The following is a 114,491-nucleotide window of genomic DNA, read 5'->3' as shown; positions in this document are numbered from 1 at the left end:
GGGTCGGTTCGGGCATCGCGATCGTCGACTCCGCCGGCCGGTTGGTGCACGCGACGACGGACGCCCGAGGCCTGCTGGCCGATATCAGGCGCTCGTCCCCGTTCGAGGCGGAGGGGGACGAGCGCGTGCCGGGCATGCTCGGTGGGCTGGTCGCGCGGGCGCGGGCGGCCGCGTCCGGCGAGGCGGTGATCACCCGGATGCGGTCGGCGTCCGGGGCATGGTTCAGGATCAGCGCGGCCCGGACCGAAGGCGACGACCTGGTGGCGCTCAGCATCGAACCGGCGCGGGCCTCGGACCTGATCCCGGTCGCCATGGCGAGTTTCGGGCTGACCGCGCGCGAGGCGCACATCGCGCAGCGGCTGTCGCGAGGCCTGGCCGACAAGGAGATCGCGGCCGAACTGGGCCTGTCCTTGCACACGGTGCGCGACCACGTGAAGGCCATCATCACCAAGTGCGGTGTGAACAGCCGTGCCGAGGTGGTGGCGCGGATCTTCGTCGACTACGTCCAGTCCGCACTGGAACGCCAGATGATCTACGGTCAGGACCGCGCGAGCTGACTCTCCCCGACAGAGTGTCCGAAGCCCTCCGGGGAGGCGGTGCGCGGTCAGCCGGCGAGCAGTGCGTCGATCTGGTTGAGGGAGAGGGTCGCGCCCTCGACCATGCCCATCTCGAGCACTTGCTGCAGCGCCTCGGCGCTGGGGTAGACGCCGGTGTAGGTGGCCCGGGTGCCGCCCTCGTGTTCGGCGAAGGCGTAGGTGTTGTGCGAGACGGGCAGGGTCTCGGCGACCGCGAAGTTCTCGTCGGCGAAGGCGTCCTCGAAGGTGAACTGGTGCGGCTCGTCGACGGTGAGCACCCGCCACAGGCCGTAGAAGCGCTCACCCTCGGGCGAGGTCATGAAGTAGTGCATCTCGCCGCCGGGGGTGAGTTCGTGACGGACGAAGGTGGCCGGGTAGGTGGGCGGCCCCCAGACCTGGGCGAGCTGGGCGGCGTCCGCATAGACCTGCCAGACGCGCTCCACCGGGGCGGCGAAGTCGGCGACGATGGTCAGGGTGCGGGAGTCGAGATCGTGGGTGACGTGGGTGACGGGCATGGTGATCTCCTTCAGGAGGGCCCGGCGCCCTCGGGCGCCTGCGGGCCGGTGACCGGTGTGGTCGAGGATGGGGCCGGATCGGCGAGCAACTCGTCGATGCGTGCGATCCGCCCGCGCCAGACGTCCTCGAGTTCGAGAAGCATCGAGCGCACCGAGCGGACCGCTTGGACGTCGCCGCTGGCCAGCGCCTCGCGACCGAAGCGGCGCTTGGTGATCAGCCCGGCTCGTTCGAGGACGGCGACGTGTTTCTGCACGGCGGCGAAGCTCATGTCGTACTTCTCCGCCAGGGTGGAGATCGACGATTCCCCGGTCAGCACGCGGCGCAGGATGTCGCGGCGGGTCCGGTCGGCGAGGGCGTGGAACATCGCGTCCGCGCGGTCCTCGTCGTTCTCCATGAGCACAACATACAACCAAATGGTTGTATGTGTCGAGGGTTTGGGTGAAGACGTGATCCACGGGCGATGTGGCTGGTCCGTCCGGATGCGGGTGCGCCCTCAGTTGGCGAGCAGCGCGTCGATCTGGGCGAGCGCGGCGATCATGCCCTCGACCATGCCCATGTTGATCAGCCGCTGAAGCCCTTCGGAGGTCGGGTAGACGCCGACATAGGTGGCCCGGGTGCCCCCTTCGTGCTCGGCGAAGGCGCAGCTGTACTGCGAGACCGGCAGCGCCTCGGTGATCGCGTAGTCCTCATCGGCGAAGCTGTCCTGAAAGACGAGCCGGTGCGGTTCGTCCACGGTCAGCACCCGCCACAGGCCGTGGAAAACGGCACCCTCGGGCGAGGTCTTGTAGTAGCGCATCTCACCGCCGGGGGTGAGGTCGTGGTGGACGATGGTGGCCGGGTAGTCGGGAGCCCCCCACACCTGGGCCAACTGCGAGGCGTCCGCATAGACCTGCCACACGCGATCGACCGGTGCGGCGAAGTCGGCGACGATCGTCAAAGTACGAGCGTCGAGGTCGTGGGTGACGTACGTGACGGGCATGCTGATTCTCCTTCGGTGCTGCCCACCCGGCTCCGCGAGTTGGGTGCGGGCCGGTGCCAGGGTCGTGGCCTTGGGTGACGCTAGGGGGTGTCCTCGACGTTGTTTACCGGCCATCGTAACTCGCGCGGGCCCTGCTGCCCCACGTTCGTCCGCACTACGCTGGGCAGGACGCACGTGTCGCCAAAGGAGGCCCGCATGCCCGTGTTCGAACGCGTCTCGCGCTACCCGTATCCGCGTGCGCTCGTCTTCGACTGGCATACGCGCCCGGCCGCGTTCTTGCGGCTGCATCCGCCCGGCATGACCACGCCGCTGAAGCCGCCGACCGATGGCATCAACGTCGGCTCCGAGAGCGAGATCGTCGTCTCGCATCCGCTGATCGCGGCCCTGCTTCCCGGGGTCTCCCGCAAGGGGGCGAAAAGGCCGCTCGGCGTCCGCTGGCGGCTGCGGCACATCGACCTGGAGCCCGGGGTGCGGTTCGTCGACCAGCAACTGTTCGGGGCCGTTCAAGCGCTGGTACCACGAGCACGAGTTCGCCGACGGCCCCGGCGGCTCGACGGTGATCACCGACCGGGTCACCTGGGAGTTGCCGGTCAACCTGCCCGGACCGCTGGACGAGGCCCTGGTCGAGATGCAGCTTGACGGCCTGTTCGCCTTCCGTGCCCGCCAGCTGCGCGACGACCTCGCCCTGCACACTCGGCTCGCCGCGCTGCCCCGTCGCGTGGTGATGGCCGGGGCGTCCGGCCTGATCGGGACCCAGGTGGCGGCGCTGCTGGTCGCGTCCGGGCACGATGTGGTGCGGCTGGTGCGTTCCGGACGTCCCGGGCCCGGCACCGCCCGATGGGACCCGGCGCGGCACCGCCTCGACCCGGCGGTGCTCGAGGGGGCGGACGCGGTGATCAACCTGTCCGGTCATTCGATCGGTGGGCGGTTCACGGCCAAGCACAAACAGAAGATCCGCATCTCGCGGCTCGAGGCAACCGGCACCCTGGCCGATGCTGCCGCCGCGGCGGGCGTGCCGACGTGGGTGCAGGCGTCCGCCGTCGGGTTCTACGGGGCGCGGCGTCCCGGCGAACTGCTCACCGAGGACGCCGCCCCCGGCGACGGCGTCCTGGCCGAGGTGGTGCGCGACTGGGAGGACGCCGCCGGTCCGGTGGTGGCCGCCGGGGCGCGGGCGGTGTTCCTGCGCACCGGCATCGTGCTCAGCGAGGGCGGCGGTGCGCTCGCGCCGCAGATCCCGCTGTTCTCCCTCGGCGTGGGCGGACGCCTCGCCAAGGCGGATGCCTGGACCAGCTGGATCGGCCTTGACGACACCGTGCGCGGCTACGTGCATGCGCTGGCCACCGAGGCGCTGGAGGGTCCGGTGAACCTGGTCGCACCGCGCCCGGTCACCCACGGCGAGTTCGCGGACACGCTCGGCCGCGTTCTGCACCGCCCCTCGGCGATCCCGACGCCCGCGTTCGGGCCCAAGCTGATGCTGGGTGCCGAGGGCTACGACCAGATGATCGACACCGACCAGCGGGTGTCCTCGGGCACACTGGTCGACTCGGGCTTCCGGTTCTGCCAGGGCACACTGATCGAGGCGCTGGCGCACGCGCTGATGCGCTGACCGCCTCGCGCGCGGTCGGTCAGCGAGGGGTCAGGTGGTCGGCGCGGGCCCGGTGGTCAGTGTGTCCTCGGTCGCTCAGCGCGGCGTCAGGTCGTTGGTCGGGCGTCAGGGCGTCAGGGCGTCAGGGCGTCAGCGCGGGGTCAGGTGGATGCCGGCCAGCATGCAGCGCACCGACCCGCCGGCGAGCTCGATGGTGGGCACGTCGATCGGCACGATGGTCGCCGAGCGCTCGATGATGGCCCGCTGCTCGTCGGTGTAGCCGTCCGCGGCCCGCTGCGAGCAGGCGAGGATGCGGCCGTCCGTGCCGGTCAGTTCGAGGGCGTTGCCGCAGAACTCCTTGATCTGCGCCCAGCTCAGGTCGATGATGTCGCGCCCGGACTCTGTCAGCCGGGCCATGATCTCGTCGCGCCGGGCGGCGTCCGTCATCACGTCGGTGCACACGAGCGCGAACTCGGTGCCGATGCTCATGATCACGTTGGTGTGATAGATCGCGGCACCGTCCGGATCGGTGTTGGCGAACACCATCGGCTCGTAGCCCAGATGGGTGCAGAACCGCTCCAGCAGGATCGGGTCGGCGCGCTGCGAGGCACCCACATAGGCGATCCGCTCGGCGTGGTCGAGGATCATCGCGCCGGTGCCCTCCAGGAACAGCCGGTCGTTCTCCATGCCGGAGTAGTCGATGACCTCCTGCACGCGGTAGTCGCGCTTGAGCATCTCGATGATGTCCGCGCGGCGCTCGGTGCGCCGGCTCGGGGCGGCCATCGGGTAGATGACCACCCGCCCGCCGTGATGGGTGGAGAACCAGTTGTTCGGGAACACCGAGTCGGGCGTGTCGGTGCCCAGATCGTCGAAGACGTGCACCCGGACGCCGTGGCTCATCAGCACCCGGACGGCCTCATCGAACTCGCGCAGCGCCCGCGCCGAGATCGAATCGGCGGTCAGCTCGGGCCGGGGCAGCTGAAAGGCGTTGTCAGCCGCCGTTTCGGGGTTGGGTGTGAAGTGATGCGGACGCACCATGACCACCGCCGAAGGAGCCTGAACCTTGTTCCTCATCCCGTCCTCTTCTTCTCTGCTCCACCAGGGAGACGCGTATCCGGCCGAGCCTAGCCGGGATCGCCCGTTCGCACCGCTCGGAGTCTTGATGTCGCCCGGAAACCGGGTGGTGTCGTGGAGGATGCCGGGCGATCGTAGGCAAGCCGGGCAACGGTGATTAACCTGGGCGGTGCCGGCGGTATCGGACGGCACCGCGAACGGGGCCGAGGCTCACACAGGAGGTCGCATGAACGGTTCGACGAACAAGCGCCCGGGGTGGGGCGTCACCCTCGCCAAAGTGGGCGCCGGTGTGACGGCGTGTGCGGTGGTCGGGTCTCTGCTCACCGAGCCGGAGGGCTCTTGGTACCAGAGCCTGACCAAGCCGGCTTTCCAGCCGCCGAACTGGGCATTCCCGGTGGCGTGGACGTCGCTGTACGCGATCATCGCCATCACCTCGACCGCGGTGATCCACGACCTGCGCCGGCAGGGACGTGACGACGAGGCGTCCGCCTATGCCAAGGCCCTCGCGGTGAATCTCACCTTGAACGCGGGCTGGTCGGGGTTGTTCTTCCGGGCCAACAACACCTGGCTGTCGGCCGTGGGAGCGGCGGCGCTCACCGCGTTCAGCGTCGATCTGGCCCGCCGCGGATTGAAGACCGGGCCGAAGGCGCTCGGGCTGGTCGCCTACGCGGGATGGTGCGCCTTCGCGACGGTGCTGTCGGCGTCCATCGCGGTGCTCAACCCGGACGCCTGAGCGGGCCGGACGGTCGCCCGAGACGGGGCCGGACGGTCGCTCGAGACCGGGGCCGTGTGCCCCCCGGCGCTCGCCGGGCTACAACGGCAGCACGAGACCGTCGTGAGTGGGCCTAAATCCCATCGTGGTGAAGAAGCCGTGCATATGGGCGCGTTCCTTCTCGGCGATCACCAGCAGCGCCTTGGCGCCCTGAGCGCGCGCATGCTCGATCACCCAGGTGAACACCCGCTTGGACACCGCGACGCTGTCGGCTCCCGCGCGTACGCGGGCGTTCGACGCCACAGCGAGCAGGGCTCCACCGCGACCCAGGGTCGGGATCATCGTGAGCTGGAAGGTGCCGATCGCCCGGTCGCCTTCGTCGAGGACCACCGCGAGCAGCTGGTTCGGATCGGCGATGATGCGCTCGAAGAAGGGCTCCAGATCGAACACCGCGCGGAGCGGGCCGAGGATCTCGTCGCTGATCAGCGTGGTGGTGGCCACGTACTGCGGAGACGTGGGGTCGTCCGCGAGCAGGCGCGCGATGGTCGGCAGATGTTCCTGGTCCGCGCGGGCGACCGCCACGTCGCCGAGTTCGGCAAGGATTTCCATTGCGCTATCGCACACCCGCCATGCGGGCTCCTGCAACTCGGTGCGCCGCGATCCGGCTGTTGGACGCCGTCACTGCCCCCAAGGACCCTGCCAGGTCACCGCCTGCGCGACGGTGATGCCGTCGGAGGTGGCGACCAGCACCGGGGCGAGGTGGGGTGCGTATCCCTCGCGCATCGCGGCGCTCACCGCCTCGTCGAAGTCGTCGCCGGGCCTGCCGGTGATCAACCGGTAGGACGGCCGTCCGTCCGGGAGTGATCCGGTCGGCAGCGGAGCGTAGCCGAACCAGCCGAACACCTCCTGCCTGGGCGCCTGCGCGACCGGCTCGGTCATCCGGGCGCGGACGCCGGTGGGCGCCGGCAGTTCGGCGGCGTCCAGCAGCACCACCTCGCCGTGGCGCGGCGTGATGACCTGGACGCCGAGCTCGTCCTTGATCCGGACGGCCAGCGCGGCGGCTGAATCGGTCTCGCCGTGCACGCAGAACACCTGGGACGGCTTCGGGTCGAGCGCCGCCAGCCAGCTCATGATGTCGCCGCGGTCGGCGTGCACGCTGAACTCCCGGTCGTGGAACACCTCGGCGCGCACCGGCACGTACTTGCCGCGCAGCTTGAGCTGGTCGGCGCCGTCCGACAACTGCCGCCCGCGGGTGCCCGCCGCCTGGTAGCCGGTCAGGACGACCGCGTTCTTCGGGTCGGGCAGCAGCTCTTCGAGATGGTGCAGGACGCGTCCGCCGGTGGCCATGCCCGAGGAGGAGATGATCACGCACGGCCCGTGACCGCCCGGCCCGGTGAGCCGCCGCGAATCCTCGCTGGACTCGACCGCGGTCAGGTCGGGAATGTTCACGAACTCGGACGGGCTCAGGTCCTCGCGCAACTCCTCGGTGAGGGACTGGTAGACCCGCAGCGCCCGGGTGCCCATCGGTGAGTTCACGTAGACGGGAATGTCGGGAATGCGCCCGTCGCGCTCGAAGTCGGAGATGGTCTTCAGGACGACCTCGGTGCGGTCGATCGCGAACGCCGGCACCAGCACGGTGCCGCCGCGGCCGATGGTGCGGCGGATCACGTCGGCGAATCCCTCGTGCGGCAGATTGACCGGAACGGGATGGTCGCGGTCGCCATAGGTCGACTCGACCAGCACGAACGGCGCCCCCTCCCGGGGGACTTCGCGCGCCTTCAGCACCGGATGCTCACGGCGTCCCAGATCGCCGGAGAACAGCACCGATGCCGTCGGCGTCCACACGTTGACCGACGCCGATCCGAGGATGTGCCCGGCCCGGGTGAGCCGGATCGTGATCGTCTCATCGGGATCAGCGGTGAAGCCGGGGCGCTCGTTGCCGGTCAGCTCGAAGTCGGCGTCGTATTCGAGCGCGACGAACTGGCCGAGCATCGACTCGACGTCGGCGGTCGTGTACAGCGGCAGTGCGCGTTCGTGCTTGGAATAGCCGTAGGTGTTGGCGTCCTCGGCCTCCTGCTCCTGCAGCTTGGCGGCGTCCCGCAGCACGATCTCGGCGAGCTGCCGGGTCCCCTCGGTGCACCAGATCGGGCCGGTGAAACCGCTGCGGGTCAGCACGGGCAGGAACCCGACATGATCGAGATGCGCATGGGTGAGGACGATGTCGGAGATGCTCGCCGGCTCGATCGGGAACTGCTCCCAGTTCTTCAGCCGCCACTTCTTCTCGCCCTGGAACATGCCCGAGTCGATCAGGATGCGCCGGTCGCCGATGGTCAGCAGGTACTTCGACCCGGTGACCGTGCCGGCCGCGCCGAGAAACGTCAACGTCGTACGAGGTGCAGTGCCCATGCCCCACTCTGGCACGACCGGGCGCGACACGGGAGGGATCAGGCGGACGCGGCGGGCGACGGTTCGGTGGGACGCACCACGCGGGCGAGGTAGATGATCGCCAGGCCGCCGACGGCGAGCAAGCCGAGGGCGACGCGCAGGCTGGTGACGTCGGAGACGGCGCCGATGAACGGCGAACTGGCCACGAAGCCCATCCGCAGCAGCCAGCTCACGTAGGTGATGCCAGCACCCTCGGGCAGGCCGGGCAGGCGTCCGGCGGCCGCGTAGGCGGTCGGCACGATGGTGGCGCAACCGTAGCCGCACAGCGCGTAGCCGACCATCACCACCGGCAGCACCGGGAACGCGATGATCAGGACGCCGCCGACGGCGATCATCACCCCGCCCATCCGGATCACGGCCACGCTGCCCCAGCGGTCGGTGGCCGGATCGCCGAGCAAGCGTCCGATGAACTGCGAGCCGAGCATCACCGTGTAGCCGATGCCGCCCACTGCGGCGGTCGCGCCGACCACCTGCACCACGTAGAGCGCCGCCCAGTTGGAGGCGACATCCTCGGTCAGGACGCCCGCGATGGCCAGCAGCGCCAGCGGGACGATCACCGCCCACGCCCCCGTGGGCAGCTTGCCGCTCGGCGTCACCTCCGACTCGGTGGCCGCCACCGGACGCGGATTGCCGGGCAGGCGTCCGAGCACCGTCGCGATGGTGGCGAGACCGATCAGGGTGAGCGCGACCGCGCTGAGGTGAATGCTGAGCGGAATGTGCTGGGACGCCGCCCACGCGCCGACGACTCCGCCGGTGGTGGCACCGAGGCTCCACAGGGCGTGCAGCGAGTTGATGATCGTCTTGCCGTAGGCGTCCTCGACCCGGACGCCGTGCACATTCTGTGCCGAATCGACCAGCGCATCGGAGAACCCGGCGATCGCCAGGGCGAGCGCGAATACGAAGAAGTGCGGCGCGAAACCGGCCAGCATCATCGCGAACGCCATCGCGCAGGTCCAGGCCAGCGCCACCGGCTGCGCGCCGAACCGGCGGATCAGCGGGGCGGGCAGGGCGGACGCCGCCACCGACGCGATCGGGCCCACCGCGACCATGAACCCGAAGGCGGTGTTCGACAGTTCGAACGCCGCCTTGATCTCGGGATAACGCGGCATGATGCCGGCCATCATCGCGCCGTTGGTGAAGAAGAACAGCGAAATGCCGGTGCGGGCGCGGACGGGGCTGAAGACTGCGGACACGGTCGTTCAGCCTACGCTGCCCGTGCCGGACGCGTGAGGTCGCCCACCTCGGAACGGGGCGACCATAGGTTGGCGATCATCACCGCGCGGCGTCCGTGTGGCCGCCCGCGTGCGCGGGGCGACCGCCGATCAGCCGCGGCGCTGGATCGCCGCCCACTCGTCGCGCAGGCCCACCGTGCGATGGAACAAGCCCGGGGCGTCCGTATCGGCGGCGAAGTAGCCCAGCCGTTCGAACTGCACCACCTCGCTACCGGTGGCTTCGGCGAGCGCCGCTTCGCCCCAGCAGCCGGCGAGCAGTTCGCGGCTGTTCGGGTTCAGGTCGTCGAGGGCCTCGCCGGTGGCCGCACCCGGCGCGGCCGCGGTGAACAGCCGGTCGTACAGCGCGACCGTGATCGGGGTCGCGTGCGCGGCCGACACCCAGTGCATCGTCGACTTCACCTTGCGGCCATCCGGGGAGTTGCCGCCCCGGCTGTCCGGATCGTAGGTGGCGTGCACGGCGACCAGGTTGCCGTCGGCGTCCTTGACCGCCTCGGTCGCCGTCACGAAGAACGCGCCGCGCAGGCGCACCTCGCGCCCGGGCGAGAGCCGGAAGAACTTCGGCGGCGGCACCTCGGCGAAGTCGTCGGACTCGATCCACAACTCGCCCGAGAACGCGACCTGACGGGTGCCGTCGGCCGGGTTCTCGGGGTTGTTGGCGACCTCGAAGTACTCCACGACCGGGTTGCCGTCGGCGTCGGTCGGCCAGTTGGTCAAGATCAGCTTCAGCGGCCGCAGCACCGCCATCCGGCGCTGCGCGGACGCGTTCAGGTCGCGGCGCACATAGCTTTCCAGCTCCTCGATCGCCTTGCGCGAGTTGGTGCGGGTAATGCCGACCGCGGTGCAGAAAGCGCGCAACGCGGACGCCGGATAGCCGCGCCGGCGCAGGCCGCGCAGGGTCGGCATCCGGGGATCGTCCCAACCGTCGACGACCCCCCGCTCGACCAGGGTGCGCAGCCGGCGCTTCGAGGTGACCGTGTGAGTCAGTTCGAGGCGGGCGAACTCCATCTGGCGGGGCGCAGACTGTTCGAGGGGGAGCTGGGCGAGGAACCAGTCGTACAGCGGACGGTGCGACTCGAACTCCAGGGTGCACAGCGAATGCGTGACGCCCTCGTAGGCGTCCGACTGGCCGTGCGCCCAGTCATAGGTCGGGTAGATCGGCCACTCGTCACCGGTGTTGTGATGATGCGCGTGCCGGATGCGGTACATCACCGGATCGCGCATCTGCATGTTCTCGTGGGCCATGTCGATCTTGGCGCGCAGCACCCGCGCACCGTCGGGGAACTCGCCCGCGCGCATCCGGCGCAGCAGATCGAGATTCTCTGCGACCGGACGCTCGCGGAACGGCGAGTTCGTGCCCGGGGTGGAGAAGTCGCCACGGGTCGCCGAGATCGTCTCGCCGTCCTGATCATCGACGTAGGCCAGCCCCTGCTCGACCAGGTACTCGGCCCACACGTACAGCTGCCCGAAATAGTCGGACGCGTAACGCACCTCGGCGGGCGTGTAGCCCAGCCACGCGATGTCGTCGACGATCGAATCGACGTACTCGACCTCTTCGGTGTCGGGATTGGTGTCGTCCAAGCGCAGCATGCAGCTGCCGCCGAAGTCCTCGGCGATGCCGAAGTCGACCGTGATCGCCTTCAGGTGGCCGATGTGCAGGTACCCGTTCGGCTCCGGTGGGAACCGCGTCTGCACCCGCCCGCCGTACGTGCCGGACTCGTTGTCGCGACGGATCGCGTCATGAATGAAGTCGGTAGCCACCGGGGAGGACGTCATGGCGGTCAGGATACCGGTGGACGGCCACTCGTCCTGGCGCGGTTCAGGCGGCGAGGGTGCCGATCCGGAACGACTCGAGTGTTCGTTCGGGGCGGCCCTGCCCGCCGTGCTGCGCGTCGAACTGAGCGGTGGCGTCCGTGCCGCACAGGCCGAGGATGCGCGAGGCGCCGCCGGGATGCTGATTGATCCACCGGGTCAGGTCATACACATCGCCGTTGATGGCGGCCCAGCAGGATTCGGCGCTGTTACGGGTGGCGACCTCGGCGAGCGTGTAGCTGGGATCGGTTGCGGCGGTGGGAGTGGCGGATGCGTCCGGGCTGCTCGATGTGGAACCGGTGGGTGCGGTCGCCGAGGAACCACTGGGGGTGCTGGGTGTGCCGGAGTTCGTGGTGGTGCCGCCCGGCGTGGCCGGTGCTCCGGTGATCGGAGTGCTGGCCCTGGTGCCCCAGGTGGCCTCGGCGCCGCTGTGACCGGTTGCCACGGTCAGGCCTGTGGCGGCGAGGGCACCGGTGACCGCGAGTCCGCCGGCCACCATCGCGGCGAACCCGCCGTTGCCGGGAGGCGCCTGTTCGCGGCGGCGTTCCAGCAACCACCAGACCCAGGCGATCACGGCGGTGACCAGGGCGGCGATAACGGTCCAGGTGCCGAAGCCGGCGTGCTGTTCCGGGCGGGTTTCGGTCTCGGCGAGGATATTGCCGGTCAGCATCGCGGCGACCGACGCCAGTGCGCCGACGGTGAGCGTGACCAGCGCGAGAACGCCGTAGCGGGCGCGTACCCACGGTGAGACCACCGCGGCGATCGTGCCCAGGGCGCCCACGGGCAGAGCCACGACCACGAGGTGCACCACCAGGGGATGCAGCGGCAGACCGAGGATCTCCAGTGCTGTCATGCGCGAAGGGTACGGGTCGATCCTGTGATCGGGCTGTGAGAGTCGGCGTAGCCGGGCCAAGTGTCTCGGTAGCGCGGGATCCGTCAAACGCCAAGCGATCTTGCGGTGAGTCAGCGCAGCCGGAGCAGCAGTGCCTCGGGGTGGTGCCGGAAGGTCGCGATGTCTTCGCGGCCGTCGGTGAGGGCCTCCAAGGTGTCGGTCAGCAGGGCATTCACCGGTGTGGGGACTCCGACGGTCGCGCCGTGCCGCACGACCGCGCCGTGCAGGAAACCCACCTCGGAGCGGCGGCGCCCGGCGTGCAGATCGATGTGCAGGCTGGGCATCTTGTCGCCGCGGCTGCCGCCGAGCAGGCGCACGAAGATCGGCTGGGTGAGCGTTCTCGGCAGGTGCTCGACGGCGAATGCCAGCGCCCGCACGGGGGTGCCCGGAAGATCGACCGGGCGGTGGCCCAGGGCGCGCATCACCCGGACGCACTCGCGCATCGCCTCGGTCTCGAGGGCGTGCAGGCGGCGGTCGGCGAACACCTCGCCCACCGGCATGTCGAGGATCGCCGAGGTCGCGCTGCCTTGCAGGTTGGTGAGCAGTTTCGACCACTTCATCGATCCGGCGTCGGCGTACCCGCGCGCGCCCAGGCCGGCGTCGTTGAGCGCGGTGATCACCTCCTCTGACAAGGAGTTTCCGAGCGCGATGCCGATGCCGCGATGGGTTTCTTCGACGACGTGGCCCAGGCCCGGCTTGGCGATGGCGGTGGCGACCGTGCCCGCGATGACCCGGTCGGCACCCAGGCGCGCCGCGATCGCCGGCTCGTTGTCGACGCCGTTCTGCACCGAGAGGATCGTGGGCAGAGGGCGGCCGAGGGACTGCCAATCCTCGAGCACGCTCACGGTGTCGAACGACTTCAGCGCGAACACGCACACGTCGTAGGGCCCGGCATCGAGGGCCTCGGCCGGATCGGTGTGCATGCCGAAGCCGCGCACCACCTGCCTGGCCGAGGAGGTCTCGATCGTGAGGCCCTGCTGGGCGATCGCCGTCGCGGTGGCCGGCTGCTCGACGAAGGACACGTCGTGGCCGGCGATGACCAGCGATCCCCCGATGTAGGTGCCGATGGCGCCGGCGCCGAGGAAGAGGAATCGCATGGCCAGCACCCTAGTGGGACCGCAGGGTGCCGCGCGCGGGAAAGCCGGGGCGGCGGTCGGCTCGTATGGTCGAAATCTATGTCCAGTTGCGAGGGGGGCTCGTACGACAAGGCCTGATGTGATGGGGTGTGAATCTGGACATAGATTTCGACCACGTGGCTCCGGAACTCGTCGCCGGCTGCGCTTAGTCTGGAGGTCATGTCGACAGGGGCGAAGCGGCCGGGCAGCGGCAACGAGGCTGTAGACGGCGACCCGGCGGCCGGGAGCCGGCGGTGGTGGTTCGCGTTCGCCGTGATCGTCGTCGCGGTGCTCGCCGCCGGCGCGTTCATGCTGCTGCGTGCGGGATCGCTCACCCGGGTGGTTGGCGCGGCATCCACGCCCACCCCGTCGATCCCCGAGATCGCGCGCCAGCAGGTGTGGACCTCCGACACTCCGGCCTCCGGAACGTTCCTGACGAACACGATCGCCCTACCGCCCGCGATCCCGGCACCCAAGGTGGTGCGCTATCAGGTCAAGGTCGAGGATTCCACCGGGCTGGATGCCGACGCCGTCGCCCGTGAGGTGCAGGCAACCTTCGACGACCCGCGCGGCTGGGCGGGCTACGGCAAGCGCACCTTCGAGTTGGTGACCGACCCCGAGCAGGCGGGACTGGTCATCTTCGTCGCCTCGCCGCCGACCACCAACGAGTTGTGCAAGCCGGCCAAAGTCGAATCCAAGTGGAACTGCCGAGTCGGCAGGACGGTCGCGCTGAACTCGGATCGCTGGCAATACATGACGCCCACCTACGACGACCTGGGCGCGTACCGGTCCTATCTGGTCAACCACGAGGTCGGGCACTTCCTGGGCCTGGGCCACAGCACCTGCCCCCGCGAGGGAGCCCCGGCGCCGGTGATGATGCAGCAGTCGATCAAACTGGGTGGCTGCACGCCGAACGCCTGGCCGAAACTCGCCGACTGATGGATCTACCCCTCGGCCAGCGGCGGGTTCGGAATGCCGAGATCGGCGCAGGAGCCCCGGTCTGGGCGCCCGTCGACCTCGATGTGTGTGACAGTTGCGGTACTGGAAAAGGGGCTCGGCCCCGGCTGGGGGAAGCGGTGTGAGGGAGACGCTTGCGCGCGTGGTCGGTATTCTCCGGCGAGTCGGGCGCGCGTTCTTCTACGCCCTGATGGCGGTGTGCTTTGTGGCCACCGTGATGCTCGGCATCGCGGAAGCGATCGATGTCGTCAACAACGAACCGAAAATATGGGGCACCTACCGGGAGACCGAGTGCGTCCCTGCCGTGCGCGGATGCGACAGCTATGGCACCTGGGAAAGCGATGACGGCTCGATCCGGAAAGAACGGGTCGGCCTGGATGGCGGCGTGGACGAGGACGGGACCGCTCGTGCGGCATTCCAGCCTCACGGCCTGCGCAGCGACGACGATCTCGGCATGGTTCATACCGCGTTCTGGGTGGACGCCGCTGTCTGGCTCCCCTGGGTATTGGCGGCATGGATCGCGGGGGTCGCGGTGCACTACCGGCGGGAGGGGCGCGATCGGGACGTAGAACGTGCGCACGAGGACGCCTCGTTCGACGAGGACCTCGACGATCTGGATGACGACGACTTCGGCGACGACGAGGACGACACCGACGACCACCGCTAACGCGCCGGCCTTCGGAGTGCGGGCGGCTACGCTTTCGGGGTGATCACGCTGCTGTCGCCCGCCAAGTCGCTGGATTTCGAGACCAAGCCCGTCACGGCCAAGCACACCGAGCCGCGCCTGTTGGGCGAGTCGGTGGGGCTGATCGAGGTGCTCCGGCAGCTATCGGTATCCGACATCGCCGGCCTGATGAGCATCTCCGACGACCTGGCCGCGCTCAACGCGCAGCGCTACGCCGACTTCGCGTTGCCGTTCACGAGGGCGAACGCCAAGCAGGCGGTGCTCGCGTTCTCCGGTGACGTCTACCAGGGCATGGACGCCGCCGCGCGCTTCGATGCCCGCGATTTCACCGAGGCGCAGAAGACGGTGCGGATCCTGTCCGGGCTGTACGGCGTGCTGCGCCCCCTCGATCTGATGCAGCCCTACCGCCTCGAGATGGGCACCCGGCTGCGCACCGAGCGCGGCGCCACGCTCTACCAGTGGTGGGGCGACCGGATCTCCGAATTGCTCGCCGCCGACCTGGCCGAATCCCCGGGCGCGGACGTCGTGGTCAACCTGGCCTCCGAAGAGTATTTCGGTGCGGTGCGCCCCGGCGTGCTCGGCGCCCGGATCATCGCGCCCCGCTTCGAGGACACCAATGCCCGCGGCAAGCGCTCGATCGTCTCGTTCTACGCCAAGCGCGCCCGCGGCATGATGGCGGGCTGGCTGGTCGCCAACCGGGTGCGGACGCCGCGCGCCCTCACCCAGTTCGACGAGGCGGGCTACCGCTACGACGCGGCGTCCTCGGCGCCCGACCGCCCCGTCTTCGTGCGCGCCTACGAGGATCGACCCACCGCCTGAGCCGTCAGGTCAGGTCGAGGGCGGCGACGGCGCCGATCACCACGATCGAGGGCGGCTTGATGCCGGCTTCGATGGCGAGGGCGGCGATGGTGTCGAGCGTGCCACGGACGACCGCGGCGGTGTCACCGAAGGCCGACGACACGATCGACGCCGGGGTATCGGACGCCAGCCCGCCGGCTTGGAGTTCGGCGGCGATCGCGGCGAGGTTCTTCACTCCCATCAGCAGTACCAGCGTGGTGCCCGAGCGAGCCAGCGCCCGCCAGTCCAGCGAACTGGACGGATGCCCGGGCGCCGCATGACCCGACACGACGGTGAATCCTTGTGACAAGGTACGATGCGTCACCGGGATGCCCGCGAACGCCGGCGCGGCGGTCGCTGAGGTCACCCCCGGAATGACGATGACTGGCACTTCGGCCTCGGCGCAGTGCAACCATTCCTCGCCGCCGCGACCGAACACGTAGTTGTCGCCCCCCTTGAGCCGGACGACGCGACGCCCCGCCTTGGCCAATTCGACGAGCAGGGCGTTGATCGAGTCCTGGCTGGTGGTGTCGGTGCTGCGCGGGCGCTTTCCGACGGCGATCAGCTCGGTGCCCGGCCGCACCAAACCCGACACGTCGGGTGCGAGGTAGTCGTACAGCACCACGTCGGCCTGTTCGAGGGCGCGACAAGCGGCGACGGTGAGCAGATCGGGATCGCCGGGGCCTCCGGCGACCAGGGCAACCGTTCCCGGGTCGAGCTGTACGCGCATGTGCGCCAGCCTAGGACGCCTCGCGCGAGCGAGGTGTCGCCGTCCAGCCCGTCATCGCGGGAGTACCCCGGCGTCGGCATATGCCTCGGGGGCGGTGGGACGGCGCCGCGCCGGGATGCCAGGGGAAACCCCGGCGCGCGTGAACCCGCCGGTCGGTTCAGAGCTTGCCGGACGCCGCGACCGCGGCAACGGCGATGTCGCGCGCCGTCCGTGAACGAACGGGATCGCGGTCGCCGATGGCGGCGATGGTGAGGTCGTCGACCGCACCGGTGGCGGGCGTGCGGGCGGTGCCGGCGCGTCCGTCGTCGCCGCGCACGCAGAAGATGCGCGCTCGGGTGGCCTCAGCGACCAGCGTGGAGTTGACCTGGGGGACGTTCGTCACCGCCATTACGTACCAGCAGCCGTTGATGTCGGCGACCGCGACGCGGCGGCGCGACCAGGTGATCGCTCCCGAATCCGCCCAGGCGCGGACGGTGGCGGTGGCGGCCGGGGCGACCACGTGCACGTCGGCGCCGGCGCTGACCAGGGCCGGGATGCGGCGGGTGGCGACCTTGCCGGCGCCCGCGACCAGGACGCGGCGTCCGCGCAGGTCGAGGCCCGCGAGGTAGACCGGGGAGCCGCTCACCGCGTGCCGTGCCCGTCGTGGCTGAGCAGGGATCCGGTGGCCGGGCAGTTCACGATGCCGCCGTTGGGCAGGTCGAACCATTCGATGTCGCGCGCGCCGCGGCCCTGCAGCAGCGCCATACCGATCTGGATCACATGACCGTGCGTGACGAGCACGATCGGCCCGGGGTGGGTGCGGGTGATCCGGTCGAAGGTCTCGATCAGGCGCGCGTGCACGTCGGCGACGGATTCGCCGTTGCCCCAGCGCACCTCGTTGATGTGCTCGGCGCCGGGACTGCTGGCGGTCAGGTCTTCGAACAGTTGGCCCTCCATCGAGCCGAAGCATTGCTCGCGCAGGCCGGGTTCGTTGAACAGGGGCAGGTTGAGGACGCCGGCGATGATCTGCGCGGTCGCGCGGGCGCGCTGCAGGTCGGAGGTGACGACGGCGGTGAGGTCCTTGCGCGAGGACAGCAGCACTGCTGTCGCCTCGGCCTGGCTGTGGCCGAGCGTGGTCAAGGGGCTGTCGAGCTGTCCGGCGACGCGCCCCTGCGCGTTCGCCACACACTGCCCATGGCGGACGAACGTGAATCGGGGACTGGGGGTCACCCCCCCACGATAAGCCACCGCGCCGCTATGGTGGGGCGTCATGACCCGAATGCTCATCACCGGCGGGGTGCGCTGCGGCAAGTCACGTTACGCCGAGCAGGCGCTGGCCGGTGCGGACGCCGTCACCTACGTCACTCCGGGTTACCCGGCCGACCCCGTCGCCGACCCGGAATGGGCCGCGCGGGTCGCCGCGCATCGCGCCTCGCGCCCGGCGTCCTGGACGACCGTCGAGACCGTCGATGTGGCCGCCGCGCTGCGCGAGCACCCCGGACCGGTGCTGGTCGACTGCCTGGGCACCTGGCTCACCCGCCAACTGGACGCCGCGGGCTGGGATTCCCCGCGCGAAACCGTGCACGCTGCCCTGGCCCGTGCGACCGCCGAGTTGGCGGACGCCGTCGCCGCGCACCCCGGACCGCTGGTGCTGGTCAGCAACGAGGTCGGCTGGGGGCTGATCTCCGAGCACGCGTCCGGACGTCTCTTCGCCGATCTGCTCGGCCGCACCAATCAGGCGGTGGGAGCCGTGGTTCACGAGGTCGTCCTGATGGTGGCCGGACGCCCGCTACGGATCTGTTGAGCGGTTGCCAAGGGTGGCCGCCGACGGCTAGACATGACGGACGGCCGGCCCCGTCGAGGCCGGCCGTCCGTCGATCCGATCAGCCCCCGGTCGGGCTGTAGGCGAACAAGTAGACGGTGTCGTTGACCGTCCACATCCTGCGTGCTGCGATCTGCGTCCAGTCCTTCGGCAATCCGGTCTGCCCACCCTGCCGGGTGAACGTGCCGTTCCGGTTGAGCGCCTGCAGGCTCACCTCACCCTTGGAAGGGTCGTAGAGGATGAACGGCGTCTTGGTGATGAATCCGCCATGCCCGGGAACCATGAGCGACCAGGTCTTGCGCCAGGTGACCGCAGCGCCCATGGCCGTCATGCCCCCCTTGCCGTCGGTGTTCCACGCCTGGGCGGTGGCGTTCGCCGCGTCGTAGGTGACCAGGTGAGTGGTCTGTGATCCGCCCTGGTCGAACATTCCGGGAAGGATCCGCGTCACCGTCTTGGACCATCGGGTGTTGGACTTCAGTGTGGTGAACTTTCCGTCGTTCGCCTGCTTGAGGAAACGAAGTTCGGCGAACGTCCCGCTCTTGGGATCGTAGCCGACCATGCCGGGGTTTCCCGAAGAATCGAAATGGCCGCCCGTCAGCTCGGTCCAGTCACTGCTGTAGGTCTCGTACGCCTGGACCCGAGCGAACTTTCCCTTTCCTTGGACCTGGAAGATGTCGATTCCGCCGTTACCTGGGAAGTAGACGGCAAGCAACGAATAGCCCGCTCTGGGCAGCTCGGCGATCTTGCGGTATCCCGGGAAAAACCACTTCTCGGGATAGGAGGCCAAGGAGCTGAGCTTGCCCGCCTTGTCCATTCCCATCACCTCGGCGCGTCCGGTGGAGGTGTCGTAGAAGAACAGGTCGGCGTACGGTCCGCCGAAGTTGCCCGCGATTACATGCGACCACTTGGGGGACATCCCCTTGATCACGTTCACCAGGCGCAGGTTTCCGTTCTCGAGCGCGTACACCTCGCCGCGGCCCTTGGGTTCGACCTTCGGGGGTGTCACGGGCGGTGGGGCGACGACGACCGGCGGCGGGGTGACCGGAGGCGGCGTCACCGGGGGCGGCGTGACCGGCGGTGTGACGGGCGCCAATTCGCTGCCCGGGGCCGGCCACACGGTGTCCAGGCCCACGGTCTGGGTGTAGCACAGCACCTGATCCTGGCCAGGGGTGGACGGCTTGAACCGCCCCGAGACCAGGTGGGTCCACTCGGGTATCTGGGTGTGGGTGGCCAGGTCGCTGCAGTAGCCACCGCCGGCCGGCTGGAAGAACTGGACCTCGTGGTTCGTGGAGTCGAGCAGCATCAGGTCGGTGAAGGCGTTGTTGCTGAAATCGCCGGCGATGATCAGCGACCACGTCTTCCGCCACGCCGGATGGGTGTGCAGATGGGTGAGTTTGCCCGTCGCTTCGACGCCGTAGAAGTCGCCGGTGCCGCCGGGCTCGTAGAGCAACAGGTCGTCGCAGGGACCGTCGTGGAAGTTGCCCGCCACCACCTGGGTACAGCCCCTGCGCAGCGAGGGATAGCGGGAGGCGACCGTGAGCACTCCGGTGCCGTCGGTGGTCCAGAACTCGCCCAGGCCGGCCGCGGCGTCGTAGACGAACAGGTCATGCCAGTCGGTGCTACCGAAACGCCCCGAGACGATCTTCGTCCACGAGGTGCTGACGCCGGTGATCGTGGCCAGCCGGAACGGCCGACTGCTGGAGTTCACCTGGTAGATGTCGATGGTGCCCCGCGACGGCGCATAGAACAGCAGATCGTCATACCCGCTGCTGCCGAAGTTGCCGACCACGACCTGTGTGCACCACTTGGGCAATGAGGTGTGCGTGTTGATCAGCTTCAATTCTCCGCCTTCGTGTGCGGTGAAGAAATCGCCGCGCCCGGTGACGGCATCGTAGAAGAACACGTCCGCCGGCCGATCATTGCCGAAGCACCCACGGACCACGTGGGTATAGGACTTGCTGATGTTGTCGAGGTTGTAGGACATCTGGCCGTTGTCCACGGCATAGATGTCGGCCTGGGGTGTGGCCATCTTTTCCACCTTTGCGTCGTCGCTTGAGCGGAGGCTACTCCTGGGCCGGAGGCCGTGACAATGGCCTGGCAGTGTACGTGGATCAGCCCAATGCGAGACCGAGCAGGACGCCGAGCACCATGGCCTCGACCAGCGCGCCGAGGATGTCGCCGGTGATTCCGCCGAGCCGGCGGACCGCCGTCCGGAGCACCCAGATCACGCCGGCGCTGCCGATCACCATCCCGGCCGGCCAGGACCACCAGGCGATCGACTCCGGGGTGAGCGTGCCGACCAGCCAGGTCAGCCCGGTGCCGAGGACGGCCGCGAGCAGCCAGCTGACCGCCCCCGCCGCGCGCGGCACCGACCCGGCCATCGCCTGGCCGAGCCCGTCCGCGCGGGCCGCAGGCACCCCGCGCGCGCAGCCGAAGACCGTCGCGAGGCGTCCGGCCGCCAGGGCGAGACCGGCGAGCAGCCAGCCGTGCGGCAGGATCATCAACTCGCCCAAGAGGACGCCTTGGGTGCCGAGCACGATGACCAGGCCGGTCGCGCCGAGCGGGCCGACATCGCCGCGGCGCATGATCTCCAGGGAACGCTCGGGGCGGCGTCCGGAACCGAGACCGTCGAGGGTGTCGGCCAGCCCGTCGGCGTGAATGCCATTGGTCAGCAGCTGCAGCAACCCGACCGTGAGCAGGCCGGATGCGAGCGCGGGCACGCCGAGCGCGGTCAGCGCGCCGCCGACGCCGGCCACGAACAACGAGAGCGGGGTCACGATCAGCCAGGCGCCCAGCATGGCCGCGCGGGCGACACGGGAATCGACGGTGCTGGGCGGCGGCCCGGGCACCGCGGTGAGGGTTCCCCAGGCGAGCCGGACGCCGTCCAGCCACGCGGGGGCGCTCACAGGTCCGCCAGCAACGCCATCTCGCGCAGCGCGGCGACGGCCGCCTTGAGCACGGCGACGCTCATTACGGCGCCGCTACCCTCGCCGAGGCGCATCCGCAGGTCGACGATCGGCTCCAGCCCGAGGTGGGCCTGGGCGAGCGCACAGCCGGGTTCGGTCGAGACGTGCCCGGCGGCCAGCCAGGCGCGGGTGCCCGGGTAGAGGGCGTCCGCGAGCAGGGCCTCGGCGCTGGCGATCAGGCCGTCGACCACCACCGGAACCCCGCGGCGCGCGGCGCCCGCCATGAACCCGACCGCCGCCGCGATATCGGCCGAGCCCAGGGCGGCGAGACGCTGGCGCGGGTCGGCGGCCCGGTCGCCGACCCGGTCGAGGGCGCGGTCGATGACCGCAACCTTGCGGTCGAGCCCAGCATCGTCGATTCCGGAGCCGTGGCCGCTCACGTCGGTGCCGCGCAGACCCAGTGTCGCCGCGACCAGTGCGGCCGACGGGGTGGTGTTGCCGATGCCCAGATCGCCGGCGATGAGCAGCTGCGCGCCGTCGGCGATCGCCTCGGCGGCGATAGTGTCACCGGCGGCCAGGGCGGCGTCCAGTTGTTCTTCGGTGATCGCGTCTTCGTGGTCGATCGGGCGGGCGGGGCCGATGTGGAAGCGGCGCACCTCGTCCGGCACCCCCGCGAGGGTGGTGACGCCCAGGTCGTAGATGCTGACCGACGCGCCCACCGCGCGGGCCAGCGCGCTCACGCCGGCGTGGCCGTCGAGGATGCCGTGCGTCATCATCGGCGTCACCTCGACCGGGTAGGCCGACACCTGCGCGGCGGCCACCCCATGGTCGCCGGCGAACACGACGACGCGGACGTCCTCCAGAGCGCGGGGCGGGCACTCGCCCTGGCAGGCCGCCACCCACGCGGCGAGCTCCTCGAGGCGTCCGAGCGAGCCGACCGGCTTGGCCTGGGCGTCTGATCGGGCGCGTGCCGCTGCGTAGACAGCGTGGTCGGGGGGAGCGATGACGGGGGTCAGGGTCGTGGTCACGTGCTTGATTCTCCCACCGCGGGCGCCGTCGCGGAGGAGCATCCGAGGATGAGCCCGTATTCCGCGGCGCAGGCCGGTCTCACCCGCGTCGGGCCACGAAGTTGTCGTTTTCAGCGGGGTCAACTGGCCCGAAACGGACTCGGGCCAAGATGCTGTCGTTATGAAGGGCCTGGGTGGGCTTCATAACGACCACACCCTGGCCCAAGCTGGATTGGGCTGGTGAGCCTCCGCTGAATATGACCACTCCTTGGCCCTAACTCGCATCGGTGAATGCCAGGTCGGTCCTCGCCCGCGAGGCTCCTGGATTCGGGGTTCGGTCCGCCAGGTGTGGGGCGGGGCGCCACCTCCGTGGCCCGCGGGCGAGGATGGCGTCCGGTCGTGGCAGGATCATCGGCATGACGCTGTGGCTGCCGCGCGGGTTCTCGGCCGACACCGAGACCGAGGTGAAGCGGTCGCGGTTCCTGACCCGGCTGGCCCGCGTCGATGATGAGGAGGCGGCCCGGGCGGTGGTCGCCGATGTGCGGTCCACGTACCCGGATGCCCGCCATCATTGCCTCGCGTTCATCGTCGATGTGCCGGACGCCCAGCCGGTCGAGCGCAGCTCCGATGACGGCGAGCCGGCCGGCACCGCGGGCATGCCGATGCTCGAGGTGCTCCGCGGCTCCGGGGTGTCGAACGTGGTCGCGGTGGTGACGCGCTACTTCGGCGGGGTGCTGCTGGGCACCGGCGGTCTGGTGCGGGCCTACTCCGACGCCGTCGCGACCGCGCTGGCAGGTGTGCCCCGGGTGCGGCCCGAGGTGCGCCAGCTGGTCGGGCTCGAGGTGCCGGCCGCCGACGCCGGCCGGATTCAGGGCGCGTTGATGGCGCGCGGCGTCGATGTGGTGGACGCTTCCTGGGCCTCGACTGTTGTGCTGACGCTCGCCGTGCCCGATCCCGATCTGATCGTCGGGTTGGTGCGCGAGGTGGTCCAATCCGGGGTGGAGTTGGTGCCGCTGGGCACCGAGATCGTCGAGGTCCCGGTTCGCTGATCGCTGATTGTCGTCTCTCAGGCCCGGGTTCGGATTTCTGACACTGCCGTGCTGGCCAGGGCTTGGGGCTGCCCGGGTTACCCACTGTCCCGCTGTCGCCCGGTTTCCTCCGCATATCGCCCGGGGTAGTCACTGTCGCCCGGGTAGGAAACCGGGCGACAGTGACTACCCCGGGCGACGGCTTTCGAGATGACACGGACGTCGCCATGGGCGTCCGTGGGCCGTGATCGACACAATGGGGTCATGACGGTCATCAAGATCAACGCGATCACGGTCCCCGCGGACAGCGGCGACGAACTCGCCCGCCGGTTCGCCGGACGCCTCGGTGCAATCGACGGGCAGCCCGGGTTTCAGGGCTTCGAGTTGCTGCAGCCCACCGACGAGCGCACCCAATGGCTGGTGCTGACCCGCTGGGACGACGAGGCGTCCTACCAGGCCTGGCTGGAGTCGAACTCGTTCCGGCAGAGCCACGGCCAGGAGCCGGGCAGCGAGCGCCGCGCCAAGCCGGTCGGCGTCGCCAGCGAGATCTGGAACTATCAGGTCGCCGTCTCCAGCTGATCGCCGCGCGAGGCCGGGGTTGGCGCCTGGGCCGAATGGTTGGGGATCCCATTCGGCAGCCCCAGTTCCCCTCTGATCGCGTTCGGCATCCTGGCCGCGGCGTCTGCGTTCGTTTACGTGCCCTCACCGCACGGTATCGCCGGGGGCGTGCGACCTCAGCGCGCCCCCGGCTTGTGGGCTATGCAAACCAAACCTGTCTCCATGGCGCCGCGCACTTCGACGTAGATGGTTTGGGCCCTGGCATCGCTTTCGCGCTCTGCCCACGTCAACACCTTCTCGACACTGCCAGCCTGTGAAATGCGCCATTCGTCGGTCGAACCGTCCGCCTCCGTGAAGTAGACACGGAAAACCGGATGCAAGTCTTCCCAATTTACATCTCTCGGGTCCACCCTTGCGGCCGAGAGCGCCGGCGATTCTTCCATAGTTGACTCTCGTTCGGCGTCCATCACATTCCTTTTAGGTTCGGGTGGCAGGGGCTGTCAAATTAACGGTGTATCTCATGGTTAGTGGCTGTGGGAGAACGCTTGGGCGGAGTTCGTTCCATTCTTGCAGTTCGACCGCGAGATTCGCCGGATCATGTGCGCCACCAACGCGATCGAGTCGGTGAACGGTCCCGGGAGGGCAGTGTCGCCCCCCCCGGGGCCGTGGGTGATGCCGGGTGTCAGGCCAGGGCGATCCAGGCGGAGGCGTCCGTCGGCAGCTGGCCGTCGACCAGCGGGGCCGAGGTGAGCAGCACCTCACCAGCGGGCAGCGCGACCGGCGAAGCGCCGAAGTTCACCACGACCAGGGTTTCACCGCGGGTGAAGGCGAGCACGTCGCCCTCATTCAGCGCATGCCAGGCCAGGACGCCGTCGCGGAAGTCGGTCCGCGCGCGGCGCAGCCGAAGCGCGGCGCGGTAGAGGTTGAGCGTGGACGCCGGATCGGCGTCCTGCTTGGCGGCGGTCGCCTCGGCCCAGTGCGCCGGCTGCGGGAGCCAGGCCTCGGCGTCCGTACCGAACCCGAACGGGGCGGCGTCGCCGGACCACGGCAGCGGGACGCGGCAGCCGTCGCGACCGCGCCTGCGGTGACCGGAACGCTCCCAGGTCGGATCCTGCAGCAGCGCCTCGGGAATGTCCTCGACCTCGTCGAGGCCGAGTTCCTCGCCCTGGTAGACGTAGGCGCCACCGGGCAGGGCCAGCTCCAGCAGGGCGGCGGCGCGGGCGCGGCGGCGTCCGAGCGGAACATCGGTGGGCATCTCGTGCAGCTGCGCGCTCAGGTCGAGCGGCTCGACCGACTCGTCCTCGTGCTCGGCGCGACGGGTGAAGTCGACGCCGGTGATCGCCTTGCCGTACCGGGTGACGACCCGGGTGTTGTCGTGGTTGCCGAGCACCCAGGTGGCGGGGGCACCCACCGACTCGTGCGCCGGCAGGGTGTGGTCGATGACGGCGCGCTGCGAGCCGGCCGACCACTCCGACAGCAGCGCGTCGAAGTTGAAGGTGGTGTGCAGGCGGTCGGGGCGCACGTACTCGACCAGGCGCTCGACCGGGCTCAGGTAGGCCTCGGCGACGAACACGCGGCCGCCCAGCGGGGTGCCGGCGTACTCGTCGGCGATCCGGCGCCAGCGGCGCTGAATGTCGGCCAGGCCCGGGTAGTCCCAGTTGGGCGAGCCGACATGCTTGTCGTTGGCGCCGAAGCCGGTCTCGGGCGAGAGGCGGACGTCCGGCAGCGCCTGATCCTTGGTCATCGAATCGGCGACGTCGATCCGGAAACCGTCGACGCCACGGTCGAACCAGAACCGCAGCACGTTATCGAACAGTTCCAGCACCTGCGGGTGCTCCCAGTTCCAGTCCGGCTGGGAGATGTCGAACATGTGCAGGTACCACTGCCCGGGCGTCCCGTCGGCGTTGGTGGTGCGCGTCCAGGCCGGACCGCCGAACAGGCTGCCCCAGTTGTTGGGCGGCAGTTCGCCGTTCTCGCCCTTGCCGTCGCGGAAGATGTACAGGTCGCGCTCGGGTGATCCGGGGCCGGCGGCCAGCGCGGCCTTGAACAGCGGGTGATCCCACGAGGAGTGGTTGGGCACCAGGTCGATCAGCACCCGGATGCCCAGCGCATGAGCCTTCTCGATCAGCTCCTCGGCGTCGGCGAGGGTGCCGAAGTCGGGGGAGATGTCGCAGTAGTCGGCGACGTCGTAGCCGCCGTCCAGCAACGGCGACGGGTACCAGGGGCTCACCCAGATCGCGTCGATGCCCAGCTCGGACAGGTAGGGAAGCTTGGAGATGATGCCCCGGACGTCGCCGGTGCCGTCATTGTTCGCGTCGGCGAAGGAACGCGGATAAACCTGGTAGACGACGGCATGGCGCCACCAGTCGGGATCGTTGAAAGCGGGTGCGGAAGGCGCGGTGTTCACGGGCGCGGCGTTGCTCATGACGACAAGCGTCCTAGTTGATTCGGGCCGCGGTCAAAGTCGAGTCTCGGGCGTCCGCCTGGTGGAAAGGGTGGGCTCAAGCGGTCGTGGCGCGTGCGGGCAAGGCGGTCAGCAGGACGGCGGTGACGAGCAGGACAGCACCGCCCAGCGCCGGCAGCATCAGCCGTTCGCCGAGCACCACCGCGGCCAGGATGGTGGCGGTGGTCGGCTCCAGCAGCGACACCACCGCGCCCACCGTTCCGGTCTGGGTGCGCAGCCCGTGGAAGTAGGCCAGGTAGGCGACCGCCGAGGGGATCAGCCCCATCGCGATCAGCAGCGCCACTGACGCGAGCGAAGGGGTGAAGGCGATGTGGTCGGTCACCGCCGCGCCCGTCAGCACCAGGACGCCGCCGCCCAGGAAGGCCAGCCCGGTGCCGGTGGTGTGGTCGAAGTCCTCGACCGGGTTGGCGCCCAGCAGGCTGATCGTCGCGAAGGCGGCGCCCGCGGTGAGCGCGAGCGCGGTGCCGATCACGGCGTCCTGCACCGCGAGCCCCGCCGGTGGCGAACCGGCGAGCAGGGCGAGCCCAGCCATGGCGGCGGCCAGCGCGAGCCCGAGGCGTCCGGTGAGCCGCTGGCGGCCGGTGGACGCCTCGACGGCCAGCACCATCGCGGGGGAGGAGCCGATCGTGACCAGCGTCGCCACGGCCACCCCGACGAAGCCGATCGAGGAGAAGAAGGCCGCCTGGAAGACGCTGGTGGCCAGCCCCAGCGCCGCGATGCGGCGCCAGCCCACCGCCGTCCGCGGCAGCCGCAACCTGTTCCTGGCCAGGGCGAACCCGGCCATCAGCAGCCCACCGACCAGCAGCCGGTAGCCGCCCGCGGCGAGCAGCCCCAGTCCGGACGCCTCGCGCAGCCCGACTCCGAGCGTGCCCGAGGTGCCCCAGCACACCGCCGCGAGGACGAGCCAGCCGAGGCCGCTACGAGAGGTCTGAGTCACCGGGACATGGTGCCATCCCGGGCCGGGTCGTCCGCGCTTGGGCCGGAACCCGGGTGCGCGCGATCATTAGGTATGACCCGCATCGAAACGGACAGCATGGGCCCCATTGAGGTGCCCGAAGACGCCTACTGGGGCGCTCAGACGCAGCGCTCGGTCGGAAACTTCGACATCGGTCGCGACACGTTCGTCTGGGGCCGTGCGATGGTGCACGCCCTCGGCGTCCTGAAGAAGGCCGCCGCCCAGGCCAACGGTGAACTGGGCGAACTGCCGGCCGACATCGCCGATCTGATCGTCCGCGCCGCCGACGAGGTGATCGCCGGCGAACTGGACGACCAGTTCCCGCTGGTGGTGTTCCAGACCGGTTCCGGCACCCAGTCGAATATGAACTCCAACGAGGTGATCAGCAACCGCGCCATCGAGTTGGCCGGCGGCGAGCGCGGCTCGAAGAAGCCCGTTCACCCCAACGACCACGTCAACCGTGGCCAGTCGAGCAATGACACCTTCCCGACCGCCATGCACATCGCCGTGGTGTGCGAGCTCAACTCGCGGCTGTACGCCCCGGTTCAGGATCTGCGCGACGTGCTCGCGGCCAAGGCCGAGGAGTACGCCGGGGTCGTCATGGTGGGCCGCACCCACCTGCAGGACGCCACCCCGGTCACGCTCGGCCAGGTCATCGGCGGCTGGGTCGCGCAGCTCGACTTCGCCCTCGACGGCATCAAGCACGCCGACTCCCGCGCCCGCGATCTCGCCATCGGCGGCACCGCGGTCGGTACCGGCCTCAACGCCCACCCCGATTTCGGCGTCCTCACCGCCAAGAAGATCTCCGAGGAGACCGGACTGGAGTTCCACCAGGCGTCCAACCTGTTCGCGTCCCTGTCGGCGCACGACTCGCTGGTCGAGGTGCACGGGGCTCTCCGTGTGCTGTCCGGCGCGATGATGAAGATCGCCAACGACGTGCGCTGGTACGCCTCCGGCCCGCGCAACGGCATCGGCGAACTCCGCATCCCCGAGAACGAGCCGGGCAGCTCGATCATGCCGGGCAAGGTCAACCCGACCCAGTCCGAGGCGGTCACCATGGTGGCGGCCCGGGTGGCGGGCAACGACGTGACCGTCGGCTTCGCCGGTAGCCAGGGCAACTTCCAGCTCAACGTGTTCAAGCCGGTGATGGCGCACGCCGTGCTGGAGTCGATCCGTCTGCTGGCCGATTCGGCCAAGTCGTTCAACGAGCACTGCGTGAGCGGCCTGGAGCCGAACCACGAGCGCATCGAGGCGAACCTGTCGTCGAACCTGATGCTGGTGACCGCGCTCAACCGCCACATCGGCTACGACGCTGCCGCCGCGATCGCCAAGGATGCCAACAAGACCGGCTCCACGCTGCGCGAGGCCGCGCTGCGTTCGGGCAAGCTGACGGCCGAGGAGTTCGACGCCTGGGTGGTGCCGATGGACATGACCCACCCCTCCGCCGGCTGATTCCGACGCCGCCCTCACCCTGGCGTGACTGCCCCGGGTGAGGGCGGCGAGATGGGCCGGACGCCCACGCCTACGAGTTGAACCGTTGCGCACGAAATTTCATGCGCAACGGTTCTTTTCGTGCGCGGGAGTTGAGCAGACGCCCGCATCGGGGATGCGTGAGGGTTCGCCAGTGGTGCAGGTGCAAGTAAAACGCCGTTTTACTTGGTTCTGGACGCCGCAGGTGCCACTCCGACTTGGCACTGGTGCGCACAGTTGCAACTAAAACGCCGTTTTACTTGCTACTGTCGCCGTGTGGATCCCCATCGCTTCACTGCGCCGACCTTCGGCGAGGCCGTCCGAGAGCCGGGCAAGAAGTGGGCCTTCTGGTACTTCAGTCCGGCAGAGATCCCCCGCGATCTGCCGCTGGCGACCAGCACCATCCGCGCGCTGTCGGATGCCGATGCCTCATTGGGGCGACTGCAGGGGCTCGGTGCGCTCATCAAGGATCCCGAGCTTCTCCTCGGCCCCTACCTCACGCATGAAGCCGTCGCGAGTTCGCGCATCGAGGGAACGCAGACGTCTCTGTCCGAGGTGCTCCAGGCGGAGGCGGACGGCGCCGCGGCTCCCAATGAGGATGTCGCCGAGGTGGAGCGCTATATCGCGGCCACGCGTGAGGGCTATCGCCTGATCAGGACACTGCCGATCAGCCAGCGCATGATCCTGCAACTCCATCACACGCTGCTGTCGGGCGTCCGCGGGCAGGAGCGTTCGCCCGGGGAGTTCAGGCGCAGCCCGGTCTGGGTCGGCTCACCCACCGACAGCCCGGACACCGCACCCTATGTTCCGCCCTTGCCCGAAGAGATCCCGAGACTGCTCGGTGACTGGGAGTCGTTCGTCAACACCCCTGGTGATCTGCCGACGCTGATCCGGTGCGGGTTGATGCACTACCAGTTCGAGACCATTCATCCGTTCCTCGACGGCAACGGGAGGATCGGGCGCCTGCTGGTGAACCTGATGCTGCTGGAGGAAGGCCGGCTCGAGACTCCGCTGCTGTATCTGTCCGGCTACCTCGAACGGCACCGCCAGGAGTATTACGAGCGCCTCCAGCGTGTGCGTGAGGAGGGCGAGATCCAGCAGTGGCTGCAGTTCTTCCTCACGGCCGTACGCCGGTCGGCTGATGACGCCGTCGCCCGCGCGGAGCGGTTGGTCGCCCTTCGTGAGCGTTACATGACCGACGCCAGCGCGTCCCGTTCGAGCCTGTACTCACTGGTCGAGCTGATCTTCGGCAACCCGTTCCTCACGGTGGCACGCCTGCAGCGCCACACCGGGCTCACGCCTCAAGGTGCGCGCAACGTCATCAAGGACGCCGTCGCGCGCGGCTGGCTTCAGCAAGTTGAGGTCCGAGGGCCGGGTGGGCGGATGTACTGGGTGGCGCACGAGGTGCTCGACATCATTGAAGCTCCCTGGACCTACGCGTGACCGCACAGTTGCAACCAAAACGCCGTTTTACTTGGTTCTGGACGCCGCAGGTGCAACTCCGGCTTGGCACTGGTGCGCACAGTTGCAACTAAAACGGCGTTTTACTTGCAACTGGTCTGCGTTGGGCCCGTGTGGTCAGGCGCCGGCGGCGTCCGTGCTGCCGTTGTCGGGATGGAAGACCAGGTCGGCGTAGTCGGGGTGGCGGTCGATCCAGGTGCGCACGAAGGGGCACAGCGGCAGGACGCGCATGTGCTGTTCACGGGCGAAGTCGAGCACCGAGCGCACCAGGGTGCTGCCGACGCCCTTGCCCTCCCACTCGGGGTTGACGTTGGTGTGCGTGAAGACGATCAACTCGGCCGTCTCCTCGTATTCGGCCCACCCGGCCAGCTTGCGGCCGTCGCGAGCCTCGAAGCGGCGTCGTTCGGGATTGTCGACAATGCTGAGTTCGTTCTGGGTAGCCATGACCAAGGGTAACGCGGACGCCTCGGCCTGCGTCAGGGCGCCGACCATGCAAGATTCGGGTGCGTCTGGTCACCTGGGTCCTGCATCGACGACTCAGCTAGCGGCGATCCGGTCGAGGACGAGCGGGCGCCGGGGCACCTCGGTGTCTGCGGGCGCCCACACCAGCGCACCATCGAGGGACTCCAACGCCCGCGGGAAGGTGGCCTCGTTCGAGGTGTGCAGGGTCAGCACCGGATCGCCGGCCCGGACGGCGTCCCCGGGCTTGGCGTGCAACTCGACACCCGCGGCGAAGTCGACCGAATCCTCTTTGCGGGCCCGGCCCGCGCCCAGGCGCCACGCGGCGACGGCCACCGGGTAGGCGTCCATCGACGCCAGGACGCCGTCGGCTTGGGCCCGCACCATATGGGTGTGCGCCGCGAGGGGCAATGCGGTGTCCGGATCGCCACCTTGGGCCGAGATCATCCGGCGCCACACATCCATCGCCCGGCCGTCGCGCAGCGCGGCCTCGACATCGGCGTCCGGCCGGCCTGCGGCGGCGAGCATTTCGCGGGCCAGCGCGAGGGTCAGCTCCACCACATCGGCGGGCCCGCCGCCGGCCAGCACCTCGACCGATTCGCGTACTTCGAGGGCGTTGCCGACGGTGAGCCCGAGCGGGGTGGACATGTCGGTGAGCAGCGCGACGGTGGGCAGCCCGGCGTCCGTGCCGAGGTCGACCATGGTGCGGGCCAGCTCCCGCGCGGCGGATTCGTCGCGCATGAATGCGCCCGACCCGGTCTTCACGTCGAGCACCAGCGCACCGGTGCCCTCGGCGATCTTCTTGCTCATGATCGAACTGGCGATCAGCGGAATGCAGTCGACGGTGGCGGTGATGTCGCGTAGCGCGTACAGCTTCTTGTCGGCCGGCGCCAGCCCCGAACCCGCCGCGCAGATCACGCCGCCCACCTCGCGCAGGATCGTCATCATCTCGCCGCCGGCCAGATCGGCCCGCCATCCGGGGATCGATTCCAGCTTGTCGAGGGTGCCGCCCGTGTGCCCCAGCCCGCGCCCCGACAACTGCGGCACCCGGACGCCGAAGCTTGCCACCAGCGGCACCAACGGCAGGGTGATCTTGTCGCCCACCCCGCCGGTGGAGTGCTTGTCGGCGGTCGCGCCCAGCACGGTGAAGTCGAGCCGCTCGCCGGAGGCGATCATCGCGGCGGTCCACCGGGAGGTTTCAACCCGGTCCATGCCGTTGAGGAAGATCGCCATCGCCAGCGAGGCCATCTGCTCCTCGGCCACCATGCCGCGCGTGTAGGCGTCCACCACCCAGTCGATCTGTTCGGGGCTCAACACGCCCCCGTCCCGCTTGGCCCGGATGACGTCGACGGCGGCGAACGGTTCCATGAACCGAGCCTAGCCTCGCGACCTGGCACGGCCGGGGCGCCGGTGCCACACGGCCACATCGCGATACCCGGCTTGTTGGCGGCGGGCCCCCGCGGCGTCCTACCTGAACACGACCTCGGCCCAGGCGTCCGTCGTGCCCGGCTGGTAGCGCGAATCGAGCGATTTCACCACGACTGCCGGATGGCCCTGGGCGCGCACATGGGAGGCGAACGCGTCAGCGATGACCGGCTGATCGGTGATGGTCGCCTGGTTCATCTGCGCGACCGGCATCAGCTCGGCGAGCGCGGACGTCCGCTCCGACAGCGGCCGGGTGAGCAGCGGTGCGTCGAGGAGCAGCGCGTCGGTGAAGGCCGGCGTGGCATTCTCGCCGACCGCGAAGCCCTCGACGACCAGTGCCTCGGCGTCCGCGCTGGTGATGGCGGACACCACCGCGGGCATCGCGTCGGTGACGTCCGTGCCCGAGGCGTCGAATACCCGCACCTCGTCGCCACGCTTGTGCGCCTGGATCCGCACCCCGTCCGGCAGCACTTCGATCGACACCGGACGCCCGGGGGCCACCTGTTCCATGGCTTCGCGCACGCTCGAGACGGACGCCGCCCGCATCGGCGGCACGGGGGTGAACAGGGTGATCGGCAACGTCTCCGGCATGCCGTCATCCTGCCACGCCGCGGCAGCAACGGGGCCATGGGGGTGCCATCCGGGCTCCGGAAACGCCCGCTCCCCGGATGCCCGAACTCACGCAATGTGAAGAGTTGGTGCCGCCGCGGGTGAGACACCCGGACCGAACCCTCCTCGGCCACGCCCCGGAGAGATACCCTCAGGCACGATTCTCGTTCCTCAAGTGAAGGTCTCACGTGCGACAGGTGTCACCCCCCGCCTGCTCCGAGGCTCCCTTTCGTCGCAGGCGCAGCGCGCTCGCGGCCGGAGCCCTGAGCATCGCCCTCGCCCTCGGCGTCATCACCCCCGCGCTCGCCAGCCCGCTCACCGAGCGGCGCGACCAGGTCAAAGCCGAGGTGGAGGCCGCCCGGGACCAGATCCACGAGCAGACCGGCGAACTCGAGCAGGCGTCCGCCGCGCTGGAGGCGGCGCAGACCCAACTCGCCGAGGCTCACGACCGCCTGGCCAGCACCCGCGCCGCGCTCGAGGAGGCGAAGAAGCAGGACGCCGCACTGGCCGTCCGTCTCGCCCAAGAGCAGGAACTGCTGCGAGCGGCGAAGGCCGCCGCCGATGAGGCCCGCGAGCGGGCGGACGAGCAGCGCGAACGCATGGCGGAGGCGGCGCGCGAGTCCTACCAGAAGCAGACCAGTCTCACCGGACTCGGTGTCGTGCTCGGGGCCGAGACGATGGCCGAAGCCAGCCAGCGCCTGCAATGGGACACGACCATCTTCGACACCACCAACCAGCGGCTGGCAGAACTCAAGGTGCTTCAGGCGCGCTTGGAGCAGGCCGAACGCGAGCAGGCCGCCGTCGAGGCGAGCATCGCCGCCAGCAAGAAGCAGGCCGAAGAGCTCGTCGCCACCCAGCAAAGTCTCGAAGCGGAGGCCGTCGCGCAAGAGGCCGCGGTGCAGGACCTGGTCGCCCGCAACGCCGAACTGCAACAGGCCGCCGAGAAGGCGCTCGCCGACGACTTGGCCCGCTTCGCCGAACTGCAGGCCGAGGAAGCGTCCATCCAGGCCGAGCTGGTGCAGCGTGCGGGCGGGAACCTCGCCGGCGGGCTCTCCCGCGACGATATCGCCGCGCTCGTCGCGGCCGGGGCGATCTCTCGGAACCCGGCCGGCTACCCGCTGGTTGCCGACGGGCCGCAGCGCGTCCTGAGTGAGAAGGGGTTCATCCGGCCCGTCAAGGCCAGGCCGGGTTCGCCGTTCGGTCAGCGCTTCCACCCGATCCTGAAGTACTGGCGCCAGCACAACGGCACAGACTTCGGTGCCGCCTGCGGTACGCCGTTGTATGCCGCGCAGTCGGGCACCGTCGCGTCCGCACGGGTGCAGGGAGGATTCGGCAACTACGTGGTCGTCGATCACGGTGTGATCGGCGGGCGTTCGCTGATGACCGGCTACGCGCACATGTCATCGATGGCGGTCAAGGCCGGCCAGAAGGTGTCGATGGGCGAGTACCTGGGCACGGTCGGTACCACCGGCTTGTCGACCGGCTGCCATCTGCACTTGCAGGTCTACGAAAACGGCACACCGGTCAACCCGATGAACTACATCCCCTGACCTACCCGAAGCGGCCCGCGAGAGAACGTTCTCGCGGGCCGCTTCGTGTAGGTACCGGACGCCGGCGGCGTCAGTCGTCGTGCGGATGGATGCGGCGGGTGTCGTTGACGTAGGCGTAGTAGACGCCGATCAGGAACCCGCCGCCGATGAAGTTGCCGAGCAGCGCGATCGCGACGTTGCCCGCGGCCAGGCCGACATCGATGCCGTGCTTGAGGCCGACGATGGTGAACAGGACGGTGTTGGCGACCGAGTGCTCCAGGCCGGTGAAGGCGAAGATGAACACCGACATGCCCATCGCGAGGGCCATGGTGATCGCGTCCTTGATGAAGCCGTTGTAGACCAGCAGCATCGCGACGTTGATCATCAAATTACACAAGACGGCGCGCACGAACAGATCGCCCATGCCGCTGGCCGAGGTCACATATCCGAGCTTGGTGTCGACCGAGTGCAGCATCTGTTCAAGTGCGGCCTCCGACGGCATCGAAGAGAACTTGAGCAGGAGCGCGAGCAGCAGCCCACCCAGGAAGTTGCCCACGAAGCACAGCGCCAGCAGCGTGGCCGCGCGTGAGACCTTGACCCGCTTGTAGTAGACCGCGATCGAGGTCAGCATCATGTTCGAGGTGAGCAGCTCGGACTTGGTGAAGTAGATGAACACCAGCGCCCACCCGAACACGAGCGCCCCCAGGAACTTGCCCAGACCCTCGAACGAGACGGCATCGCTGGCCGGGATGCCGGCGAAGGTGCCCACGACGGCGTAGTAGGCGCTGTAGAACATCCCGATCAGGATCCCCGCCATCGCCGCACGTTGCAGGTACTGGATGGTGATGTTGCGCGACATCGCGATCTTCGTGTCCGCGGCGTCCAGAACGCTGTCGATGAAGAACCGGCCCGGGAACAGCTTGGAGGTGTCGGGTGACGTCATGATGCCCACTTTGGCAGTTGCTGACACCCCCCTGCGGTTTTTTCGGTGACGCTGAGACGTGTGGTGTCGCCCGGCCCGGCCGCTTCGGGCATCTGCGCACGTGTCGTGGGCCGAACCGACAAGATGGGCCTATGACCTCCACGATGCCGCAGCCCTGGGTCCGCCATTACCAGCCCGGGGTGCCGGCTCAGATCGAGGAGCCCACCGATTCGCTAGTCGCGCTGTACCAGCGGTCCGTCGCAGAAGCAGGCGACCGTGTCGCCACCGAGTTCTTCGGACGGGAGACCACCTACGCACAACTCGGCGAGCAGATCGAGCGTGCAGCCGAGGGACTGCGCCGGCTCGGCGTCCGCGCCGGCGATCGGGTCGCGCTCATGCTGCCCAACTGCCCCCAGCATGTGGTCGCCTTCTACGCCACCCTGCGGCTGGGGGGCGGTCGTCGTCGAGCACAATCCGCTGTACACCGAGCGCGAACTGCGGCACCTGTTCGAGGACCATGGCGCTCGCGTCGTCATCGCCTGGGACGCCGCCGTCGAGAAGCTGCACGCGATGCCCGGCGACGTCACCTTCGACCGGATCGTGGCGGTCAACCTGCTGCGCGCGTTCCCGCTCGTCAAGCGGCTCGCTCTTGGCCTGCCCGTCCCCAAGCTGCGCGCCACCCGTAACCGGCTCACCCGCCCGGCGTCCGGCACGATGAGCTGGGAACGGCTGCTGTCGGCACCCCGGCTGCCCGCCGGCCATCCGCATCCGTCGGTGAACGACGTGGCGGTGATCCAGTACACCTCCGGCACCACCGGGCAGCCGAAGGGCGCCATGCTCACCCACAAGAACCTGTTCTCGAACGCGCTGCAGGGTGAGGCGTGGATGCACGGCGCGCAGTACCGCGAAGAAGTCTTCTACGCGATCCTGCCGATGTTCCACGCGTTCGGCATGACCCTGTTCCTCACCTACGGCGTCCTCAAGCAGGGCCGGCTGGTGCTGTTCCCGTCCTTCGATGTCGACCTGGTGCTGGACGCCGCCCGCAAGCATCCGCCCACCGTCTATTGCGCGGTGCCGCCGATCTACGAGGCCACCGCGCGGCGTGCCCAGGAGCGCGGCATCAGCCTGCGCGCCGCCAAGTACTGCATCTCGGGGGCGATGACGCTGCCGGATTCGACCGTGGAGTTGTGGGAGTCGGTGTCGGGCGGCCTGCTGGTGGAGGGGTACGGGATGACGGAGGCGTCCCCGGTGTGTCTGGGCAACCCGTTCGCGCCCAGCCGCCGGACCGGGACGATCGGACTCCCGTTCCCGAGCACCTGGATGCGGGTGGTCGACACCGAGGACCCGGCCCGCGACGTCGCGCCGGGCGAACGGGGCGAGCTGCTGATTCGTGGCCCGCAGGTGTTCGGCGGCTACTGGCGCAACGACGAAGAAACGGCCAAGACGTTGTTGCCGGGTGGCTGGCTGCGCACCGGTGATGTCGTCGTGGTGGATGCCGACGGCTTCACGACCCTCGTCGACCGGGTCAAGGAGTTGATCATCACCGGCGGTTTCAATGTGGCGCCGTCGGAGGTCGAGCAGGTGCTCGCCCTGCACTCGGGCGTCCGGCAGGTGGCCGTGGTGGGGGTGCCGAACGCCGAGCACGGCGGCGAGCGGGTGGTGGCCGCCATCGTCGGTGAGCCCGAGGTGCGGCTCAGCGCCGACGACCTGCGCGCGTGGTGCAAGGAACGGTTGACCGGCTACAAGGTGCCGCGGGCGTTCTATCTCGTCGACGCGTTGCCCACCTCGATGCTCGGTAAGGTGCTGCGGGCGTCCGTGCGTGAGCAGATCGCCCCGCTCACCCCGATGCCGCTCGGCTGAGGAGCGGGTCGGCTCAGGCGATGCTGCCCCGGCGCACCAGGAATGTGTGCAGTCCCCAGCCGGAGAGCAGACCCAGCACCGTGAAGACGGCGTAGGGGAGGGCGTAGAGCATCCCTTCGATGTCGCGATAGAAGACGAGCGAGACCGGGAGCATCGCGAGCGCGTTGAGCGGGATCAGCACCCAGGCGAACCCATGCCGGTAACCGGCGACCGCGCTGGCCAGGAAGGTGAGCCCGGGGTTGAAGAAGAACAAATAGCTGATGATCACGCCGGTGAGGTAGTACGCGTCGGCGTTCGTGGCCCGGGCGATGCCCTCGTGCGCCCAGGGCAGCAAGAGATACAGCGCCGCCAGGATCAGCGCGTACGGCCACGCCGCGAACAGCCGGGTGAGCATGGTCCCTCCTCGGGTTTCGACGGTCAGGGTATCCGGTGGGTCGCGGGGTGAGTGGTCGAAATCTATGTCCAGATCGAGCCCTGTCGGCGTTATGCCTTGTCGCGGGGAGCCGTCTCGCAACTGGACATAGATTTCGACCATCTCACCGCGGCGCCGCCGTGGCCGGGATGCGAGCATCGGGCCGGCGACGGCCCAGTTCTGGGACCATGTCCGCCATGCAGCGATCAGTGAGCGCCGAGCTGACGGCCACCGTGACGATGCCCTCCGAACTGGTGCTCGCCATCGCCGTCGCTGAGGGGCTTATCCGCGAGGAGTCGCTGACCATCACCCTCGACGGCGCCCCGATTGAGGCCAGCGAGGTGCGTGCGCCGCACGGAGGCCGCTTGCACGTGCTCGACGACGTGCCGCCAGGGCGGCTCGCCGTCAGCTACCAGGCCACCGTCGACGGCGTCGCCGGGATCGAGCCCGCCGACGAGTTACGCCGCATCGAGTACACCCGGCCCAGCCGGTACTGCGACTCCGACAAGCTGATGCCGGTCGCCCAGGCCCACTTCGAGGACCTGCACGGCAAGGAACTGCTCGACGCCGTCTCGAGCTGGGTGGGCGCCAAACTGCTGTATGTGCCCGGGTCTTCGAAGCCGATCGACGGCGCCGTCGATACCTATCTCGCCCGCCAAGGCGTCTGCCGCGACTACGCCCACCTGGTGATCGCCTTGCTGCGCGGCCTCGGCGTTCCGGCGCGGCTGGCCGCGGTGTACGCGCCCGGGCTCAAACCGATGGACTTCCATGCCGTCGCCGAGGCCTACCTCGACGGGCAATGGTGGGTGATGGATGCCACCACGCTTGCCCCGCGGCAGACGCTGCTGCGCATCGCGACCGGGCGGGATGCCGCCGACACCGCGTTCCTCAGCACCCTGCGCGGGTCGATCGTGCTCACGTCGCTCTGCGTCACCGCCGCCGCCGACGATCTGCCCGGCGACGACCTGACCCAGTTGGTCGCGTTGCGCTGATCAGTCACGCCGGGGTGCGCGGTAAATCACTGCGCTCGATTCGGGGGAGTCCTCCGAAACATCAGTGGGACTGAGGTTTCGAGCCGCCCCTGATATTTGAGTGAAGCGATTGACTCTCCGGGCCGCGATGAGTCCGGGATCACTCGCCGAGGCGCCAGCCGGATGCGGCGTCCTGGTGATGCCAGAACTCGGCGAAACGCCCACCGGTGGCCAGCAGTTCGTCGACGCCGCCGTCCTCGACGATGCGGCCGTCCTCCAGGAACACGACCCGGTCGGCGGCCCTGATGCTGGCCAGCCGGTGAGCGACGATCACCCGGGTGCGCGGGGTCGGGTCGCCGGTCAGCGCCGCCGTGATCGCCCGCTCGTTCTCGGTGTCGAGCGCGCTGGTGGCCTCGTCGACCAGCAGCAGCGGCGCCGGCTTGATCAGCGCCCGCGCGATCAACACCCGCTGGCGTTCGCCTCCCGACAGCGTCGAGCCGCCCTCGCCGACCCGCGCGTCCCAGCCGTCCGGCAGGCGCCGCACCACGGGGGTGACCTGGGCCAGCTCGCCCGCCGCGGCCAGCGCCTGCGCGGGTGCCTCGGGATGCCCGGCCAGCACGTTTTCACCGATGGTTCCGTCGAACAGGTACGGCTGCTGGAACACCACGCTCACCAGCCGGCGGCGCGCGTCGGCGTCCAGCGTGGCGACATCGCGCCCACCGACCAGGATCAAGCCCTCCGATGGCGCATGCAGTCCGGCCAGCAGCGCGAGGATGGTGCTCTTGCCCGAGCCTGACGGCCCAACGATCGCGGTGGTGGTGCCCGGCTCGAGCCGCAGATCAAGCCCGTCCAGCACGCGCGGGGCGCTGACTGCCCGGGGACGGCCGGTCTCGCCGTTCACCCGGGGTGTGTCGCCGTAGGTGAAGCCGACGCCGCGCAGTTCGACCGCGACGGCACCCTCGGCCGTCCACGATTCCGTGCCCGCGGGAACCCGCGGCGCCTCCAGCACGGCGCGCAGCTTGCGCAGCATCCCGGCCGAGGACTCCACGCCACCGCTCAACTCGGCGAGCACGGTGAACGGTTCCAGGTAGCGCACGATCACCACGATGAGCGCGATCGCCTCGGGCACGCTCACCTGCCCTGACGCCGCGAGCCACACCGTCGTGCCCGCCAGCGCCACCAGCGCGAGTTGGCTGGCCAGGCCGAACAACACCTGACCGGGAATCTGCATCAGCAGCAGCCGCATCGTCGCCCCGTGCTGAGAGGCGAGAGCGGCGCCGACATGGCTCCGCTCGGGGTCGACCCGCCGCGCCGCCCGCAGCGCATGCTGGGTGCGGGCGAACTCGACGATCCGCTCGGTGAACGCACTGTTGGCCTCGGACGCCGCCCGGTCGGCCCCGCGTCCGAGCCGGCCGGCCGCGGCATAGGCGCCCCACAGCACCGGCACGGCGCCCAGCGCCACCAGGCCCAACGGGAGCGAGATCGGCAGCAGCGCCACCCCGATCGCGATGGGCAGCAGCAGCGCCCCCAGCACCGGCGCGAGCAGATAGATGATGACCCCCACCAGCTCCGGCCCGGTCGCGGCGACGCTCTGGCGTGCCGTCGCGGTGTTCTCACCGGTGAACCAGGTCAGGCGGATGCGGGTGAGCCGGTCGGCGATCGCGCGCTGTCCGGTGTCGAGCAGCCCGAACCCGAGGTCGTAGCCGATCTTGGCCGCGAACCAGTCGGCCACCCATCCTGCCGCGGTGACCAGGGCCAGAACCCCGACCCACCCCCAGGCGTCCGCCGGTGTGGGACCGAACAGCGCAGCGATGAGGGGAACCATCAGCACCGCTCCCACCGCGCGGGTGAGGACGCCGAACACGGTGAGGGTGAGATGCGCGACCACCGCGCCGCGGCTGTCGGCGGGCATCAGCGAGATGAGCGTGCGGATCATCGGTTCGCCTCCTTCAGCGGGGACGCGTCGGTGAGAGTGTGTCCTGTGTCGCCGTGGTCAGGTGGTGCTGAACCCTGGCTGCGTTGGTCGTCCGGCGTAGCGGCTGACTCTGGGGCTCGGGTGTGACCCTGGTGGTGGGCTGTTTCCGGGGTTCCTTCGTTGTGTCCCTGGTGGTGGGCTGGCGCTGGGGCTCGGTCGTGATCCTGGTGGGATGGCCCCGCGACTCCGACGTGGGGATTCAAGTGGTCGGCAGGGCTTGGGGGTTCGCCATCCTGTTCTTGGTCGGCTGGCCGGTGGGTGGTCTCGGCGTGCGAGCCGGCGTCCCAGAGGTCGCGGTAGCGGCCGCCTCGGGCGAGGAGTTCGTCGTGGGTGCCGGTCTCGGCGATGCGGCCGTGGTCGAGGACGACGATGCGCGTCACGCCCGTGATGGTGTGCAGGCGGTGCGCGATCACCAGGACGGTCCGGCCGGCGGTGAGCCGGTTCAATGCGCGCTGGACGAGGTATTCCGACTCGGGATCGGCGAACGCGGTCGCCTCGTCGAGGACGAGCACCGGCGTGTCGGCGAGGATCGCCCGGGCGATCGTCAGCCGCTGCCGTTCCCCGCCGGACAGGGCGGCGTCCGGGCCGAGGACGGTGTCGTAGCCGTCCGGCATCCGGGTGATGCGCTCGTGGATCTGGGCGGCGCGGGCGGCGTCCTGCACCTCGTCGAAGGTGGCGTCCGGCCTGGCCAGCGCAATGTTCTCGAACACGGTGCCCTGCACGAGCTGGCTGTTCTGGAAGACGAAACCGACCCGGGTGTACAACTCGTCGGCGCTCAGCGTGCGCACGTCGTCGCCGCCGATCCGGATCGCGCCCGCGCCGGCATCGTGGAAGCGGGCGAGCAGGGCGGCCAGCGTCGACTTGCCCGATCCGGACGGCCCGACCAGCGCGGTGACGGTGCCCGGTTCGAGGGTGAGCGAAATGTCGCTCAGCACCGGGACGCCGGGACGGTACGCGAAACCGACCCGGTCGAACTCGACCTGCCCGAGAGGGGGTGCGGACGCCGGGGGCGTCGCGGTGACGAGGTGGTCGGTGGTGAGGCTCGCGGCTTCTACTGCCGGATACGTCACAGGAATCGGGGCGCAAGTGCCGTCGCTGGATAGATGAGTGTGACGTTTCCGGCATTCAACGTCGTGCGGGCCGGATCCGGTCGCGGGGAGCGTCTCTAGTTCGGGCTCGTCGAGGGTGACTTGAATCCGGCGCGCGGCCGTGAGGCCGGCGCGCAGACCCGAGAGGCCGTAGCCGATGCCGAGCAGGCGGGCACCGAAGGTGGTGCCCAGCATCAGGAACGGCAACAGGGACGCCGGGGCCATCGATCCGCCCGTGATCAGCACGGTGCCCATCACGGTGATCAGCAGCAGGAACGTCGCCGGCCGGGTGGACAGGTCCATCACGGTCTTCTGCTTCACGAACGGACGCTGCCAGTCGTTGAGGAATCCGATGTACTCGCCCAGCCGCGCCCTGAACGTGGACGCCGCCGCGCCGCCGAACACCCGGATCACTGGCTGCCCCTCCAGATAGCCGCCGGCTTCGCTGTTCATCCGCTCGGCCCAGCGCTGCGCCTGGCCGGTCTTCGGCCCGGACGCCACGATCATCGCCCACATCGTCACGATGTAGACCAGCACCGGAATGAACAGGGTCAGCGCGATCCGCCAGTCGACCGCGAACAGGTAGACCAGCACCGCGACGGGCGCGACCACCGCGGCGACGGCGTCCGGCACCGCATGGGTGACCAGATAGTGCAGCGACAGCGTGTCGTCGGAGATGATCTGCTTCACCTGCCCCGACGTGCGCGCGTCGAACCAGCCCAGCGGCAGTCGCGCGAGCTTGGCCAGCAGCCGCTGCCGCACATCGCGCTCGAAGCGGGCGTCCACCGCGTGCAACCACAGCAGCAAGCCGGTCGCGAGCAGCACCCCGGACCCCATCAGCACGACCGCCGCGATGCCGACGGTCCACAGCGCGGACGCCTCGGCGCCGGTGAGCATCAGCCGGGCCAGTTCGGTGAGCAGGACGAACGGCGCCAACTGCAGCAAGGTGATGATCCCTTGCAGGACGCCGGCGAGGATCAGCGTCCTCTTCAGCGGCGCGATCAGCCGTCCGCCCGCCTGCGCACGCCAGGTTCCCCGGCGGGTGGCGCTGCCGGCAGCAGCGAGGTCGTTGCCGGGCGGCGAGGTTTCGATGTCAGTGGTCGAGCCGGCTCGGCCGGCGTGCCGGTGGGGATGTTCCCGCCGATGCGCGCTGCCGGCGCGGACGCCGCGGCGTCCGGCACGTTCTCGTGGCGAATTGTCGCCACGGAGGTGGTGTGGGAGGTGGTGTTCTCTTGCGTCTGGTTGCCGCGGTTCTTGCCCATCGAGCGGCCCTGGATCCAGTAGGCCTGGGCGTAGATCTCCGATTTCGGGAATCCGAACTCGTCGCGCAGCCGGGTGCGCACCGCCTTCAGCGAGGCCGACTCGCAGGCGACCCAGGCCTTCCAGTCCGACCAGTCTCGCGCTTCGAGGGACGCCGCCAGCGACTCGGCGTCGCGGCGCGGCACCCAGTGTGTGCGCAGCCGGGGATGACCCGGCAGGGGAATGAGGTGATCGGAGGGATCGTGCTCTTCGAGGTACAGCTCGATCGGCACCTCGGCGGGGATCGTGGTCAGGATGCCGGTGATCCCGGGAATGGAGGCCGAATCCCCGATCAGCAGATAGCCGGCGGGCAGATCGTCGGGCAGTTCGAACTTCGACGACCCGAGCGTCATCACCGGCACGGTCGCGCCCGGACCGACCGACGTCGCCCAGGCGGACGCCGGCCCGGCCGGGGTGTGCAGCACGAAGTCGCAGGCGAAGGCGCCGGTGTCGGGATCGGCCTCGGACAAGGTGTAGGCGCGCTGGTACTCGATGTCGCCGCCGTCGGGATCGGGGAACCAGAACCGCAGCCACGCCGTCGGCGCGGCGATCGCCTCGTCGAACAGGGTGGGCGAGGTCATCCGCACCCGGATGAAGTTCGGAGCCAGCAACTCGGTGCCCACCACCGTCGCCTGGTGGTCGCGCGCGCCGAAGCTGCGCATCACCGCCCCCTGGAAGCCACGCTTCGCCATCAAGCCCCACCTTTCGACAAACTTAGGTAATCCTAACTCGTGTGGCCCGGACGGCGGGTTCGATGAAAACCGCACGGACGGGCGCGCCGAGGAATACCCTGAAGGGGTGTCCGGTCAGCCCGCTGGCTAGGGCATCCACAACTGAAGAGCGCACCAGATACTGGAAGCCAGGTGTGATTCCTGCACAGTCCCGCTGCCGTGACGGGGGAGCGACCGAGCACGATGCCATTGGTGCGTGAGCACCGAGAAGGCGCTCGGCCGCGACGATCCCGGAGTCGGAATACTTGTCTGGTGCGCGTAGACGGTACTGCTTCTACGGGCGATGGAAGAGACCCTCCGACGTGACGCCTCGTCGCGCCGGCTCCACGTCACCCCAGCGGCGGTCCGTTCACCGATGAACGACAGGACTGGGCCCGTGAAGAAGCCGATCTATTTCGAGGAGATGCGCACCTCCTTGTACCCGACCGGCCTGCTGCACGCCTTCGGGGTGAACGGCAAGATCGCCGGCAGCGTCTTCGCCCTCGGCGAGATGGAGGACGTGATCGGCGTGCTGCACGCCCCGCAGGGCTGCGGCTACCACTACCGGTTCTCGGCCCGCCGCCGGCATTACCCCTACTTCCAGCTGATCTCCTCCGAGATCGGCGAGGACGACATCGTCCACGGTGGCGCCCACCAGCTCTACGACACCGTCGTCGACACCTGGCATCGCTACCGGCCGAAGCTGATCGTGATCATCCCGTCCCCGATCAGCGATGTGGTCGCCGACGACCTGGAGGCGGTCGCCCGGCGCGCCCGCGCCGACGGCATCAACGCGATCGCGATCGAGTCCGAGGCGTTCTCGCACCCCGACCGCGAGGCGGGCAACAAGCGGCTGGCCGAGACGGCCAAGCAGAAGTTCGGCCAGGGCAAGGGCGTGCCGTTCGACACGAAGGGCTGCGGGTTCACCGAGGCGCTCACCACGGTCGTCGACCAGGTGATGGAGCCGGCCGAACCGATCCCCAGGACGGTCAACATCGAGACCATCGCCTGGGGCGACTTCGGGTTCCTGCTCATCCCCGAGGTCGAGGCCACCCTCAACCGGGCGGGCATCACCGTCAACGCGTTCTTCCCCAGCACCGACCACGACGCGATCGTCCGGATGCCGCAGGGCGCGCTCAACATCGTCCGCCGGGTGAAGTGGGCGCGCGCGATGAAGCAGCGCTTCGGCACCCCGTTCCTGCAGATCACCAACAGCGGACGCTACGAGGGCCTGGCCGGGATCAGCACCTTCTACCGCGACATCGGCGAACTGCTGGGCGCCGAGCAGGACATGAACGCGGTGATCGCCACCGAAGAGGCCGCCGCCACGGACGCCACCCGCGACGCCCTCGCCGAGCTCGGCACCTTCCAGGTCGTGATCGCCACCCGCTCGCTGGCGTTGCTGCCCGGACTGGTCCGCCGCTACGCCCAGGACTACGGCCTGTCGATCGCCGCCTGCGTCGTCGACCTGAGCGACACCCGCCGCGCCGACATGGGCATCACCGACGACCTGCTCGCCAGCTTGACCGAGCGGGTGCACGAGATGCTGCGCGAGCATGCCCCGGACGCCCGCCTGCTGCTCAACCCGACCGGCGCCGAGGTCGACGCGCTGCGCCGCGCGACCCACGCGGTGGTCGGCAGCGACGACGCCGCCTGGGAGAAGCTCGGCATCCCGCTCGTCCACCCCCGCCACGAGGACATCTCGCTGACCTACCCGTCCTATGTGCGCAGCGTGATCCGCGTCCGCGACAAACTCCGCGAGGCGAAACCGCGCCCGCATCTGCTGCTCAACAAGCTCAGCTACGACGCCGAGATCCCGTTCCTGCTGGACGACCGCGACATGACGGCGTCCAAACAGATGTGGTCGCGGATGTCGCTGCGACGCAGGGAGGCGGTCCGGTGAAGACGAACCAGGGGTGCCGGCTGTTCGGCGCGTGCGAGGCGCTCGGCGGCATCGAGGGCAATGTGGTGCTGATCCATTCGGTGGTCGGCTGCCACTTCGGCATGCTCGGCTTCCACCTCACCCGCGACATGAGCACCACCAACCAGGCGTGCACGGTGGTCAGCGAGTCCGATGTCGTGTTCGGCGGTGAGGATTCGCTGCGCGCCGCCCTCGACCACGTGATGGAGTTGTACGACCCGGCGATGGTCACCATCGTCACCGGCTGCGTGCCGGCGATCATCGGCGACGACGTGCAGGCGCTGATCGACTCCTACGACGCGCCCGTGCCGATCCTCGCGATCGACGGCGCCGGCTTCAAGGGCCCGTTCGAACAGGGCTATGAGGACGCCCTCGCCGCGCTCGCCGACCTGCTGCCCGACGACGAGCCGGACGCCTGGGGCGAAGATCTGGACGCCTGGGGTGAGCAGGCGGGCGACCGCGTCCCCAGCATCAACCTGCTCGGCTTCAACCAGGACGACTACAAGTTCGACCAGGACCTCGCCGAGTTCCGGCGCATGCTCGGCGGCCAGGTCGCGCTCAACTGCGTGCCCGGCCGGTGCACGGTCGACGAGATTGCGGGTTTGCCGGACGCCGGCCTGACCGTCGTCCTCGGCCGCGGCCACGCGCTGGCCCGCGCGCTCAAGGAACGCTTCGGCGTCGATTGGGTCGAGACCGACTACCCCTACGGTGTCGAGGGCGCCGTGCGCTTCCTCACCCTCCTGGAGGAGCATCTCGGCGTCGACTACACCGACCACAAGCGCGAAATCCAGCAGCAGACGCTGACCAGGATCGCCACCGTCTTCCACTACCTGAAGTCGCTGTACGGACGCCCCTGCGCCGTCTTCGGCCAGGGCGCCCGCGCCCGCGGGCTGACCCGGTTCCTCGAAGAGGAGGTCGGCATGGAGGTCGTCCAGATCGGGCTGTTCGACGGCCCGCACGCCCGCGAGCGGATGATGGAACAGGCCGAGCGCGGCGAGGCGGCGCTGGTCTTCGGCAGCTCCTTCGAGGGCGAGATCGCCGACCGGATCGGCGTCCCGCTGGTGCCCTACCACTACCCGGTCTTCGACCGGCTCGCGCTCGCCGACACCCCCTATGTCGGGGCGTCCGGGGCGCTCGCCCTGATCGAAGACATGCTCAACGCCGTCGGCGCCGCCCGCGACCGGCGCACCCGGCTCTATCAGCGCACCCGGTTGGAGGTCGCCTCATGACGAGGATCCAGGTCAATATCGACGAGCACCCCTGCTTCGGCACCTCGGGTCATCACGAGTGCGGGCGCATCCACCTGCCGGTGGCACCGCGATGCAATATCAGCTGCAACTACTGCGACCGGCGGTTCCACTGCGTGAACCAGAGCCGCCCTGGTGTGACCCGCCGGGTGATGACCCCGGCCGAGGCGATGGACTTCATCACCAAGAACGACACCCCCGAGAACGCACTCACCGTCGCGGGCATCGCCGGCCCCGGCGAGCCGCTGTTCAACCAGCCCACCTTCGAGACGCTGCGCCTGCTGGACGACCATCACCCGCGGCTGACCAAGTGCATCAGCACCAACGGCCTGCTGCTGCTCGACAAGGTGGACGAGCTCGCCGCGCTGAACGTCTCCACGGTGACGGTCACCATGAACGCGCTCAGCGTGGAGACGTCCCGGCGCATCTACCGGCTGCCTCCGCGCCTGATCCGCGGCGCCACCGAGACCGAGATCCACCGCTACTTCCTGCAACGCCAGCAGGACGGCCTCACCGCCGCGGTCGAGGCGGGGATGATCGTCAAGGTGAACACGGTGCTGCTGCCCGGCATCAACCAGGACGAGATCAACGACATCGCCTGCTTCGCCGAAGAACGCGGCGCCTACATCATGAACGTGATGCCGCTGATCCCCCAGGGCAAGCTGAAAGACCTGCCCGCGCCCACCGTCCCGCAGGTCGCCTTCGCGAAGATCATCGCCGGACGGCACATGAATCTGCTGCAGAACTGCGGCCAGTGCCGCGCGGACGCCGTCGGCAAGCTCGCCGACGCCGCGGGGATGTGCGGCGCGGCGTGAAGAAGATCGCGATCTACGGCAAGGGCGGCATCGGCAAGTCGACGACGGTCTCGAACGTCGCGGCCGCGCTGGCCAGCCAGGGCAAGTCGGTGATGCAGATCGGCTGCGACCCGAAGGCCGACTCGACGCTCGGCCTGACCGGCGGGCAGCGGATTCGCTCGGTGCTCAGCGTGCTGCGCGAGCAGCGCGAGGGGGTGACCCTGGACGACATCACCGTCCGCGGCAGCCTCGGCGTGATCTGCGTCGAGTCCGGCGGCCCCAAGCCGGGCACGGGCTGTGCCGGACGCGGCATCGTCAGCGCGTTCGAGAAGCTCGAGGAATTGCACGCCCACCAGGTGTTCAAGCCCGACATGATCATGTACGACGTGCTCGGCGACGTGGTGTGCGGCGGGTTCTCGATGCCGCTGCGCCGCGGCTTCGCCGATCAGGTCTACATCGTCACCTCCGGCGAGATGATGTCGCTGTACGCGATGGGCAACATCGTCGAGGCCGTCCGCTCCTACAGCGGGCGCGGCTACGCCGAACTGGGCGGGGTGATCCTGAACAAGAAGGGCATCGCCGATGAGGAGGAGATCGCCCGCAAGGCGACCGCCGAGGTCGGCGTCCCGATCGTGTTCACCCTGGAGCGCGACCCGGTCGTGCAGCAGGCCGAGGCGCTGGCCACGACGGTGATCGAGGCGTTCGGCGACAGCGCCCAGGCGGACGCCTACCGCGCGCTGGCCGACCTGCTGCTCACCTCGCCGGTCTCCCAGCCCGATCCGGGCGAGGAGGAGCCCGGCTGGACCAGCGCGACCGGGCGCCGGGCGTCCGTCGGTGTGCGCGAGGTGCGCAAGCTCGCGCGGCGCAGTTCTCGTTGACAGCCGAACCCGCGTTCACTACGGTCTGTAGTAGATGTCGGTTGTCACCGGCGCACAACTGAAAAGGCGCACAGGTGGCACGCGAGTGCCTCCAAGGGAACGCAGTGCGATTCTGCGACAGTCCCCGCTGCTGTGAGAAGAACGAACGCTTCGGCTGCCCGTCACCGGGCAGAGCCATTGGGAAACCGAGAAGGCGAAGCAAGTAGGCCGCTTCGAGTCAGAAGACCTGCCTGAGCGCCGGAGCAAGGCCCCCCGGTGTGAGGCGGGACTGCGCGACAGCGCCAACAGGGCGCTGCCACGGTTTCTCGGAAGCCGGCGACTACTCGCGATCGCCGCCGGTTCACCGACGGGGACTTTCTCCACCCGAAACGGAGGATTTCCCATGAGACAACGAATGTCGAGAGTGTTCGGCGCGATCGTCGCACTCGTCGCGCTGGTCAGCTTCGCGGCCTGTAGTGCCGCCCCCAGTGCCACCGCACCCGGCCAGGTCGTCGGCCAGAAGGTCGAGAACCTGATGGTCGGCACCTTCTCCCAGCCGAGCACCAACAGCATCGTCAGCCAGGACGGCGCCCTCGGAAAATTCAACTACAACTCGATCACGTACGCGAACCTCTTCTACCCCGACCAGAATTTCCAGATCAAGCCGTACTTCCTGAAGAGCTTCACCGTCTCCCCGGACGCCCGCCAGCTCGACATGACGTTCCCCACCACCGCGGTGTGGCACGACGGAAAGCCGGTCACCGCTGAGGATCTGGTCTTCACCTTCGAATACCGCCGCGACGTGATGAAGTCGAAGGCGCTGGCGCACCTGACCGAGATCAAGGTCAACGGCCCGGATTCGATTTCGCTGATCTTCAGCGAACCGGACGCCTACTATTTCGTCCGCGTCTCCACCCTGACCGTGTTCGTGATGCCCAAGCACATCTGGCAGAACGTCACCGACTACTCCGGCTACACCGGTGAGGACCGCGTCATCGGCTGCGGCCCCTACAAGCTGGTCGGTGAAGACAAGGACGCCGGCGTGCTCAAGTTCGAGGCCGTGCCGCAGAACAACTACCTCGGCGACCTGACCGTCGACGCCATCACGATGAAGTCGTACTCGACCCAGGACGCCGTCTTGATGGCGCTGGCCAACGGCGAGATCGACGTCATGTACGACTACGCCACCCCGGTGCCGAACACGATGCTCGAGATCGTCAAGGGCAACGACAAGGTCGACCTGGGCCAAAGCGACTACATCGGCATGAACCAGGTCACCTTCGGCATGGCGCGCGGCGCCAACCAGGTCAAGGAGTTCCGCGAGGCCACCGTCCGCGCCCTCAACTGGAGCCTGCTCGCCCAGGTGATCAACGGTGAGTACGGCCAGATCCCCAGCCGCGGCGTCATCGCGCCGCCCGCCATCGGCTTCGACGACTCGATCCCGAAGATGACCCAGGATGTCGACGAGGCCAAGAAGATGCTGGACGCCGCCGGGTTCGCCGACGTCGACGGCGACGGCCTGCGCGAGATGCCCGACGGCAGCAAGCTGCGCTACAAGGTCACCTCGCAGTACGCGCAGAAGAAGCAGATGGTGCTCAACCGCATCGGCGACGTGATCGCCTCCAGCTTGCGCGACGTGGGTGTGGACGCCTACCTCGACCAGGAGTCGCTGGCCAGCGACGAGGCCAATATGGCGATGATCAAGGCCAACGACTACGACATGTTCATCGGCTACACCACCACCGGCGTCGCCACCTACCAGACCCCGATCTGGTACTTCCTGAACCGCTCCCTGGTCGGCAGCGGCGCCCGCGCCTGGGGCGATTCGTACCAGAACGATGATCTGGACGCCGCCTACCTGAAGCTGATGAAGGCCGTGAACGACGACCAGTACGCCGCCGCCGTCCGCGAACTCCAACAGCAGATGGACAAGCAGATGATCGGGTTCGCGGCCGGGTGGGAGCAGTCCTTCTTCCCGTACCGCACCGACCGCCTGCAGGGGTTCAAGAACTACCCCTCGATCGGCGCGATCCACGCCGAGACCTTCTACCAGATCACCAAGAAGTAGATCTGGTGGGGCCGCGTTCCCCGCTCGCGTGGGGCGGGGAGCGCGCGTGACGCCCCTGGACGGCCGGTCCCCTTTCCGCGCGGGAACGGGAAGGGGACCGCAGTCAGGCCGTCCGTGTGGGGCGCGGTGCTGCCTCGCTCTCGCGCGGGAGCGAGGCAGCACCGGTGCACCCGGGTGAGGGGGCCGCTGTGGTGCGGCGGTGTCCGGTCTCGCCGGGCCGATGAGTGGGACGTGCGGGCCGCGCCCGCGGCGTCCGGATATGAGGAGCATGACGAGAAAGATCCTGACCAGCGTGGCGGTCGCGATCGCCACCGTCTGGGTGATCGTCACCATCAGCTTCCTGATGGTGCGGTTCATGCCCGGCGACCCGTTGATGCACCTGGTCGGCATGGACCGCTATTACCAAATGCTGGAGGATTCGCCCGCCGAATTGGAGATGATCGCCGCGCGGTACGGGCTGAACGACTCCTTGGGGCAGCAGTACCTCAGCTACCTGCACAGCATCGCGACCCTCGATTTCGGCCTGGCGTACTCCAACAACCAGCCCGTCCTCGACAATGTGATGAACCGCATCGGCTGGACGCTGGTGCTCAGCATTCCCACCTTCATTCTCGGCACGCTGCTCGGCGGCTGGCTCGGCGTCCTGGTCGGCTGGAAACCGGGCGGACGCCTGGACCGGATCGTCACGCCGTTCATGCTCTTCCTCAACACGATCCCGTCCAACGGTCTCGGCATTCTGGTGCTGGTCGTGTTCGCGTTCCGGCTGCGCTGGTTCCCGGTGAACGGGATGACCTCCGGTGGTCTGGAAGGCGTCGCGCGGATCGTCGACATCGCCTGGCACGCCACCCTGCCGTTGACGCTGATGGTGCTGTTCCGGACGGCCGGAAACTGCCTGCTGATGAAGAGCGCCGTCTCGCAGGTGCGCAACGAGGAATACGTCGTCACCGCCTATTCGAAAGGGCTGTCCGGACGCCGGGTGCTGGCCCGGCACGTGGTGAAGAACGCGATGCTGCCGTTCATCACGAGCCTGAGCATGCAGTTCGGTCACCTGGTGATGGGGTCGCTGATCCTGGAGGTGATCTTCGGTTGGAAAGGCATGGGCAATCTGTTCTTCACCGCGGTCAACAACCGTGACTTCCCGACCGCCCAGTTGTGCTTCCTGGTCACCGCGGTGTGCATCGTGGTCGGCAACCTGATCGGTGACATCGCGATCGCGCTGATCGATCCCCGGATCAAGGAGGATGTGGGTGAGTATCGCCGTGACGATGCGACCGCGGTCGGTGTTTAGGCCCAACCGTGCGATGCGGTGGGGCCTCGGCGTGGTCGGGTTCTTCCTGCTGGTGGCCGCGTTCGCGCCGCTGCTGGCCCCGCACGACCCGACGGTGATGGGCCTGCCGATGCAGAAGCCGTCGCGCGAGCATCTGCTGGGCACCAACGACGTCGGCCAGGACATCTTCAGCGAACTCATCTTCGGCACCCGGGTGTCGCTGCTGATCGGGGTGTTCGCGGCGGTCACCGTAACCGTGGTGGCGTCCTCGCTGGCCCTGCTCGCCGGCTACTACCGGGGCGTGGTCGACACGCTGGTCACCGCGTTGACCAACGTGACCATGGCGCTGCCCAGCCTCGCGCTGACCGTGCTGCTGGTCGCCTACCTCAACCCCGGCAAGTGGAGCATCATCATCGCGATCAGCGTCACCGGCTGGCCGGCCACGCTGCGCATCCTGCGCTCCCGCGTCCTGCAACTGTGCGAGCTGCCGTTCGTGAAGGTAGAGAAGTCGATGGGCGTCGCGTCGCCGGTGATCATGGCCAAGCACCTGCTGCCCAACATCAGCGACATCGTGCTCACCCGGGCCGCGCTCGCCGTGTCGTCCGCGATGGTCACCGAGGCCGGGCTGAGCTTCCTCGGCCTGGGCGACGGCGGCGAGAAGAGCTGGGGAACCATGCTGCACTACGCCTTCTTCCAGAACGGCGTCGTGCGCGGCTACTACTGGTGGTACCTGCCGCCGATCGTGTGCATCTCGGTGGCGGTGCTCGGATTCATGCTGGTGGGCTACTACGGCACGCAGCGGACCGATGCGGGGATCCATGCTTGACCTGATCTCAGTGTCCGTCGAGTTCAGCTCCGGAGGCGGCGTGCTGGCCGTCGACGACGTCACGTTGACCATCCCGGACGGCGACAAGCTGGCCATCCTGGGCGAGACCGGCAGCGGCAAGAGCGTGCTGCTGCTGGCCATCCTGCGGCTGCTGCCGCCCAGCGCCCGCGCCAGCGGGCAGGTCCTGCTCGACGGCGAGGACCTGTTGTGCGCCGATCCGCGGCGGATGCGCCAGGTGCGCGGCGGCCTGATCTCCTACGTGCCCCAAGGCGGTGGCGGCAGCCTGAACCCCCTGCTCACCGTCGGATTCCAGGTGGGGGAGCCGCTGATCGAACACCGCGGCGCCAGCAAGGCGGCGGCGATCGCGGCCAGCATCGGGCTGCTGCGCCGGTTCCACCTGGTGCCCGCCGGCGAACTCGCGCATGCCTACCCGCACACCTTCAGCGGCGGCATGCGCCAGCGCGCCATGGTCGCGATGGGCATCGCGGCCGGCGCCCGGATCGTGCTGGCCGACGAACCCACCAAGGGCCTCGACCCGCGGCGGGTCGCCCTGGTCGAGGACGCCTTCGGCCAGTTGGCGGACGAAACCGTCGTGTGCGTCACCCACGACCTCACCTTCGCCGAACGGGTCAGCCGGCACATCTGCGTGATGTACGCCGGACGCCAGATCGAATACGGCCCCACCGCCGAGGTCTGCGCGCGTCCGCTGCACCCCTACACCGCCGACCTGGTTCGTGCATTGCCCGAGAACGGCATGGTCTACGCAGGGCCCGATCCGGAGCCCACGGCATCTGCTGGATGCCCCTATCGGACGATGTGCCGCGACCGGTTCGCGGCGTGCGCGGAGTCGCCGCCGACGTTCGACGTCGAGGGCCGGAAGGTGAGGTGCTGGAAATATGCTCCTGGCCACTGAACGACTCACCAAGGCGTATCCCGGTTCGCGCGGCCGGCTCGCGGTGAGCGAGGCCGATGTCACGCTGAACCGCGGCGAGACCGTCGGGCTCTACGGGGATTCGGGCAGCGGCAAGTCCACGCTGGGGCTGATGATCGCCGGGCTGCTCAAGCCGAGCGCGGGACGCATTCTTTATGACGGGCGCGAGGTGTCGATGCCGTTCCGCGGCGAGGTGCGCCGCAACATCCAGATCCTGTTCCAGCATGCCGAGACCGCCTTCAACCCGGCGCTGATCCTGCTGCGGAGCATGGTCGAGCCGTACAAGCTGCACGCCCCGCCCTACTCCTACGAGCGGCTGGTCGCCGACCTGGAACCGTACGGGCTCCGCGAGGAACACCTCTACCGCCATCCCGACCAGCTCAGCGGCGGCGAACTGCAGCGGGCCGCCCTGGCCCGCATCCTGACCATCCGGCCGGACGTGGTGGTGCTCGACGAGCCGACCAGCATGCTCGACCTGATCACCCAGGCGCAGATCATGGACATGCTGCGCGGCTACCAGGAACGCCACGGCACCTCGTACGTGCTGATCTCGCACAGCCGCGCGCTGTGCGAGCTGATGTGCGACCGCATCTACCGCGTCGACGACGGCGTGTTCACCGAGGAGGCCCGATGACCGGGGACGACTGGCCGGCCTGGGAGGTCCTGCTGCTACCGCTACCTCACGCCCGAGGTGCGCACGTGCGCCCCGTGCCCGCTGAATTCGTTCGAGGAGACGACCGAGCTGTACCGGGCCAGCGCCGAGAAGTACCTCGCGCGTACCGCTGCCGAGCAGGCTTAGCCGCACGGCGGCAGTAAATCACTGCGCTCGATCTGAGACCGAAGCTCCCAAGATCAGTCCCACTGATGTTTTTTGAGGCCCGTCGATTTCGAGTGCAGTGATTTGTCGCCTCCATCTGGTCGCGCGCGTTAGCGCCGAGTCTCCGACCTATTTGTCCGGTCAAGATCAGTCCGTGCAGCGGATGGGGCGGTCGCCGAACCTCCTCGCCGTCCCGGAGGGTGGTTCGAGCGCGCCCGTCATGCGGGGTGAGATGCGGAACGGGCCGATGGTTTCGGTGGTCCGCAGGGCGCTCCTCGTGCGGGGAGGAGATGGCTAGACTCCCTCCGTGGGCGCACCCTGCTGGGCCCTCATTTCCTCGGTGTCAGGGAGGAGCCGCCGTGGTCCGTCGTCCCACCCAATCCGATGTCGCCCGGGTCGCGGGCGTGTCGCGCGGCGCGGTTTCTCTCGCTTTGTCCTCTTCCCCCGGTGTCGGGTCCGCGACCCGTGAGCGCATCCTGCGGGTCGCCGACGAACTCGGGTATGTGCGCAATCTCAGTGCGGCGTCCCTGGCCGGACGGTTCGACGCCACGCTGGGGGTGGTCTTGCCGAACCTGCGCAATCCGTTCTTCGAGGCACTGGTCGCGCAGGTGCAGCGATGGGGTGTCGAGGCCGACCTGCTGCCGTTGTTCGTCACCTCGCTCGACGAACCCGCGCGCGAAGTCACGGTGATGCGCAAGCTGCACGAGCTCCGGGTGGCCGGCGTCGTGGTGGCCTCGCCGGTTTCGCCCGCGGCGGATCTGGTCGCGATGTCCGCCCGGCTCCCGCTCGCGGTGATCGGCATCGCTAGTCCGGGCGGGAATGTGGACGCGGTGTTCATGGACGAGAATCATGCCGCGCGCCTGGTCTCCCACCATCTTCGCGCGCGCCGGTGGCGTCGCGTCCTGCACCTGTCCTCCCCGCATGCGCCCGACGACATCTGGATCGCCCGCCGTCGCCAGGCGCTGGAATCGGCCTGGGCCGGCCTGCCCTTCGCGCACGAGGCCATCCCGCCCGGCGGCCTGATCCAGCCCGTCATCGACGCCCATGACCCCCGCAACCGGGACGAACCGCTGGCGATCATCGCCCACAACGACCTCTTGGCCACCGATGTGACGACCGCCGTCCAGGGCTTGGGTCTCGTGCCGGGGCGTGATGTCGCCATCGTCAGCTTCGATGACACGCACATGGCCGCGCGTCCCGAATACAACCTGACCTCGGTCCGCCAGGACGCCGATGCGCTCGCCTCGGCGGCGCTCGGCATGCTGCGCGAGCGCGGCGAGGGACTGGAGGCTCCCGGCCGCGAGGTCGTCGTGACACCCACGCTCACCGTGCGTAGCTCGTCCTGATCCGCACCAAGCTCCCCTAATGTTCTGACAAATCGTTGACAGCCTCACGGAGGGCTGCCAGGCTTGAACCACGGCGCAACGAACGCGCGTTAGTAGTCGGGCGCCGCGTTCCGTCGTCAACGAACGAAACCGGAAAGGCTTCTTGTTATGTCCATGAATCTGGGTGCGTACACCGCGTGCCTGCACAACTACCAGCTCGATGAGGCGCTGGACATCCTCAAGGGTGCGGGTCTCACCGGTGCCGAGGTCAACGTGGGTGGTTTCATCCCGTCGCCGCACGCCCCGGTCGACCTGCTGATCAGTTCCCAGTCGGCTCGCGAGGACTACCTGGGTGTCTTCGCGAGCAAGGGGATGCGCCTGGCTGGGCTCAACACGTCCGGCAACCCGCTGAGCCCGCTGCCCGATGTCGGCCCGCGGCACGCCTACGACCTGCGCCGCGCGATCGAGTTGGCCGGCAAGTTGGGTGTGGGGGAGATCGTCTGCATGTCCGGCACCCCCGGCTCTGATCCCGACGCCAAGTACCCGTCCTGGGTGGTCAACCCGTGGAACGGCGTCGATCTGGAGATCCTCGCCTACCAGCACAGCGTGCTCGACCCGTTCTGGCGCGAGATGGACCTGCGCGCCCAGGACGCCGGCGTCAAGCTCGCCCTCGAACTGCACCCGCACAACGTGGTGTTCACCCCGCAGAACTTCCTGGAGTTCGCCGACCGGATCGACGCCAAGAATGTCGGCGTCAACATGGACCCCTCCCACCTGATGTGGCAGGGCATGGACATCGTCGCCTCGATCAAGGCCCTCGGCCGCCACATCGTGCACGTGCACGCCAAGGACGCCAAGATCTTCCCCGGTGTCGCGACCCGCGGCGTCCTCGATTCGAGCTTCGGCCCGGTTCCGGACGATCCGGCGAAGCGGACGCCCACCGGCATGGAGCACTACTGCTCCTCGTGGCCCGAGGATGCCGCCTGGCGCTTCGTCGCGATCGGCAACGGCCACGACGTGCCGTGGTGGACCGAGTTCCTGCGCGCCATCGCCGAGATCGATCCCGAGATGAACATCAACGTCGAACACGAGGACGCCTCGTTCGGCCAACTCGAGGGCATCTCGTTCGCCGCCGCCAACCTGCTGGACGCCGAAAAGGCCCTCTGACCAGGGCGATCATCTGAGAAGACGTGCCGAGGTCGGCAATGAGCCTGCCGTCCTCGGCTCAGCGAGCGGCCGGTTCGCGGATCCTCCGCGGGCCGGCCGCATTCATGCGGGCTCCAGTGTGGGCAAAATGTGCTGCTCATTCCGCGCGGCCCGCCCAAATACGCAGTCCCACTGTGTTTTTCGGCGAGGTGGCGCCGTTGAGCAGCACGATTTTTCACTTCGGCGGGGTGCATAGCGTCGGCGTCGGCGTCGGCGCTGGTGTAGGCGTGGCGCGGTCGAGCAGCGCGATGCCACCCTCGGCGGAGCCGCGAGGTCAGCGTCCGCCGCGGGTGTAGATGCGGCGCACCAGATCCTCAATGGCGGGTTCGGCGAGGGAGAGCTCGATCACCTCAGCTTGGCCCTGCACCGCGGCCAGCACATGCGCGGCCGACAGGTAGCGCGGCGCGAACGCGATCGACAATTGGGTGCCGTCTCCCTCAACTGCGCCGACCCGAGCATGGTCGGGCAGCCGGAGCGACGCGACGTCGACCGGGGTGGCGAGGTCGACGATGAGGATGCGTTCGGCGTCCGTGGCGGCGGCCAACTCGGATTCGGTGCCGTCGAAGGCGACGCGTCCGGAATCGATGACGACCATGCGGTCGCACAGGCGCTGCACATCGCCCATGTCGTGGGTGGTGAGCAGCAGCGTGGTGCCGCGCTCGGCGCGTTCGCGGATCAGGAAGCGGCGCAGGTTCTCTTTGCTGATCATGTCGAGCCCGATGGTCGGCTCATCGAGCACCGCCAGCGCCGGCGAATGCAGCAGCGCAGCGGCCACCTCGCCGCGCATCCGCTGGCCCAACGACAGGTTGCGGACGGGCCGCTGCAGGAAGGCTGCCAACTCCAGTTCGTCGACGAGCAGGTCGAACCGCCGCCGCCATTCGGCACCGGGAATCCGGTGCATGGCCGCCAGGATCGGGAACGATTCGGCCAACGGCAAGTCCCACCACAAGGCGGAACGCTGCCCGAACACGACGCCGATCTTCCGGGCCAGCGCCCGCCGGTCGGGCACCGGACGTAGTCCGCACGTCCGCACCCGGCCTGAGGTGGGGGTCAGGATTCCGGCGATCATCTTGATCGTCGTCGACTTCCCCGACCCGTTGGCACCGATGTAGCCGACCGCCTCGCCCCGCTCGACGCGCAGGGTGAGCCCGTCGACGGCGCGCACGATCCGCCGCGTCCGGCGTAGCCCACTGCCGTCGTAGGCGACATACTCCCGCACCAACTGGTCGGCCTCGATGATCATGCTCACCCTCCTGCTCCCGTGTAGCGGCGGACGCCGGCGCGCCAGATCAACAGCACCACGGCCCACAGCACGATCCCGACCGGAATGCCGAGCCAGGCCATCACCGGCGACATGAACGCGGGTAGCGGCGTGCCGAGCAGCACCGCTGCCGGCGCGTAGGCGACCAGGGTCGCCGGTACCACGAAGGTGAACAGCACCCGTAGTGGTGTCATCAACGCGCCCGCCGGAACCGAGCTGACGTAGCGTCCGCCGTAGACGAACGCGTTGCCGGCCTGCTGGCCGTCCAGCACCCAGAAATGCAGGCATCCCGAGGCCAGGAACAATGCCCCGAAGATCAGGACGCCGCCCACCGGCGCCAGCACGGCGAGCGCGACCAGCGCGGGCGTCCACTCGACCCCGCAGATCCCCAAAGCGAACAGATAGGCGGCCAAGCCGAACCCGGCGCGTCCGAGACGGCGCAACTGCACGTCGGCGGTGACAAGCTGCAACAGCAGCGGGGTGGGCCGGACGAGCAGCGTCTCCAGGCGTCCCTCACGGATGAAGGAGTGCATATTGTCGAGCTGTCCGAACAGCATGTCGGCCACCCCGAATGCCGCGCAGGACAAGCCGTAGACGACGGTCGCCTGCGCGAGGTTCATGCCGCCGAACACGGGCGCGTTGTGCAGCAGCACGTAGATCTCGACGAACTCGGTGGCGGCCAGGATGAGTTGGCTGACCAGGTCGGCGGCGAAGCTCGACCGGTAGCTCGCCTGGGCGCGCAGGCGGGCGCCGACCATCGTCCGCACCATGAACCACCAGCTCACCGGGCGCATCTCGGCGTCCGTCGTACGCGACTCAGCCACCCTGGATCACCAGCTTCCGGGTGCCGCGGTGCAGCATCAGCTGGGCTGCCGCGATGAGCACGATCAGCCAGGCCGCCTGAATGCCGACCTCGCGGACGCCGGCCACGCCCATCAGCACGTCGATCGGCGTCTGGAACATCGACGGGAACGGGCTGGCGTCCGCGATCGCCCGTAGCCAATCGGGAAACCACGACACCGGCACGAGCAGCCCGGTGAGCAGGTTCATCACGATCATGAACAGGTTCGTGTAGCCGCGGATCTCCACCACCCACAGCGCGAGCAGGTTCACCAGCGTCCAGGCCAGGAACCCCAGGCTGACCCCCAACACGAGCGCGACCGGGAACAGCAGGTAGGGCAGCGGGTGGTTCGGCAGCGCGAGGCCGGTGGTCAGGGCGCCGACGGCCAGCATCGGCACCAGCCGGGGCAGCAATTGGGACGCCGCACGGCCCAGGTCGGCCGCCCACCACTGGCCGAGTGCGCTGACCGGACGCAGGAAGTCCATGGCGATGTCGCCGGACTTCACCCGCGCGGCGATGTCGGTCATGCCCCACAGCGGGATTGCGCCGAGCAGTCCCTGGCCTAGCCACACGTAGGTGGACGCCTGCTGCAGGTCGTAGCCGCCGACCGCGGTTCCGGCGGTGGTGATCGTGGTCATCAGCAGCGAGGCGCGGATGAACCCGAACGCCCCGTTGGCGACCAGCGCCGCGGCGATGGCGGTGCGGTAGCGGGCGTAGCGGCGGTAGCCGCCCTTGGCCAGCTCCCAGTACGCGCGCACCGGCGACAGCTTATCCGGGCAGGAGTTTCGTGTGGATGCCTGGTGAGCCCCGATCGGGAATGAGGCGGGGGAACCGTGGCGGCGAGGCCGGCGACGCCCGGCTTGACGAGCTAAATACCCCCAGGGGTATAGTCCCTCCAGCACGAGATACATCGAGGGGTACGACCGCGACGAAGGGACGACCATGTGTCGAGCAGTGAAGTGCCGAACCTGCGGCAAGACCACCTGGGCCGGCTGCGGCCAGCACGTCGACATGGTCAAGGTTGGCGTGCCGGCCGCTAACTGGTGCGGTGGCAAGCACACTCAGGCGCAGTTGGACGCCGCACAGGCCGATCAGGGCGGGTTCCTCGCCCGGCTGCTGGGCCGCTGACCTCAGCTTGTTCGCGGTCAGGGTGACGCTGGCGTACTCCCCTGATCGGCGAACGTCTCAGCGGCAAGGATGCGCCCGGCGATGTCGGGGGGCTTCGTCCGGTGCGCATCCTTGCCGAAGGCTCTGCGTGAGTCGCCGCGGCCGGCATGGCCGGCGCTCTGCCGAACCCTGCGTGCGCCTCGCCCTCGCCCGTGAAAGGAACCATCCATGCGTCTGCTGCACCGGCTGTCGATTCCCGCCGTGGTCATGTTGTTCGGGTTGACCGCGTGCGCGCCGCCCGGAGGCGAGGGGCGTGTCGAGGTTGGTGAGCACACGGTCATCCTCGACGTGCGGACGCCGCAGGAATGGGACGCCGGCCACCTCGACGGTGCCCGCCTGCTCGACTTCAACGCCGGCGACGTCGCCGCGGCCGTCCCTGATCTCGATCCGGACGCCAAGTATCTGGTCTACTGCCGCTCCGGCAACCGCGCGGGCCAGGCGAAAGCGCTGATGGAGCGCGCGGGCTTCGCCGATGTCACCAACGTGGGCTCACTGGAGTCCGCCGCCTCTGCGACGGGCTTACCCATCGTCCGCCAGGCGCCCGCGACCTGCGGCGTGATCTCGACGGCGATCTCAAAGCTGTCAGCGGAGACGCCCAACTGGGAGGGGATTGGTACCCGCACCTCTCGCCGCCCGGTTTCCGTGCTGTCGCCCTGTTTCCTACCCGGGCGAACGTGACGACACCGGGCGACGTGGCGGGTGAGTGTGCGTAACCCGGGCGAAGGTGACCACACCGGGCGCGCGAGTTCAGGTCTACCCGGACGCCCGGTGCACCTAGGGCACCAGGGTCCAACCGGACGCCTGGGCGCGGCTGTTCCAGAAGTCGCGGTAGCGGCCGTCGGTGGCGATCAACTCGTCGTGGGTGCCGGACTGGACAACGGTGCCGTCGTCGCCGAGCACCACGATCGAGTCGGCCGAGCGGATCGTGTCGAGTTTGTGCGCGATCACCAGCACGGTCGAGCGTTGGCGTAGCTCGTCGACGGCGCGGATGATATTGGCCTCGTTCTCGGGGTCGAGGGCCGAGGTGGCTTCGTCCAGCAGCACGATCGGGGAGCCCTTCAGCAGCGCCCGCGCCACCGAGACCCGCTGGCGCTCGCCGCCTGAGAGGGCGCGTCCGCCTTCGCCGACCAGAGAGTTCCAGCCGTCGGGCAGCCGCTCGACGATCTCGCTGACGCCGGCCAGGTGTGCGGCGCGGGCGATGTCGGCGTCCGTCGCCGACGGGTTGCCGACCAGCACGTTGGCGCGCAGGGTGTCGTCGAACAGGTAGACGTCCTGGAACACCATCGACAGCTGGCCCATCAACTGGTCGATGGGCTGGTCGCGGACGTCCACGCCACCCACCCGGACGGTGCCGGCCTCGACGTCGTAGAACCGCGACACCAGCCGCGCGATCGTTGTCTTGCCCGACCCGGACGGCCCCACCAACGCGGTCATGGTGCGCGCCGGCACCGTGAACGACACCGAGTCGAGCACCGGGACACCCGGCGTGTAGCTGAAGCTCACCCGGTCGAGTTCGATCTGCCCCGGTGCGGTCAGTGACACCGGCGACGCGGAACCGCCGAGCACCGGCGCGGTCAGCAGTTCGTCGACGGTGGCGACGTTCTGGCGCTGGGATTCCAGCCCGAGGCGGTGCTCGCTGATCTCGGCGAGCACCTGGTTGAAGCGCAGCGCGATGCCGATGAACGCGAACGCCTCCAGCGGCCCGAGTTGCCCACCGAGGGCGAGTCCGGCGGCCGTCATTACCAGCACGACCACGACACCCTGCGTGCCGACGCCGCCGAGCAGGTTGCCGCCGACGGAGTACCACAGGTCGCGGCGCGAGGCGGCGCGCTCGTCGTCGAGGGCGTCGAACAGCGGCGGGAAGTCGCCCGCGCGCCCGGATGAACGCAACGCGGCCTGGTTGGCGGAGAACTCGACGATCCGCGCCGACAGTTCCTTGCGCGGCGGCTCGACCAGGGTCATACCGACCCGGGCCAGCCGGGTCGCCGCCCACGACAGCCCGGCGAACACGGGAATCGCGAGGGTCAACGACAAGCCGAGCCACGGCTCCCAGAACCAGGCGCCGATCAGCAGCACGATCGCCGAGGTGGCGCCCACGTAGACGGGGTAGACCATGTGCGCGACCGCGCCGGCCAGGCCGAGGACGCCGTCGCTGGCCAGCCGGGACGCCGTCGCCGCGAACCCCGACCGGAACCAGCCGAGCGGCAGCTGCGCGATCCGGTCGCCGACGGCGCGGTGGATGGTGCAGATCATGTCCATGGCGGCACCGAAGTTCTCGACGACCTGCACGTAGCCCAGCGCCAGGTTGACCACGGCGAGGAGGCCCAGCACGATCAGCCAGCCGCCGATGCCGAGGCCCCACACCGCGGTCCCGGACGCCAATGCCGTCACGGCCGGCAGCAGCGCCAACAATGCGACGCCCTGGATGACGCCGAGGACGACCGCCAACACCAGGCTCACCGTGAAGCGCGCCCGGCCGCGCTCGGTCATCAGCCGCCGGAAGTTGGTGATCATGCCGCTGGACGCCCGGCGTCCGGTGGTGGTGCCGGTCATGCCTGCTCCTCCTCGTCGTGAGTACGGATGCCGTGCCACAACGCTCGATAGTGCGGTTCGTCCGCGAGCTCGTCGTGGGTGCCCTGGGCGACGACGCGGCCGCGGTCGAGTACGACGATCCGGTCGGCGCCGACGATGGATGCCGGGCGGTGCGCGATCACCAGGACCGTCCGCCCACGGGCGAGCCGGGTCAGGGCCGCCTGGATCTCGGCTTCGGATTCCGGGTCGGTGAACGCGGTCGCCTCGTCGAGGATCAGCACCGGGGCGTCTGCGAGCAGCGCCCGCGCGATGGCGATGCGCTGCTTCTGCCCGCCGGACAGTTCGGTGTCCTGGCCGACGATGCTGTCGTAGCCGTGCTCCAAGGCGTCGATCTCGTCGGCGATCCGGGCGGACGCGGCGGCCTCCCGGATCTGCGCGTCGGTGGCGTCCGGCCTGGCCAGCGCGATGTTGTCGCAGATCGACATCCGCATCAGCTGCGGATCCTGCAGCACGAACGCGACCGTCCGGTACAGCACCGCAGACGGGATCGACCGCAGGTCGACGCCGCCGAGGGTGACGCGCCCGGCGTCCGGATCCTGGAAACGCGCGACCATGGTGGCCAGCGTCGACTTGCCCGACCCGGACGGCCCGATCAGCGCGGTCACCGAACCGGCCGGCAGGGTGAGCGTGACGTGGTCGGCGGCCAGCGTGTCGCCGTAGGAGTAGCTGACGTCCTCGAAGCGCACCTCGTCGGAGGCCGGCTTCTCGGGATGTGCGGGTTCGGGCAGCGTCGGGGTGTCGATGAGCTGCAGAATGCGGGTGGCGGACGCCCCGGCGCGCTGGTAGGCCCACGCGCCGTTGCCGATGGTTTGCGCGGCGGCCGGCACGACGAGGGCGATCAGCGTGGTGGCCAGGATGTCGGGGGCGCTCACCCAGCCGGCCTGCACCATCCACGCGCCGCCGGTCAGGTTGACCGCGAGCAGGATCGGCACCGACACGAAGCCCATGCCGACGGCGTTCGCCTTCACCAGCGGACCGTTCCACGCCTGCCAGAAGCGCCCGAACTCGCCGGCGGCTTCGGTGTAGCGCCCGTGCGCACGGCCGACCGTGCCGAACGCCTTGACCACGGTGATGCCGGCGACGAACTCGATCATCCGCGACGACACCTTCGCCAGCCGGGCCTCCATCTCGGCGGTCTTGACCGGCATATCGCGCATCGCCCACCCGTAGATGCCCGCGTAGACCGGCAGCGTCGCCAGCGCCAGCAGGCCGAGCCGCCAGTCGATGAAGAAGGCGTAGCCGAGCAGTCCGAGCGGCATGAACACCGCGGACGCCCGCTCGACCGGCGCGTGCGCGATCAGCATGTGCAGCGCGTGCAGGTCGTCCTGAATGGCCTTGCGGACGCGGCCCGAGGTCGTCGCGGTGAACCACGACAGCGGCGCACGGGACAGGCTGTCGACCATCCGGCCGCGGATATTCCGGACCAGGCTGATGTCGGCGAAGTGCGTCAGCGACAGCGCGACGAAGTACAGCACCAGCCGCAGCGTGAACGCCCCGACCAGCCAGCCGACGACAGCCCAAACCGCGCCGGCGTCCGGTGTCACCCCCGCCGCGTACGCCGAGACCAGCAACTCACCGAGCCGCACCAGGGCCACATAGGGTGCGACCGCCACCAGGCCGGACAGCGCCGCGAGCACCTGCCCGACCCGCAGCCGGTTCTGCACCGGCGCCAGCAACTGCTGCAGTGACTGCTTGTCGACCGCCTGTTTCTCGGACGCCGCCGCGGTGAGTTCGTCCAGCACGGAGGCGGTGATCGCCGTGTCGGCCTGGGGGATCTCTTCTGCGCTGGTATTCACGAGGACTCGTTCCATCAAGTAAGGCTTGCCTAACAGTCCACGACTATTGAGAACCGCAGTCAAGTTCGGCGGTCCCGGCGCGGACGCTTGCTCGTGAGTCCTCTGGTGAGCCGCTGCTGTTCACAGGCGACGACTTCGTGACACGGACCTCGATCTCGTCACGTAGGTCGTGGGTGCCCTCTCCGGAACCGGCGTCCTATTTCTTCTGGGGGTGGAACAAGAGCGAACCGATGAGCAAGACCACAGCGGCCCCGAGCCACACCCAGGAGGCGCACTTCCCGATGGTTGCTCCGTGCAGGAGCACGAACAAGGGAAGCAACGCGATCACGGACATTCCGGACACGCTCAGGAAATAGCCCAGCCAGTAGAAATGGCGCCACCAGGAGCGGCATCCGGCGCTGTGCCAACAGATGACCTTGCCCACCTCAACCAAGCCGAAGGAGAGGATGCCCACCACGGCTACTCCGGCGAAGTCCAGGCCGGGAACCCAGCCGGACCAGGCAGCAGCGCCGGTAGCTGCGGTGGTCACCGCAGCCAGCACGGGAAGGTCGCTCTTGTCGTCCGGGGAGGGCGCTTGGCTCCCATCCTGGTTCGAGGCGATATTACGTCGGTAGCTTCTGATCAACGGGATCGCCACCAGGCTGAGGACGGCGATGGCCAATGCGGTGACGCCAAGCAGAGCATAGGCCGAGGTACCCATCACCTTGATGACGCGGTAGTTGGCCGCGGTATCCGAGGACAGGGTTGTCTGGGGTGTGGGCGTCTCGATTTCGATCAGCCACCCCGAGGTGGCGTGGGCGACGCTCATCTGTGCGGTCAGAACGACGGGGCAGGGCGCCTCTGCGGCGGGTGCTCCGGACGCCGTGGCCGGGCCTGTCATCACCTGAGGAGTGTCGAGCCTGGCGATTCCAGGGACGGGCGTTGTGGAGGAGCCTTCTGCGTCGAAACGGGTGGGGATGACCTGGTGGCCAGGGACGAGGGTGATCGACATCTTCTCGTCGGGGCAGGGGCCGCGCAGGAGTGCATGCGCCGTCACGGGCTCAGCGCTTCCAAAGAGAAGACCAGTCCACGTCGGACTGGAGCGGAAGATGATCTCGTCGCGGAGGAAGGGATGTACTCGTTCCTCCTTCGGCGCTGGTGACGGTGTCACAAGCGGGGGCGTCGTATTCTCGTCGGCGAGTGATCCGTCGGCTCGGGCCGGTGCGAATGGCGTGCTGAGCAGCGCGACGAGGGCGATGCCGCCCAGCGCGAGTTGTCGAGAACCCTTGATGTCCATCGTCGCCCTTCCGAGTTGGGTGAACGATAGTGACCGGATGGTCGTATGGCTAGGGTTTGCCCGACCGGACGTCGGCGAGCAGTCGGCTGGTGTGTAGTGCAAGGTAGGCGATTTCGTCGGTGCCAGGTCGCGGTGGGTGGGCTGGGTGAACAGGCGGCTCAGTTCGATGGCCGCCTCGGCGGCTTCGGGGTAGTGGTCGCGGACGGCGCTCAGCACGTCCACATGGATGGGATCGAGCTGTCGTCCCTTATCAGCGCGCACGAACAGGTAGCGCAGATGGGTGACGAACCGTGCCGCGCTCACCGAGTCGCGGTCGACGGGCCGGCGCGACCCCGCTCGAGCGGGCCTCAACGAAGTCCTGCACGGCGAGGTGCAGGACTATCGTCGATGCCGAGCGAGGCGTTGACGACGTTCTTGCCTCAACGAAGTCCTGCAGGCGAAGTGCAGGAACGGCGGCGCCCTCATAGGGCGCTGGGATTCCGCCGACGTGCCTCAACGAAGTCCTGCACGGTGAAGTGCAGGAACCCGCCGATTTCCTTGCTGCGGCGGCCACCGTGTACGCGCCTCAACGAAGTCCTGCACGGTGAAGTGCAGGAACATCCGTCCACGCCGGCGCGGGTGAAGTCGCCTCCCATGGGCCTCAACGAAGTCCTGCACGGTGAAGTGTAGGAACCGAGACGGATTACCTTCATGGGTGTTTGTCCTTTCGTGCGCCTCAACGAAGTCCTGCACGGTGAAGTGCAGGAACCGCGATCCCGCGGCGTACGCCGCTGAGAAGCGCCGGCCTCCTGACTTCTACCGGTAAGTCACACCGTTGCTGGTCGGGTTGCGTCGAGGATGGCTTGGGTCTCGGTGTCGATCTCGGGTGGGATCGTGAGGACCTGGCTTCCGATACGTACGCGGGCGGCGCGTAGCGGGCGCAGCGTTCGGACCCAGCGACGGATTGACAGGCCGGTGCGGTCCTGGATGGTGCGGGAAACGGCAAGCGTGAACCGCCCCAGGTTCTGTGCCGCTGCTATACGGGTTGTGGCTCTCGGTTGAGGGCCTCGTAGTAGGCGGTCTCGTGCTCGGCCGGGGTGATCATCCCGAGGGAGCCGTGGAGCCTGCGATTGTTATACCAGTCGACCCAGCTGGCTGTCGCATACTCGATGTCGGCGAGGGTCTTGTACGGCCCGGCGTGGAAGACCGTGGTGCGGATGCACTCGGTCTTGTACAGGCCGTTGATTGTTTCCATCAGGGCGTTGTCGTAGGCATCACCGACGGATCCGATCGATGGCGCGATGCCTTCGAGGTCGAGGTGGTCGGTGAACCGGATCGAGGTGTACTGGGACCCGGCATCGGAGTGATGGATCAGATCGCCCGCGGTGACCGGATGCCCTTCGTGGTCGCGTTGCCAGTGATGTCGTCGGTCTGCTCGGCGCCTCAACGAAGTCCTGCACGGTGAAGTGCAGGAACGCCACCCCTTCCACGCGATCCCAGGGGGATCGAGCCGCCTCAACGAAGTCCTGCACGGTGAAGTGCAGGAACGTCTCGCCGTGATCGAGGTTGGCCTCGATCTTCTCGGGGCCTCAACGAAGTCCTGCACGGTGAAGTGCAGGAACCGTCCAGCGTCGGCGTCCACGGTGAGGAATGTGCAGCCTCAACGAAGTCCTGCACGGTGAAGTGCAGGAACCCACGACACCATGCATCTGGCCGCCCTTGCTGGTGGCGCCTCAACGAAGTCCTGCACGGTGAAGTGCAGGAACGTGTCGGTAGATGAATCGCCCAGTCCCATCGACCGCGCCTCAACGAAGTCCTGCACGGTGAAGTGCAGGAACACTCCTCATCCGTCAGCATTTTCGGCTGTGTCATGCACCTCAACGAAGTCCTGCACGGTGAAGTGCAGGAACCGGAACTCGAAGACATCAAGGGCGCGGCCATCCGACAAGCCTCAACGAAGTCCTGCACGGTGAAGTGCAGGAACCGTCCTCGCGGCCACGCGACCAGTAGGCCCACGCGTTGCCTCAACGAAGTCCTGCACGGTGAACTGCAGGAACGAGCGCTGAGGGGCGGATGAATGTTGTGCCGGTGCTTGCCTCAACGAAGTCCTGCACGGTGAAGTGCAGGAACCTTGGCAGCCACCCCCTCATCGAACACGTCCGTGGGCCGGCCTCAACGAAGTCCTGCACGGTGAAGTGCAGGAACGACGCACGCAATCTGGCAAGAATCTTGCGTGCCTTCGGGCCTCAACGAAGTCCTGCACGGTGAAGTGCAGGAACTTGTGCCTGCGCCCCTCCCGCCCGCTACCGATGATCGAGCCTCAACGAAGTCCTGCACGGTGAAGTGCAGGAACCTGTCGGCGATGGCGGGCGCATCGCGCCATTATCAGGGCCTCAACGAAGTCCTGCACGGTGAAGTGCAGGAACTCGCGACCGGGCATGGTTTGTTGGTCAGCAGATCGACGAGCCTCAACGAAGTCCTGCACGGTGAAGTGCAGGAACTGAAGCATTTATATACCTCCATAGCAAACATCGTGTGGCTGGCCTCAACGAAGTCCTGCACGGTGAAGTGCAGGAACCGCTCGGGCCGAGCGGCAAGCGAACAGGGCCCCCGCGGGCCTCAACGAAGTCCTGCACGGTGAAGTGCAGGAACCTGGTGCACTCATTTGGCTACCGTCCGGCGCTCAGCGATGCCTCAACGAAGTCCTGCACGGTGAAGTGCAGGAACTCATCACGTGGTCCGGGATCGGTCAGACTGGCACCCGCCTCAACGAAGTCCTGCACGGTGAAGTGCAGGAACTGGGCGTTCAGTTCGGTGACTGCCGCGCGCATTTCTGTGCCTCAACGAAGTCCTGCACGGTGAAGTGCAGGAACAAGCGTGACGAGAGAGACCGACGGCGGAAGCTCCAGGCCTCAACGAAGTCCTGCACGGTGAAGTGCAGGAACCGAGCCTACGAACTCACAGGACAACAACCCGGCAAAGCCTCAACGAAGTCCTGCACGGTGAAGTGCAGGAACCTGGTCGCGACCAATTCTGGTGCGAAGGTGACGGCGTCGCCTCAACGAAGTCCTGCACGGTGAAGTGCAGGAACGTCCGAGAACAAGGCCCCGATCGACAACTATGAGCTTCGGCCTCAACGAAGTCCTGCACGGTGAAGTGCAGGAACAACTGCCGGAACCGGCCCTCGCCGGCGAGCAGCGTCAGGCCTCAACGAAGTCCTGCACGGTGAAGTGCAGGAACTGGTATGAAACGGATTTGCACCGGTCCGTGCCGACTCGCCTCAACGAAGTCCTGCACGGTGAAGTGCAGGAACAGCTAGACAAGATACCAGCTTCCGGCTTGGGGAAACAGCCCGTGTCCGCGAACCCTCCTCGCGTAGGCACCCTGTCGATAGCACTATTGAGTTTTCAAACGGCGATCAGCGGCTGCTGGCTAGCATGTTTAGTCTTGCGAACCCTTCGGGCGTGCTGACGCATCGCTGGAGGGTTCGCTGGGCGGTGAGAGTGCCGGCTTAGACGACGAGAGGCCCAGCGCTTGTCAGAGGGCGGCTGCGTCCAATTACAGAGAAAACGCGATCATTCACTGCCGAGTGCGGCCCGAGATCGCATAAGAGCACGGAGTCGTGTTGTTGGTCGATCGCCCTCTTGATCTCGTCTCGAAGTCTCACGATCTTTGCTCGGGCGGCGTCGACGATGAATACCGAATACTGAATCCTGTCCCCGTACCTCTCCAAGAGCTTTGCTAGCCGTGTCCGGCGGTGATCGTCCTGTATGTCGTAGGCTATTAGGTATCGGTGGCTGTCGTGCCTCATCTGACACGAATCCCTACATATGATTTCTGTGACCCATCAAGCACGCCTAGGATCATGCGGGCCTGAATCTCGATTGCGCGTCTCCAGGTCACTCGGTATCCGAAGATAGGGTGCTTGAACTCCGTCGCGATGCGTCTCTCGTAAGCCCTGATGAGCGCTTTTCTGGTGGGATCTTTCAATCGCATTGATCCGGCGACGTCCCAGAAGCCATCAGCGTCAATCTCACCGTTGTTGATCGCGCCTAGAACCACTGAATCGCCGACGGGGGCGCGAAACTCCTCCGCGAGGTCAAGTGCGAGAGCTGGCTTGTTACGATTTGAGCTATGCAGGAACCCTGCATGTGGATCGAGCCCGCAGGCGAGCAGGCCGCGTATGCAATCGCCGACGAGTAGGCCATATGTGTAGTTGAGGCAGACGTTGAGCCGGTCCGTAGCGCCGCGCTTAACGCGTCCGGGAAAACCTTGGGCAAACAAGCGTCCTCTAGATGCTAACATGGTTGGCATTCCTGAAAAGTACAATCTGGCCGCAACTCCTTCAGTGCCAAATAGTGCGGCAACGCTCGCTGCGTTGGAGGCGTCGCTTACCAAGCGCCGCATCGCCAGGACATGATCAGCGCGATCGCCGTGTCGACGAAGTTGGGTCGCCTGATTGTGGATCTTGGCTGTGACAAACTCTCGTGCTAGATCGAGGCGGCCGTCGGACGAAGCTACGTGCTGTTGGACGCGCGCGTTCCCGTTGGGAGAATAGGCGGAGGACGCCCAGCCGACGATCCGCCCACTGCTTGTACACCAGGTCACCGGGATGCGCCGCCACAGCAGTTCGCGTAGTAATCCGCTGCTAAGATCAACGTTTCCATGGATGGCGACTGCGTGGACTCGTTCTATTGGAATACTGGAAATCTCTTCACCAGATTTCCGAACGCGGATCCTCCCGTCTCTAATTGAGGCCAGTGCGCCATAGGTCGCGAGGTGCAGCACCTGTGCGTCCGGGTTGACGACCGAGATCCGTCGAGATGGCCTGCTCGGTTCCCTCTCGTCAGGAAGGCAAATGCTGACATGTGAGCATCTTGCGCACTGCGGTGAATCTTCGAGCGGTGGTGGGGCTGCGGTCGAGTCTATTACCGCGCGGGTCGCAGCGACATCGGCCAAAGCGGACTCGAAGTCTTCCACGTTAAGTTCCACCGGGACGCGTCGTTTTTGTGTCGCAAAGAAAACTGTCGCGCTGCTGACGGAATTCCCCATTTCCTCTAAAGCGCGCCACTGTAAGGCGAGTTGGTGTCGCATGGGCTGAGTGATCTCTGAGCGTGCCTTTATGGGAGTGGCCTTGTACTCGATGATGTTCAGGGAATGGTCTGGGAGAACTTCGGCGGCGTCTAGTCGGCCGTGATAGCCATGTCGATGACTCCAAACGGTCATGCCACGCAACATGGTGCTAGTTGAAGAAGAGTCTTCCTCGACACGGGCGTGAACTGAGTCGCCAACCGCTATCGCGAAGGATGCTTCTTGCCGCTCGCCAACTGATTCAAGCCAAGCTCGGCGTGGGCAGAATGCATAATGCGCAACTAGCGAAATAGGGAGAGAGTCATCGTCGGGACCTGGTTCGGCCCTCAGTTTTGTGTCTGATCGCGAAGTCATGACGCCACAAAACTGCCAGCGAGCGTTTGTCGTTCGGGTGCGCTCGTGCTGCCAACGATCTGAACAGGGAACTGCATGACTCCGCGCAATCCGTGGTTGCGTAGCCATCTCTGTGCCGATGCCAGCATCAGCTTGCGGTGTAGTGCGCTCTCGGGGTCAGGCCCAGTCGGCGGAACAGTGGCTGCCTCGACAAGTGCCTTGCTGCGGGCCAGCATCGCGATGCGCTCAACGGATGTGGGGTCCGTTGGGACGGGGAATAGTAGTAGTCGTCGGATGTTGCCGCGCCCCGTCAGGGGGACGAAGGCCGGAGAGCGTCCTCCTTCCACCGGATGTGGCAGAACGGGAAAAAGTGACAGCGCCCAGAGTGCGCACCATGCCCGCGCAGAATCGACTGGACCAGGCAGCCGGAATCCTGTGGCCGTGCGAGATGTGGGTTTATTGCCGCCTGTGGAGTCGTCAACTTCCTTCCCGGTGAGTCCTGCCCAGATCTTGTCTACCGACCACTTTGAGATATCGTGAGCGAGCGGAAGAAGTCGGTCCGCTACGAAGTCCGTGCCCTTGTTTCGGGTTCGCATCTCCCAGACGGAACATCCTTTGTCCGCCCGAATATCTCCGTTGGCTTCCCTGGCCCACCACGATCTGTATCCCAAGCCGAGGATGAGTTCTCGGTCTAGGTCTGATGGCATGTTATCGCGGACCGCGTTGCTCAGATCCTCAAGGTGATTCCATTCGCTCAGTTCGGGTGTCGCTGTGCGTGGAGCCATGAGCGCGACAGGATTGGAACCGGGACGCGGCACAAATACTTCGTGAAGCCAAGATCCACCGGCGGCGCGTGCTGAAGCGTGCTCCTTGACCTTCTGTGCGATTTCTTCTGGACTGCTGGTGATGGTGCTCAGTACCGGTTTGGGCTCGGGCTCGTCCGTCCAGTATCCGCGGATGCCCGCAATGCCCTCATTCGTACAGATGCGGACCAATCCCCATAATGCCATGTGGCTGAAGAGATCATTGGCATCTCCTCTGAGCATCAGATCTCGTCGTTGGGCGTCCATTAGTGTCCTTCTTTCGATACTTGAATGTCGGCAGCACGAAGTAAAGCTTCGAGATAGGCGATACCCCACACGCCCCAGATGCGGTCAGTGTGGGCGACGAGTTCATCCCAGGTGCCGCGGTTAAAGAGCTCGCATGCTGCCGCCATTGCTCCACTCTGGTCCTGGCGCACAAGGTCGGAGCTTCCGTGTGGGAATGCCATTCGACCGTGGCCATGTGAGGTTCCGATGAGGCGTGAAGCCAAGAACCTGTGCTGCTCAGGAATGATATTCCAAGCCAAAGCCACGGACAGTTGTTCATGGCGCCAGCCGCCAGGAAGGCCAGTGTGCTGAGGACGCGTTCGTGATGCTCTGGCTGCCTTGGGTTGTTTTGCCAGTGGCGGATGATCTGGGCGATTGTTAATACGGAGTTGCCACTCGGTGGCCGCCTTCCCATCATCATGATGCGCTCCAGCCAATCTCAAAGCCATCGTCAACTCATCAGGCAGGTGCAAACGGTTGCCCAGGGTGCCGCCTCGCTCGCTAACATCCTGCTGATGATCCGCCAGTAGCACGCGATTTCCGCCGGGCGATTGTTCTTGCAGCAACTCTTGAGGAAGGGAGTTGCTGCTATCGGTCACCACGACTAGCCACGGGAAAGAGTCATCGGCGTCTGATGATACGGGTACTACCCAGGTTGACGAGGTGTTCTTCGTTTCGTCATTCTGTTTCTCGAACAATGAAAACCATAGGCTGGAAGCATCGGGTGGTAGATTGGCGCCGACCTCGTCAACTGTAAGATCGCGATCGCTGGGGGTGTAGTCTCGTGCCTGTCGCATGGCCGCGGGTAAGAGAGCTAGAAGCCCGTCGGAACCATCTTGCAAGTATACCTTGTACTGTGCGGTTGTTGATGTGTCTGGTACCTTTTCAAGAACGTCGCCCAGTGCTAGCTTGCTCGATTGTGCTGTGAGATCACCGCCCACGAGGACGCCACGATACGCGGCGATCAGTGAGTCAGGGAGCACGAGCACGTCACCTGGCCTGATCGCCGCCTGGGCTGCATTGATTCCGTCTGAATCAAGGAGTTCTCCAGCGCGGAAGATGAAGGCCTGTATAGCATTATCTGCCGCATCATGGCTTGTGAGCAAGGACCGCGTTCGGCTGATTGGTGCTGGGTAGAGTTCGTGCGGTTGTGGCGGTGTTACGGCGAGCAGTTCGCGCGCTGCGGCAGGATCGCTCGGAAGGCGTCGTCCTACGATGCCCACCTCGGGGCCATCTGGTTCGAGGCTGTCGCGGAGCCAGAGGTCCAGGTCAGGTTCAGCAAATAGGTCTTCACTCGTACGCGAAAGCAATGCTGCTTCGGGGAGTTCAAGCCTCGTGATGACGAGTCGCTTGTGACTCATTGTGGGTGCAGGCGTTGCGCTCAGTGCTTCAGGTGAGACATTGGCGCCGTTGCCCAGGCTGCGCAGCCATTCTATGGCCGCAGCAATGTCAGTCTCTTCGTAGGGCATGGTCGCGCCGACGGTCTCAACCTCCATGGGGCAAAACACCATGACTCGCGCGTGAGGGATAAGGCCACGTCGGTTGACGCGCCCCCAGCGCTGCACGAGTGAGGATCCGGGCGCGACCTCAGTGACGAGGCCGTGCAGGTCAAGATCAACGCCAACCTCTACCGTCTGAGTGGCGACAAGTACGTCGACATGGTTATCGCCTTCGGGTGTGAGGAGGTGGGGATGTTCCCGCTCCAAGCGATTTCGGTCATACGGGCGCATAGGGCCGACGAGTACCTGAACCGTTAAGCCGCGCTTTTCGATGATTGACGCTACTTCAACGGCATCCTGCACCCGGTTCAAGATGACACCGACTGTTCCTTCGGTCGTCTCGCGCATCAGGCATGCGGCATCGGCCACCTGTGTGAGTAGTTCGCGTCGAGGTGCTCCGGACCGTGGCGCTGGCCAGCTTGGCACCATCCGCAGTTCGAGTTCCTTGTTGGCCGCGAGCCGACAAGCGAGGCGCGGGTCGTTATCGGCGTCCGCGATTGTGATACGCGAACCTGCCGCGGAGGCCGGGGTTGCCGTCGTTTCAACGACACGTAGCGGGGGAATCGCCTCGCAGAGGGGGGACCGTGAAGCGAGTTCGCGAACGCGACGCAGTGTACGAACCAACTGGATGTTGAGGTGGGACTCATCCACGACTGCCACCGTGTCATAGGCAAGGAGGCCAGCATGTCTGGGGCGTGAGAGCTTGCTCGCGAGGTAGCCACGGAAGAGTATCCGGCTGCCGAGCAACTCGGGCGTAGCGAAGATGAGTTGGCACCCTACCGGATCGTCAAGCCATGAGTTGTCTAGAGCGATGCCGCCGCGCATGACGGTCACCCGAATGGGCGCTGACCCTGTCCGCGAAAGCACTTCGCGGACAGTGGAGAGTATTCCTGTTGTTGCCAGGGCAAGAGCAGAAGCCATCTTTTCTCCGCGGGCGGCCTGCGAGTCGACGAGGGCGCGACGCCCGACGGTCATGACGAACCGCCGAGGGAATGGGGGCTCTTCGGTAGTGGAGAGTGCGTAGAGAAAGACTAAGATCTCCATGAGGGCGCTTTTGCCCGCACCAGTGGGAGCGACAAGCTGGTCCGGCCAGTGCCCATTCGCGATATCTCGGACTAGTTGGCTTTGCCATACGTAGGGGGCCTCGCCATCGTTGAGTTCGGCGAAAAACAGTTCGAAATCATCGATAGTCAACATTTTCATCCCTCCTCCGGGGATCTGCGCCGATCCACGGGAACAAGTAGTCCTCCACCTAGATGCCGTGACTGTCCGATCGCCAACACGGCTTGAGGGGGGACTAAGTCCCCGAGGTCTAGGCGAGCGACATACGGCATGACGGGCATCGAACGATTGGTTCGGTGCACAAATCGGGCGGGACGCGGCGTGAAGTAAGAATCTGCCTCAAGCACATCACCTCCGTGCTGGTGAAGCCACGCCAACCTGGCCTTTGGATCGCGCCTGCTAGCTTCTTTCTCAAGGCCACGCATGACATTTCCGAGCGCCCATGCCGCAGTGAGAGCGAGCAGCTCTGTCCGTGACCCGGCTGTACCTTGTCGTTCGGGGATGGCCACAGGATCAGTGCGCCATTCGCGGTGAGTTCCCTCGGGCTGTGGCTGCCACATCCGATGGCCGTCGAGCAACTCTGCCGCACCGATCGTCAGGGATCCCATCGGCGTCCGGACGTAGCGGATGCGAGTAGCACCGCTAATGATGCTGTCCATGTCGGTCCCTGCGACGCCACGAGGAATCAGCACCAAGAGATGGGCTGTGTCGGGATGGCCGGTGGCAAGAGGGGCGCCAGGGGGAAGGTAGTGCAGTGCGACCCGGTTGGCGGGACGTTCGACTCCTTCCAGATAGTGGCCGGTCACAACTGCGGGGCACTCGTGGCCGATCGTCGCGATCAGTGCGCGATGGAGATCGCTCGCGATGCGTACCCGATCTTCGGCGCCGATGATCGGGCCCTTCACGATTGGTAGCACTATGACGGTGGTCCAAGGAACCTCTGCCTCCAAAGTGTTGACAGGGATGAGTGACCGTGTGGCGAGGCCAATGCGGGTCGGGGCCTCGGAGCGTGGGAGTCCCGAGTCGCCCGTTCGGTGGAGGTCCTGCGCTGCCGTGGGGTGCCTGGTGGGATGGGCATCCTGATGCTGGGCCTCAAGGGCATCCAGCCGACCAGGGATTGGGATATCCACAGGGGTGCCGCGATCGTCGAAGAAACTGGTGGCTTGGATCCAATGGGTGCAAGCATTGACGTCGACATCGCGATGGACCTCCAACACGGCGATGCTTTCTGCCTCACCGAGCCACCCCACATCTGCGCACAGTGCATCCAGTTGTTGCACCACCTCCTCGGGTGGGCATTCATCCCATACCCATGACACGGGTGCGGTAATCTTAGTGGCGTCCGCGAAGTCGCGGGCAGTGACGCGCCCACTGAAAGAAACCTTCTTGTCGAAGACTCCTTCTTTCCGGTAGGCGATGACATGTTGCGATGCTGTTGACGGGATCAGGTTCGGATAATTCGGCAAGATCATGCCGCAGGGCGGGTTCTGTTCGAGCCAGCGAAGCGCCTGAACTGAAGCCTCGGTCATCGAAGGGAAGTCGCTAGACACGTTACCATGGTGTGACGCTGATGTGCCGGTTGCCGCAGCTCTAGCTAGTGCCGCTTGAGTTCGCAACAGGGTGGGGAATGCTTCCGCAGAGCCATCCGGGTGGTGTGCCAGATATGATCCGAGCGGCCATGATGCTGATAGGCGGAACCCCATCTCAGGCATCCGGATCGTCTGCGACCGACTTTGCCAGAATCACAGGGTCCCCGACGACGTCGAAGACTTGACCGTTCCACTTGAAATCGCCTACCTGCTCGGCGTACGCGTAGGCCTGGCTCAGGAGATCGATGGCCAGTTCTGGCGTGACGGGATCCAATTGGGTGGAGCGACCGTAGCGTCCATCCAGCTTAACCTCAGGCTCACCCGCTTCGATGAGGTGGCAGTTGGCGCGGATGTACAGTTCGTCATCCGACAGGGCCATACCGAGGAGCGTCAGAGCGGCGAGCACGGTGCGGAAGGCGATATCTTGCTCCCCGCTGCCGCCGAACCGGAGCTGTCGAAGCGTGGCAAAGCTCAAGACGGTGCTGCGGATGATCTCGGTGCAGGAAACCAGTCCGATTGACTCAAGGGACGGCGGAATGTGTCCGAGTCCGAGCTCTGATGCCTTGGAGAGCTTCTTGAGGGTCTTCTCGCTCATCTCGTTCTTCTGGCGATCGGCGATCGCCTTGGCTTCTGCGGCAGTCAACTGGACGCTAGCCGTGATCGGGTCGACCCGCGCTGCGCCTCGCGGCAGCGGCTTCATCGAATGCTCGCCCTGATCGGCGAGGACGCCGACGATCTCGCTCACCATGGTGGACGGTTGGCGCAACTGATTCGAGCGGCGTGAGGCGTCCCAAGCGCCGTGTGCGTTAGAGATCGGGGAGAGGTTGAAGAGCGCAGTCATGTTCCGAGGCGTGGCGTCGCGAGCGGCACGATAAGCCTCAGTTGCGGTGACCGGCTTTGAGTCGTGGCGCCCGGCTCGGATGTGGCCGTCGGAGAAGCGGTGTGGCAAGTCGAAGTCCGTGTACACCTCGTCAGAGCCCTCGTACTGCAGGGTGATCCGCGGCACGCGCTTCATCACTGCGTGGGCGGGGTGGTGCTCGTCTCGCATTGCTGCGGACAGGGCCGTCTGGCGACGGTGTGCTTGGTCTTGCTTCGATGACAGGATCACAGCATTGGCCACGGTGCCGTCGACAACGGTGGGCGTGTATGCGTACACCGGCGTGGCGCTGCTGCCCTTGCCGGAGAGGTACTTGGCGGGGGCGACCGTTCCGTGGGGACCGACGGCAGGCGCAAGTCTGCAGACAGACGTAAGGACACTCGCTCCGCCTGGTGAGCAGGATGCCTTGAGGGCCTCGAAGGTCAAGGGTGTCGTGTGGTGCTGGGGCACGGTTCCTCCTGGTGTTGGGGGTTCAGCGATGCAAAATCGCTACGATGATTGGAACGGCACGCCGAGGTCGGGCGGAGGGGAAGCCGTCCGGAAGATCTCGGAGTTTTCTCAGCCTGTCAGGTGCCTCTGACAGTCGTGTGCAAACGTCAGAAGGGGTAGGCGCTCAGCGCCTACCCCTTCTGTGAAGTCCCGGCCTCAGCCGGTCACACTGGAACCGAATGCACTTGTTGGTTCCACTCATCTCCTCAACGAAGCGCTGGCGGACTGCCACCGCGCACCGGACGCTAGCACACCTGCGTTCCTGCCTTCCGTGGAGTGTAAGTCCTCGTCACCTCAAGTTCCAGCAGCTCGCAATGCCGCTCGTTCGTGTCCACGACGGGCACACGAGACCGCCGACATCCGTGATCTTGGGCCTGCGGTGAGTGTCTGTCGCCCCTTGGCTACCCCTACCGGCGACGCGTGCTCGCCGGAGGCAACGGGATGGACGCGTAATCATCCAGCGGAAGCAGGCGCACTCCGGCTGGATCGCGCACCGCACCGAACAGGGCTTCCATCTCGGCGTCACCATCCATGGGTTCGCCCATGATCGACGTGAGGAACTCACCGACGGCGTCCGTTTCGTCGGAGTCGAGTGGCCGCGGGAAGGGATCAGCGTTCTGGGTGGCGAGTGTCGCCAGCAGCAATCCGGGAACGCGCGGCATTCCTGGACCGACGGAGGGCTGGAAGTACGGCACAGCCAAGGCTCCAGCTCCGAGGCGGGCATAGAAGGCGAGTCGGCGGGCGGGGTCACCGTACTCGGGGTGTGCCTCGAATAGATCGGGACGTTCCACCTCAGCGAGCACCATCGCTACGCCCGGCAACGCCATCCAGCGCTCGACGCCCGCCTTGATCAGGGTCGAGCCGAGGCCGCTACCGCGTCCGGCACTGCCGACCGCCAACCAGACGACGAGCACCGCGGCGCCGTGCCGCTGGCCGACGATGACGCCGGCGCAGGCGTCCGCAACGTAGGCGCCGAGCACGTCGAGGCGTCCGGAGGAACCTTCGTGAACGAACGTTTCCCGGTTTACGAGTTCGGCGGGCGGAAAGCTCGGTTGCAGGATCTCGTCGTAGATCGAGCCCAGTTCGTCCGGATCGGTCACCGGTCGGATCATGGTTCTCCCCTCCCCGGACGCCGCCGCGCGGTCGGCGTGGTCGCGTCAGTGCATGTTCTGATGACGAGCATGGACCATCAACGGCTCCGCCGAGCGGCGCCCCCAGATTCTTCTGCGGGGGCCGCTCGGCAGGTGCATCGGCGGTGCTCACGGGTCATCCTCTCAGCCGAGGCCGGGATGAAGCCCCGCGTCAGCGGGTCAGCGCGGGGGTGGTGCGGGCGTAGCGGGAGTCGCCGCCGTTGCGGCGCCACCACCAGGCGAACAGGAGCGCGAACGAGACCGGGATGAAGGCGGAGACCAGGGTGTCCACCCAGGTGCCGGTGGTCGCGTTCAGGTCGGTCATGCCGAAGGCGCCGAGCGTGAAGACGGCCACGTTGTTGATGATGTGCAGCGCGACGGCCGCTTCGAGGCCACCGGTGCGCCAGGTCAGCCAGGTCGCCACGGCCGCGAACACGCCCACCGAGATGAGGCCCCAGACGTCGTAGTTGTGGCCCAACACGAACAGCGGCAGCGAGACGATCACACCCCAGATCGGGGCGCGCAGCCAGTGCCCGATGGTCTGCATGATGATGCCGCGGAACAGGTACTCCTCGCCGGCCGCCTGCAGCGGGATGATCAGCAGGGCCACGGCCAGCATCGCCCAGGTGGTCTTGGTCACGACCGGTGCCACCGGGTCCATCATCCACAGCGCCACGAGCGGCACCAGGATCGGCAGCACCATCAGCACGACCGACCGGGCGAACAGGCCCCAGCGGAAGCGGCCGGCCACCGAATCGACGGTGCCGCGGCGTCCGCGCCACCGTACGGTGAGGCGCGCTGCCGGGATGAGCAGGGCGAGCATCAATCCGGTGAGTGCTGCTTCGACCGGGTTGGACATGTCGAAGTGCTCAGGATCGATCGTCTCGGCGAAGCCGGGAATCAGCGACCAGATCACCACGAGTCCGATCAGGAAGACGAGGTAGGTCAGCACGAACATCGCGACGGTGGCGAGCGGCTGCCACCATCCCGGGGTGAGCCGGCTCAGCCGGAAGTAGCCCAGTTCTTCGGGAGCGGCCGACGGGGCGGGAGCGGTGGTGTGGTCGAGTGCAAGAGTCATGGCTTCAGCCTGGTCGCGGCGGCTTTGGGCGTCGGTCGGTCGCCGGTCTGTCGGCGGACGCCGAAGGTCGCCTCCTGCGTCATCCTTTCGGTCGACACGTTTTGTCGGGGGTGCCGGATAGATTCGCCGGGTGAGCATTCTGCGAGGCGTCCGGACGGCGGGGATCGTCGTGGCCTGTCTGCTGGCCGGCGTGCTGGCGCAGCTCAGCGTGTGGGCGCTGCGCTTTCCCGACCTGGATGCGATCCCCGACGACGAGGCGGTCTGGGTCGTGCTCGTGATGCTGGCCGAGACGGCCGGTGGGCTGCTCGCGGTCGCGCTGCTGCCGCTGGTGATCGGCGTGAGGGCCGTGCCGGGGCGACGCGCGGGCATCGCCGGGGTGGTGGTTGTGTTGTTGTCGGCGTCCGCGTTCGCCTTTCCCGCCTCCATTCTGGCGCTGGGGGCGGTCGCCTCGTGGCGACGGCGTGGTTGGCTGATCGCGGCGAGTGTGGCCTGGGTGACAGCGCAGGTGCCGGCCATCATTGCGGAGACGGACCTGTGGCTGGGGTTGGTCGGCGCGCTGCTGCTTGCCGTGCCGATCGGTGCCGTGGTGGTGTCCATCGGGCTGTACCTCGGCGGACGCGACGCGCTGCTGGTCTCGCTGCGAGAAAGGGCTGAAGCGCTGGAACGCGAACAGGCCGCCGTGGTCGCCCAGACCCAGTTCGCCGAGCGGACGCGGATCGCCCGCGAGATGCATGACACCTTGTCGCACCGGCTTTCGCTGATCTCGCTGCACGCGGGCGGGCTGGCCGTACGTCCCGATGCGGGCCCGGACCGTGTCGAGGAGACCGCGCGGCTCATCCAGCAGGCCGCGCAGACGGCGTCCGAAGAACTGCATGCGGTGCTGACCGTGCTGCGCGACGACCAGCACGACGTCCGGCTCGACCCGACCCTCGCCGACCTGGATGCGCTCACCGCCGCTCCCGGCGTCGACGTGCGCCTCGCGATCGCCCCCGTGCTGACCGGACGCCTCGGCGACTTGGCGCCCTCCGCCTCGCGGGCGCTCGCCCGCGTCGTCGCCGAAGGCATCGCCAATGCCGTCAAGCATGCTCCCGGCCTGCCCGTCGCGGTCTATGTCGCGGGCATGCCCGGCGAACGCGCGCAGGTGGAGGTGCGCAACCCGGTCGGCTCCGGTTCGTCGCTGGCCGGCGGATACGGCCTGGTCGGGCTGCGCGAACGGATCGAGCTCGCCGGTGGCCAGTTGGCGGCCGGACGCGACGGCGGAGACTTCGTGCTGCGAGCATGGGTGCCATGGACCTGACACCTCCGCCCCCGTCCGTGCCCGCGGTGGCCCGCACCGTCCTGGTCGACGATGAGCCTCTCATCCGCGCGGGACTACGGCTGATCCTCGACGGCGCTCCGGGAATCCAGGTGATCGGGGAGGCCGGTGACGGTTTGGCGGGCGTCCAGGCGGTGGCCGCGCTGCGCCCCGACGTCGTCCTGATGGACATCCGCATGCCCGTCCTCGACGGCATCTCCGCCACCCGCCAGATCGTCGCGTCCGGGCATGGTGCCGCGGTCGTCGTGCTCACCTCGTTCGACACCGAAGGCTTCATCGCGGACGCCCTCGACGCCGGCGCGCAAGGATTCCTGCTCAAGAACTCCCCACCCGAAGAGTTGATGGACGCCGTCCGCCAAGCCGCCGCCGGGGCGATGCCGTTCACCCCCGCCGTCTTGCGCCGGGTCGCCCAACTGGCCGCGCGTGCCCCGCGCGCCGACGGCCCCGATCCGCTCGCCGAGTTGAGCGATCGCGAACGCGAGGTCGCCCTGCTGATCGCCGACGGCCTCGGTAACCAAGAGATCGCCGACCGCCTCTACCTCTCGCTCCCCACCGTGAAAACCTACGTCGGGCGCCTGTTCACCAAACTCGGCGTGACCAACCGCGTCCAGATCGCGCTCGCCGTCCAGCGATCCCAAGTGGGCTGAGTTGGCCTAGGCGCCGGGCAGGCGCTCAGGTTCCCGTCGCAGGATCAGAAGGCGAGGAGCGCGAAGAAGGGGAGGATCGGCACCAGCAGGCCGGTGCTCATCCAGAACATGCCGAAGTTCATCGCGAAGTCGGACGCCGCAGCCAGCCGTGCGGTGGCCGAAGTCTGGGCGCGCTCCTCGTGGCATTGGTGGTCGCGGGACGGTCCGCCGACCCTCACCACGGTGCGCGCTGGGTCAGGCGCGAGCGCCCGCTTCGCCGCCACGAACGAGGCGGCCAGAAGGTACGTCATCAGCGGAATCCCGATCAGGGCGAACCACCACAGGACCCCTCCCGGCTGGGCCTGGGCGGTCATCCAATCGGCCATCGTCGCCGCCGAGTGGGCATGCGATCCCATGTCGTGGTGGCTGGCTGAGTTCATGGCGCCGGACATCCCTGCGGCCATGGAGGCCATCGCCGCCAGGTGCCAGGTCATTGCGGCGAACATGGTCGCGTGGCCGGCGAAGTGCAGGCGTCCGTGCTTGTCACAGGCGCGGAAGGCGTCCACCGTCAGCCAAGCGAACCAGCCTGTGGCCAGCGCGAACACTCCCGCCCAGACGCCGGTCGGGACGACGGAGGTCAGCGTCGTCCAGGTCGGGCGGGCGACCATGAGCAACATGACGACCGCCATGCCGAGGTGCAGCCCGTTCGAAACGCGCTGCCGGACGCCTTGCGGCCGGGTCAGCTCGTAGACCGACCAGCCGGTGCACCAGACGAACAGCACCAGCAGCCCGATGAACTTCACCGGCGTGGCATCGAACGAGAACAACGCGGCACCTCCCCTGATCGCGGGGCGATCCCGCTCACCGGATTAGTCGGTCGCGAGGGGCGGATAGTTCCCGGCCAGCTCGATTCGTCGCCCGCCATCCCCGGTCGACGGGGAGATCCCCTGGGGATTACTCCGCGCAGGGGGACGGAACCGCGAGGGCATGCTGACCGGTCTCTCGATCGGGGAGAACTCTGCGGAAGGGGGGACGGAACCGGGCGCAGGCATCCGACGGTCTCAGCGGAGACGGCCGGCCGCTTCGCGGGTAAGGGACTCGATCAGATCGGCGCGCGCCCGGGCGACCCGGGAGCGGATCGTGCCGACCGCGCACGCGCAGATCTCGGCGGCCTCGGCGTAGCTGAACCCCATCAACTGGGTGAGGACCAATGCCATCCGCCGGTCGGCATCGAGGCGTCCGAGTGCCTGTTCGACCTCGACCTGGCTGGTCGAAACCCATTCGCCGTCGGTGAGGGCGTCCAGGTCGGCGGCGTCCATGCCGATCAGCCGTGGTCGTGCGACGTCGTAGCGGACGCGGTCGACGACGACCCGGCGCGCGATGGACAGCAGCCACGAGCGGGCGCTCGCGCGTCCCTCGAAGCCGGGCAGGGCGCCGAGCGCGCGCAGATAGGTCTCTTGGGTGAGGTCGTCGGCGGCTTGGGGTCCGGACGCCCGCGCCACGAACCGCCACACGTCCGACTGCGACCGACGGATGAACTCCGAAAGCGCCGCGCGGTCGCCGCGTCCGGCCGCGAGGGCCAGCCGGGTCAGTTCGTCGGTCACGCAGACACGGTAACCGATGATGGCCAGCAGGCGGGGTGAGCATCCGGGAGCTCCCGGGGCGGCGTCCGACCGTCGTACCCTTGCTTCATGGAAGCCGAGGTCAGCGAGCAGCAGTGGCGCGCCGCGCTGTCGGCGATGCTCGACGGTGAGGAGCCTCAGTTGCCGATCCCGGCGATCGCAGCCCACCTGACCTCCTGCCTGGAATGCTCGGACTGGCTCGACCATGCGACCGCGGTCAATCGCGGACTGCGCACGCTTCCGGTCATCGAACCCGACCTGGGGGAGAGCCTGGTCAACGGGGTCGACGTTCACCTGTGCGCGTGCCGCTCCGGCGGGGATTGCCTGTGCGGCGACTGCCAGTGCGGTCCGCACTGCACCTGCCACGCCACCGCCGGCTGACCGAATCGTCCGGCAGGCCGAACTTCCCACCAACTTCCCACTCCAACTTCCCAGGTGTTATGTTAGGTGGGAAGTCGGGAGGAAGTTATGGACCGTGCCGAGCTCTTGGCCCTGGTTGAACAGTTGCGCCTGGTGGGGACCGACGTCCAGCGGATCGAGGTCAAGAGTCAGGTGGGCAAGTCACTGCTGGAGACCCTCAGTGCGTTCTCCAATGGTGGGGGCGGTGTGGTGATCGTCGGTCTCGACGAACGAGCGGGCTTCGCGTTGGTCGAAGGGTTCGATGCTTCCCGGGCTCAAGATGCTTTCGTGTCGCGTTGCGCCCAGCTCACTCCCGTGGTCAGGCCTGAACTCTCCATCGTGCCCTTCGGGCCGGGCTCGCTTCTTGTCGCTGATATTCCCGAACTATTGCCCCGCGACAAGCCGTGTTATATCACCGAGAGAGGTCGCTACCAGGGCAGCTATCTGCGTACCGGAGATGGCGACGTGCGTCTTCAGCAGTATGAGGTCGATCGTTTGGTCGAGGAGCACACCCAGCCCACCTGGGATGGTGAACCGGTGCCTACCGCCGGAGTCGGCGACCTGGACAGCGAGGCGCTGTCGGTGTTCCTGGCCGGGCAACGAGAGGTGAGGCCCAAGACCTTCGCTGACGGTGATGACGTCGCGATGAGACGTCTCGGCGTCCTCTCTGGTTCTTCACCGACCCTTGCCTCGCTTCTCACGCTCGGGTTGTACCCCCAGGAGTTTTTCCCGCGGCTCGCGGTCACGTTTGCCGTCTTCCCGGGGACCACCAAGGCCGGCATCGGGGCGGGGGTTCGGCTCCTGGACAGTGCGACGTTGACCGGCCCGATTCCGGAACTGGTCGAGGCCGTGATCGGTGCGGTGCGCCGGAACATGCGCGTGGGAGCGCTCATCGGTGACGTCTACCGAGAGGAACTACCGGACTATCCGCTCGTGGCCGTGCGTGAAGCAGTCGTCAATGCGCTCATGCACCGTGATTACTCGCCGATGTCTCGTGGCACTCCGGTGCAGGTGAATCTGTTCGTCGACCGCCTGGAGGTGGTGAGTCCCGGGGGCCTCTACGGCGCCGTGACCCTGCGAACGCTCGGGAACGCCGGACTGAGTTCGACACGCAATCAGCGGCTTGCGACCTTGCTCGAGAACGTCCGGTTGCCCGGTGGCGGGCTGGTCGCCGAGAACCGGGGCACGGGGTTTGCGGTCATGAACGCGGAACTCACGCGCGCGTTGATGCCGCCGGTCGGCGTCCGCGACGATCTGGCCAGCTTTACGGTCACCTTCTACCGGAGAAAGGTCGCTTCCGACGAGCGATACCGGACCGCCCGTGAAGCGGTCGTCTGGATGCTCGGTGACCGGGCGTCGGTGAGCACCTCCGAGCTGGTGCGGGAAACGGATTTCAGTCGCTCGGCGATCCAGCAGGCGCTCAACCAGCTGATCGGGGAAGGGGTCATCGAAGCAACCGAACCCGCACGGAGTCCGCGTCAGCGCTATCGGCTGACGAGGGGCTGATTCTGCTACTTCCCACCAACTTCCCAGGTGTTATGTTGAGTGGGAAGTAGGTGGGAAGTTCCGCCCGATGGTCCCTATCGCCGTGCTGTGCCCGCGTTTCCTTGAGGCGACGGCGTCCGGGGGAGGAGACTGGAGCATGGCTGAAACGCAGATCCCGCAGGTCGATGTGCGCGCCGTCAATGAGGATGCCGTGATCCTCGACGTGCGCCAACCCAACGAGTTCGAGGCGGGACATGCGCCCGGTGCGGTGTCGATTCCGCTCGGCGAGCTTCGCGCCCGCTTGGCCGAGGTGCCGAGCGTCGACGGTCCGTTGCCGGTCATCTGCAAGGCGGGTGCTCGCTCGCAGATGGCCGCGGAGTTCCTGGCCGCCCACGGCCTCGAGGTGGTCAACATCATCGGCGGAACCGGCGCTTGGTACGAGGCGGGCAAGACCCTGGTCAGCGAGAACGGCGAGACTCCCGCAGTGGTGCCGCCGAGCACACCCCCGGCGGCCATCTAGTCGCGGCGGGGGTAGGCGATGACTGATCTCGACGACGCAGGCGTGGTGCTCTACGCGTCGCACACCCACCTGTTCCCGGGGGCGAAACTGCGCGGTCCGCACCTGGACGCGCAGGGCACCGAGGTGCCGGTGCTGATCGTGTTCTCGGACGCCTCATGTGCGGACGCCGTGCTGGCGGCGTCCGGCGACGGGTGCGACCTGAGCGTGGCTCCCTATCGGACGGCCGGCGGCACCGAGATCGGTGCGAAAGCATGGATCCTCGGCGCCGTTTCGGGCGAGTGGAGCTACACGGTCGCCGCCAAGGCTTCGTGACGCGCGCAGTGGGGTGATGAAGGATGGGCGCTGTGAGGCACGCCATCCAGGATTCCTACCCTGCGCGGTTCGCGCACTGTCACGGCTGCGGTCCGGCGAACCGTGACGGCTGGCGGCTGAAGAGCTACGTCGAGGGCGACGAGGTGGTGCTGCGGCACACGCCCGCGCCCGCCTACACCGGCGGGGTTCCCGATCATGCGTACGGCGGACTGCTCGCGTCCTTGCTCGACTGCCACGGTGCGGCGTCCGCGACCGCGTTCGCCTACCGTGCCGCGGGCGGTGAGGTGGGGGACGGCGGCGCGTTGCCGCGGTTCGTGAGCGGGACCCTCACCGTCGTCTACCGCCGGCCGACCCCGATGGGCGTCGAACTCGTGGTGCGCGGACGCCTCGCCGAGGCCAAGGGGCGCAAGGTGACCGTCGATCTGGAACTCAGCGCGGACGGCGAGGTATGCGTGACCGGGCAGATGATCGCGCTGGAGATCCCCGCCGAATATTGAGGTTCCGGGCGCGTCTTCTTCGTCGGAGGCCCCGACCATCACCCCTCGCCCGGGCCTGCCGTCAGGTCATGAGGTTCCGAGCGCGTCCTCTTCGTCGGTCGTCACGAGGACCGGGTCATTCAGTCGGTCCCCGCTCAGATCAGGGCGGTTCCCCGGAACAGGGTGGTGGTCGGGCCGCCCACCCAGACGGTGCCGTCGGCGTCCGGGGTGATGGTGATTTCGCCGGTGCGGCCGAGCTTCGTGCCTTGTGACACCGTGTATGGGCCGGTGACGGCCGCCGTGCGGGTCAGCCATTGGCCGACGGAGGCATTCATCGATCCGCAGACCGGATCTTCGGCGACGCCGACGCCGGGGGCGAACGTCCGCATCTCGAAGTCGTGCGGCGAACCGGCGGGATGGGCGCCGATCGCGCCCACCATCGCCTCGGGGATGAGCGAGAGGTCAGGGTCGAGGTCCAGCACTTCCTGCGCGGTGGCGAATCGCAGCACCGCCCACCCGGGACCGTTGTCGACCCACTGATGCGCGATCACCTGCTCGGGCCGGACGCCGAACGCCGCGATCACCCGGTCGAGGTAGTCCGGCTCGAGATCACCCTGGCGCAGCGTCGGCGGGGCGGCGAACGACAGCGTTCCCTCGTCGTGGCGCACGTCGATCAGTCCGGCGGCGCACTGCTGCACGAGGCGTCCGGGGGTGCGTGGGCGTCCGCCGTGTTCGAGCCAGGCGTGCGCGGAACCCAGGGTGGGGTGGCCTGCGAACGGCAGTTCGCCGCCCGGGGTGAAGATGCGGACCCGGTAGTCGGCACGGTCATCGGTGGGCGCGAGCAGGAAGGTGGTCTCGGAGAGATTCGTCCAGCGCGCGATCCGCTGCATGGTCTCCTCGTCGAGGCCGTCCGCGTCCAGGATCACGGCGAGCGGATTGCCGCGATAGGGCAACGGCGAGAACACGTCGACCTGCGCGAAAGCGTACGAGCGACCCATCGGTTGCCTCCTGGTGGACTGCTGATGAATGAGCATCATCGTAAGCTCCCCGGCACCGACCGCCCAGTCGGGCGGCGCGGGCGAGTCTGGGTTACTCTCAGCGCCATGACGCGTAGTGAACGTCCGGTCGCCCTCATTACTGGAGCATCCCGAGGGATCGGGGCATGCCTGGCCCGCCGCCTGGCCGCGCAGGGCTGGAACCTGGTGCTGACCTATCGCGACGATGCGGACGCCGCGGCGCGCGTCGTCGCCGAATGTGAGGTGCTCGGCGTCCGGGTCGTGACGGTTCAAGCCGATCTGCGCGGTGCCTCCGACGAGGCCATCGCCGCGCCGTTCGAGATGGCGCGCGGGCGGTTCGGCCGGATCGATGCGTTCGTCAACAATGCCAGCATCACTACGCGGTATGCGCCGGTCGCGGACACTCCGGTCGACGAGATCCGCGAGACAATCGACGTCGACTTCACCGCCGTCGTCCTCGGCGCGCGCCGGGCGGTGCGCGAGTTCGTCGCCGACGGCACGCGCGGCGTGATCGTCAACGTGTCCTCGGGGGCGGCGACCCTCGGCAGCCCCGGTGAGTACGCCCACTATGCGGCCGCCAAGGCCGGTGTCGACGCGTTCACGATGGGGCTCGGCAAGGAGGTCGGGCCGCTGGGCATCCGGGTCGTCGCGGTCGCGCCCGGACTGGTCGACACCGAACTTCATGCCGCCACGGGCGATCCGGAGCGCGTGGAGCGGATGGCCCAGGACATCCCGCTGCGGCGCGCGGCCGATCCCGAGGAGATCGCGGGCGTGATCGCGTGGCTGCTCGGGCCCGAGGCGTCCTACATCACGGCGACGACCATCCGGGTCGCGGGCGGGCGCTAACCCGGTGCCGGTGCCGGCGGGCGGCGCAGTAAATCACTGCACTCGTTCGGCGGCCCCTTCGCGAAACATCAGTGGGACTGATGTTTTTCGAGCCGCCCCGAAATCGAGTGCAGTGATTTACTGCCGCATCGCGGCTGACCCCCGGCGAGAGTGTCCGACGGGCGTGCGATCATCGGCGCATGACAGGCCAGCGCGATCTCGAGACGCTCGCGTCGCTGCGGCGCGCCCGCGACCGGATGGACCGCGAGTACGACAAACCCCTCGATGTCGCCTCGCTGGCGCGCGGGGTGCATATGTCGCCGGGGCACTTCAGCCGGCAGTTCCGGCGCGCCTACGGTGAATCGCCTTATCAGTACCTGATGACGCGCCGGATCGAGCGGGCGATGACGCTGCTGCGCCGCGGCGATCTGAGCGTCACCGAGATCTGTTTCGCGGTCGGCTGCCAGTCGCTGGGCACCTTCAGCACCCGCTTCACCGAACTCGTCGGCGTGCCGCCGAGCGTCTACCGCGACCAAGGGGCGCCGTTCGGGCCCGGGATGCTGCCGTGCATCGCCAAGCAGGTGACCAGACCGGTCAGGAATCGAGAAGCGCCGGGCGGGCGGGCGTCCTAGCGTGGGCGTCATGACGATCACCATCAACGCCAGCTTCCTGCCGCACACCGACGCCGAGGCGTCCCTCGCGTTCTACCGTGACGTGCTCGGCTTCGAGGTGCGCCTCGATGTCGGCTACCAGAACATGCGCTGGATCACCGTCGGCCCGCCGAACCAGCGCGATACCGCGATCGTGCTGCATCCCTCCGGCGTCGGCGACGGGCTCACCGCCGAAGAGAGCGCGCTGCTCAACCAGATCGTGGCCAAGGGCGGCTACTTCGGCATCGGGTTGGCCACCGACGACCTCGACGCGACCTTCGCCCAACTGGAGGCGCGCGGTGCCGACGTCGTGCAAGAGCCGATCGAGCAGGACTACGGCGTGCGCGACGCCGCGTTCCGCGACCCTGCGGGCAACTTGATCCGGATCCAGGAGAACAAGCGATGAGCGAAGCCAGCAGCGGTTTCAGCGCTGACGAGCGCGCCGCCATGAAGCAGCGTGTTGAGGAACTCAAGGCGATGAAGGGCGTGAAGGGCGCCGCCAAGAAGGCGAAGGAGTTCGAGGCCTGCCTGGCCGCGATCGAGGCGCTTGAAGGAGCCGACCGGGCCATCGCCGAGCGCCTGCACATGATCGTGATGGAGGAGGCGCCACACCTCGACGCGAAGACCTGGTACGGGTTCCCGACCTACGCCCACGACGGCAAGAACATCGTCTTCTACCAGCCGGCCACCAAGTTCGGCACCCGCTACGGTTCGATCGGCTTCGAAGAGAACGCCGCCCTCGACGACGGCGAGATGTGGCCGGTCGCCTTCGCCGTCACCGCGATGACGGACACCGTCGAGCAGCGCCTCCGCGACCTGGTCAGGCGAGCGTCCCCCTCCTAGTCGGGGTGGCCGTCGCCGTCACCGCGGCGGCGGAGCGGCGGCGCCCGGGCCCCGCTGTCATCGAGGCGTCCGATGCTGTTGCGCACGATAGGAACCCTTGCCTACGAAATATCGTGCGCAACGGTTCCTATCGTGCGCGACGCTGGGTGATTCGCGGTTCGCGTCAGCCGAGGTGGGTGCCGAACGCGAGCCCGAGCAGGTAGGTGGCCGCGGCGGCGCCGAAGCCGATCGCCAGCTGGCGCAGGCCTCGCTTCATCGGTGACGTTCCGGAGAGCAGCCCGACGACTCCGCCGGTGAACAGCAGGGCGATGCCGACCAGGCCTGCGGAGAGTAGCACGGCGGGCATTCCGGACAGCCCGAACAGGTAGGGCAGCACGGGAATGATGGCGCCCGAGGCGAAGAAGCAGAAGCTGGAGATCGCCGCACCCATGCCGGTGCCGATCGCCTCGTGCTGGTCCACGGTGTCGGACGGCGCAGGCACCGGGTGGGTCGCCGTGTGCAGCCCGGCCAGCACTTCGTGGGCGTGGGCGTCCGCCTCGGCTTCGGTCATGCCGCGCGCCCGGTAGAGCAGGGCGAGCTCGTTGGCGTCGATGTCGAGGTCGGGCAGGGCGTCGTGTATCTGCGGGTTCGGGGTGGACGCCTCCAGCAATTCGCGCTGCGAATGCACCGACACGTACTCGCCGGCTCCCATCGACAGCGCGCCGGCGAGCAGGCCGGCGATGCCGGTGAGCAGGATCACCTGCGGCGCGACGCCGCTCGCCCCCACGCCGAGGATCAGCGACAGGTTCGACACCAGCCCGTCGTTGGCGCCGAACACGGCGGCGCGGAAGGTGCCCGACAGCCGGTTGCGGCCACGTTCGGCGAGCGAGCGGACGACCTCCTCGTGCACCTGCTCGTCGGCGGCCATCTCGGGCGTCGCGTCAGGATCGGTGCTGTAAGGCGAACGCGCTTCGGCGTTCTGGACGAGGGCGAGCACGAACACCGAGCCGAACCGGCGGGCCAGCGCGCTGAGGACGCGCGTGCGCAGGTCGGCGGATACCGGCCGGCCCACGTCTTCGCCGAGCAGGGTCAGCCAGTGCTGTTCGTGGCGGCCTTCGGCGTCCGCGAGGCCGAGCAGGATTTCACGTTCCTCGCCGGCGCGCCGAGCGGCGATGTGCCGGTAGGTGGCCGCCTCGGCCCGTTCGTTTGCGAGGTACTGCCGCCAGCGTCGCAGCGTTTCCGGGTCGCGGCGTGCGGAGGTCGCGCGCGCGGAAGCAACGTCAGAAGACATCAGGAGGGCTCTTTCGATCAGCGCCGCGACCGAGCCCGAAGGGGATCGACCGCGACGAACACGGTCGAAGGTCTCGCTCGCCCGCCTGGCGGGTGATGTGCCGGGCCCGTCATTCTGACCGGCCAGTATGTCGACACATCGGGCGTCCCGGCACTCAGCCAGGACGTCGGAGCTACTCCCCTTCACCACCATGATCACACGACGACGACCAGACGGGCGCACCGGTCCACGTTCGTCTCATTCGGCGAGCCGGCAACTGCACCAGAAGAAGCGGCCATCCATCGCCCTACTCTGAAGCTATAGGACCAGACGCGGATGAACCTGTGGTCGTCGCTAGCTATGACGCGGCCTGGCCCGATCGGTTCCGTGAGGAGGAACGCCGCCTGAGGCCGGGGTGGCAGGCCTTCAACGCGCACGTCGTCGAGTTCGGCGGATCGCTGTGGCGTGACAACCTGCTTCTTCGTGATCATCTTCGAAGCCACCCGGCCGATGCTGAGCGCTATGCCCGAGTGAAACAACGTGCGGCGACGAAGGCGCCCGACAGCCTGATCCAGTACTCCGAGCTCAAACGTGCTGTCATCGAGGACTTGATCGCTCGGGCAAGGCGCGACGGTTCCTGATCGCTCGGTCCGGTTCGCAGCTAGCGCTGCATGTCCACGAAACGACTGAGCGCACCCTGGAAGGCGACCGGAAGAGTGTCGGTGGCGCCGTTGCGGTGCTTGGCGATGATGAAGTCGGCTTCGCCGGCTCGCTGGGACTGCTTGTCGTAGGCGTCCTCTCGGTGGAGGAGGATGACGACGTCGGCGTCCTGTTCGAGTGAGTTGTGCACGGTGATGCCGTCGGCGATGAAGTTGTGGGTGTCGAGCACGGTGGCGTCGAACACCTCCTCCTCACCGAGCAGTTCGATGCTGGCGACGGCGTCCCAGTAGACGTTGCTGGTGGCCTCGCGTTCCAAAGCCTCCGAGGCAGTCTCCTGCGGAACCGCGTCTTCCAGAAGGATCTCGCTAAGGAATATAAGTTGCTGGGTGAGGTCATCAACGATGACTTGGTGCCCATCGTTGTTGCGAACGGTTGCTATTGACGCGACGATCCCGAATCGGCCGAGCAGACTGATCACGTTGTCGGCCAGCCGGCGGCTCGTCGACGCGTAGTAGATCCGGCCCTGTCCGGCGGCGCCGTCCCAGCGCACCGAGCCGTCCGTTGCCCACAGGTGTCGCAGGAACAGGGCGACCTGTTCGCGCGGCAACCCGAACACCCACGACGGCACCCCCTCGGTGCCAGCAGCCGCAGCAGCCCGCACGATCTCGTCCTCATCGCGGCGAACCGGAGCCAGCGGCTCGGGCACTACCCGGGGGATTGCGACGCGGGTGCCCTCGGTCAACTCGCCCAGCGGGATCCAGCCGTCATAGGTCAGGAACGGGTGATTGGCGGACGCCTTCACCTCGCGGCCCGACGTCAGGCGTAACCGGTAGACCTGCTTCACTCCCGAGGAGAACACATGCGTCATCGGCCGGGCGACCAGGCGGTGGTCGGCGTCCAACGACCAGACCGGCACATTGCGCTCACCCGAGGCCAGCAGTTCGCCCATGGTGACCTCGGCGCCGGTGTCGGCGCGCAGCACGCGGGTGTCGGCGGTCAGGCAGCCGGATTCACGCAGGTCGGACAGCATCGGCTTCTTGTCCTGCCGGGATTCCGGTCCGCGGTTCAGCTGCGACAACGCCACCACGGGCACTTCGAGTTCCTTGGCCAAGAGCTTGATCTGCCGTGAGAACTCCGAAACCTCCAGCTGGCGCGACTCGACCTTCTTGCCTGAGGTCATCAGCTGCATGTAGTCGATGATCACCAGTTTGAGGTCGTGGCGTTGCTTGAGGCGGCGCGCCTTGGCGCGGATCTCCATCATGGTCAGGTTGGGGGAGTCGTCGATGAACAGCGGCGCCCGCGACACCTGGGCGGTCTTGTTCGAGATCCGCTGCCAGTACTCCTCGTTCATGTCGCCCTTGCGGATCGCGTTCAGCGGCACGCCCGACTCGGCCGACATCAGGCGCATCACGATCTCGGACTTCGTCATTTCCAGGCTGAAGAACACCGAGCACAGTCCGTGCCGAATGGACGCCGCCCGCGCGAAATCCAGCCCCAGCGTCGACTTACCCATGCCGGGACGCGCGGCGATGATGATCATCTGGCCGGCGTGCAGGCCGTTGGTGAGATGGTCCAGGTCGATGAAGCCGGTGGGGACGCCGCCCATCTGGCCGTGCTGGGTGAGCGCCTCGATCTCGTCCAGGGTGACCTCGACCAGCTCCGACAACGGCTGGTAGTCCTCGGCCGTCCGGTTCTCGGCCACCTCGTAGATGGCCTGCTGGGCCCGGTCGACGATCTGGGTGACGTCGCCTTCGGCCTGGTAGCCCATCTGCGAGATCTTCATCGACGCGTCGACGAGCCGGCGCAAGATCGCCTTGTCGCGCACGATTTCGGCGTAGTAGACGGCGTTGGCGGTCACCGACACCGACGACACCAGGTCGTGCAGGTAGATCGGGCCGCCGATCTGGGCGAGCTGGCCGCGCTTGCCGAGCATGTCGCCGACCGTGATGGCGTCGACGGGCTCGCCGCCGCCGTACAGATCCATAATCGCGTCGTAGATGAACTCGTGCGCCGGGCGATAGAAGTCCCGGCCCTTCAGTACCTCGGTGACCTCGCCGATCGCATCCTTGCTGAGCAGCATGGCGCCCAGCACGCTCTGCTCGGCGGCCAAGTCCTGCGGCGGCGTCCGGTCGACGCGCGAGCCGGGCTGCTCGAACGCGGCAACGTCGTTCGACCACTCGGTTCGCTGGTCCGTCGTCATCGGTACGCGCCGTCCTTTCTCGCTCGCCACCACGCTAAAGGCGGCGACTGACATTCTTCATCGGCGCCGCAAATCCGCCTGCCGGGCCGTGGTGTGGCGGCCGGACGGCCCGTCGCCCGCGCGCCCGTCGCACGCCGGATCAGTCGACGGTAGACCCTTGCCGGACGCCTCACAAACCGGCCCTTCCACCCCAGATGTGGAAAACCTGTGGATAGCTGTGGACGCACGGCGTCCGGCCTGTGTGCGACACGCCGTGACGGTGGGGACGACGAGATTCTTTTCGCAGAAACAGGCCTTTGGCTAGGGGTGATGGAAGTTCATCCCTGTGAATTTCTGGGCGAGGGTCGTGATGAGACGCCCCCTGCGGCGAGTGGCGCCACTGTGGATGGAGGTGCTAGGACTTTGGTGCCATCCACGGGTTGTCCACAGGGCGTGTCCCCACTAGGGGTGATGGTCGCAGGTGTTGGAAAGGCATCACCGAACCCCCGCCGGAATAAACCCCAAGGGGGTATAGTTGGACTGGTCCGAGGAGGAACCATGACCGAAGCCACCACCGTCGTCCCCGACGACGCGCGCGCACTGGACGCCGCCCCCGCCGAAGGGTGCTGCCACAGCGCGGACGCCGGCGAACCCGGCCACCAGCACGGCTACATCACCGCCAAAGACAACTACCTGCGCCGCCTGCGCCGCATCGAGGGCCAGGCCCGCGGCCTGCAGCGCATGGTCGAGGAAGAGAAGTACTGCATCGACATCCTCACCCAGGTCTCGGCGATGACGAAGGCGCTCCAAGCGGTCGCCCTCGAACTGCTCGAAGACCACATGGCCCACTGCGTCGTCGCCGCCGCCCGCGAGGGTGGTGCCGCGGCCGAAGAGAAGATCCAAGAGGCGTCCGAAGCCATCGCGCGCCTCGTCCGCAGCTGACACCCATCCACCACAAGGAGAAACGAACATGGCCGACCTCACCATCACCGACACCAAGGCCACCGGCGGCGGCTGTGGTTGCGGCTGCGGGCACGAGCAGTCCGAGCAGCAGGAGCAGCCCCAGGCCTCCGGCGCCGTCGTCGCCAACTACACCGTCACCGGCATGACCTGCAGCCACTGCACCAGCGCGGTCACCGAAGAGGTCTCGGCGATCCCCGGCGTGACCGGCGTCGAGGTCGATCTCGACTCCGGCGCGCTGACGGTCACCTCGGACGCCCCGGTCGACTTCGACCGCATCGTCGAGGCCGTCGCCGAGGCCGGGGACTACACCGTCTCCTGACCCGGGCCGTCCAGCCCCCTGACCGAGCCGGCCGCCGCCGCCGCTCAGCGCCCGATGGGCGTCCGGTCAGGGGTTCTGGTCCGGAACACCCCAGGCCGCCGGGGCCCTCCCGGCGGTCCGTCCACTCCCTCGCCAGGGCCGGTTCGTCCTCGCCGGACGCCTCAGGCGTCCGTTGCGACCACACGCCGGCCCTCCGCACCCAGGAGGAATCCATGCCAACCCCGACCACCCACACCGACCCCACCACCGACCGGACCGACCGCCGGGCGTCCATCGAACTCGACATCACCGGCATGACCTGCGCCTCGTGCGCGGCGCGCATCGAGAAGAAACTCGGCAAGGTCGACGGCGTCACCGCATCGGTCAACTACGCCACCGAGAAGGCCAAGGTGCTGGCGCCGACCGGCGTCACCGTCGCCGACCTGATCGCCGTCGTCGAGAAGACCGGCTACGGCGCCAAACTGCCCGACCCGGCCGAACCCGAGCCCGACCGCGCCGGGATGCTCAAGCGCGACCTGATCTGGGCCGCCGTCCTGGCCGTGCCGGTGATCGCGATCGCGATGGTCCCGGCGCTGCAATTCCCGGGCTGGACGTGGGCCTCGCTCGTCCTGGCCACCCCCGTGTACGCCTGGGCCGGACGCCACTTCCACCGTTCGGCGCTGGTCAACCTGCGCCACCGCGCCGCCACCATGGACACCTTGGTGTCGCTCGGCACCACCGCCGCCTACTTCTACTCGCTGTGGGCGCTGTTCTTCACCCACGCCGGCACCCTGCACTACACGCACCCGTTCACGCTCACCCTCGGCCGCTCCGACGGGGCCTCGGTTTACTTCGAGGCCGTGGTCGGGATCATCACGTTCCTGCTGGCCGGACGCTGGTTCGAGGCTCGCGCCCGCACGCAGGCGTCCGATGCCCTGCGGGCTCTGCTGACCCTCGGCGCCACCCAGGCCACCGTGCTGCGCGACGGCGTCGAGGTCGCGATCCCGATCGACCGGCTCGCCCTCGGCGAGGAGTTCGTCGTGCGCCCCGGGGAGAAGGTCGCCACCGACGGGGTCGTGGTCACCGGAACCTCGGCGGTGGACGAGTCGATGATCACCGGCGAGTCGGTGCCCGTCGACAAAGCCCCCGGCGACAAGGTCGTCGGCGCCACCGTCAACGCCAACGGACGCCTCGTCGTCCGCGCCACCGCGCTCGGCGCCGACACCGAACTGTCCCGGATGGCGCGGATGGTCGAAGAGGCCCAGACCCGCAAGGCGCCCGTGCAGGCGCTCGCCGACAAGATCTCCGGCGTCTTCGTGCCCATCGTGCTCGTCATCGCCGCGCTCACCCTGGCCGGCTGGCTGATCGCGGGGGAGTCCGTCGTGTTCGCCGCCACCGCCGCCGTCGCCGTGCTGATCATCGCCTGCCCCTGCGCCCTCGGCCTGGCCACCCCGACCGCGCTGCTGGTCGGCACCGGACGCGGCGCCCGGATGGGCGTCATCATCGCCGGACCCGACATCCTCGAGCACGCCCGCGCCGTCGGCACCATCGCGCTCGACAAGACCGGCACCATCACCCGCGGCGACCTGCGCGTCGTCGGCCTCACCCCGGTCGAAGGGGTGACCGACGCCGACCTGCTCCGCTGGGCGGGCACCGCCGAATCCGGCTCGGAGCATCCGCTCGCCAAAGCGGTGGTGGACGCCGCCTCCGGCCTGGGTGCCCTGGATGGCTTCGAGAACGTGCCCGGCGAGGGTGTCCACGCGGTCGTCGACGGGGTGCGGGTGAGCGTGGTCCGCCCGGACGCCGCGGGCCCGCTGCCCCGGGTGCTCGCCGAGGCCGTGGACGCCGCGCAGTCCCGCGGCGAGACCCCCGTCGTCGTCTCGCGGGAGGTCGGGATCGTGTCAGGTGACGGCGGAGAATCGCATCCGGTCGAGGTGTCGGGCGATGGGGACGTGCGTTCGGTCGAGGTCTCGCTCGACGGCAAGGGAGCGAGTCTGGTCGTGCCGGACACGGGCGTGCGCCCGGTCAGGGCGTCAATCGATGGTGACCTACACCCGGTGGGTGTGGTGTCCCTGGCCGACACCCTCAAGGACACCTCGGCTGCCGCGATCGCCCGGCTGCGTGAACTGGGACTCACCCCCGTCCTGCTCACCGGCGACAACGAACGCGCCGCCCGCGCGGTCGCCGCACAGGTCGGCATCGACGAGGTGCGCGCCGGCGTCCGGCCCGACGGCAAGGTCGCGGTGATCCGCGAACTGCAAGCCTCGGGGCAGGTGGCGATGGTCGGCGACGGCGTCAACGACGCGGCCGCGCTCGCGGCGTCCGATCTCGGCATCGCGATGGGCTCGGGCACGGACGCCGCCAAGGAGGCCGCGGGCATCACCCTGATGCGTTCGGACCTGATGCTTGCCGTGGACGCGATCCGGCTGTCGCGCTCGACCCTGCGCACGATCCGGCTCAACCTGTTCTGGGCGTTCGCCTACAACGTGGCGGCGATTCCGCTGGCGGCGTTCGGCATGCTGACGCCGATGATCGCCGGTGCGGCGATGGCGTTCAGCTCGGTGTTCGTGGTCGCGAACAGCCTGCTGCTGCGCCGGTTCCGCCCGGAGTCGGCGTGAGGTTTCCGGTTCCCGTCCGGCCCTGCTCACCGTGGCAGCGGCCGGGCCGGACGCGGCGAGTTCGCCGGACGCCCGGTGCATGGTTACCGTGGCAGCGGCCGGGCGGGGTGCAGCGAATAGTCGGCCATGTGGTCGAAGACGCCGCGCAACTCCACGCGCGCCGGGTCGCGGTAGTAGCCGCGCTGGGCTTCTGGGAAGCCGGCCCAGTCACCCTCGTAGTCGAAGGCCCAGGTGAACAGGTCGTGCGGCTCGTCGGCGACGGCGAACAGCACCCGGAACCCGTGTCGCTCCCGGACCGGCACGATGCGCCGCCAGATCCGCAGGAACGGCTCCCAGCCGCCGACGATCGCATAGCGGCGCATCACCACCGTGCGGCGCTCGTCGGGCGGCACCGGCGGGGTGAGCAGTTCGGCCCGGACCTCGCGCTCGACCGTGTTCCGGAACACATGCGGCGCCAACGCCGTGTGCAGACCGGACGCCGCAGCGTCGGCGTCCAGCGCCGCCCGGCCCCGGGCGGGGTCGGTATGCGACCAGAGCAGCGTGACCTTCGGTTCGGCGTCCGTTTCGACGTAGCCCTGATGCAGGACGAACCCGTGCCGTTCGCGCAGGGCCCGGACCTCGGGCCAGCGGGCGAGCCAGTCGTCGAGGTGCCTCGGCTTCACCGTGAACCGGTGCAGCAACACGGTTCCCTCCGGTGCGGCACTGCCCATGCTCCTATCCATGTATCGATCCTGACATCCGAGGATTCCCATGACCACCGATAACCCGGCGCGCGTCTCCAAGCGCCCCCTGCTCACCCTCGTCGCCAGCAATATCCTCGGCGGGGTCGGGGTGGCCTCCGGCATCGCCGTCGGCGCGCTGCTCATCGCCGAACTCGGCGGCACCGCGATGGCCGGACTGGGCCAGGCCGTCAGCGTGCTCGGCGCCGGTATCGCCGCCGTCCCGTTGGCCGCACTCGCCGCCCGTCACGGACGCCGCCGCGCCCTCACCCTCGGCTACTCGGGTGCGGTCCTCGGTGGACTGGTGGTCATCGCCGGCGCCACCGCCGGATCGGTCTGGCTCACCCTGCTCGGCCTGGTCGGATTCGGTTTCGCGCAGGCGACCAACCTGCAAGCGCGGTATGCGGCCTCCGAGGTCGCCGCACCCGAACGCCGCGGCCGGACCATGTCGTTCGTGGTCTGGGCGACCACCATCGGTTCGGTGGTCGGCCCCAACTTGAGCGAATTGGGCGCCTCGCTGGGCGCCCGGCTCGGTGTGCGCGAACTGGCCGGGCCGTACCTGTTCTCGGTCGTCGCCTTCACGTTGGCCGGAACCGTGATCGGCCTATTCCTCGGACGCCCCGCACGCACGTCTCACGGAAGCGCGCCTGGTTCGGGTGGGGCGCCGTCCGCATCCGAGGCATCCGGATCGCGGGGAGCAACCAAGCCGGTGGGTGCACTCGCGGCACTCGTCTGGGCGATGCGGCATCCGCGGGCCCGGTTCGGGGTGGTGCTGCTCGTCGCGGCGCACGCGGTGATGGTCGGCATCATGTCGATGACGCCGGTGCATCTTGGGCATGGCGGGCACGGCCTGCGCATCGTCGGCCTGGTGATCAGCGCGCACATTCTCGGCATGTACGCGCTCAGTCCCGTGTTCGGCTGGGCCGCGGACCGCATCGGCGCGCTCAAGACCGCCCTCGGCGGGTTGTTGGTGCTGGGGGCGTCCGCGGCGGTCGCGTTCGCGGCGCCGCACAGCATGCCCGCGGTGATGGTCTCGCTGACTCTGCTCGGCCTCGGCTGGTCGGCGGCGACGATCTCGGCGTCGGTGCTACTGGCCGGTGTCGATTCCGGTGCCGTGCGTGTTCCCTTGCAGGGGGCGACCGATGCCTTGATGAGCTACGGAGGCGCGACCGCCGCGATCCTGAGCGGACCCCTGCTCGCCTGGGTCGGCTTCGGCGGCCTCGCGATGATCTCAGGAGCCCTGATCATCCCCGCCGCCGCCATCGGCTGGATCGCCTACCGCGTCAGCGACGCCCGTCGCTGACGGTCGCGAGAACCGACCACTCGACGGTCGTGGGAGTGGAGGTGACCCCGGCCGAGTGGTCGATCCTTGCGACCGACTCAGCTGGGTCCGCGTGCGTGCTGCCCACGATCCTTGCCAGCGCGGGTTAGGTCCGTTCGACGGGCTGGCGCAACAGTGTGCGGAGCTTGGCCGGTGCCACCTTGCGCGGATCGCTGAAGTAGATCTCGTGGTGCCGGCCGGTCATCCGTAGGCCGGAGCCGGGGATGAACTCGTCGTGCATGTGCGCGAGGACCGGCGCCTCGTCGTCGTAGGAGCCGAGGTGCAGCGTCTGCACGCACAGTCCTTCGTCGAGGGTTTCGTAGCGGACGAGATCGAGCGAGACCGAGTTCGTCTTCCGTCGCGCGGCCGCGATGGCGTCTTCGACCATGGCATGGGTGAGCCATTCGGGCACCATGATCATTGCCGTCCAGTCCCAAACGGTCTTGTCGCGACTGCCCGTGAAGGCTTCCATGTCCACCGACCACCACAGTGCCTCCAGCGGGGGAACGACGTAGTCACGGTCGAGTTTCTGCTTGCTGGCGAACTTGAGCGCATACGCGACCGGATAGAGCGCGGCGAGGGCGTCGGCGTACTCGCCGCCGGCATCGTTCGGATCGCCGTGGCCATCGACCATCAGGTACGCCGTCGGCGGCACGTCGAGGATTCTGAACTCGCCCTGACGCGCTGTGTAGGCGTCGACGGTCTTCTTGAAGTCGATCTTCACGATGCTCATCCTCCGGCCCGCCCGGCGCGCCGCTTCGCTCGCCGGTTGCTCCACCATTGTGGCGCCGAACAGGCGGCCGGGGCGGTCACGATCCGCGGTTCGGCGTCTGCAAGGCGGGACGATGGTCGTTTTCTATGTCCAGATTCAGCGAGGGGTCCGGCGACAAGGGCAAATGCCGCGGCCCGCGAATCTGGACATAGAAATCGGTCACGCAGTGCGAAGCAGAGGCAGCGAGGATCACCGAGCAGGAGGAGCCGGCGGCCGAAGCACGCCGCAACCGCCCGCGTGACGTGGCTGTGCCGGCCGCCAGGATCTCGGCGTCGATGACCATCGCGCCGTGAAAGGATCGGTGGAAGCACGCTCGGGCGGGAAGGAAGCACCGCGATGAAGCTGGACGGCCCCGGTCGGTGGACTCGGCACGAGTACGCCGAACTCATCGACTTCTGTGTGCTGGTGGGGAGCCGAGTCCAGTTCGTCTACCAGGATGACCTCGACTTCGAGCCGAGCGCGCGAGCGCTCGTCGATGTGTTGAACCCAGACGGGGAGCAGGCCACGCGACGGTCGAAACGATGGCCCGGAACGAGGCTCCTCGACGGCAAGGCAACGGTGTGCTCGGTCCCGCTGACCGAGCAGGTCGCGGTGTGGCTCAAGGAGGGTCCGCTGCCCTACGACTGGATCGCGCCAAAGTGGCCCGAGGACGTGGCGATCCTGCGCAGGGACGGTTCGGTCGTGTTCGGGAGCATCGCCCATGAGCGGGACTCATGGTTGAAGGTCAGGCGATCCGAGGTCGCTCTCCTTGATCGGTTCCCCGCCCTCATGTGCTGTCTGCGCGCGCGGTAAATCACTGCGCTCGAATTCGGGCGGGGCTGAAAAACATCAGTGGGACTGCTGTTTTCCGGGCGTGCTGCGCGACGAGTGATGAGAAATGCTGCGCCAACGCGCGCGCCGGGAGCCCGGCGTGGCTAGCGTGAGGCCATGCGTATCGCCCTCGCCAATGACCATCCCGGAACCCCAGTGAAGAAGGAGATCGCCGCCTGGCTGCAAAGCCAAGGCCACGAGGTCGTCGACTTCGGCACCTTCGACGAAGAAGCATGTGATCTTCCCGACTTCGTCTACCCGGCCTCGCTGGCCATCGCCCGCGGCGACTGCGACCGCGGTATCTTCATCGACGGTGTCGGCTACGGCTCGGCGATGATCGCCAACAAGATCCCGGGCCTGTTCGCCGCCGTCGCGCAGGATCCCTACTGCGCCTACCTGGCCCGCTCACACTCGAACACGAACGTGATGTGCATCGGCGCCAAGATCATCGGTTCGCTGCTGGCCATGGAGATCGTCAAGACCTGGATGACCACCGACTGGCTCGGCGACACCGAAGAGAAGTACGCCCGCCGCGTCGCCAAGGTGGCCGAGATCGCCGAACGCCACATCCGCCCGCTTCAGGACTGAGGCCGCCTCAGGAGACGACGCCGTCGAGGTACAGCCAGCGGCCGTCCTCGGTGACGAAGCGGCTCGTTTCGGTCAATGATCCCGGGCGCCCGCGGGTCTCGAAGGTTGCGGTGAAGCTCACCGTGCCGCGCGTGTGATACGCCAGCCCGTCGCTGGTGGCATGCACGGTGAGACCGGTCCAGACGGTGCGGGGATCGAGATCGAGCGAGGCGGGCCGGGTCGACGGATGCCAGGTTTCGAGCAGATAGGACTCCAGCCCGAGCGCAAACGCCGAATACCGCGACCGCATCAGCATCTGCGCGGTCGCCGCCGGACGCCCACTGTGCAGCCGCCCGCAGCACCCGCCATACGGCTTTCCGTTCCCGCAGGGGCACGGGGTGTTCATGCCGCGGGCTCGCCCTCGGCGGGATCGTCGGATCGTGGGGTGCCCGCGGCGAACCCGGATCGGCGGGGCGGTCGGCCTCGGCGGCGCCGGAGCGCGTGACGGCGGGCGCTGAGCCGGACGCATGATCAGAAACGGGGCTGTTCTTGCCGTTGTCGCTCCCGCTGTCGGCGCTCCCTGCGTCGGCCGGCGACCGAGGCACGACGGGCATCGACTCGGCAGAAGCGTGAGCATCGGCAGGGGGCGAAGCGAGCGTCACCGGCGGAATCGCGGTCAGCGATTCTTCGATCTCGCGGCCGTCGGCGAGGGCTCGGTAGAGGTCGACGATGGCCCGGGATTGGTTCTTGATCGTCCACCAGCCCGCCATCTCCCGCGAACGCGCCCGTGCGGACGCCGCGAACTCAGGATCCTCCAGGCGGCGCAGCATCTCGACCAGTCCACGCGCGAACGCTTCGGCGGTGGGCCGGGTGACCAGGCCGTTGACGCCGGGGTCGACCACCAGGCGCAGTTCGGGATCGACCGTGACGATGGGCAGGCCCGCGTGCGCGGCCTCGTGCAGGACGAGCGCCTGGGTGTCGGTCTGCGACGGGAACGCGAATACGTCGCCCGAGGCGTAGTAGGGGCCCAGTTTGTCGCGCGGCACTTCGCCGACCAGCGTCACGCCGGCCCGCCGCCGGGCGAGTTGCAGCGCGGGCCGCAGCGGACCGGACTTGCGCCAGTCGCCGACGATCATCAGTTCGGCGTCGGGAATCTCTTCGCGCACCCAGCCGAACGCCTCCAGCAGCAGGCCGATGTTCTTCTCGGGCGCGATCCGCCCGACGTACACGATGCGCGGCCCCGGCCCCTTCGGCAGCGCCGGCCCGTCGGGCAGGGCGTCCGCGCCGTTCGGCACGACGCGCACCCGGGCCACCGAGGTCAACTCGCGCACCCGGGCGGCGGTCTTCTCCGACGGGGTGGTCACGATCTCGGACGCCTCCAGCATGTCGCGCGCGGCGTTGATCACCGCGCGGCGGGAGAAGCCGCGTTTCAGCGGACGTCCCTTCACCCAGCGCTGCATATCGCGTAGCGAGGGGCGTTTCATACCTTGGGTCGCGAGTTTGATCAGCCGGTAGTAGGCATCCATGAACGGGGTCATCGCCGCGTAGTAGTCGGCGTAGGCGGCGAAGTCGGTGTGCCAGGTGACCATGAGTGGCCGCTCGGTGCGGTCGGCGGCCCACACGCCGAGCATGCCGACGGTGCCCAGCCCTTGCACGTGGATCACGTCGGGCGGATCGGCGGCGAAGGCGTCCAGGAACCGCTCGAACTTGCGCCCGTTCGCGACCGCGAGCGGAACCCCGGGCAGCTTCATCGACGGCAGCCGCACCTCGGTGCGTCCCGGATGCCCGCGGTAGGGGTTCGGCCCCGAGCAGGCCGGCGCCACCACCTGCACCTGGAAGCCTTCGGCGAGCAGTTCGCCCTCGAGGAACTGCACCGCGTACAGCAGCCCGCTGTGGCTGGGCCCGTAGTTGTCGGTGAACAGCGCCACGCGCAACGGACGCCGCCGCGCCGTGCCGGTCGGTGCGGAAGCCGGGGCCGCGAAGGGCGGCTCGGCCTTGGGCAGGTGAAGCATCGGCATCTCGTCCATCCCTGCCACCCTAACGCGGACGGCCGAAGATCACAGGGAGCCGTAGCGGGCCTTCGCTGCTTGGATGGCCGTCACGTAGCCGCCGCGGCCGGCGGCCTCGCCGTCGGTCATCGCCGGTACCGCGAGCATGCCGCGCACCTGTTCCAGCGACACGAAGCCCTTGCGGGTCATCCACGCCTGCAGCCCGCCGAGCATCTCGCGGGTGTAGCCGCGGCCGTGCCGCACCAGGGCGGCGGTGGTCATCACCACGTCGGCGCCCGCCAGCAGGTATTTGACCACGTCCTCGCTCGAATCGACCCCCGACGAGCCGGCCAGTGAGGCGTTGGTCTGGTTGCGCAGCGACGCGATCCAGGTGCGCGGCAGGCGTCCCTCGTGCGGCGTCGACAACTCGAACCCGGCGTCGGTGTGCAGGGTCTCGATGTTCACATCCGGCTGTAGGAACCGATTGAACAGCACCAGCCCGGACGCCCCGGCGTCCACCAGCTGCAACGCGACGTTGCCGACCGAGGAGAAGTACGGCGACATCTTCACCGACACCGGAATCGTCACGGCCTCGGTGACGGCCGACACGATCTCCAGATGCCGCTTCACCACCAGCGCGCCGGTCGTCTTCACGTCGCCGGGCACCATGTAGATGTTGAGTTCGATCGCGGACGCCCCCGCGTCGGCGAGTTCGCGGGCGAACTCGACCCAGCCGCCCAGGTCGGCGCCGTTCAGCGAGGCGATCACGGGCACGTCGACCGAGGCGACCGCGCGTTCGACCAGGGACAGGTAGCTGTAGGCGGCCGACTTCGCGGTGACCGGGCTGCTGGGAAAGTAGTCGAGCGCCTCGGCGAAGGTGTCCTCGTGTGCGGCGATCAACTGCTCGTCGCGGGCCAGTTCGGCACGCAGCTGCTCCTCGAACAGCGAGTGCAGCACCACGGCGGACGCGCCGCCGCCGACGAGTTCCTTCACGCCCTCCACCGTCTGGGTGAGCGGGCCCGCCGACGCGATGATCGGGTGGGCCAGCTCCAGGCCGAGGTAGCTGGTGGTCAGGTCCATCGTCACTCCTTCGCATCGACGGCGAATTCGGACGCCGTCCTGGCAGACATCTGCTCGTAGTCGCGCCAGCGCCGGTCGACCTCGAACTGCCCGAATTCAAGCATCCGTTCGGCGGTCTCGGGGTCGGTGCGTTTCAGCATCCGGAAGCGCAGCTCGTTGTCGTGGTACTTGCGCAGGCTGAGCCGAGGGCGCGGCGAGTCGAGCAGGAACGGGTTTTCGCCGGCCATCCGCAGCACCGGATTGAACCGCATCAGCGGCCAATGCCCGGAGTTGACCGCCAGGTATTGCTGGTCGAGGCCCTTCTTCATGTCGATGCCGTGCGCGATGCAGTGACTGTAGGCCAGGATCAGCGACGGCCCGTCGTAGGCCTCCGCCTCACGGAACGCCTTGAGTGTCTGCTGCGGGTCCGCGCCCATCGCCACCCGGGCCACGTACACGTTGCCGTAGGCGATCGCCTGCATGGCCAGGTCCTTCGAATGGGTTTCCTTGCCCGCCGAGGCGAACTTGGCGACCGCACCCATCGGCGTCGCCTTGGACGCCTGCCCGCCGGTATTGGAGTACACCTCGGTGTCGAGCACCAGCACGTTCACGTCGCGCCCCGAAGCGAGCACGTGGTCGAGGCCACCCGAGCCGATGTCGAACGCCCAGCCGTCGCCGCCGACGATCCACACCGAGCGCCGCATCAGGTGGTCGGCGATCGAGCGCAGATCGGACGCCTTCGGCCCGGGAATCTTGTCGAGCAGGAACTTCAATTCCTCCACCGCCCGGAATTGCGCCGACAGGTCGGACTCGTATCGCTGCTCGTTTTCCAGGATGCCGTCGATCAGGGCGTCGTCGCCGATCTCGGGACGCAACTGGTCCAGCAGCGTCCGGGCTCGCGAGGTGTGCAGGTCGGCGGCCAGGCGCAGGCCGAGCCCGAACTCGGCATTGTCTTCGAACAGCGAGTTCGACCAGGCGGGGCCGCGTCCGTACTTGTTGCGCGCCCACGGTGTGGTCGGCAGGTTGCCGCCATAGATCGAACTGCACCCGGTCGCGTTCGCGACGGTGGCGCGTCCGCCGAACAGCTGGCTGAGTAGCTTCAGGTAGGGCGTCTCGCCGCAGCCGGAGCAGGCGCCGGAGAACTCGAACAGCGGCTCCAGGTATTGGACGCCGCGCACGGTGCCGAAGTCGACCCGGCTGCGCAGGTTGACCGGGAGTTGCTCGAAGAAGGCCACGTTGGTGCGGGTCGGCTCGCGGTCGACGACGTGCTCGAGGTTGATCGCCTTGCGGCGCAGGCCGTCGTTGGAGGTGACCGGGCAGGCTTCGACGCACAGCGAGCAGCCGGTGCAGTCCTCGGCGTACACCTGCAGGGTGTAGCGCGAGCCGGGCAGGCCGGCCGCGTTCAGCGGGGCGCTCTGGAAGGAGTCCGGGGCGCCGTGAAGTGCCTTGTCGCGGTAGTACTTGGCGCGCAGCACCGAGTGCGGGCACACGAACGCGCAGTTGCCGCACTGGATGCATGCCTCCGCGTCCCACACCGCGACCAGGTCGGAGATATTGCGCTTCTCGTACTTGGTCGTCGCCGAGGGGTAGGTGCCGTCCACCGGCAGCGCCGACACGGGCAGGTCGTCGCCCTCATCGAGCAGCATCTTCGAGGTGACGTCGCGGACGAACTCGGGCGCGCTGAGGGGCACCGGGGCGAGCATCGGCACATCGGAGGCGACGGCGTCCGGCACCTCGACGCGGTGCAGGTGGGCGATCGCGGCGTCCACGGCCGCCTCGTTCTTGGCGACCACCTCGGGGCCGCGGCGTCCGTAGGTTTTGCGGATCGACGCCTTGACCTTGTCGATCGCCTCTTCGCGCGGCAGCACCTTCGAGATCGCGAAGTAGCAGGTCTGCAGCACCGTGTTGGTGCGGTTGCCCATGCCGGCGGTGCGAGCGACGGCGTTGGCGTCGATCGTCCACAGCTCGCAGCGCTTCTCGATCAGGGTGCTCTGCATCGCCGCGGGCAGGTGCGCGAACAACTCCTCGGGTGGGTGCGGCGCGTTGACCAGCACCACCGTGCCCGCGCGGGCGTAGCGCAGCACGTTGACCCGCTCCAGGATCGACCAGTGATGGACGCCGATGAAGTCGGCCTGGCTGATCAGGTACGGCGCGGTGATCGGTTCGGGACCGAACCGCAGATGCGACACCGTCCGCGAACCCGACTTCTTCGAGTCGTAGACGAAATAGCCCTGCGCGTAGACGCCCTCGATGCCGCCCAGGATCTTGATCGTGTTCTTGTTGGCGCCCACCGTGCCGTCCGAACCGATGCCGTAGAACACCGCCCGCCGAGTCGCGGGGGATTCGACGTCGAGGCCGGCCGGGTAGTCAATGCTGGTCAGCGACACGTCATCGGTGATGCCGACGGTGAACCGCGGACGCGGCGACGCCTTGGCCAGTTCGGCGAACACGCCGACCGCCATCGCCGGGGTGAACTCCTTGCTGGACAGCCCATAGCGTCCGCCGATCACCCGCGGCAGCGTCACGCGGGTGCCGGACGCCACCGCCTCGGCCAGCGCGGCGCACACGTCGAGGAACATCGGCTCGCCGCCGGCGCCCGGCTCCTTGGTGCGGTCCATCACCGCCATCTTGGTGACCGTCTCGGGGATCGCGGCCAGCACGTCGGCGACCGGGAACGGCCGGTACAGCCGGATCTGGACCACACCCACCTTCTCGCCCTGCGCGGTGAGGTGGTCGACGGACTGCTTCACCGTCTGCGCGGCCGAACCCATGATCACCAGGACGCGGTCGGCGTCCGGGGCGCCGTGGTATTCGACCAGGCGGTAGTGGCGTCCGGTGAGCGCGGCGAACTCGTCCATCGCCGTGCTGACCAGGCCCGGAACCCGCTCGTAGAACGGGTTGACCGTCTCGCGGGACTGGAAGTAGGTGTCCGGATTCTGTGCGGTGCCGCGGATGTAGGGATGCTCGGGGGAGAGCGCCCGGTCGCGGTGGTCGAGGATGAGCGGCTCGGGAATGTAGGCGCGCAGGTCGTCGTCGCTGAGCATGTCGAGGGTGTTCAGCTCGTGCGAGGTGCGGAAACCGTCGAAGAAATGCAGGAACGGCACCCGGCTGCGCAGCGTCGCCAACTGGGCGATCGCGGCGAAGTCGTGCGCCTCCTGCACATGCGCCGAACTGAGCAGGGCGAAGCCGGTCTGCCGGACGGCCATCACGTCCTGATGATCGCCGAAGATGCTCAAGCCCTGAGTGGCCAGCGAGCGCGCCGCCACATGGAACACCGTCGAGGTCAGCTCGCCGGCGATCTTGTACATATTCGGGATCATCAGCAGCAATCCCTGGGACGCCGTGAACGTCGTGCTCAGCGCGCCACCCTGCAGCGCGCCGTGCAGCGCGCCCGCCGCGCCGCCCTCGGACTGCATCTCGATGACGGTCGGCAGCGTGCCGAACACGTTGAGCCGCCGCTGGCCGGCCCACTCGTCAGCCAGCTCGGCCATCGTCGAGGACGGCGTGATCGGGTAGATGGAGCACAGCTCGTTGAGCCGGTAGGCCACCGAGGCCGCAGCCTCGTTGCCGTCGATGATCGCTCGCGTCATGATCGTTCCTTCCGGCCTCAGCGCTCTGAGATCATCTCGATCGCGTGCACGGGACACTGCTCGTAGCAGGTCGCGCACCCGGTGCATTTCGTGTAGTCATAGCGGTAACGCAGCCCCTTGCCGAGCTTGATCACCGCATCCTCGGGGCAACTGCCCAGGCAGCCGTCGCACTCGATGCAGTTGCCGCACGACAGGCAGCGCCACGCCTCGGTGTAGGCCTGGCCCTCGGTCAGGCCGCCGACGATCTCGTCGAAGTTGAGCCGCTGCTCGACGTCGAGTTCGGGCTGCGCGGTGCGCCGGTCGTCGCCCCAGTACCACAGGTTCAGCTTGTCGAAGCTGGCCAGATCGTGCTTGGGGGCCTGCACCGCCGGACGCCCCTGCAGGTAGGCGTCGATCATCCGGGCCGCCTTCTTGCCGTGCCCCACCCCGACGGTGACGGTGCGCTCGGACGGCACGGCGTCCCCGCCGGCGAAGATGCCCGGCACGTTCGTCATCAGCGTGGTCGGATCGACCTGCACGACATCGCCGTCGAAGGCCATCCCGGGAATCTTGGCCAGGAACTTCGAATCCGCCTCCTGGCCCAGCGCCAGGATCACGGTGTCGGCCTGGAGCGTCTCGTAGCGCCCGGTGCCGACCGCCCTGCCCTCGTCGTTGAGCTCCATGATCTCGACCTGCATCTGGCCCTCGTCGATCTCGGAGATCGTGCGCAGCCAGTTCATCTTCACACCCTCGCGGACCGCCTCCTCGCGCTCCTCGGCGTGCGCGGGCATCTGCTCCTGGGTGCGCCGGTAGACCACGATCGACTCCTCAGCACCCAGCCGGCGGGCCACGCGGGCGGCGTCCATGGCGGTGTTGCCGCCGCCATAGACGGCGACGCGGCGTCCGATCAGCGGGCGCTCGCCCGAAGCGACATCGCGCAGGAAGCTCACCGCGTCCACGATGCGCCCGGCGTCGCGGGTGGGAATGTCGACCCGCTTGCTCAAGTGGGCGCCGATCGCGACGAACACCGCGTCGAAGTGGCCCGCCTCGCGCTCGGCGATCAGGTCGGTGACATTGTGGTTCTGCACGAAGGTGACGCCCATGGTGCGGATCCGCGCGATCTCGGCATCGAGAACATCACGCGGCAGCCGGTAGGCGGGAATGCCGTAGCGCATCATGCCGCCGGGCAGATCGGACGCGTCATGCACCTCGACCTCATGCCCCAGCATGCGCAGGTGATAGGCGGCCGACAGCCCCGAGGGGCCCGAGCCGACGATCAGCACCCGGCGTCCGGAGCTGTAGGCGGGCGGAGTGAACTGCCACTGTTTCTCGATGGCCAGATCGCCCAGGTAGCGCTCGACCGAATGGATCGACACCGCCCCGTCGAGCTCGACCCGGTTACAGGAGGTCTCGCACGGGTGATAGCAGACCCGGCCGTGGATCGCGGGGAACGGATTGTTGCGGGTCAGCTCCAGCCAGGCGCCGCGGTCGTCGGACGCCTTGACCAGCCGCAGCCATTCCTGGATGTTCTCGCCCGCCGGGCAGGCCTGATTGCACGGCGGCAGCAGATCGACATAGATCGGCATGCGGACGCGCACCGGCCCGACTCGCCCGCGGGATGCGCCCAGATCGGGCAGATGGGAGATGTCGCGCTGCGTGGGCATGTCCATCATGCAACCTCCATTGGTCGACAGAATCAGACCCATACTACTGACGGTAGTACGCATGGAGGCGTTGTTATTTGGCTATGGCGACCGTGCCTAAATGGGGTTTCGCTAGGTGATTCGGACGCCGTGGGTCATCTCGTGCCGTCGGTGCGAGGGCTGTGCCGCGACGTCTCGGCTTGCCGCTGACTTTGTTTGGCCGGGTGACATGCCCTCAGGCGGATGGGCGTCCGTCGGGGCGGACCATGCGGCGCATGCCCAGGTGACCCCAATGCTCGCCGGTGTTGCTGGTGGTGCCGTCGAAGTCGAAGCCGTGGCGCCGGTAGAACTCGGCGGCGCGCTCGTTGCCGGTGATCACCCACAGATAGGCGCCCCGGTTGCCGGGGAGGGCGGCGTCCAGCAGGCGTGTGCCCAGGCGCTGACCGCGGGCCTCGGGAATGACGTAGAGGCCGTCGAGCAGCCAGTCGACGCCGGGATGGGTCCAGGCGTCGCCGAGGGAATCCCGCTCCCAGTCGGGGGTGCCGCGCTGGGTGAGGGCGAGGCCGACGACCGCGCCGTGCGTCCCGCGGGCCACCCAGTGCGAGGTGCGCGGCTGTTCGCCGGCGGCGCGGGCGGCGTCCGCTTCGGTGAGATCGGCGGTCAACTCGGCGACGCGCCGGTCGTAGGACTCCCACAGGATGCGCGAATGATCGGCGTCCGCCAGATGCGCGTACGACACCAGTTGCAGCGCGATGTGCGCGCGGACGGCCTCAACGACGTCGTCGGCGGTGAGCGGGGCGATGGTCCAGGCGGTAGGCACGGCGACCAGCCTATGCGGGCCTCTGGTTCCTGGGATCGTGCGACTCTCACGACGCGTGAAGACGACGTACTGTCGGGGTGTGTCCGGTTCGAGTCGTCTGCTTGTTGCGCTTGTCGCGCTCGCGACCGGGGTGGCGCTGGCGGGCTGTGGTGCCGTTGATGTGCGGTGCGGGCTCATTGGGGTGTGCGAGCGGCCGACGGTGACGCCTCAGCCCTCGGTTGCGCGGTCGCCCGGGCCGTCCTCGTTGGGACCGCGGGTGGATCCGGCTGCGCCACCGCCGGATGTGAGTGTGTCGGGTGAACTGCGCACTGTGACCGGGTTGCCGGCCGCGATGCGGGCCGATTTCTGGCTGGGCGATCCGCTCCCAGGGCGAGACGGCGAGCAGGATGTGGTGCGGGTGCCCGTCACCGGAGCGGTGGAGGTGATCAACACCGGTACTGCGGAGAACTTTCCCATCACCACGATCGCCTACGAGGCATGGGCTCGCTACCCGGCCGGCGGCATCGTCTGCCGCGCGCTCGCGGCTCCGGTGGCGTCGCCGGGAGGTGACTGCTGGGGGTGGTGGGGCGCCGCCTCGCCGTTCAGGGGCGACATCAACTACGCGCCGCCGCTCGAACCGGGAGGGACCGCCCACGCCTCGCTCCGCGGGGATGCTCTCACCCTCGACGTGCCCGCGGCGTCCACCGCGGGTTTGGCCGAGGCGCTCCGGACACCCACCGCGGTGGTCGTGCTGGGGGAGCGGATCGAGGTGCTCATGGATGTCGATCCGTTCGAGAACGTCTGCGCGGCCGTGCCCTACGGCGCGGCGCCTGCGGCGTCCGAGGTGCCGGGATCACCGTCGCCCCAACCCGCCACGGAGCGGATTATCGCCGCTTCCACGAGTCCGATGGGATGCGACGACCTTCCGTCATACCGAGAGGGAGAGTAAATCGCTTCACTCGTTCGGAGCGGTCGCCTCAAGACATCAGTGAGACTGGTGTTTTTGGGCGGTGCGTGAATTCGAGTGAAGCGATTTACTGCGCATGGCCCGGAGAGGGCTCAGTGAGGCGAGGTCAGCTGACCTCACCGTCGCTCGGCGCGGCTTGCTCGGCGGCCCAGGCGGCGACTCGGCGGGCGCTCTCCTCTTCGGAGAGGTCCTCAACGCGCGACATGATCGACCAGCGCACGCCGAACGGATCACGGATCGAGGCGAAACGGTCGCCGGACACGAAGGTGCTAGCGGGTTCGCGGATGGTGGCGCTGGCGTCGGTCGCGCGGGCGACGACCGCGTCGACATCGGGGCAGTACAGGCCGATCGAGTAACAGTCTTTCTCGCCGGCCGGGCCCGGAACCATGCTGTAGGCGGGGCTCGGTTCGCCGATTTGAAGCCGGCCGTTGCCGAAGTCGAGTTCGGCGTGGGCGATGACGCTGCCGAATTCGGTCACGTCGACCACCCGGGCGCCGAAGACGGATCGGTAGAATTCGAGCGCCTCGCGGGCACCCTCGATCGCCAGGAACGGCGTCAGACTGGTCGACCCGTGCGGCACGCCGTCGGTGGTGTGTTCGCCGGTCACGCCCAGATGGGGATTCTCACGTTCGTTCATGGGCCGACAGTAGGGAACATGATCGCGGGCTGGCTTGAAGATTCGCGACAACTGCGAGGGAGGACGCGATGGTTGATACGTCCGATCCGCGCGGTGTCCTCTTCCCGGAACGGCTGCCGTCCTTCCGTCGCCATCCGGCCCCGGCTGAGCTGGATGGACTGGTGCGCTGGTTCTGGATTCCGCGCTGGAATCTCGCTCCCGGCCAGGTCTCGCGGCAGCGACTGCTGCCGTTTCCCGCCTCCAATCTGGTGGTCGAGTCCGCGGGAGTGACCCTCGCCGGCCCGACGACGCGGGCGTCGCATCGCGACCTGCGCGGCACCGGCTGGGCCGTCGGTGCACTCCTGCGCCCGGCGGGGATCGCCGCACTGTGCCCTGATCCTGCTCGCCTCCGCGACGCCGAGGCCGAGTTCGATGCCCCCGAACTCGCACGTACAGTCGCCGCCGCGATGGGCGATGCGGACGCCGACGATCGGGCGGTCGTGGAGGTGTTCGTGCGCTGGGCTGCCGAGCGCCTCGCCCCTGCTGGCGAGGCAGGCCTGCTCGCCAACGCGATGGAGGACCTGATTGCCGGCGATCGCACCATCACCCAGGTCGAGGACGTCGCTCGTGGCCTCGGTGTCTCGGTGCGTGGCGTGCAACGGATCGCCCGGCGATTCGTCGGGCTTCCGCCGTTGGCGATCATCCGCAGATACCGGCTTCAGGAGGCCGCGCAGCGTCTTCGCGAGGATCCTTCGGTGTCGATCGCTGCGGTCGCCGCCGATCTCGGCTACGCCGATCACGCCCATCTGACCTCCGACTTCCGGCGCGTGCTCGGCTTCACCCCGAGCTCCTACCGCGACGGCGTTGCCCGCGCGGAGTGACTGTTATGAGGGTCATCAGGAACGCTGTTTTGGAGAAGTAGCCCCACCGCGCCGCCCGGCGTCGTCACCTTCGCCCGGGTTAAGCGCATTCGCCCGCCGCGCCGCCCGGTTTCGTCACGTTCGCCCGGGGAGGAAACCGGGCGGATGCGCGGGAACCGGGCGGCGAAGACAACCAGGCAGGCGGGTTGGAGCCGGGAGGTGAGTATGACCGGGCGGGCTGGGGCGAAACCGTCCGGTGAAGACGATCCCCACCTGAAACTCGGGCGTCAATGGAGAGCTGTGGTGAGTAGACGCGCCACGACTTTGCATTGATCGCACGGACATCGTCGTGGTGGTGAAGCGTGCGCGTTCCTGGCGCTCACCCCAGCGGGATCCCCCGCAGGCGAGCCCGCGGAGTTTGCCTGCGGGGCGTTCATGGCGCTCAACCCAGGGTGATCACGCGGTCGCAGCGGGCGATCACGTCGGGGTCGTGGGTGATCACCAGCACCGCGTGCTCGGTGGACGAGGCCCAGACGTCGTCGAGTAGGGCGGTCGCGGTCTCGGGATCGAGGTGCTCGCTGGGTTCGTCGAGCACGAGAATCCCGTAGTCGCCGACCACCAGCCGGGCGAGCGCCAGCCGGCGCTGTTCGCCGCCCGACAGGGTCGCGCCCAATTCGCCGACCAGTCGAGCGGGATCCTCGTTCAGCCGCACGCGCGCCAGCGCCGCCACGACCTCGTCATCGGTGGCGTGCTTGTTGCCGATCTTCACGTTCTCGGCGAGCGTCGTGGTGAACACGTGGGCATCCTGGGCGAGGTACCCGATCCGCCTGGACGCCTCAACGCGGCCCGCGACCGGCGGAATGAGCCCGAGCACGGTCGCCGCGAGCGTGGTCTTGCCCACCCCGGACGGTCCGACGACCGCGACCCGTTCCCCGGCTCCGATGCTGAAGGACAACCCCGAGAGCAGCGGTGTCGCACCTGGCCAGCCGAGAGTGAGATCCCGCACCGTCAGCCTCGGACCAGGGGCAGGACCGCTGCCCTCGCGAACCGGTCCACCTCCGGTACGACCCAGCCTGTCCGACCCCACGAACCGTGACTCGTGCGGCGCAGGGGGACCGGGCGGCGACCCTGCGGCCCCGATCCGAGGCGAGACCGATCCGGCATCAGGCCCGGAGTCGTTGGCGCCGGCGGTGGGTGCAAAGGGTTCGTCGCGGTCGCCGGTGCCGACCGGCTCCGCGGTGAGGACTTCGGCGACCCGGGCGAGGGCGGCGCGGGCGCGGGTGCAG

Annotated in this window: 104 protein-coding genes, 4 pseudogenes, 1 CRISPR repeat array and 2 riboswitches (2 of these 111 cut by a window edge); of the genes and pseudogenes, 50 read left to right on the top strand and 58 right to left on the bottom strand. The window is 68.1% G+C overall.

Features of this window, described 5'->3' with window-relative positions; all coding sequences use genetic code 11:
• Window positions 1–557, top strand: partial view of a helix-turn-helix transcriptional regulator gene (locus tag QM708_RS07145; RefSeq protein WP_415105992.1) — the final stretch only. Its footprint begins 562 nt before the window's first position; only the last 557 of its 1,119 coding nucleotides appear in the window; the start codon falls outside the window, past its left edge; its stop codon occupies window positions 555–557.
• Window positions 558–604: 47 nt separating this feature from the next.
• On the opposite strand, the gene QM708_RS07140 is transcribed toward QM708_RS07145, so the two are convergent.
• The 3 genes from QM708_RS07140 to QM708_RS07130 form a co-directional block, all read right to left on the bottom strand.
• Window positions 605–1,090, bottom strand: a complete 486-nt coding sequence (locus QM708_RS07140) for an SRPBCC family protein (protein ID WP_415105989.1) — start codon at window positions 1,088–1,090, stop codon at window positions 605–607.
• 11 nt (window positions 1,091–1,101) lie between these two features.
• Entirely contained in the window at window positions 1,102–1,485 is a 384-nt protein-coding gene (locus QM708_RS07135) for an ArsR/SmtB family transcription factor (protein WP_415105986.1), read from the bottom strand.
• Between the two features lie 99 nt (window positions 1,486–1,584).
• Window positions 1,585–2,070 (bottom strand): SRPBCC family protein, encoded by a 486-nt coding sequence (locus tag QM708_RS07130; protein ID WP_415105983.1) that lies wholly within the window; start codon window positions 2,068–2,070, stop codon window positions 1,585–1,587.
• Window positions 2,071–2,265: 195 nt separating this feature from the next.
• On the opposite strand from QM708_RS07130, the gene QM708_RS07125 reads away from it, so the two are divergent.
• A complete protein-coding gene (locus tag QM708_RS07125) occupies window positions 2,266–2,709 on the top strand; it encodes a hypothetical protein (protein ID WP_415105981.1) in 444 nt (147 codons plus the stop codon).
• Window positions 2,627–3,676, top strand: a complete 1,050-nt coding sequence (locus tag QM708_RS07120; protein ID WP_415105978.1) for a TIGR01777 family oxidoreductase — start codon at window positions 2,627–2,629, stop codon at window positions 3,674–3,676. The genes QM708_RS07125 and QM708_RS07120 overlap by 83 nt, the downstream gene beginning before the upstream one ends.
• A 129-nt stretch (window positions 3,677–3,805) precedes the next feature.
• On the opposite strand, the gene ctlX is transcribed toward QM708_RS07120, so the two are convergent.
• Window positions 3,806–4,729 carry a citrulline utilization hydrolase CtlX gene (gene ctlX, locus QM708_RS07115; protein ID WP_415105975.1) on the bottom strand — a complete coding sequence of 308 codons (924 nt, stop codon included), beginning with the start codon at window positions 4,727–4,729 and terminating at the stop codon, window positions 3,806–3,808.
• A 226-nt stretch (window positions 4,730–4,955) separates the two neighbouring features.
• Here ctlX and QM708_RS07110 point away from each other — a divergent pair, with 226 nt between their 5' ends.
• A complete protein-coding gene (locus QM708_RS07110; protein WP_415105973.1) occupies window positions 4,956–5,462 on the top strand; it encodes a TspO/MBR family protein in 507 nt (168 codons plus the stop codon).
• 78 nt (window positions 5,463–5,540) lie between these two features.
• On the opposite strand, the gene QM708_RS07105 is transcribed toward QM708_RS07110, so the two are convergent.
• From QM708_RS07105 to QM708_RS07080, 6 genes are all read right to left on the bottom strand, one after another.
• Window positions 5,541–6,050 (bottom strand): GNAT family N-acetyltransferase, encoded by a 510-nt coding sequence (locus QM708_RS07105; protein WP_415105970.1) that lies wholly within the window; start codon window positions 6,048–6,050, stop codon window positions 5,541–5,543.
• A gap of 69 nt (window positions 6,051–6,119) precedes the next feature.
• A complete protein-coding gene (locus tag QM708_RS07100) occupies window positions 6,120–7,847 on the bottom strand; it encodes an MBL fold metallo-hydrolase RNA specificity domain-containing protein (RefSeq protein ID WP_415105967.1) in 1,728 nt (575 codons plus the stop codon).
• 38 nt (window positions 7,848–7,885) lie between these two features.
• Complete coding sequence (locus QM708_RS07095) at window positions 7,886–9,079, bottom strand: MFS transporter (protein WP_415105964.1); 1,194 nt, start codon at window positions 9,077–9,079, stop codon at window positions 7,886–7,888.
• Between the two features lie 129 nt (window positions 9,080–9,208).
• Window positions 9,209–10,900 (bottom strand): glutamine--tRNA ligase/YqeY domain fusion protein, encoded by a 1,692-nt coding sequence (locus QM708_RS07090; RefSeq protein WP_415111339.1) that lies wholly within the window; start codon window positions 10,898–10,900, stop codon window positions 9,209–9,211.
• Between the two features lie 34 nt (window positions 10,901–10,934).
• Complete coding sequence (locus QM708_RS07085; protein WP_415105961.1) at window positions 10,935–11,780, bottom strand: cytochrome b5 domain-containing protein; 846 nt, start codon at window positions 11,778–11,780, stop codon at window positions 10,935–10,937.
• A gap of 110 nt (window positions 11,781–11,890) precedes the next feature.
• On the bottom strand, window positions 11,891–12,916 hold the full coding sequence (locus tag QM708_RS07080) for a ketopantoate reductase family protein (protein WP_415105958.1): 1,026 nt from the start codon (window positions 12,914–12,916) through the stop codon (window positions 11,891–11,893).
• Window positions 12,917–13,114: 198 nt separating this feature from the next.
• Between QM708_RS07080 and QM708_RS07075 the strand changes: the two genes are divergently transcribed.
• The 3 genes from QM708_RS07075 (at window position 13,115) to yaaA (ending at window position 15,395) form a co-directional block, all read left to right on the top strand.
• Window positions 13,115–13,873, top strand: coding sequence for a DUF3152 domain-containing protein (locus tag QM708_RS07075; RefSeq protein ID WP_415105955.1), 759 nt, complete (start codon window positions 13,115–13,117; stop codon window positions 13,871–13,873).
• A gap of 160 nt (window positions 13,874–14,033) precedes the next feature.
• Window positions 14,034–14,558 carry a hypothetical protein gene (locus tag QM708_RS07070; protein WP_415105952.1) on the top strand — a complete coding sequence of 175 codons (525 nt, stop codon included), beginning with the start codon at window positions 14,034–14,036 and terminating at the stop codon, window positions 14,556–14,558.
• Between the two features lie 39 nt (window positions 14,559–14,597).
• Entirely contained in the window at window positions 14,598–15,395 is a 798-nt protein-coding gene (gene yaaA, locus QM708_RS07065) for a peroxide stress protein YaaA (RefSeq protein ID WP_415105949.1), read from the top strand.
• 4 nt (window positions 15,396–15,399) lie between these two features.
• On the opposite strand, the gene cobA is transcribed toward yaaA, so the two are convergent.
• The 3 genes from cobA to QM708_RS07050 form a co-directional block, all read right to left on the bottom strand.
• Window positions 15,400–16,143 (bottom strand): uroporphyrinogen-III C-methyltransferase, encoded by a 744-nt coding sequence (gene cobA / locus QM708_RS07060; protein WP_415105946.1) that lies wholly within the window; start codon window positions 16,141–16,143, stop codon window positions 15,400–15,402.
• Window positions 16,144–16,300: 157 nt separating this feature from the next.
• Window positions 16,301–16,768, bottom strand: a complete 468-nt coding sequence (locus tag QM708_RS07055; RefSeq protein ID WP_415105943.1) for a precorrin-2 dehydrogenase/sirohydrochlorin ferrochelatase family protein — start codon at window positions 16,766–16,768, stop codon at window positions 16,301–16,303.
• Window positions 16,765–17,352, bottom strand: a complete 588-nt coding sequence (locus QM708_RS07050) for a histidine phosphatase family protein (protein WP_415105940.1) — start codon at window positions 17,350–17,352, stop codon at window positions 16,765–16,767. Before QM708_RS07050 ends, QM708_RS07055 begins: the two co-directional genes overlap by 4 nt.
• Before the next feature lie 40 nt (window positions 17,353–17,392).
• On the opposite strand from QM708_RS07050, the gene QM708_RS07045 reads away from it, so the two are divergent.
• Window positions 17,393–17,926 (top strand): bifunctional adenosylcobinamide kinase/adenosylcobinamide-phosphate guanylyltransferase, encoded by a 534-nt coding sequence (locus tag QM708_RS07045; RefSeq protein WP_415105937.1) that lies wholly within the window; start codon window positions 17,393–17,395, stop codon window positions 17,924–17,926.
• 79 nt (window positions 17,927–18,005) lie between these two features.
• On the opposite strand, the gene QM708_RS07040 is transcribed toward QM708_RS07045, so the two are convergent.
• From QM708_RS07040 to cobT, 3 genes are all read right to left on the bottom strand, one after another.
• The gene (locus tag QM708_RS07040; protein WP_415105934.1) at window positions 18,006–19,973 is read right to left on the bottom strand and encodes a hypothetical protein; all 1,968 of its coding nucleotides are present in this window, start codon (window positions 19,971–19,973) and stop codon (window positions 18,006–18,008) included.
• Between the two features lie 82 nt (window positions 19,974–20,055).
• Entirely contained in the window at window positions 20,056–20,850 is a 795-nt protein-coding gene (locus tag QM708_RS07035; protein ID WP_415105931.1) for an adenosylcobinamide-GDP ribazoletransferase, read from the bottom strand.
• On the bottom strand, window positions 20,847–21,878 hold the full coding sequence (cobT, locus tag QM708_RS07030) for a nicotinate-nucleotide--dimethylbenzimidazole phosphoribosyltransferase (RefSeq protein WP_415105928.1): 1,032 nt from the start codon (window positions 21,876–21,878) through the stop codon (window positions 20,847–20,849). Before cobT ends, QM708_RS07035 begins: the two co-directional genes overlap by 4 nt.
• A gap of 395 nt (window positions 21,879–22,273) precedes the next feature.
• Here cobT and QM708_RS07025 point away from each other — a divergent pair, with 395 nt between their 5' ends.
• Both QM708_RS07025 and QM708_RS07020 read left to right on the top strand, forming a co-directional pair.
• Complete coding sequence (locus QM708_RS07025; RefSeq protein WP_415105925.1) at window positions 22,274–22,906, top strand: IMPACT family protein; 633 nt, start codon at window positions 22,274–22,276, stop codon at window positions 22,904–22,906.
• Between the two features lie 243 nt (window positions 22,907–23,149).
• A complete protein-coding gene (locus QM708_RS07020; RefSeq protein WP_415105922.1) occupies window positions 23,150–23,464 on the top strand; it encodes an antibiotic biosynthesis monooxygenase family protein in 315 nt (104 codons plus the stop codon).
• A gap of 155 nt (window positions 23,465–23,619) precedes the next feature.
• On the opposite strand, the gene QM708_RS07015 is transcribed toward QM708_RS07020, so the two are convergent.
• The gene (locus tag QM708_RS07015) at window positions 23,620–23,910 is read right to left on the bottom strand and encodes a hypothetical protein (protein ID WP_415105919.1); all 291 of its coding nucleotides are present in this window, start codon (window positions 23,908–23,910) and stop codon (window positions 23,620–23,622) included.
• Between the two features lie 64 nt (window positions 23,911–23,974).
• Between QM708_RS07015 and QM708_RS07010 the strand changes: the two are divergent.
• Window positions 23,975–24,073: pseudogene (locus tag QM708_RS07010) on the top strand (transposase); the annotation flags it as partial.
• Between the two features lie 52 nt (window positions 24,074–24,125).
• Here the strand turns inward: QM708_RS07010 and QM708_RS07005 are convergent.
• Together QM708_RS07005 and QM708_RS07000 are read right to left on the bottom strand one after the other, a co-directional pair.
• Window positions 24,126–25,868: a glycoside hydrolase family 13 protein gene (locus QM708_RS07005; RefSeq protein ID WP_415105916.1), complete on the bottom strand. Its 1,743-nt coding sequence runs from the start codon at window positions 25,866–25,868 to the stop codon at window positions 24,126–24,128.
• Window positions 25,869–25,944: 76 nt separating this feature from the next.
• Window positions 25,945–26,844, bottom strand: a complete 900-nt coding sequence (locus QM708_RS07000; protein WP_415105913.1) for a DMT family transporter — start codon at window positions 26,842–26,844, stop codon at window positions 25,945–25,947.
• A gap of 72 nt (window positions 26,845–26,916) precedes the next feature.
• Between QM708_RS07000 and fumC the strand changes: the two genes are divergently transcribed.
• Together fumC and QM708_RS06990 are read left to right on the top strand one after the other, a co-directional pair.
• Window positions 26,917–28,314, top strand: coding sequence for a class II fumarate hydratase (fumC, locus tag QM708_RS06995; protein ID WP_415105910.1), 1,398 nt, complete (start codon window positions 26,917–26,919; stop codon window positions 28,312–28,314).
• 294 nt (window positions 28,315–28,608) lie between these two features.
• The gene (locus tag QM708_RS06990) at window positions 28,609–29,775 is read left to right on the top strand and encodes a Fic family protein (protein ID WP_415105907.1); all 1,167 of its coding nucleotides are present in this window, start codon (window positions 28,609–28,611) and stop codon (window positions 29,773–29,775) included.
• A 135-nt stretch (window positions 29,776–29,910) separates the two neighbouring features.
• On the opposite strand, the gene QM708_RS06985 is transcribed toward QM708_RS06990, so the two are convergent.
• From QM708_RS06985 to QM708_RS06975, 3 genes are all read right to left on the bottom strand, one after another.
• A complete protein-coding gene (locus QM708_RS06985) occupies window positions 29,911–30,237 on the bottom strand; it encodes a GNAT family N-acetyltransferase (protein WP_415105904.1) in 327 nt (108 codons plus the stop codon).
• Between the two features lie 93 nt (window positions 30,238–30,330).
• The gene (locus tag QM708_RS06980) at window positions 30,331–31,620 is read right to left on the bottom strand and encodes a thymidine phosphorylase (protein ID WP_415105901.1); all 1,290 of its coding nucleotides are present in this window, start codon (window positions 31,618–31,620) and stop codon (window positions 30,331–30,333) included.
• A 99-nt stretch (window positions 31,621–31,719) separates the two neighbouring features.
• Window positions 31,720–32,268, bottom strand: coding sequence for a hypothetical protein (locus QM708_RS06975; protein ID WP_415105899.1), 549 nt, complete (start codon window positions 32,266–32,268; stop codon window positions 31,720–31,722).
• Window positions 32,269–32,483: 215 nt separating this feature from the next.
• Here QM708_RS06975 and QM708_RS06970 point away from each other — a divergent pair, with 215 nt between their 5' ends.
• Window positions 32,484–33,836, top strand: a complete 1,353-nt coding sequence (locus QM708_RS06970; RefSeq protein ID WP_415105896.1) for a peptidoglycan DD-metalloendopeptidase family protein — start codon at window positions 32,484–32,486, stop codon at window positions 33,834–33,836.
• A 70-nt stretch (window positions 33,837–33,906) separates the two neighbouring features.
• On the opposite strand, the gene QM708_RS06965 is transcribed toward QM708_RS06970, so the two are convergent.
• Entirely contained in the window at window positions 33,907–34,758 is an 852-nt protein-coding gene (locus QM708_RS06965; protein WP_415105893.1) for a formate/nitrite transporter family protein, read from the bottom strand.
• Window positions 34,759–34,889: 131 nt separating this feature from the next.
• Between QM708_RS06965 and QM708_RS06960 the strand changes: the two are divergent.
• Window positions 34,890–35,132, top strand: a pseudogene (locus tag QM708_RS06960) (AMP-binding protein); the annotation flags it as partial.
• Window positions 35,133–35,154: 22 nt separating this feature from the next.
• On the top strand, window positions 35,155–36,597 hold the full coding sequence (locus QM708_RS06955; protein WP_415105891.1) for an AMP-binding protein: 1,443 nt from the start codon (window positions 35,155–35,157) through the stop codon (window positions 36,595–36,597).
• Window positions 36,598–36,610: 13 nt separating this feature from the next.
• Here the strand turns inward: QM708_RS06955 and QM708_RS06950 are convergent, their stop codons facing one another.
• Entirely contained in the window at window positions 36,611–36,991 is a 381-nt protein-coding gene (locus QM708_RS06950) for a hypothetical protein (protein ID WP_415105889.1), read from the bottom strand.
• 215 nt (window positions 36,992–37,206) lie between these two features.
• On the opposite strand from QM708_RS06950, the gene QM708_RS06945 reads away from it, so the two are divergent.
• Window positions 37,207–38,001, top strand: a complete 795-nt coding sequence (locus QM708_RS06945) for a transglutaminase-like domain-containing protein (RefSeq protein WP_415105887.1) — start codon at window positions 37,207–37,209, stop codon at window positions 37,999–38,001.
• Between the two features lie 139 nt (window positions 38,002–38,140).
• On the opposite strand, the gene QM708_RS06940 is transcribed toward QM708_RS06945, so the two are convergent.
• The 3 genes from QM708_RS06940 to QM708_RS06930 are packed head-to-tail and all read right to left on the bottom strand — an operon-like array spanning window position 38,141 to window position 43,034.
• The gene (locus QM708_RS06940) at window positions 38,141–39,916 is read right to left on the bottom strand and encodes an ABC transporter ATP-binding protein (RefSeq protein ID WP_415105885.1); all 1,776 of its coding nucleotides are present in this window, start codon (window positions 39,914–39,916) and stop codon (window positions 38,141–38,143) included.
• A complete protein-coding gene (locus QM708_RS06935) occupies window positions 39,913–42,021 on the bottom strand; it encodes an ABC transporter ATP-binding protein (RefSeq protein WP_415111336.1) in 2,109 nt (702 codons plus the stop codon). Before QM708_RS06935 ends, QM708_RS06940 begins: the two co-directional genes overlap by 4 nt.
• Window positions 42,022–42,044: 23 nt before the next feature.
• The gene (locus QM708_RS06930) at window positions 42,045–43,034 is read right to left on the bottom strand and encodes a siderophore-interacting protein (protein WP_415105883.1); all 990 of its coding nucleotides are present in this window, start codon (window positions 43,032–43,034) and stop codon (window positions 42,045–42,047) included.
• A gap of 138 nt (window positions 43,035–43,172) precedes the next feature.
• Window positions 43,173–43,341, top strand: a riboswitch (cobalamin riboswitch).
• A 108-nt stretch (window positions 43,342–43,449) separates the two neighbouring features.
• Here QM708_RS06930 and QM708_RS06925 point away from each other — a divergent pair.
• The 11 genes from QM708_RS06925 (at window position 43,450) to QM708_RS06875 (ending at window position 56,272) form a co-directional block, all read left to right on the top strand.
• The gene (locus tag QM708_RS06925) at window positions 43,450–44,955 is read left to right on the top strand and encodes a nitrogenase component 1 (protein ID WP_415105881.1); all 1,506 of its coding nucleotides are present in this window, start codon (window positions 43,450–43,452) and stop codon (window positions 44,953–44,955) included.
• Window positions 44,952–46,202, top strand: a complete 1,251-nt coding sequence (locus QM708_RS06920; protein WP_415105879.1) for a nitrogenase component 1 — start codon at window positions 44,952–44,954, stop codon at window positions 46,200–46,202. The genes QM708_RS06925 and QM708_RS06920 overlap by 4 nt, the downstream gene beginning before the upstream one ends.
• Window positions 46,199–47,035, top strand: a complete 837-nt coding sequence (locus QM708_RS06915) for a radical SAM protein (RefSeq protein WP_415105877.1) — start codon at window positions 46,199–46,201, stop codon at window positions 47,033–47,035. The genes QM708_RS06920 and QM708_RS06915 overlap by 4 nt, the downstream gene beginning before the upstream one ends.
• Window positions 47,032–47,892, top strand: coding sequence for an AAA family ATPase (locus tag QM708_RS06910; protein ID WP_415105875.1), 861 nt, complete (start codon window positions 47,032–47,034; stop codon window positions 47,890–47,892). The genes QM708_RS06915 and QM708_RS06910 overlap by 4 nt, the downstream gene beginning before the upstream one ends.
• Before the next feature lie 55 nt (window positions 47,893–47,947).
• Window positions 47,948–48,141: riboswitch (cobalamin riboswitch) on the top strand.
• A gap of 133 nt (window positions 48,142–48,274) precedes the next feature.
• Window positions 48,275–49,939, top strand: coding sequence for an ABC transporter substrate-binding protein (locus QM708_RS06905; protein ID WP_415105873.1), 1,665 nt, complete (start codon window positions 48,275–48,277; stop codon window positions 49,937–49,939).
• Window positions 49,940–50,207: 268 nt separating this feature from the next.
• On the top strand, window positions 50,208–51,227 hold the full coding sequence (locus QM708_RS06900) for an ABC transporter permease (RefSeq protein ID WP_415105871.1): 1,020 nt from the start codon (window positions 50,208–50,210) through the stop codon (window positions 51,225–51,227).
• Window positions 51,187–52,032 carry an ABC transporter permease gene (locus QM708_RS06895; RefSeq protein WP_415105869.1) on the top strand — a complete coding sequence of 282 codons (846 nt, stop codon included), beginning with the start codon at window positions 51,187–51,189 and terminating at the stop codon, window positions 52,030–52,032. Before QM708_RS06900 ends, QM708_RS06895 begins: the two co-directional genes overlap by 41 nt.
• A complete protein-coding gene (locus QM708_RS06890; protein WP_415105867.1) occupies window positions 52,025–52,945 on the top strand; it encodes an oligopeptide/dipeptide ABC transporter ATP-binding protein in 921 nt (306 codons plus the stop codon). Before QM708_RS06895 ends, QM708_RS06890 begins: the two co-directional genes overlap by 8 nt.
• Window positions 52,929–53,597: an ABC transporter ATP-binding protein gene (locus QM708_RS06885; RefSeq protein ID WP_415105865.1), complete on the top strand. Its 669-nt coding sequence runs from the start codon at window positions 52,929–52,931 to the stop codon at window positions 53,595–53,597. Before QM708_RS06890 ends, QM708_RS06885 begins: the two co-directional genes overlap by 17 nt.
• Window positions 53,598–54,139: 542 nt before the next feature.
• Window positions 54,140–55,126, top strand: coding sequence for a LacI family DNA-binding transcriptional regulator (locus QM708_RS06880; protein ID WP_415105863.1), 987 nt, complete (start codon window positions 54,140–54,142; stop codon window positions 55,124–55,126).
• A 147-nt stretch (window positions 55,127–55,273) separates the two neighbouring features.
• Window positions 55,274–56,272, top strand: a complete 999-nt coding sequence (locus QM708_RS06875) for a sugar phosphate isomerase/epimerase family protein (RefSeq protein ID WP_415105860.1) — start codon at window positions 55,274–55,276, stop codon at window positions 56,270–56,272.
• 313 nt (window positions 56,273–56,585) lie between these two features.
• Here QM708_RS06875 and QM708_RS06870 read toward each other — a convergent pair whose 3' ends face one another.
• The 3 genes from QM708_RS06870 to QM708_RS06860 are packed head-to-tail and all read right to left on the bottom strand — an operon-like array spanning window position 56,586 to window position 59,171.
• Window positions 56,586–57,554, bottom strand: a complete 969-nt coding sequence (locus QM708_RS06870; protein WP_415105857.1) for an ABC transporter ATP-binding protein — start codon at window positions 57,552–57,554, stop codon at window positions 56,586–56,588.
• A gap of 2 nt (window positions 57,555–57,556) precedes the next feature.
• A complete protein-coding gene (locus tag QM708_RS06865) occupies window positions 57,557–58,396 on the bottom strand; it encodes an ABC transporter permease (RefSeq protein ID WP_415105854.1) in 840 nt (279 codons plus the stop codon).
• Window positions 58,389–59,171: an ABC transporter permease gene (locus QM708_RS06860; RefSeq protein WP_415105851.1), complete on the bottom strand. Its 783-nt coding sequence runs from the start codon at window positions 59,169–59,171 to the stop codon at window positions 58,389–58,391. The genes QM708_RS06865 and QM708_RS06860 overlap by 8 nt, the downstream gene beginning before the upstream one ends.
• Before the next feature lie 184 nt (window positions 59,172–59,355).
• On the opposite strand from QM708_RS06860, the gene QM708_RS06855 reads away from it, so the two are divergent.
• Together QM708_RS06855 and QM708_RS06850 are read left to right on the top strand one after the other, a co-directional pair.
• Window positions 59,356–59,541: a hypothetical protein gene (locus QM708_RS06855; protein ID WP_415105848.1), complete on the top strand. Its 186-nt coding sequence runs from the start codon at window positions 59,356–59,358 to the stop codon at window positions 59,539–59,541.
• 207 nt (window positions 59,542–59,748) lie between these two features.
• Entirely contained in the window at window positions 59,749–60,258 is a 510-nt protein-coding gene (locus QM708_RS06850) for a rhodanese-like domain-containing protein (RefSeq protein ID WP_415105845.1), read from the top strand.
• A 96-nt stretch (window positions 60,259–60,354) separates the two neighbouring features.
• On the opposite strand, the gene QM708_RS06845 is transcribed toward QM708_RS06850, so the two are convergent.
• The 12 genes and pseudogenes from QM708_RS06845 to QM708_RS06790 all read right to left on the bottom strand — a co-directional run bounded on the left by QM708_RS06845 (window position 60,355) and on the right by QM708_RS06790 (window position 79,459).
• On the bottom strand, window positions 60,355–62,133 hold the full coding sequence (locus tag QM708_RS06845; protein WP_415105843.1) for an ABC transporter ATP-binding protein: 1,779 nt from the start codon (window positions 62,131–62,133) through the stop codon (window positions 60,355–60,357).
• Window positions 62,130–63,968, bottom strand: a complete 1,839-nt coding sequence (locus QM708_RS06840; RefSeq protein WP_415105840.1) for an ABC transporter ATP-binding protein — start codon at window positions 63,966–63,968, stop codon at window positions 62,130–62,132. The genes QM708_RS06845 and QM708_RS06840 overlap by 4 nt, the downstream gene beginning before the upstream one ends.
• Window positions 63,969–64,164: 196 nt before the next feature.
• Window positions 64,165–65,547 (bottom strand): hypothetical protein, encoded by a 1,383-nt coding sequence (locus tag QM708_RS06835; RefSeq protein ID WP_415105837.1) that lies wholly within the window; start codon window positions 65,545–65,547, stop codon window positions 64,165–64,167.
• 712 nt (window positions 65,548–66,259) lie between these two features.
• Window positions 66,260–66,643: pseudogene (locus QM708_RS06830) on the bottom strand (integrase core domain-containing protein); the annotation flags it as partial.
• 19 nt (window positions 66,644–66,662) lie between these two features.
• Window positions 66,663–68,536: direct repeats of the CRISPR family, unit length 36 nt; unit sequence GCCTCAACGAAGTCCTGCACGGTGAAGTGCAGGAAC.
• A 198-nt stretch (window positions 68,537–68,734) separates the two neighbouring features.
• Window positions 68,735–69,034, bottom strand: coding sequence for a CRISPR-associated endonuclease Cas2 (gene cas2, locus QM708_RS06825; protein WP_415105835.1), 300 nt, complete (start codon window positions 69,032–69,034; stop codon window positions 68,735–68,737).
• Window positions 69,031–70,668 carry a CRISPR-associated endonuclease Cas1 gene (cas1, locus tag QM708_RS06820; RefSeq protein ID WP_415105832.1) on the bottom strand — a complete coding sequence of 546 codons (1,638 nt, stop codon included), beginning with the start codon at window positions 70,666–70,668 and terminating at the stop codon, window positions 69,031–69,033. The genes cas2 and cas1 overlap by 4 nt, the downstream gene beginning before the upstream one ends.
• Window positions 70,665–71,717, bottom strand: coding sequence for a hypothetical protein (locus tag QM708_RS06815; protein ID WP_415105829.1), 1,053 nt, complete (start codon window positions 71,715–71,717; stop codon window positions 70,665–70,667). The genes cas1 and QM708_RS06815 overlap by 4 nt, the downstream gene beginning before the upstream one ends.
• Window positions 71,717–74,431: a type I-U CRISPR-associated helicase/endonuclease Cas3 gene (gene cas3u, locus QM708_RS06810; RefSeq protein ID WP_415105826.1), complete on the bottom strand. Its 2,715-nt coding sequence runs from the start codon at window positions 74,429–74,431 to the stop codon at window positions 71,717–71,719. Before cas3u ends, QM708_RS06815 begins: the two co-directional genes overlap by 1 nt.
• A 2-nt stretch (window positions 74,432–74,433) precedes the next feature.
• Entirely contained in the window at window positions 74,434–75,999 is a 1,566-nt protein-coding gene (gene csb2 / locus QM708_RS06805) for a type I-U CRISPR-associated protein Csb2 (protein ID WP_415111333.1), read from the bottom strand.
• A gap of 1 nt (window position 76,000) precedes the next feature.
• Window positions 76,001–77,212, bottom strand: coding sequence for a type I-U CRISPR-associated protein Cas7 (locus tag QM708_RS06800; RefSeq protein WP_415105823.1), 1,212 nt, complete (start codon window positions 77,210–77,212; stop codon window positions 76,001–76,003).
• 446 nt (window positions 77,213–77,658) lie between these two features.
• Window positions 77,659–78,363 (bottom strand): hypothetical protein, encoded by a 705-nt coding sequence (locus tag QM708_RS06795; protein WP_415105820.1) that lies wholly within the window; start codon window positions 78,361–78,363, stop codon window positions 77,659–77,661.
• A gap of 190 nt (window positions 78,364–78,553) precedes the next feature.
• Complete coding sequence (locus tag QM708_RS06790; RefSeq protein ID WP_415105817.1) at window positions 78,554–79,459, bottom strand: lysostaphin resistance A-like protein; 906 nt, start codon at window positions 79,457–79,459, stop codon at window positions 78,554–78,556.
• A gap of 130 nt (window positions 79,460–79,589) precedes the next feature.
• On the opposite strand from QM708_RS06790, the gene QM708_RS06785 reads away from it, so the two are divergent.
• Window positions 79,590–80,756, top strand: coding sequence for a sensor histidine kinase (locus QM708_RS06785; RefSeq protein ID WP_415105814.1), 1,167 nt, complete (start codon window positions 79,590–79,592; stop codon window positions 80,754–80,756).
• A complete protein-coding gene (locus tag QM708_RS06780; protein WP_415105811.1) occupies window positions 80,747–81,421 on the top strand; it encodes a response regulator in 675 nt (224 codons plus the stop codon). The genes QM708_RS06785 and QM708_RS06780 overlap by 10 nt, the downstream gene beginning before the upstream one ends.
• Window positions 81,422–81,465: 44 nt before the next feature.
• Here the strand turns inward: QM708_RS06780 and QM708_RS06775 are convergent, their stop codons facing one another.
• Together QM708_RS06775 and QM708_RS06770 are read right to left on the bottom strand one after the other, a co-directional pair.
• The gene (locus QM708_RS06775; RefSeq protein ID WP_415105808.1) at window positions 81,466–82,227 is read right to left on the bottom strand and encodes a DUF5134 domain-containing protein; all 762 of its coding nucleotides are present in this window, start codon (window positions 82,225–82,227) and stop codon (window positions 81,466–81,468) included.
• Between the two features lie 234 nt (window positions 82,228–82,461).
• Window positions 82,462–83,004: a sigma-70 family RNA polymerase sigma factor gene (locus tag QM708_RS06770; protein WP_415105806.1), complete on the bottom strand. Its 543-nt coding sequence runs from the start codon at window positions 83,002–83,004 to the stop codon at window positions 82,462–82,464.
• 87 nt (window positions 83,005–83,091) lie between these two features.
• On the opposite strand from QM708_RS06770, the gene QM708_RS06765 reads away from it, so the two are divergent.
• The 5 genes from QM708_RS06765 (at window position 83,092) to QM708_RS06745 (ending at window position 86,235) form a co-directional block, all read left to right on the top strand.
• Entirely contained in the window at window positions 83,092–83,403 is a 312-nt protein-coding gene (locus QM708_RS06765; protein WP_415105803.1) for a hypothetical protein, read from the top strand.
• 87 nt (window positions 83,404–83,490) lie between these two features.
• Window positions 83,491–84,927 carry an ATP-binding protein gene (locus QM708_RS06760; RefSeq protein WP_415105800.1) on the top strand — a complete coding sequence of 479 codons (1,437 nt, stop codon included), beginning with the start codon at window positions 83,491–83,493 and terminating at the stop codon, window positions 84,925–84,927.
• A gap of 136 nt (window positions 84,928–85,063) precedes the next feature.
• Complete coding sequence (locus tag QM708_RS06755) at window positions 85,064–85,426, top strand: rhodanese-like domain-containing protein (RefSeq protein WP_415105798.1); 363 nt, start codon at window positions 85,064–85,066, stop codon at window positions 85,424–85,426.
• Window positions 85,427–85,444: 18 nt separating this feature from the next.
• A complete protein-coding gene (locus tag QM708_RS06750; RefSeq protein ID WP_415105796.1) occupies window positions 85,445–85,738 on the top strand; it encodes a hypothetical protein in 294 nt (97 codons plus the stop codon).
• 32 nt (window positions 85,739–85,770) lie between these two features.
• The gene (locus QM708_RS06745; protein ID WP_415105793.1) at window positions 85,771–86,235 is read left to right on the top strand and encodes a PaaI family thioesterase; all 465 of its coding nucleotides are present in this window, start codon (window positions 85,771–85,773) and stop codon (window positions 86,233–86,235) included.
• Between the two features lie 134 nt (window positions 86,236–86,369).
• Here the strand turns inward: QM708_RS06745 and QM708_RS06740 are convergent, their stop codons facing one another.
• A complete protein-coding gene (locus tag QM708_RS06740) occupies window positions 86,370–87,212 on the bottom strand; it encodes a PhzF family phenazine biosynthesis protein (protein WP_415105790.1) in 843 nt (280 codons plus the stop codon).
• Window positions 87,213–87,317: 105 nt separating this feature from the next.
• Here QM708_RS06740 and QM708_RS06735 point away from each other — a divergent pair, with 105 nt between their 5' ends.
• The 4 genes from QM708_RS06735 to QM708_RS06720 all read left to right on the top strand — a co-directional run bounded on the left by QM708_RS06735 (window position 87,318) and on the right by QM708_RS06720 (window position 89,548).
• Entirely contained in the window at window positions 87,318–88,076 is a 759-nt protein-coding gene (locus QM708_RS06735; protein ID WP_415105788.1) for an SDR family NAD(P)-dependent oxidoreductase, read from the top strand.
• A 179-nt stretch (window positions 88,077–88,255) separates the two neighbouring features.
• Entirely contained in the window at window positions 88,256–88,687 is a 432-nt protein-coding gene (locus tag QM708_RS06730; RefSeq protein ID WP_415105785.1) for a helix-turn-helix transcriptional regulator, read from the top strand.
• Between the two features lie 10 nt (window positions 88,688–88,697).
• On the top strand, window positions 88,698–89,111 hold the full coding sequence (locus QM708_RS06725; RefSeq protein WP_415105782.1) for a VOC family protein: 414 nt from the start codon (window positions 88,698–88,700) through the stop codon (window positions 89,109–89,111).
• A complete protein-coding gene (locus tag QM708_RS06720) occupies window positions 89,108–89,548 on the top strand; it encodes an iron chaperone (RefSeq protein WP_415105780.1) in 441 nt (146 codons plus the stop codon). Before QM708_RS06725 ends, QM708_RS06720 begins: the two co-directional genes overlap by 4 nt.
• 163 nt (window positions 89,549–89,711) lie before the next feature.
• On the opposite strand, the gene QM708_RS06715 is transcribed toward QM708_RS06720, so the two are convergent.
• Window positions 89,712–90,818: a VIT1/CCC1 transporter family protein gene (locus QM708_RS06715; protein WP_415105777.1), complete on the bottom strand. Its 1,107-nt coding sequence runs from the start codon at window positions 90,816–90,818 to the stop codon at window positions 89,712–89,714.
• Window positions 90,819–91,141: 323 nt separating this feature from the next.
• Here QM708_RS06715 and QM708_RS06710 point away from each other — a divergent pair, with 323 nt between their 5' ends.
• Complete coding sequence (locus tag QM708_RS06710; RefSeq protein WP_415105774.1) at window positions 91,142–91,438, top strand: GrpB family protein; 297 nt, start codon at window positions 91,142–91,144, stop codon at window positions 91,436–91,438.
• 20 nt (window positions 91,439–91,458) lie between these two features.
• On the opposite strand, the gene dnaB is transcribed toward QM708_RS06710, so the two are convergent.
• Complete coding sequence (gene dnaB / locus QM708_RS06705) at window positions 91,459–93,657, bottom strand: replicative DNA helicase (protein ID WP_415105771.1); 2,199 nt, start codon at window positions 93,655–93,657, stop codon at window positions 91,459–91,461.
• Between the two features lie 537 nt (window positions 93,658–94,194).
• Between dnaB and QM708_RS06700 the strand changes: the two genes are divergently transcribed.
• From QM708_RS06700 to QM708_RS06690, 3 genes are all read left to right on the top strand, one after another.
• A complete protein-coding gene (locus QM708_RS06700) occupies window positions 94,195–94,578 on the top strand; it encodes a metal-sensitive transcriptional regulator (protein ID WP_415105768.1) in 384 nt (127 codons plus the stop codon).
• Window positions 94,579–94,606: 28 nt separating this feature from the next.
• Window positions 94,607–94,918 (top strand): heavy-metal-associated domain-containing protein, encoded by a 312-nt coding sequence (locus tag QM708_RS06695; RefSeq protein ID WP_415105765.1) that lies wholly within the window; start codon window positions 94,607–94,609, stop codon window positions 94,916–94,918.
• A gap of 212 nt (window positions 94,919–95,130) precedes the next feature.
• Window positions 95,131–97,515, top strand: coding sequence for a heavy metal translocating P-type ATPase (locus QM708_RS06690; protein ID WP_415105762.1), 2,385 nt, complete (start codon window positions 95,131–95,133; stop codon window positions 97,513–97,515).
• 83 nt (window positions 97,516–97,598) lie between these two features.
• Here the strand turns inward: QM708_RS06690 and QM708_RS06685 are convergent, their stop codons facing one another.
• Window positions 97,599–98,237 carry a hypothetical protein gene (locus tag QM708_RS06685; RefSeq protein ID WP_415105759.1) on the bottom strand — a complete coding sequence of 213 codons (639 nt, stop codon included), beginning with the start codon at window positions 98,235–98,237 and terminating at the stop codon, window positions 97,599–97,601.
• Window positions 98,238–98,265: 28 nt separating this feature from the next.
• Here QM708_RS06685 and QM708_RS06680 point away from each other — a divergent pair, with 28 nt between their 5' ends.
• Window positions 98,266–99,537, top strand: a complete 1,272-nt coding sequence (locus tag QM708_RS06680) for an MFS transporter (RefSeq protein ID WP_415105756.1) — start codon at window positions 98,266–98,268, stop codon at window positions 99,535–99,537.
• A gap of 124 nt (window positions 99,538–99,661) precedes the next feature.
• Here the strand turns inward: QM708_RS06680 and QM708_RS06675 are convergent, their stop codons facing one another.
• Window positions 99,662–100,279 carry a GyrI-like domain-containing protein gene (locus tag QM708_RS06675; protein WP_415105753.1) on the bottom strand — a complete coding sequence of 206 codons (618 nt, stop codon included), beginning with the start codon at window positions 100,277–100,279 and terminating at the stop codon, window positions 99,662–99,664.
• Window positions 100,280–100,364: 85 nt separating this feature from the next.
• Window positions 100,365–100,610: a hypothetical protein gene (locus tag QM708_RS06670; RefSeq protein WP_415105750.1), complete on the bottom strand. Its 246-nt coding sequence runs from the start codon at window positions 100,608–100,610 to the stop codon at window positions 100,365–100,367.
• A 53-nt stretch (window positions 100,611–100,663) separates the two neighbouring features.
• On the opposite strand from QM708_RS06670, the gene QM708_RS06665 reads away from it, so the two are divergent.
• Together QM708_RS06665 and QM708_RS06660 are read left to right on the top strand one after the other, a co-directional pair.
• Window positions 100,664–101,119 (top strand): hypothetical protein, encoded by a 456-nt coding sequence (locus QM708_RS06665; RefSeq protein WP_415105747.1) that lies wholly within the window; start codon window positions 100,664–100,666, stop codon window positions 101,117–101,119.
• Between the two features lie 135 nt (window positions 101,120–101,254).
• Entirely contained in the window at window positions 101,255–101,725 is a 471-nt protein-coding gene (locus QM708_RS06660) for an RpiB/LacA/LacB family sugar-phosphate isomerase (protein ID WP_415105744.1), read from the top strand.
• 7 nt (window positions 101,726–101,732) lie between these two features.
• On the opposite strand, the gene QM708_RS06655 is transcribed toward QM708_RS06660, so the two are convergent.
• The 6 genes and pseudogenes from QM708_RS06655 to QM708_RS06630 all read right to left on the bottom strand — a co-directional run bounded on the left by QM708_RS06655 (window position 101,733) and on the right by QM708_RS06630 (window position 110,783).
• Window positions 101,733–102,014 carry a YchJ family protein gene (locus tag QM708_RS06655; protein ID WP_415111331.1) on the bottom strand — a complete coding sequence of 94 codons (282 nt, stop codon included), beginning with the start codon at window positions 102,012–102,014 and terminating at the stop codon, window positions 101,733–101,735.
• A 520-nt stretch (window positions 102,015–102,534) separates the two neighbouring features.
• Window positions 102,535–103,716, bottom strand: a pseudogene (locus QM708_RS06650) (glycosyltransferase); the annotation flags it as partial.
• 45 nt (window positions 103,717–103,761) lie between these two features.
• Entirely contained in the window at window positions 103,762–104,772 is a 1,011-nt protein-coding gene (locus QM708_RS06645) for a dihydroorotate dehydrogenase-like protein (protein ID WP_415105742.1), read from the bottom strand.
• Between the two features lie 2 nt (window positions 104,773–104,774).
• A complete protein-coding gene (gene nifJ, locus QM708_RS06640) occupies window positions 104,775–108,341 on the bottom strand; it encodes a pyruvate:ferredoxin (flavodoxin) oxidoreductase (RefSeq protein WP_415105739.1) in 3,567 nt (1,188 codons plus the stop codon).
• 17 nt (window positions 108,342–108,358) lie between these two features.
• Complete coding sequence (locus tag QM708_RS06635; protein ID WP_415105736.1) at window positions 108,359–110,026, bottom strand: NAD(P)-binding protein; 1,668 nt, start codon at window positions 110,024–110,026, stop codon at window positions 108,359–108,361.
• 172 nt (window positions 110,027–110,198) lie between these two features.
• Entirely contained in the window at window positions 110,199–110,783 is a 585-nt protein-coding gene (locus tag QM708_RS06630; protein ID WP_415105733.1) for a GNAT family N-acetyltransferase, read from the bottom strand.
• A gap of 310 nt (window positions 110,784–111,093) precedes the next feature.
• On the opposite strand from QM708_RS06630, the gene QM708_RS06625 reads away from it, so the two are divergent.
• Window positions 111,094–111,711, top strand: a complete 618-nt coding sequence (locus QM708_RS06625) for a hypothetical protein (RefSeq protein ID WP_415105730.1) — start codon at window positions 111,094–111,096, stop codon at window positions 111,709–111,711.
• A gap of 124 nt (window positions 111,712–111,835) precedes the next feature.
• Here QM708_RS06625 and QM708_RS06620 read toward each other — a convergent pair whose 3' ends face one another.
• Window positions 111,836–112,366 carry a VOC family protein gene (locus QM708_RS06620; RefSeq protein WP_415105727.1) on the bottom strand — a complete coding sequence of 177 codons (531 nt, stop codon included), beginning with the start codon at window positions 112,364–112,366 and terminating at the stop codon, window positions 111,836–111,838.
• A gap of 68 nt (window positions 112,367–112,434) precedes the next feature.
• Here QM708_RS06620 and QM708_RS06615 point away from each other — a divergent pair, with 68 nt between their 5' ends.
• On the top strand, window positions 112,435–113,226 hold the full coding sequence (locus QM708_RS06615; RefSeq protein ID WP_415105724.1) for a helix-turn-helix domain-containing protein: 792 nt from the start codon (window positions 112,435–112,437) through the stop codon (window positions 113,224–113,226).
• 421 nt (window positions 113,227–113,647) lie between these two features.
• Here QM708_RS06615 and QM708_RS06610 read toward each other — a convergent pair whose 3' ends face one another.
• A protein-coding gene (locus QM708_RS06610) for an amino acid ABC transporter ATP-binding/permease protein (RefSeq protein ID WP_415105722.1) crosses the window boundary here: on the bottom strand, window positions 113,648–114,491 show its end. It continues 899 nt past the right edge of the window; only the last 844 of its 1,743 coding nucleotides appear in the window; its start codon lies beyond the right edge, outside the window; the stop codon is at window positions 113,648–113,650.

It is taken from the genome of Propioniciclava sp. (genome assembly GCF_047602245.1).
Classification (GTDB): Bacteria; Actinomycetota; Actinomycetes; order Propionibacteriales; family Propionibacteriaceae; genus Propioniciclava.
Note: the sequence above shows the minus strand (reverse complement) of the source record. Positions and strands in the feature narration are given on the sequence as shown.

Bases quoted from the DNA above. Each gene is read 5' to 3' on its own strand.
- QM708_RS07040 (WP_415105934.1), bottom strand. From the start codon at position 19,973: ATGGCCACACCCCAGGCCGACATCTATGCCGTGGACAACGGCCAGATG.
- QM708_RS06885 (WP_415105865.1), top strand. From the start codon at position 52,929: ATGCTCCTGGCCACTGAACGACTCACCAAGGCGTATCCCGGTTCGCGC.
- QM708_RS07110 (WP_415105973.1), top strand. From the start codon at position 4,956: ATGAACGGTTCGACGAACAAGCGCCCGGGGTGGGGCGTCACCCTCGCC.
- QM708_RS06755 (WP_415105798.1), top strand. From the start codon at position 85,064: ATGGCTGAAACGCAGATCCCGCAGGTCGATGTGCGCGCCGTCAATGAG.
- cas2 (WP_415105835.1), bottom strand. From the start codon at position 69,034: ATGAGGCACGACAGCCACCGATACCTAATAGCCTACGACATACAGGAC.
- QM708_RS07085 (WP_415105961.1), bottom strand. From the start codon at position 11,780: ATGACAGCACTGGAGATCCTCGGTCTGCCGCTGCATCCCCTGGTGGTG.
- QM708_RS06615 (WP_415105724.1), top strand. From the start codon at position 112,435: ATGGTTGATACGTCCGATCCGCGCGGTGTCCTCTTCCCGGAACGGCTG.
- QM708_RS07005 (WP_415105916.1), bottom strand. From the start codon at position 25,868: ATGAGCAACGCCGCGCCCGTGAACACCGCGCCTTCCGCACCCGCTTTC.
- QM708_RS07105 (WP_415105970.1), bottom strand. From the start codon at position 6,050: ATGGAAATCCTTGCCGAACTCGGCGACGTGGCGGTCGCCCGCGCGGAC.
- QM708_RS06985 (WP_415105904.1), bottom strand. From the start codon at position 30,237: ATGGCTACCCAGAACGAACTCAGCATTGTCGACAATCCCGAACGACGC.
- QM708_RS06900 (WP_415105871.1), top strand. From the start codon at position 50,208: ATGACGAGAAAGATCCTGACCAGCGTGGCGGTCGCGATCGCCACCGTC.
- QM708_RS07020 (WP_415105922.1), top strand. From the start codon at position 23,150: ATGACGGTCATCAAGATCAACGCGATCACGGTCCCCGCGGACAGCGGC.
- QM708_RS06965 (WP_415105893.1), bottom strand. From the start codon at position 34,758: ATGACGTCACCCGACACCTCCAAGCTGTTCCCGGGCCGGTTCTTCATC.
- QM708_RS06875 (WP_415105860.1), top strand. From the start codon at position 55,274: ATGTCCATGAATCTGGGTGCGTACACCGCGTGCCTGCACAACTACCAG.
- QM708_RS06905 (WP_415105873.1), top strand. From the start codon at position 48,275: ATGAGACAACGAATGTCGAGAGTGTTCGGCGCGATCGTCGCACTCGTC.
- QM708_RS06940 (WP_415105885.1), bottom strand. From the start codon at position 39,916: ATGATCCGCACGCTCATCTCGCTGATGCCCGCCGACAGCCGCGGCGCG.
- QM708_RS06735 (WP_415105788.1), top strand. From the start codon at position 87,318: ATGACGCGTAGTGAACGTCCGGTCGCCCTCATTACTGGAGCATCCCGA.
- QM708_RS06635 (WP_415105736.1), bottom strand. From the start codon at position 110,026: ATGGGTCTGATTCTGTCGACCAATGGAGGTTGCATGATGGACATGCCC.
- QM708_RS06815 (WP_415105829.1), bottom strand. From the start codon at position 71,717: ATGGACGCCCAACGACGAGATCTGATGCTCAGAGGAGATGCCAATGAT.
- QM708_RS07100 (WP_415105967.1), bottom strand. From the start codon at position 7,847: ATGGGCACTGCACCTCGTACGACGTTGACGTTTCTCGGCGCGGCCGGC.
- QM708_RS06750 (WP_415105796.1), top strand. From the start codon at position 85,445: ATGACTGATCTCGACGACGCAGGCGTGGTGCTCTACGCGTCGCACACC.
- cobA (WP_415105946.1), bottom strand. From the start codon at position 16,143: ATGCGCGTACAGCTCGACCCGGGAACGGTTGCCCTGGTCGCCGGAGGC.
- QM708_RS06975 (WP_415105899.1), bottom strand. From the start codon at position 32,268: ATGCCGGAGACGTTGCCGATCACCCTGTTCACCCCCGTGCCGCCGATG.
- fumC (WP_415105910.1), top strand. From the start codon at position 26,917: ATGACCCGCATCGAAACGGACAGCATGGGCCCCATTGAGGTGCCCGAA.
- QM708_RS07075 (WP_415105955.1), top strand. From the start codon at position 13,115: ATGTCGACAGGGGCGAAGCGGCCGGGCAGCGGCAACGAGGCTGTAGAC.
- QM708_RS06660 (WP_415105744.1), top strand. From the start codon at position 101,255: ATGCGTATCGCCCTCGCCAATGACCATCCCGGAACCCCAGTGAAGAAG.
- QM708_RS06715 (WP_415105777.1), bottom strand. From the start codon at position 90,818: ATGTCTTCTGACGTTGCTTCCGCGCGCGCGACCTCCGCACGCCGCGAC.
- QM708_RS07125 (WP_415105981.1), top strand. From the start codon at position 2,266: ATGCCCGTGTTCGAACGCGTCTCGCGCTACCCGTATCCGCGTGCGCTC.
- QM708_RS06740 (WP_415105790.1), bottom strand. From the start codon at position 87,212: ATGGGTCGCTCGTACGCTTTCGCGCAGGTCGACGTGTTCTCGCCGTTG.
- QM708_RS07140 (WP_415105989.1), bottom strand. From the start codon at position 1,090: ATGCCCGTCACCCACGTCACCCACGATCTCGACTCCCGCACCCTGACC.
- QM708_RS06790 (WP_415105817.1), bottom strand. From the start codon at position 79,459: ATGACTCTTGCACTCGACCACACCACCGCTCCCGCCCCGTCGGCCGCT.
- dnaB (WP_415105771.1), bottom strand. From the start codon at position 93,657: ATGACGACGGACCAGCGAACCGAGTGGTCGAACGACGTTGCCGCGTTC.
- cas3u (WP_415105826.1), bottom strand. From the start codon at position 74,431: ATGTTGACTATCGATGATTTCGAACTGTTTTTCGCCGAACTCAACGAT.
- QM708_RS06980 (WP_415105901.1), bottom strand. From the start codon at position 31,620: ATGGAACCGTTCGCCGCCGTCGACGTCATCCGGGCCAAGCGGGACGGG.
- QM708_RS06760 (WP_415105800.1), top strand. From the start codon at position 83,491: ATGGACCGTGCCGAGCTCTTGGCCCTGGTTGAACAGTTGCGCCTGGTG.
- QM708_RS06915 (WP_415105877.1), top strand. From the start codon at position 46,199: ATGACGAGGATCCAGGTCAATATCGACGAGCACCCCTGCTTCGGCACC.
- QM708_RS06950 (WP_415105889.1), bottom strand. From the start codon at position 36,991: ATGCTCACCCGGCTGTTCGCGGCGTGGCCGTACGCGCTGATCCTGGCG.
- QM708_RS06945 (WP_415105887.1), top strand. From the start codon at position 37,207: ATGCAGCGATCAGTGAGCGCCGAGCTGACGGCCACCGTGACGATGCCC.
- QM708_RS06655 (WP_415111331.1), bottom strand. From the start codon at position 102,014: ATGCGGTCGCGGTATTCGGCGTTTGCGCTCGGGCTGGAGTCCTATCTG.
- QM708_RS06780 (WP_415105811.1), top strand. From the start codon at position 80,747: ATGGACCTGACACCTCCGCCCCCGTCCGTGCCCGCGGTGGCCCGCACC.
- QM708_RS06725 (WP_415105782.1), top strand. From the start codon at position 88,698: ATGACGATCACCATCAACGCCAGCTTCCTGCCGCACACCGACGCCGAG.
- QM708_RS06665 (WP_415105747.1), top strand. From the start codon at position 100,664: ATGAAGCTGGACGGCCCCGGTCGGTGGACTCGGCACGAGTACGCCGAA.
- QM708_RS06955 (WP_415105891.1), top strand. From the start codon at position 35,155: ATGTGGTCGCCTTCTACGCCACCCTGCGGCTGGGGGGCGGTCGTCGTC.
- QM708_RS07025 (WP_415105925.1), top strand. From the start codon at position 22,274: ATGACGCTGTGGCTGCCGCGCGGGTTCTCGGCCGACACCGAGACCGAG.
- QM708_RS06795 (WP_415105820.1), bottom strand. From the start codon at position 78,363: ATGATCCGACCGGTGACCGATCCGGACGAACTGGGCTCGATCTACGAC.
- QM708_RS06695 (WP_415105765.1), top strand. From the start codon at position 94,607: ATGGCCGACCTCACCATCACCGACACCAAGGCCACCGGCGGCGGCTGT.
- QM708_RS06685 (WP_415105759.1), bottom strand. From the start codon at position 98,237: ATGGATAGGAGCATGGGCAGTGCCGCACCGGAGGGAACCGTGTTGCTG.
- QM708_RS06890 (WP_415105867.1), top strand. From the start codon at position 52,025: ATGCTTGACCTGATCTCAGTGTCCGTCGAGTTCAGCTCCGGAGGCGGC.
- QM708_RS06850 (WP_415105845.1), top strand. From the start codon at position 59,749: ATGCGTCTGCTGCACCGGCTGTCGATTCCCGCCGTGGTCATGTTGTTC.
- QM708_RS06670 (WP_415105750.1), bottom strand. From the start codon at position 100,610: ATGGTCATCGACGCCGAGATCCTGGCGGCCGGCACAGCCACGTCACGC.
- QM708_RS07080 (WP_415105958.1), bottom strand. From the start codon at position 12,916: ATGCGATTCCTCTTCCTCGGCGCCGGCGCCATCGGCACCTACATCGGG.
- QM708_RS06720 (WP_415105780.1), top strand. From the start codon at position 89,108: ATGAGCGAAGCCAGCAGCGGTTTCAGCGCTGACGAGCGCGCCGCCATG.
- QM708_RS06765 (WP_415105803.1), top strand. From the start codon at position 83,092: ATGGAAGCCGAGGTCAGCGAGCAGCAGTGGCGCGCCGCGCTGTCGGCG.
- nifJ (WP_415105739.1), bottom strand. From the start codon at position 108,341: ATGACGCGAGCGATCATCGACGGCAACGAGGCTGCGGCCTCGGTGGCC.
- QM708_RS06870 (WP_415105857.1), bottom strand. From the start codon at position 57,554: ATGATCATCGAGGCCGACCAGTTGGTGCGGGAGTATGTCGCCTACGAC.
- QM708_RS07045 (WP_415105937.1), top strand. From the start codon at position 17,393: ATGACCCGAATGCTCATCACCGGCGGGGTGCGCTGCGGCAAGTCACGT.
- QM708_RS06730 (WP_415105785.1), top strand. From the start codon at position 88,256: ATGACAGGCCAGCGCGATCTCGAGACGCTCGCGTCGCTGCGGCGCGCC.
- QM708_RS07135 (WP_415105986.1), bottom strand. From the start codon at position 1,485: ATGGAGAACGACGAGGACCGCGCGGACGCGATGTTCCACGCCCTCGCC.
- QM708_RS07015 (WP_415105919.1), bottom strand. From the start codon at position 23,910: ATGGACGCCGAACGAGAGTCAACTATGGAAGAATCGCCGGCGCTCTCG.
- QM708_RS06620 (WP_415105727.1), bottom strand. From the start codon at position 112,366: ATGAACGAACGTGAGAATCCCCATCTGGGCGTGACCGGCGAACACACC.
- QM708_RS06930 (WP_415105883.1), bottom strand. From the start codon at position 43,034: ATGGCGAAGCGTGGCTTCCAGGGGGCGGTGATGCGCAGCTTCGGCGCG.
- csb2 (WP_415111333.1), bottom strand. From the start codon at position 75,999: ATGGGGTTCCGCCTATCAGCATCATGGCCGCTCGGATCATATCTGGCA.
- QM708_RS06855 (WP_415105848.1), top strand. From the start codon at position 59,356: ATGTGTCGAGCAGTGAAGTGCCGAACCTGCGGCAAGACCACCTGGGCC.
- QM708_RS06680 (WP_415105756.1), top strand. From the start codon at position 98,266: ATGACCACCGATAACCCGGCGCGCGTCTCCAAGCGCCCCCTGCTCACC.
- QM708_RS06700 (WP_415105768.1), top strand. From the start codon at position 94,195: ATGACCGAAGCCACCACCGTCGTCCCCGACGACGCGCGCGCACTGGAC.
- ctlX (WP_415105975.1), bottom strand. From the start codon at position 4,729: ATGAGGAACAAGGTTCAGGCTCCTTCGGCGGTGGTCATGGTGCGTCCG.
- QM708_RS06845 (WP_415105843.1), bottom strand. From the start codon at position 62,133: ATGACCGGCACCACCACCGGACGCCGGGCGTCCAGCGGCATGATCACC.
- QM708_RS06645 (WP_415105742.1), bottom strand. From the start codon at position 104,772: ATGGACCTGACCACCAGCTACCTCGGCCTGGAGCTGGCCCACCCGATC.
- QM708_RS07130 (WP_415105983.1), bottom strand. From the start codon at position 2,070: ATGCCCGTCACGTACGTCACCCACGACCTCGACGCTCGTACTTTGACG.
- cas1 (WP_415105832.1), bottom strand. From the start codon at position 70,668: ATGACTTCGCGATCAGACACAAAACTGAGGGCCGAACCAGGTCCCGAC.
- QM708_RS06690 (WP_415105762.1), top strand. From the start codon at position 95,131: ATGCCAACCCCGACCACCCACACCGACCCCACCACCGACCGGACCGAC.